This window comes from Nocardioides speluncae (genome assembly GCF_003121585.1).
Taxonomy (GTDB): Bacteria; Actinomycetota; Actinomycetes; order Propionibacteriales; family Nocardioidaceae; genus Nocardioides; species Nocardioides speluncae.
Map to the genome: position 1 here is coordinate 1 of NZ_QEOO01000039.1, position 81,389 is coordinate 81,389.

83 protein-coding genes and 1 riboswitch are annotated in these 81,389 nt (G+C 69.8%); of the genes, 33 read left to right on the forward strand and 50 right to left on the reverse strand.

From position 1 onward, the window contains the following. Window positions 1–116: 116 nt before the first annotated feature. Entirely contained in the window at window positions 117–590 is a 474-nt protein-coding gene (locus tag DDV73_RS22295; RefSeq protein ID WP_109509474.1) for a hypothetical protein, read from the reverse strand. Window positions 591–774: 184 nt separating this feature from the next. On the opposite strand from DDV73_RS22295, the gene DDV73_RS22300 reads away from it, so the two are divergent. The 3 genes from DDV73_RS22300 to DDV73_RS22310 are packed head-to-tail and all read left to right on the forward strand — an operon-like array spanning window position 775 to window position 3,429. Continuing rightward, window positions 775–2,034, forward strand: a complete 1,260-nt coding sequence (locus tag DDV73_RS22300; RefSeq protein ID WP_154402862.1) for a sensor histidine kinase — start codon at window positions 775–777, stop codon at window positions 2,032–2,034. After that, window positions 2,031–2,735, forward strand: coding sequence for a response regulator transcription factor (locus DDV73_RS22305; protein ID WP_109509476.1), 705 nt, complete (start codon window positions 2,031–2,033; stop codon window positions 2,733–2,735). The genes DDV73_RS22300 and DDV73_RS22305 overlap by 4 nt, the downstream gene beginning before the upstream one ends. A gap of 34 nt (window positions 2,736–2,769) precedes the next feature. Then, the gene (locus tag DDV73_RS22310; RefSeq protein WP_109509477.1) at window positions 2,770–3,429 is read left to right on the forward strand and encodes a hypothetical protein; all 660 of its coding nucleotides are present in this window, start codon (window positions 2,770–2,772) and stop codon (window positions 3,427–3,429) included. A gap of 4 nt (window positions 3,430–3,433) precedes the next feature. Here DDV73_RS22310 and DDV73_RS22315 read toward each other — a convergent pair whose 3' ends face one another. Next, window positions 3,434–4,927, reverse strand: coding sequence for a serine/threonine-protein kinase (locus tag DDV73_RS22315; RefSeq protein ID WP_109509544.1), 1,494 nt, complete (start codon window positions 4,925–4,927; stop codon window positions 3,434–3,436). 66 nt (window positions 4,928–4,993) lie between these two features. Next, complete coding sequence (locus DDV73_RS22320; protein ID WP_109509545.1) at window positions 4,994–6,280, reverse strand: adenylosuccinate synthase; 1,287 nt, start codon at window positions 6,278–6,280, stop codon at window positions 4,994–4,996. Window positions 6,281–6,435: 155 nt separating this feature from the next. Between DDV73_RS22320 and DDV73_RS22325 the strand changes: the two genes are divergently transcribed. Then, window positions 6,436–7,314: a diacylglycerol/lipid kinase family protein gene (locus DDV73_RS22325; RefSeq protein ID WP_240617424.1), complete on the forward strand. Its 879-nt coding sequence runs from the start codon at window positions 6,436–6,438 to the stop codon at window positions 7,312–7,314. 6 nt (window positions 7,315–7,320) lie between these two features. Here the strand turns inward: DDV73_RS22325 and DDV73_RS22330 are convergent, their stop codons facing one another. Then, complete coding sequence (locus DDV73_RS22330; RefSeq protein ID WP_109509478.1) at window positions 7,321–8,301, reverse strand: helix-turn-helix domain-containing protein; 981 nt, start codon at window positions 8,299–8,301, stop codon at window positions 7,321–7,323. 317 nt (window positions 8,302–8,618) lie between these two features. On the opposite strand from DDV73_RS22330, the gene lysS reads away from it, so the two are divergent. Further along, a complete protein-coding gene (lysS, locus tag DDV73_RS22335; RefSeq protein WP_109509479.1) occupies window positions 8,619–10,361 on the forward strand; it encodes a lysine--tRNA ligase in 1,743 nt (580 codons plus the stop codon). A gap of 3 nt (window positions 10,362–10,364) precedes the next feature. Here lysS and DDV73_RS22340 read toward each other — a convergent pair whose 3' ends face one another. From DDV73_RS22340 to DDV73_RS22350, 3 genes are all read right to left on the reverse strand, one after another. Next, on the reverse strand, window positions 10,365–10,778 hold the full coding sequence (locus DDV73_RS22340) for a DUF3151 domain-containing protein (protein ID WP_109509480.1): 414 nt from the start codon (window positions 10,776–10,778) through the stop codon (window positions 10,365–10,367). A 126-nt stretch (window positions 10,779–10,904) separates the two neighbouring features. Further along, a complete protein-coding gene (locus DDV73_RS22345; RefSeq protein ID WP_109509481.1) occupies window positions 10,905–12,284 on the reverse strand; it encodes an aminotransferase class V-fold PLP-dependent enzyme in 1,380 nt (459 codons plus the stop codon). Between the two features lie 38 nt (window positions 12,285–12,322). Further along, window positions 12,323–12,434, reverse strand: a riboswitch (SAM riboswitch). A 21-nt stretch (window positions 12,435–12,455) separates the two neighbouring features. After that, window positions 12,456–13,181 carry a GAF and ANTAR domain-containing protein gene (locus DDV73_RS22350; protein WP_109509482.1) on the reverse strand — a complete coding sequence of 242 codons (726 nt, stop codon included), beginning with the start codon at window positions 13,179–13,181 and terminating at the stop codon, window positions 12,456–12,458. Window positions 13,182–13,494: 313 nt separating this feature from the next. Between DDV73_RS22350 and DDV73_RS22355 the strand changes: the two genes are divergently transcribed. The 3 genes from DDV73_RS22355 (at window position 13,495) to DDV73_RS22365 (ending at window position 15,498) form a co-directional block, all read left to right on the forward strand. Beyond that, window positions 13,495–13,866 (forward strand): STAS domain-containing protein, encoded by a 372-nt coding sequence (locus tag DDV73_RS22355; protein WP_154402863.1) that lies wholly within the window; start codon window positions 13,495–13,497, stop codon window positions 13,864–13,866. A 196-nt stretch (window positions 13,867–14,062) separates the two neighbouring features. Next, on the forward strand, window positions 14,063–14,581 hold the full coding sequence (locus DDV73_RS22360) for a SigE family RNA polymerase sigma factor (protein WP_109509484.1): 519 nt from the start codon (window positions 14,063–14,065) through the stop codon (window positions 14,579–14,581). Continuing rightward, entirely contained in the window at window positions 14,578–15,498 is a 921-nt protein-coding gene (locus tag DDV73_RS22365; RefSeq protein ID WP_109509485.1) for a hypothetical protein, read from the forward strand. Before DDV73_RS22360 ends, DDV73_RS22365 begins: the two co-directional genes overlap by 4 nt. Window positions 15,499–15,560: 62 nt before the next feature. Here DDV73_RS22365 and fbaA read toward each other — a convergent pair whose 3' ends face one another. Beyond that, window positions 15,561–16,595: a class II fructose-bisphosphate aldolase gene (gene fbaA / locus DDV73_RS22370; protein ID WP_109509486.1), complete on the reverse strand. Its 1,035-nt coding sequence runs from the start codon at window positions 16,593–16,595 to the stop codon at window positions 15,561–15,563. Window positions 16,596–16,813: 218 nt separating this feature from the next. Here fbaA and DDV73_RS22375 point away from each other — a divergent pair, with 218 nt between their 5' ends. Continuing rightward, window positions 16,814–17,320 (forward strand): SigE family RNA polymerase sigma factor, encoded by a 507-nt coding sequence (locus DDV73_RS22375; RefSeq protein ID WP_109509487.1) that lies wholly within the window; start codon window positions 16,814–16,816, stop codon window positions 17,318–17,320. Continuing rightward, window positions 17,320–18,216: a hypothetical protein gene (locus tag DDV73_RS22380; protein ID WP_109509488.1), complete on the forward strand. Its 897-nt coding sequence runs from the start codon at window positions 17,320–17,322 to the stop codon at window positions 18,214–18,216. The genes DDV73_RS22375 and DDV73_RS22380 overlap by 1 nt, the downstream gene beginning before the upstream one ends. Window positions 18,217–18,223: 7 nt before the next feature. On the opposite strand, the gene DDV73_RS22385 is transcribed toward DDV73_RS22380, so the two are convergent. After that, the gene (locus DDV73_RS22385; RefSeq protein WP_161962501.1) at window positions 18,224–18,577 is read right to left on the reverse strand and encodes a DNA polymerase ligase N-terminal domain-containing protein; all 354 of its coding nucleotides are present in this window, start codon (window positions 18,575–18,577) and stop codon (window positions 18,224–18,226) included. A 59-nt stretch (window positions 18,578–18,636) separates the two neighbouring features. Between DDV73_RS22385 and DDV73_RS22390 the strand changes: the two genes are divergently transcribed. The 7 genes from DDV73_RS22390 to DDV73_RS29370 all read left to right on the forward strand — a co-directional run bounded on the left by DDV73_RS22390 (window position 18,637) and on the right by DDV73_RS29370 (window position 24,133). Beyond that, the gene (locus DDV73_RS22390) at window positions 18,637–19,716 is read left to right on the forward strand and encodes a hypothetical protein (protein WP_109509489.1); all 1,080 of its coding nucleotides are present in this window, start codon (window positions 18,637–18,639) and stop codon (window positions 19,714–19,716) included. After that, on the forward strand, window positions 19,713–20,207 hold the full coding sequence (locus tag DDV73_RS22395; protein WP_109509490.1) for a SigE family RNA polymerase sigma factor: 495 nt from the start codon (window positions 19,713–19,715) through the stop codon (window positions 20,205–20,207). Before DDV73_RS22390 ends, DDV73_RS22395 begins: the two co-directional genes overlap by 4 nt. 93 nt (window positions 20,208–20,300) lie before the next feature. Then, window positions 20,301–20,795: a SigE family RNA polymerase sigma factor gene (locus DDV73_RS22400; RefSeq protein WP_109509491.1), complete on the forward strand. Its 495-nt coding sequence runs from the start codon at window positions 20,301–20,303 to the stop codon at window positions 20,793–20,795. Beyond that, window positions 20,795–22,027: a hypothetical protein gene (locus DDV73_RS22405; protein ID WP_109509492.1), complete on the forward strand. Its 1,233-nt coding sequence runs from the start codon at window positions 20,795–20,797 to the stop codon at window positions 22,025–22,027. Before DDV73_RS22400 ends, DDV73_RS22405 begins: the two co-directional genes overlap by 1 nt. An 88-nt stretch (window positions 22,028–22,115) precedes the next feature. Continuing rightward, window positions 22,116–22,955 (forward strand): hypothetical protein, encoded by an 840-nt coding sequence (locus tag DDV73_RS22410; RefSeq protein WP_109509493.1) that lies wholly within the window; start codon window positions 22,116–22,118, stop codon window positions 22,953–22,955. Next, window positions 22,952–23,443, forward strand: a complete 492-nt coding sequence (locus DDV73_RS22415) for a SigE family RNA polymerase sigma factor (RefSeq protein WP_109509494.1) — start codon at window positions 22,952–22,954, stop codon at window positions 23,441–23,443. Before DDV73_RS22410 ends, DDV73_RS22415 begins: the two co-directional genes overlap by 4 nt. Before the next feature lie 387 nt (window positions 23,444–23,830). Continuing rightward, on the forward strand, window positions 23,831–24,133 hold the full coding sequence (locus DDV73_RS29370; RefSeq protein ID WP_240617425.1) for a flavoprotein: 303 nt from the start codon (window positions 23,831–23,833) through the stop codon (window positions 24,131–24,133). A gap of 8 nt (window positions 24,134–24,141) precedes the next feature. Here DDV73_RS29370 and DDV73_RS22425 read toward each other — a convergent pair whose 3' ends face one another. From DDV73_RS22425 to DDV73_RS22460, 8 genes are all read right to left on the reverse strand, one after another. Next, window positions 24,142–24,810 carry an SRPBCC family protein gene (locus tag DDV73_RS22425; protein WP_109509495.1) on the reverse strand — a complete coding sequence of 223 codons (669 nt, stop codon included), beginning with the start codon at window positions 24,808–24,810 and terminating at the stop codon, window positions 24,142–24,144. A gap of 17 nt (window positions 24,811–24,827) precedes the next feature. Next, window positions 24,828–25,691, reverse strand: a complete 864-nt coding sequence (locus DDV73_RS22430) for an FAD binding domain-containing protein (protein ID WP_109509496.1) — start codon at window positions 25,689–25,691, stop codon at window positions 24,828–24,830. Beyond that, on the reverse strand, window positions 25,688–28,096 hold the full coding sequence (locus DDV73_RS22435; RefSeq protein WP_109509497.1) for a xanthine dehydrogenase family protein molybdopterin-binding subunit: 2,409 nt from the start codon (window positions 28,094–28,096) through the stop codon (window positions 25,688–25,690). Before DDV73_RS22435 ends, DDV73_RS22430 begins: the two co-directional genes overlap by 4 nt. Then, window positions 28,093–28,584: a (2Fe-2S)-binding protein gene (locus DDV73_RS22440; RefSeq protein ID WP_109509498.1), complete on the reverse strand. Its 492-nt coding sequence runs from the start codon at window positions 28,582–28,584 to the stop codon at window positions 28,093–28,095. The genes DDV73_RS22435 and DDV73_RS22440 overlap by 4 nt, the downstream gene beginning before the upstream one ends. Window positions 28,585–28,654: 70 nt before the next feature. Then, window positions 28,655–29,893: a sigma-54-dependent transcriptional regulator family protein gene (locus DDV73_RS22445; RefSeq protein WP_109509499.1), complete on the reverse strand. Its 1,239-nt coding sequence runs from the start codon at window positions 29,891–29,893 to the stop codon at window positions 28,655–28,657. A gap of 1 nt (window position 29,894) precedes the next feature. After that, window positions 29,895–31,076: an XdhC family protein gene (locus DDV73_RS22450; protein WP_109509500.1), complete on the reverse strand. Its 1,182-nt coding sequence runs from the start codon at window positions 31,074–31,076 to the stop codon at window positions 29,895–29,897. Next, window positions 31,069–32,163 (reverse strand): vWA domain-containing protein, encoded by a 1,095-nt coding sequence (locus tag DDV73_RS22455; RefSeq protein WP_109509501.1) that lies wholly within the window; start codon window positions 32,161–32,163, stop codon window positions 31,069–31,071. Before DDV73_RS22455 ends, DDV73_RS22450 begins: the two co-directional genes overlap by 8 nt. Next, on the reverse strand, window positions 32,160–33,038 hold the full coding sequence (locus DDV73_RS22460; protein WP_109509502.1) for an AAA family ATPase: 879 nt from the start codon (window positions 33,036–33,038) through the stop codon (window positions 32,160–32,162). The genes DDV73_RS22455 and DDV73_RS22460 overlap by 4 nt, the downstream gene beginning before the upstream one ends. Before the next feature lie 103 nt (window positions 33,039–33,141). Here DDV73_RS22460 and DDV73_RS22465 point away from each other — a divergent pair, with 103 nt between their 5' ends. Together DDV73_RS22465 and DDV73_RS22470 are read left to right on the forward strand one after the other, a co-directional pair. Beyond that, the gene (locus DDV73_RS22465; RefSeq protein WP_109509503.1) at window positions 33,142–33,657 is read left to right on the forward strand and encodes a SigE family RNA polymerase sigma factor; all 516 of its coding nucleotides are present in this window, start codon (window positions 33,142–33,144) and stop codon (window positions 33,655–33,657) included. Continuing rightward, window positions 33,654–34,547 (forward strand): hypothetical protein, encoded by an 894-nt coding sequence (locus DDV73_RS22470; RefSeq protein ID WP_109509504.1) that lies wholly within the window; start codon window positions 33,654–33,656, stop codon window positions 34,545–34,547. The genes DDV73_RS22465 and DDV73_RS22470 overlap by 4 nt, the downstream gene beginning before the upstream one ends. A 6-nt stretch (window positions 34,548–34,553) precedes the next feature. On the opposite strand, the gene lon is transcribed toward DDV73_RS22470, so the two are convergent. After that, on the reverse strand, window positions 34,554–36,872 hold the full coding sequence (lon, locus tag DDV73_RS22475; protein ID WP_109509505.1) for an endopeptidase La: 2,319 nt from the start codon (window positions 36,870–36,872) through the stop codon (window positions 34,554–34,556). Window positions 36,873–37,010: 138 nt separating this feature from the next. On the opposite strand from lon, the gene DDV73_RS22480 reads away from it, so the two are divergent. Then, a complete protein-coding gene (locus DDV73_RS22480; protein WP_109509506.1) occupies window positions 37,011–37,514 on the forward strand; it encodes a SigE family RNA polymerase sigma factor in 504 nt (167 codons plus the stop codon). Window position 37,515: 1 nt separating this feature from the next. Beyond that, window positions 37,516–38,982, forward strand: a complete 1,467-nt coding sequence (locus tag DDV73_RS22485) for a hypothetical protein (RefSeq protein WP_109509507.1) — start codon at window positions 37,516–37,518, stop codon at window positions 38,980–38,982. Window positions 38,983–39,062: 80 nt separating this feature from the next. On the opposite strand, the gene DDV73_RS22490 is transcribed toward DDV73_RS22485, so the two are convergent. From DDV73_RS22490 to DDV73_RS28495, 4 genes are all read right to left on the reverse strand, one after another. Beyond that, the gene (locus tag DDV73_RS22490) at window positions 39,063–39,482 is read right to left on the reverse strand and encodes a hypothetical protein (protein ID WP_109509508.1); all 420 of its coding nucleotides are present in this window, start codon (window positions 39,480–39,482) and stop codon (window positions 39,063–39,065) included. Between the two features lie 10 nt (window positions 39,483–39,492). Beyond that, window positions 39,493–40,635: a NucA/NucB deoxyribonuclease domain-containing protein gene (locus tag DDV73_RS22495; RefSeq protein ID WP_206051041.1), complete on the reverse strand. Its 1,143-nt coding sequence runs from the start codon at window positions 40,633–40,635 to the stop codon at window positions 39,493–39,495. Window positions 40,636–40,958: 323 nt separating this feature from the next. Further along, a complete protein-coding gene (locus DDV73_RS22500) occupies window positions 40,959–41,351 on the reverse strand; it encodes a hypothetical protein (RefSeq protein ID WP_154402864.1) in 393 nt (130 codons plus the stop codon). A 119-nt stretch (window positions 41,352–41,470) separates the two neighbouring features. Next, the gene (locus DDV73_RS28495; protein WP_154402865.1) at window positions 41,471–41,680 is read right to left on the reverse strand and encodes a hypothetical protein; all 210 of its coding nucleotides are present in this window, start codon (window positions 41,678–41,680) and stop codon (window positions 41,471–41,473) included. A gap of 170 nt (window positions 41,681–41,850) precedes the next feature. On the opposite strand from DDV73_RS28495, the gene DDV73_RS22505 reads away from it, so the two are divergent. Continuing rightward, complete coding sequence (locus DDV73_RS22505; RefSeq protein WP_206051042.1) at window positions 41,851–43,164, forward strand: XRE family transcriptional regulator; 1,314 nt, start codon at window positions 41,851–41,853, stop codon at window positions 43,162–43,164. Window positions 43,165–43,172: 8 nt separating this feature from the next. Continuing rightward, a complete protein-coding gene (locus DDV73_RS22510; RefSeq protein WP_109509548.1) occupies window positions 43,173–43,769 on the forward strand; it encodes a GNAT family N-acetyltransferase in 597 nt (198 codons plus the stop codon). Between the two features lie 57 nt (window positions 43,770–43,826). Here the strand turns inward: DDV73_RS22510 and DDV73_RS28905 are convergent, their stop codons facing one another. The 3 genes from DDV73_RS28905 to DDV73_RS22525 all read right to left on the reverse strand — a co-directional run bounded on the left by DDV73_RS28905 (window position 43,827) and on the right by DDV73_RS22525 (window position 46,045). Further along, window positions 43,827–43,973: a carboxymuconolactone decarboxylase family protein gene (locus DDV73_RS28905; protein WP_206051043.1), complete on the reverse strand. Its 147-nt coding sequence runs from the start codon at window positions 43,971–43,973 to the stop codon at window positions 43,827–43,829. Window positions 43,974–44,346: 373 nt separating this feature from the next. Continuing rightward, window positions 44,347–45,075 carry a hypothetical protein gene (locus DDV73_RS28500; RefSeq protein WP_154402866.1) on the reverse strand — a complete coding sequence of 243 codons (729 nt, stop codon included), beginning with the start codon at window positions 45,073–45,075 and terminating at the stop codon, window positions 44,347–44,349. A 52-nt stretch (window positions 45,076–45,127) separates the two neighbouring features. Beyond that, window positions 45,128–46,045 carry an EamA family transporter gene (locus tag DDV73_RS22525; protein WP_206051044.1) on the reverse strand — a complete coding sequence of 306 codons (918 nt, stop codon included), beginning with the start codon at window positions 46,043–46,045 and terminating at the stop codon, window positions 45,128–45,130. A 260-nt stretch (window positions 46,046–46,305) separates the two neighbouring features. On the opposite strand from DDV73_RS22525, the gene DDV73_RS22530 reads away from it, so the two are divergent. Further along, window positions 46,306–47,043, forward strand: coding sequence for a septum formation family protein (locus DDV73_RS22530; RefSeq protein ID WP_161962503.1), 738 nt, complete (start codon window positions 46,306–46,308; stop codon window positions 47,041–47,043). 18 nt (window positions 47,044–47,061) lie between these two features. Here DDV73_RS22530 and DDV73_RS22535 read toward each other — a convergent pair whose 3' ends face one another. After that, window positions 47,062–47,718, reverse strand: a complete 657-nt coding sequence (locus DDV73_RS22535; protein ID WP_109509549.1) for a TrmH family RNA methyltransferase — start codon at window positions 47,716–47,718, stop codon at window positions 47,062–47,064. A 239-nt stretch (window positions 47,719–47,957) separates the two neighbouring features. Between DDV73_RS22535 and DDV73_RS22540 the strand changes: the two genes are divergently transcribed. After that, a complete protein-coding gene (locus DDV73_RS22540; protein ID WP_240617427.1) occupies window positions 47,958–48,698 on the forward strand; it encodes a DedA family protein in 741 nt (246 codons plus the stop codon). Between the two features lie 8 nt (window positions 48,699–48,706). Here the strand turns inward: DDV73_RS22540 and pyrE are convergent, their stop codons facing one another. Both pyrE and DDV73_RS22550 read right to left on the reverse strand, forming a co-directional pair. Beyond that, window positions 48,707–49,234 (reverse strand): orotate phosphoribosyltransferase, encoded by a 528-nt coding sequence (gene pyrE / locus DDV73_RS22545; protein ID WP_109509516.1) that lies wholly within the window; start codon window positions 49,232–49,234, stop codon window positions 48,707–48,709. Between the two features lie 128 nt (window positions 49,235–49,362). Next, the gene (locus DDV73_RS22550) at window positions 49,363–50,073 is read right to left on the reverse strand and encodes a class E sortase (protein ID WP_109509517.1); all 711 of its coding nucleotides are present in this window, start codon (window positions 50,071–50,073) and stop codon (window positions 49,363–49,365) included. Between the two features lie 33 nt (window positions 50,074–50,106). On the opposite strand from DDV73_RS22550, the gene DDV73_RS22555 reads away from it, so the two are divergent. Next, window positions 50,107–51,279 (forward strand): pyridoxal phosphate-dependent aminotransferase, encoded by a 1,173-nt coding sequence (locus DDV73_RS22555; protein WP_109509518.1) that lies wholly within the window; start codon window positions 50,107–50,109, stop codon window positions 51,277–51,279. A gap of 25 nt (window positions 51,280–51,304) precedes the next feature. Here the strand turns inward: DDV73_RS22555 and DDV73_RS22560 are convergent, their stop codons facing one another. Further along, on the reverse strand, window positions 51,305–52,099 hold the full coding sequence (locus DDV73_RS22560; protein WP_109509519.1) for a zinc metalloprotease: 795 nt from the start codon (window positions 52,097–52,099) through the stop codon (window positions 51,305–51,307). Between the two features lie 163 nt (window positions 52,100–52,262). Further along, the gene (locus tag DDV73_RS22565; RefSeq protein WP_109509520.1) at window positions 52,263–53,369 is read right to left on the reverse strand and encodes a hypothetical protein; all 1,107 of its coding nucleotides are present in this window, start codon (window positions 53,367–53,369) and stop codon (window positions 52,263–52,265) included. Between the two features lie 186 nt (window positions 53,370–53,555). On the opposite strand from DDV73_RS22565, the gene DDV73_RS22570 reads away from it, so the two are divergent. Continuing rightward, on the forward strand, window positions 53,556–57,125 hold the full coding sequence (locus DDV73_RS22570; protein ID WP_240617428.1) for an RICIN domain-containing protein: 3,570 nt from the start codon (window positions 53,556–53,558) through the stop codon (window positions 57,123–57,125). 87 nt (window positions 57,126–57,212) lie between these two features. On the opposite strand, the gene clpB is transcribed toward DDV73_RS22570, so the two are convergent. Further along, entirely contained in the window at window positions 57,213–59,828 is a 2,616-nt protein-coding gene (gene clpB, locus DDV73_RS22575) for an ATP-dependent chaperone ClpB (protein WP_109509522.1), read from the reverse strand. 275 nt (window positions 59,829–60,103) lie between these two features. On the opposite strand from clpB, the gene DDV73_RS22580 reads away from it, so the two are divergent. After that, window positions 60,104–61,561 (forward strand): Fic family protein, encoded by a 1,458-nt coding sequence (locus DDV73_RS22580; RefSeq protein ID WP_109509523.1) that lies wholly within the window; start codon window positions 60,104–60,106, stop codon window positions 61,559–61,561. A 264-nt stretch (window positions 61,562–61,825) separates the two neighbouring features. Next, complete coding sequence (locus DDV73_RS22585) at window positions 61,826–63,223, forward strand: hypothetical protein (RefSeq protein ID WP_109509524.1); 1,398 nt, start codon at window positions 61,826–61,828, stop codon at window positions 63,221–63,223. 15 nt (window positions 63,224–63,238) lie between these two features. Here the strand turns inward: DDV73_RS22585 and DDV73_RS22590 are convergent, their stop codons facing one another. The 3 genes from DDV73_RS22590 to DDV73_RS22600 are packed head-to-tail and all read right to left on the reverse strand — an operon-like array spanning window position 63,239 to window position 66,032. Continuing rightward, window positions 63,239–63,877 (reverse strand): M15 family metallopeptidase, encoded by a 639-nt coding sequence (locus tag DDV73_RS22590; RefSeq protein WP_109509525.1) that lies wholly within the window; start codon window positions 63,875–63,877, stop codon window positions 63,239–63,241. Beyond that, the gene (locus DDV73_RS22595; RefSeq protein ID WP_109509526.1) at window positions 63,874–65,016 is read right to left on the reverse strand and encodes a D-alanine--D-alanine ligase family protein; all 1,143 of its coding nucleotides are present in this window, start codon (window positions 65,014–65,016) and stop codon (window positions 63,874–63,876) included. The genes DDV73_RS22590 and DDV73_RS22595 overlap by 4 nt, the downstream gene beginning before the upstream one ends. 35 nt (window positions 65,017–65,051) lie before the next feature. Then, window positions 65,052–66,032 carry a threonine ammonia-lyase gene (locus tag DDV73_RS22600; protein WP_161962504.1) on the reverse strand — a complete coding sequence of 327 codons (981 nt, stop codon included), beginning with the start codon at window positions 66,030–66,032 and terminating at the stop codon, window positions 65,052–65,054. Window positions 66,033–66,083: 51 nt separating this feature from the next. Between DDV73_RS22600 and DDV73_RS22605 the strand changes: the two genes are divergently transcribed. Continuing rightward, the gene (locus DDV73_RS22605; protein WP_161962505.1) at window positions 66,084–66,425 is read left to right on the forward strand and encodes a DUF2784 domain-containing protein; all 342 of its coding nucleotides are present in this window, start codon (window positions 66,084–66,086) and stop codon (window positions 66,423–66,425) included. 4 nt (window positions 66,426–66,429) lie between these two features. Here DDV73_RS22605 and DDV73_RS29635 read toward each other — a convergent pair whose 3' ends face one another. From DDV73_RS29635 to DDV73_RS22655, 10 genes are all read right to left on the reverse strand, one after another. Continuing rightward, on the reverse strand, window positions 66,430–66,807 hold the full coding sequence (locus DDV73_RS29635) for a PIN domain-containing protein (protein ID WP_338066406.1): 378 nt from the start codon (window positions 66,805–66,807) through the stop codon (window positions 66,430–66,432). Further along, window positions 66,804–67,058 carry a hypothetical protein gene (locus DDV73_RS22615; protein WP_109509529.1) on the reverse strand — a complete coding sequence of 85 codons (255 nt, stop codon included), beginning with the start codon at window positions 67,056–67,058 and terminating at the stop codon, window positions 66,804–66,806. The genes DDV73_RS29635 and DDV73_RS22615 overlap by 4 nt, the downstream gene beginning before the upstream one ends. A 58-nt stretch (window positions 67,059–67,116) precedes the next feature. Beyond that, entirely contained in the window at window positions 67,117–68,157 is a 1,041-nt protein-coding gene (locus DDV73_RS28910) for an Abi-alpha family protein (protein WP_206051045.1), read from the reverse strand. Next, a complete protein-coding gene (locus DDV73_RS22625) occupies window positions 68,154–69,458 on the reverse strand; it encodes a DUF445 domain-containing protein (protein WP_109509530.1) in 1,305 nt (434 codons plus the stop codon). The genes DDV73_RS28910 and DDV73_RS22625 overlap by 4 nt, the downstream gene beginning before the upstream one ends. 132 nt (window positions 69,459–69,590) lie before the next feature. Further along, complete coding sequence (locus DDV73_RS22630) at window positions 69,591–70,289, reverse strand: DUF6230 family protein (protein WP_109509531.1); 699 nt, start codon at window positions 70,287–70,289, stop codon at window positions 69,591–69,593. A 1-nt stretch (window position 70,290) separates the two neighbouring features. After that, the gene (locus tag DDV73_RS22635; protein WP_109509532.1) at window positions 70,291–70,953 is read right to left on the reverse strand and encodes a hypothetical protein; all 663 of its coding nucleotides are present in this window, start codon (window positions 70,951–70,953) and stop codon (window positions 70,291–70,293) included. Then, window positions 70,950–71,369, reverse strand: coding sequence for a DUF6114 domain-containing protein (locus DDV73_RS22640; RefSeq protein ID WP_206051046.1), 420 nt, complete (start codon window positions 71,367–71,369; stop codon window positions 70,950–70,952). Before DDV73_RS22640 ends, DDV73_RS22635 begins: the two co-directional genes overlap by 4 nt. Window positions 71,370–71,374: 5 nt before the next feature. After that, window positions 71,375–72,112, reverse strand: coding sequence for a DUF6230 family protein (locus DDV73_RS22645; RefSeq protein WP_109509533.1), 738 nt, complete (start codon window positions 72,110–72,112; stop codon window positions 71,375–71,377). Next, complete coding sequence (locus tag DDV73_RS22650; RefSeq protein WP_109509534.1) at window positions 72,109–72,603, reverse strand: DUF6114 domain-containing protein; 495 nt, start codon at window positions 72,601–72,603, stop codon at window positions 72,109–72,111. The genes DDV73_RS22645 and DDV73_RS22650 overlap by 4 nt, the downstream gene beginning before the upstream one ends. A 95-nt stretch (window positions 72,604–72,698) precedes the next feature. Continuing rightward, window positions 72,699–73,310 carry a DUF6230 family protein gene (locus DDV73_RS22655; RefSeq protein WP_109509535.1) on the reverse strand — a complete coding sequence of 204 codons (612 nt, stop codon included), beginning with the start codon at window positions 73,308–73,310 and terminating at the stop codon, window positions 72,699–72,701. A gap of 338 nt (window positions 73,311–73,648) precedes the next feature. On the opposite strand from DDV73_RS22655, the gene lepB reads away from it, so the two are divergent. Continuing rightward, the gene (gene lepB / locus DDV73_RS22660) at window positions 73,649–74,248 is read left to right on the forward strand and encodes a signal peptidase I (protein ID WP_161962506.1); all 600 of its coding nucleotides are present in this window, start codon (window positions 73,649–73,651) and stop codon (window positions 74,246–74,248) included. Here lepB and DDV73_RS22665 read toward each other — a convergent pair. The 6 genes from DDV73_RS22665 to DDV73_RS22690 all read right to left on the reverse strand — a co-directional run bounded on the left by DDV73_RS22665 (window position 74,190) and on the right by DDV73_RS22690 (window position 79,860). Then, window positions 74,190–74,876 carry a TetR/AcrR family transcriptional regulator gene (locus DDV73_RS22665; protein WP_154402867.1) on the reverse strand — a complete coding sequence of 229 codons (687 nt, stop codon included), beginning with the start codon at window positions 74,874–74,876 and terminating at the stop codon, window positions 74,190–74,192. The two genes, lepB and DDV73_RS22665, sit on opposite strands and share 59 nt — an antisense overlap. A gap of 192 nt (window positions 74,877–75,068) precedes the next feature. Then, the gene (locus DDV73_RS22670) at window positions 75,069–75,512 is read right to left on the reverse strand and encodes a heat shock protein transcriptional repressor HspR (RefSeq protein ID WP_109509538.1); all 444 of its coding nucleotides are present in this window, start codon (window positions 75,510–75,512) and stop codon (window positions 75,069–75,071) included. Beyond that, entirely contained in the window at window positions 75,512–76,654 is a 1,143-nt protein-coding gene (dnaJ, locus tag DDV73_RS22675; protein ID WP_109509539.1) for a molecular chaperone DnaJ, read from the reverse strand. Before dnaJ ends, DDV73_RS22670 begins: the two co-directional genes overlap by 1 nt. Before the next feature lie 14 nt (window positions 76,655–76,668). Further along, window positions 76,669–77,322, reverse strand: coding sequence for a nucleotide exchange factor GrpE (grpE, locus tag DDV73_RS22680; RefSeq protein WP_240617429.1), 654 nt, complete (start codon window positions 77,320–77,322; stop codon window positions 76,669–76,671). Continuing rightward, window positions 77,319–79,226, reverse strand: coding sequence for a molecular chaperone DnaK (gene dnaK / locus DDV73_RS22685; RefSeq protein ID WP_109509540.1), 1,908 nt, complete (start codon window positions 79,224–79,226; stop codon window positions 77,319–77,321). The genes grpE and dnaK overlap by 4 nt, the downstream gene beginning before the upstream one ends. A 217-nt stretch (window positions 79,227–79,443) precedes the next feature. Then, window positions 79,444–79,860 (reverse strand): organic hydroperoxide resistance protein, encoded by a 417-nt coding sequence (locus tag DDV73_RS22690; protein ID WP_109509541.1) that lies wholly within the window; start codon window positions 79,858–79,860, stop codon window positions 79,444–79,446. Window positions 79,861–79,911: 51 nt separating this feature from the next. Between DDV73_RS22690 and DDV73_RS22695 the strand changes: the two genes are divergently transcribed. Together DDV73_RS22695 and DDV73_RS22700 are read left to right on the forward strand one after the other, a co-directional pair. Next, on the forward strand, window positions 79,912–80,373 hold the full coding sequence (locus tag DDV73_RS22695) for a MarR family winged helix-turn-helix transcriptional regulator (protein WP_109509542.1): 462 nt from the start codon (window positions 79,912–79,914) through the stop codon (window positions 80,371–80,373). Between the two features lie 59 nt (window positions 80,374–80,432). Then, complete coding sequence (locus DDV73_RS22700; RefSeq protein ID WP_109509543.1) at window positions 80,433–81,275, forward strand: aldo/keto reductase; 843 nt, start codon at window positions 80,433–80,435, stop codon at window positions 81,273–81,275. Window positions 81,276–81,389: the final 114 nt, after the last annotated feature.

Below are 81,389 nucleotides of genomic sequence, written 5' to 3' on the forward strand. Positions count from 1 at the left end.
GTGCGTGCAGCGCAAGGCGTCGGAGGGAGGCGGGCCGGTGGCCCGTCGACCGACGACAACGCAGCGATGTGCGTGCCCTGGCCGCTCAGACCCCGGCGAAACTCCGGGAGTGACCACTAACTGGCTCCTGTCGGTACGCCGGCCAGCCGTCCGGAACGGCGCAGCTCGGCTACCAACAGTCTGCCCGCGCGTGCCGCCTGTTCAATGGGCTGCGCGAGGCCGGCGTACCCGGCGGCCACGGCGAGCAGGCGGTGCTCGCTCAGCTGGGACGGCGCCAGCACCGGGTTGTCGGCCTGGGCGTCCAGCACCCGCCGTACGCCGGGGAGCGTCCGCGCTGCCGCGTGCCAGGCGATGCTCACGCACTCGGCCGGCGGTCCCGGGTGGGTCTCCAACTCCATGTCGACCCGGGCGAGGAGCCGCCGGGACCACAGGTCGTGCAAGGCGACGAGCAGGTCGTCGGTGCTCTCGAAGGCGGTGGCCAGCGTGGGGTTCCACGGCGTCTGGTCGCTGCGGCTGCGATCCAGCCAGACCACGACGTCGTTCACGGCTGCTGCTCGTCGGTGATAGTTCTCCCACGCCTCGCTCATCATCACGGCCTCCTTGCCGTTTTGCTGACCGCCTGGACCGGCCCGCTCCGTCGTACCCCGAACGCTATTGACCGCGAAGCGGGCGGGTCTGCCTGCCAAGGGCGGGACTACGGCACCCCGCCCAGGGTGGAGGCGGCTCCGTCCCAGGTCGGATGCCAACGCCGTGACCTGCGCCTAACCTGGGGATGTGTCTGTCGCCCGCTTGATCCAGGATGCGCTGCGCCCCTATCGGCCAGGCATCGCTGACGACAACGCCCCGGACTACGTCTGGTGGGTGCGTCTTTTCATGGACGGCGCCGCGCTGATGTGCGGGGTAGTGGCGGTGGCGCAGCGGTTCGGCACCCACCCGCTGCTGCCGACGGCCGGCCTGATCGCGATCGCGATGATCCCGTGGGTCTACGACATCGCCGGCAAGTCGACGCACTGGATGGCGCTGACGCTGCCCACCCTCATCGGGGCCGGCGCGGTGGCCGTGATCTACCCGATGGAGTACGACGTCGCACTGTTCCTGCTGGTGCTGCTGGCCGGCGCCGTCGGCGCCCACGACAAGCTGTGGCAGGCCCTCGCGGTCACCGTGAAGGCGGCGGCGCTGATGATCGTGCTCGCCACCCTGGGCCACATCGACGGCCTGGCGTTCCTGCTCCCGCTGCTGCTGGTCGGGCTCGATGTGGGCGTGGTGATGCAGTACCAGCAGCGGCAGGTCGTCGAGCAGGCCCGGATGCAGGCCGAGCGCCAGGAGCAGGTCCTGCAGGAGCAGCGCCAGCAGATCGCGCGCGAGGTCCACGACGTGATCGCGCACTCGCTGAGCGTGACCATGCTGCACCTGACCGCGGCCCGGCGCAGCCTGGAGGACGACGACGCCGACGTCGACGAGGCCCTCGACGCGCTGCGCGACGCCGAGAAGCAGGGCCGGCTGGCGATGGCCGACATCCGGCAGACGGTCGGCCTGCTCGGCCAGAAGCCCGGAAAGACCGAGACCACCCCCGACACCACCGACGTACCCCGGCTGGTGCAGGGCTTCCGCGACGCCGGCCTCGACGTCTCGCTCCAGGTCCACGGCGAGATCGAGAAGGTGCCCGCGACCAACGGCCTGAGCGTGTTCCGGATCGTGCAGGAGTCGCTGGCCAACGTCGCCAAGCACCAGCCCGACGCGCGCGCCGACGTACTCCTCGACTGCCGCCAGAAGCACCCGCGGCTGACCATCACCAACACGCTGCCGCGCTCGACCGCGCCCGCCAGCACCGGTGGCTCCGGGATCCGCGGCATGCGCGAGCGCGCCGAGTTGCTCGGCGGCGAGCTGTTCGTCGGGCGGCGGGACGGCAAGTGGGTGGTCGACCTGGTCCTGGCGCACCCCGGCCACGACAAGAAGTGCGGGCTCGAGAAGATCAAGACCGAGCTGCTCAAGCCGAGCACGGGCGCGCCCGACCCGGTGGTGGGTACGCCGTGACCGCTGCCGCCAACGGGACCGCCGACGCCAACGGTGTGGTCCGCGTCGTACTCGTCGACGACCAGGAGCTGGTGCGCTCCGGACTGCGCCGGATCCTGCGCCGCAAGGACGGCTTCGTCGTGGTCGGCGAGTGCGCCGACGGCTCCGAGGTGCCGGCCGCGGTCGCGGAGTATGCGCCGGACGTCGTGGTGATGGACCTGCGGATGCGCGAGGTGGACGGCATCGAGGCCACCCGCCGGCTGCGCTCCCGCGCCGACGCACCTCCTGTGCTGGTGCTGACCACGTTCGACGACGACGAGCTGCTGTCCGGCGCGCTGCGCGCCGGGGCGGCCGGCTTCCTGCTCAAGGACTCGCCGGCCGAGGAGCTGATCCGGGCGGTCCGCACCGTCGCCGCCGGCCACGCGCTGCTCGACCCCGCGGTGACCGGCCGGGTACTCGACGCCTACCGGTCCGGACCGCCGGCCCCCGCCTGCGCCGACGCCCCTGATGCGCTGACCTCCCGCGAGCTCGACGTACTCCGGCTGATCGGCCGCGGCCTCAGCAACGGAGAGATCGCCGCCCAGCTGACGATCTCCGAGGTCACCGTGAAGAGCCATATCGGCCGGATCTTCACCAAGCTGGACCTCCGTGACCGGGCTGCCGCGATCGTGTTCGCCTTCGACCACCGGCTGGTCACGCCCGGAGAAGCCGCCTCCTCCTGACCGCGGTCCACCGCCGACTGACTACGGTTATCCCATGTCGAGAGTCGGGGGCCCGCGGATCGTGACCGCGGTGGTAGCGCTGGCCGCCGTCGGCGCGCTGGTCGGCTACCTCGCCGGCGTGTGGTCACAGGCCGACCCGAGCTACGCCGACGAGGCGGCCACGCCGCTGGTGGCGGTCTCGCCGTCGGCGCCGATCGAGCCGCCGGTGCAGATCGAGCCGGACAACGACTTCCCGGCGCTCGGCGTCGACCTGGAGTACGTCGATACGACGATCGGCACCCCGCCGTACCGGATCGGGCTGAAGGCTCCTGCAGGTTGGAAAGAGAACTTCGTCAACCTGATCGAGAAGAACTGGCGGCCGGCGGACGACCCGGGCAGGACCTACAAGCTCCGGGTCGAGCTGGTCGCCAGCGAGCACCAGAAGGTCCCGGAGCGGCTCGCGAGCCGGGAGCAGGCGCTCGCCGCCGCGAGCGACGTCAGGGAGTTCAAAGTCATCCTGCGCACCTCAGACTCGCTCCGCTACACGTATGTCGACGGCGACGGTTATCTCCGGTTCGGCATCGAGACCTGGGTATCGCCGTTCGGCACGTCGGAGGCCGAGGTCGAGATCGCGGCGACCGGCCGGCTGGTCGACGAGGACGGCCTGGACCGGCTGATCGACTACGTCGCGGACCGGGTCGTCAACGCGCCTTAGTCCCTCAGAGGTCGGCGGAGGCGGACTCGACGATGTCCATCGCGGCGTCGCGGTCCGCAGCGCGCACCTGAACCCACAGCAGCCGGTCGTTGGTCACCTCGACCACCCGCTCGACCACGACACCCGGGCACTCCTCGTACGTCGCGGTCAGCGCCGTGCCCTGACTCGTGAAGCCCGTCCGGGTCGCCCGCGTCGTCTCGCACTCGGGGTGGCCCGGCAGCTTCTCGGGCAGCTGGTCGGCCGGCACCAGACCCACGAACAGCGCGCGGTCGTCGCCCTCGATCGACAGGGCGGGGTACGGCCTGTCCGCGCCGGGCGGCGTCCAGCCCTCGCGAGACACCTCCTTCGCCCAGTCCTCGGGCACGGTCACCGAGAGCACGCCGTCCGCGTCGCGCAGTACCTCGGTCCGCTCCACCTGCCGCTCGCCGAGGTAGCCGCCGCCCGCAGCCGCGGCCACCACGGCCACGGCGGCAACCGCGATCAGCACCTTGGCGCGAACGCCGAGTGGGCGCGGCGGCTTGTCCAGGTCGGCCTCGGTGACCGACGGCTCGGGCCGGGCACCGACGAAGGTGGCCTCGCCCGGGTCCGGCTTCGTGAGCGGCACCGCCTTGCCCGATCCTTGGTTTCGAGACGGCCGCTGCGCGACCTCCTCAACCGGCGGATCTGACTCCTCAACCGGCGGATCGGGCTCGGCCGCGATCTCGCGGCTGGCCTGGTCCAGCGCGCGGAGGTACGACGCGACGTCCGGCCAGCGGTCGGTGCGGTCGGGGGACAGCGCCCGGCGTACGGTCTCGGCGATCTCGGGCGGTACGTCCGGCAGCTCCGGTGGCTCGCCGGCCTTGGCGGCGGCGAGCAGGGTCGGGTGGTCGAAGGGCGGCTTTCCGACCAGCGCGAGGTAGCTGATCACGCCGAGCGAGAACTGGTCGGCGCGCGGGTCGAGCTTCTCGCCGCGCGCCTGCTCGGGTGCGGCGTACGACGGGGTGCCGGCAAGCACCGTCGCCCGCGAGGTGCCGTCGACAACCTTGCCGAGACCGAGGTCGCCGAGCATCGCGTGGTCGCCGTCGGCGGTGCTGCGGAACAGCACGTTGGCGGGCTTCACGTCGCGATGGATCACCCCGCGCTGGTGCAGCGTGACCAGGCCGCGACCGACCTGGCCGATCATCTCCAGGGCCTCGTCGAGCGGCAGCGGCTCGCCCTCGACCCGCTCCTTCAGGGTGCCGCGGTCGGCGTACCGCATGACCAGGTAGGGCCGGCCGTCGTCGAGCTCGCCGGCGTCGTACACCGACACGACATGCGGCGACTCGACCTTGCGCAGGAAGCGGCCCTCGTCGACGAACCTGCGCCGTACGTCCGGCTCCGCGCTCCAGTTGTCGGCCAGCACCTTGATCGCCACCGGCGAGTCCAGCTGGTGGTCGAACGCCAGCCACACCGAGGCGAACGCCCCGGTCCCGAGCCGTCGCTTGACGGCGTACCGGCCGATCTCGGTGGGCGTGGACACGACCTGCATTATCCAGCGTCCGCAAGTGGGCGCCACCCTCGCCCTCGTCGCGCGCTTGGTTCTGCCTCAGTCGGGGTGGACGACGATCGTCTGCTCGCGGCCGGGGCCGACCCCGACGCCCCAGATCCGGGTACCGGACATCTGCTCCAGCGCCTCGACGTACCGCTGCGCGTTCTTGGGCAGCTGGTCGAAGGTGCGGCACTCGGAGATGTCCTCCCACCAGCCGTCGAGGTACTCGTAGATCGGCTTGGCGTGGTGGAACTCGGTCTGGGTCATCGGCATCTCGTCCTGCCGGACGCCGTCGATCTCGTAGGCGACACAGACCGGCACCCGCTCCCACGACGACAGCACGTCGAGCTTGGTCAGGAACAGGTCGGTCAGGCCGTTGACCCGGGTGGCGTAGCGAGCGATCACCGCGTCGTACCAGCCGCAGCGACGGTCGCGGCCGGTCGAGACGCCGACCTCGCCGCCGACCTTCCACAGCTTCTCGCCGTTCTCGTCGAACAGCTCGGTCGGGAACGGCCCGGAGCCGACTCGCGTGGTGTACGCCTTGATCACGCCGATCACCCGGTCGATCCGGGTCGGGCCGACGCCGGCACCGACGCAGACCCCGCCCGCGACCGGGTTGCTGGAGGTGACGAAGGGATAGGTGCCGTGGTCGACGTCGAGCATCGTCGCCTGCGCGCCCTCGAACAGGACGGTCTTGCCCTCGTCAAGCGCCTGGTTGAGCAGTAGCGAGGTGTCGGCGACCATCGGCCGCAGCCGGTCGACGTAGGACAGCAGCTCCTCGGCCACCGCGTCGGCCTCGACCGCACGCCGGTTGTAGACCTTGGTGAGGATCTGGTTGCGCAGCTCGAGCGCGCCCTCGATCTTCTGGCGCAGGATCTTCTCGTCGAACAGGTCGGCGATCCGGATACCGAGGCGATTGACCTTGTCGGCGTACGCCGGGCCGATGCCGCGCCCCGTCGTACCAATCTTGTTGCGGCCGAGGAACCGCTCGGTGACCTTGTCGATGGTCGAGTGGTACGACGCGATCACGTGCGCGTTGGCACTCACCAGCAGCGGCGCCAGCTCCACCCCGCGCTCGTTCAGCGCGTCCAGCTCGCGGAACAGTGCCTCCGGCGAGACCACGACGCCGTTGCCGATGACGCTGGTCGCACCGGGCGTGAGGATGCCGCTGGGCAGTAGGTGGGTGGCGAACTTCTCGCCGTTGACCACGATCGTGTGGCCGGCGTTGTGGCCACCGCTGGTGCGGACGACGTAGTCGATAGCAGTGCTGGTGGCGAGCAGGTCGGTCGCCTTGCCCTTCCCCTCATCTCCCCATTGGGCACCGAGTACGACGATCGCGGGCATGGCTGGCTCCCTCTTGTCGGTGGTCGAGCTGGTCGAGACCAAATGCCGAAGGCCCCGGCAACAGCGGCTGCTGACCAGGGCTCTTGCGTCCACACGCTACCAAAGTGCCGGCTCAGGACAGGGAGTTCTCAGGCCCGGCCACTACTGTCGATCCGGTGGACCCGCTCCTGGTGATCACCAACCCGTCCGCAGGCAGTGCCGACCCGGAAGCGCTCGAGTCCGGGCTCGCCGTACTCCGCGAGCACACCTCGGTGGAGGTGGCCGCGACCGAGCATCCGGGTGAGCTCGACGGTGTCCTCCACCGGGCCGGCTCCCGACTGATCGTGGTGGCCGGCGGCGACGGCAGCATGCACGCCGTGGTGGCCGCGCTGCACCGCCGCAACGAGCTGAGTGGCCGGGTGCTCGGCCTGCTGCCACTCGGCACCGGTAACGACTTCGCCCGCGGCGCCGGCCTCCCGCTCGACGTCGAGGAGGCGGCGCGGGTGATCGCGAAGGGCGCTCCGCGCCCGGTCGACCTCCTCGTCGACGAAGTGGGCGAGATCGTGGTCAACAGCGCGCACGTCGGTCTCGGCGCCGAGGCCGGCAAGCAGGGCGCCCGCTGGAAGCCGCACCTGGGCCGTGCCGGGTACGCCGTGGGCGCGGTGATCGCCGCGGTCCGGCCGCGGGTGCTGCGGCTCCGGGTCGAGGTCGATGGCGCGGTCGTCAACGACATCGACCAGCCGGTGCTGATGGTGGCAATCGGCAACGGCTCCCAGGTCGGCGGTGGGCTGCAGCTGACCCCGGACGCCGACCCCGGAGACGGCCAGGCCGACGTCATGATCTCCCGGGCGGTCACCCCGCTGGCGCGGGCGGCGTATGCCATCCGGCTGGGCCGCGGCTCGCACGCCGAGCAGGACGAAGTGACCACGGTCCGCGGCGGCGTGGTCTCGGTGAGCGGCTCGGACTTCTGGTGCAGTGCCGACGGCGAGGTCTACGGGCCGGAGCGGCGCCGTACCTGGCGGATCGAGCCGGCGGCGTACCAGCTGCTGCGCTGACCGAGGTCAGAGCCAGCCGCGGCGGACCGCCTCGACGCCGGCCTGGAACCGGGTCTCGACTCCGAGCTCGGCCATCACCGCGGCGACCCGGCGCCGTACCGTGCGCAGGCTCAGGCCGAGCGCACCCGCGATCTCCTCGTCCCGGGCGCCGGCGGCGAGCTGCTGGAGCAGCAGTCGGCGGTCATCGGCCCGGCCACCCTGGTCCGAGGTCAGGCCGGGTACGACGACCGCCTGGTCCCACAGGAGCTCGAACAGCACCCGCAGCGAGTCGACGAGTGCCGGCTGTCGGATCACGAGCCGCCGGTTGGTGGTCACGCCGAGCGTCTCCGGGAGCAGGGCGGCGGTCCGGCCGAAGATGGCCAGCCGGGTGGGCAGCTCGGCCACGACCCGCACCTGCTCGCCGGCCAGGGCCCGTGCGGCGAGCGCATCGGGCGCCTCCTCCAGCGCCCGGGCCGGATAGATCGACCGGCACTGACGCCCCTGCTCGATCGCCTCGGCGACCGCCTCAGTCACCGCCGACTCGTGCGGCAGCCGCCACTGGTCGGGCCGGAACCACAGCAGGTCCCCGTCGGACTGCCGGATCCACGAGGTGAGCATCGTCGGGATGTCGCCGCCGGTGAGCACCTCCGCTTCGACCGGGTCGCTGCCCTCCGGCCGCCCGGCCCACGACGCCGCCAGCAGGCTCGGGATCGCGTCGCTGAACTGGTCCAGGCGCTCGGCGACCCGACGTACCGCCTCGGCTTGGGAGCCGATCAGCCGGTTGACCGCCTGGGCCGGCGAGACGCCGGTGACCACCCCGCCGGCGACGCTGACCAGCCCCAGCGCCAGGAACGGCTTCAGGTCCTCGAGCAGCTCCTCCGAAGTGCGGGAGGTGGCCGCGGCCACGGTGTCGACCGGGCTCCCGGACATCCCGAGCACGTCGAGGAAGAAGGCCGCCTCCGCCTCGGAGAAGCCCAACACAGCAAGTGCGTTGGTACGGCGGGGCATCTTGGCACTTTAATGTCAGCGGCCGCCGGGTGTCACACGATTCGGAAGGCTGGATGACACCATGGTCGCGCGTCGTCTCGGGCGCCGACCGATCACGCCGCGGGGGGTGGGATTGGCTCGGCATCGCACAGCATCGGGGGATGCAGGAAGCGATGCGACCCGCAGGGCACCGGAACCGCTCAGGGGACGATTCTGGTGCCCTGTCGCCTGTCCTCTCCCCTGTCCTGTCACCGGCCCTCGATATGGCCGCGCGGCCGTCCCACCGCCTCGGGTAGCGTTTCGGCGGTCGGTACACCTTTTGTGAGGAGCGCAGCGAGATGGCCAGGGGCAACCGCGGGCAGGATGGCCCGCCCACCGACTGGGTCACTCGGGCCGCAGACGACGCGATCCGGCACGCCGGCGGGGACGCCGACGCCCTGATCGCCTCCGGCAGGACGGTCACCGTCGCCTCCGGCGCCAGCCCGTCCGGGCCGGTCCACCTCGGCAACCTGCGCGAGTTCCTGACCGTGCACTTCGTCGCCGAGGAGCTGCGCTCGCGCGGACTCCAGGTTCGCCATCTGCACTCGTGGGACGACTACGACCGGTTCCGGAAGGTGCCGGCCGGCGTCGACGAGTCGTGGAACGAGCACATCGGCCGTCCGCTCTCCGCCGTACCGGACCCGTGGTCGTGCCACGACTCCTGGGCCGAGCACTTCAAGGAGCCGCTGCGTGCCGCGCTCGCCGAGCTCGGCGTGGAGATGGACGAGATCAGCCAGACCGAGATGTACGGCGCCGGCACCTACCGCGAGCAGATCCTGACCGCCGTCCGCCGCCGCGACGACATCGAGAAGGTGCTCTCGCGGTACCGGACCAAGGCCGCGCCGCCCGTCGCGGAGAACGAGCAGGAGGCGGCGGCGCTGGCAGACTCCGTGGCCGCCGACGACGAGTCCGACGAGGCCGGCGCCGACGACCTGGCCCGGTTCCCGTTCAAGCCCTACTGCCGCGACTGCGGGCGCGACACCACCACGGTGACGGCGTACGACGACGCCTCGACCGACCTGTCCTACACCTGCTCGGTCTGCTCCTTCGCCGGAGTCACCAACCTGGCCACCCAGAACGAGGGCAAGCTGGTGTGGAAGGTCGACTGGCCGATGCGCTGGGCCTTCGAGCGGGTCGACTTCGAGCCGGCCGGCGCCGACCACTCCAGCCCGGGCTCGTCGTTCACCGTCGGCCACGAGCTGGTCGAGCAGATCTGGGACTACCCCCGACCGTCCTGGCTGGGCTACTCGTTCGTGGGCTTCGCCGGGATGGCCAAGATGTCGTCCTCGCGCGGCGGCGTACCCACCGCGGCGGAGGCGCTGGAGATCCTGGAGGCGCCGATCCTGCGCTGGCTTTACGTCCGGCGGGCGCCGAAGCAGTCCTTCAACATCGACTTCGGCCCCGAGGTGGTGCGGCTGTACGACGAGTGGGACGCGCTGGGCCGCAAGGCCGCGGACCCGGCCAAGCGGGACGCCCAGGTGCTGGCCTTCGAGCGGGCCTCCTCGACCGCCTCGGCCGGCCGGCTGCCGACGCCGGAGGTGCTGGTGCCGTTCCGGGTGCTGTCTTCGGTCGCGGATGTGACCGCCGGTTCCGCCGAGCTGATCAGCCGCACCGTCTCCCACGTCGGGTACGCCCACTCGTCGGTTGCCGAGCTCGAGCCGCGGCTGGGCCGGGCGATGACCTGGACGTCGGAGTTCGTGCCGGCCGAGGATCGCACCATCGTCCGCTCCGCCCCCGATCTTGACCGGCTGGGTGCGCTGTCGGAGGAAGAGTCGCGCTGGGTCACGCTGCTCCTGGAGCAGCTGGCGGTAATGCCGGGCGAGCTCGACGTCGACCCGGTGACCGCCGTCGTCTACGGCGTACCCAAGCTCGCCCTCGGGCTCGACGTCGACGCTGACCCGACCGACCAGGTCAAGTCCGACCAGAAGGCCTTCTTCAAGCTGCTCTACAACCTGCTGGTCGGCAAGGACCGCGGCCCGCGCCTCCCCACGCTGATCGTGGCCCTGGGTGCGGACAAGGTGCGGTCCCTGCTGACTCGCTGATCCTCAGCCGAGCAGCTCGTCGTACCCGGCCTGGCTGGAGTCGCGCAGGAAGGTCGCGCAGCGCTCCTCCTCGTCCGTCTCACCGATGGCGCCGGCGGCGGCCGACAGCAGCGCGAGGCAGCGCAGGAAGCCGCGGTTGGGCTCGTGCTCCCACGGCACCGGGCCGTGGCCCTTCCAGCCGTTGCGGCGCAGCAGGTCGAGACTGCGGTGGTAGCCGACCCGGGCGTAGGCGTAGACCGTGACGTCGTCGGCGCCGTCGGCCTTTGCCTGGTCGGCGAGCGTCGCCCACGCCAGCGGCGAGGCAGGATGACGGCGTACCGCGTCCGCGGGGTCGGCACCCTCGGCGAGGTCCGCGGTGGCCGTATCCTCGGGAAGCTCGGTCGGCGGCGGTCCCGCCATCAGGTCTGCGTGGCTCATGTCGACCAGCCTGCCATGGTGGGCCGCGCCGGAGGTCGGCGCGTGCCGCCGGAACCGGCGGACCCGGAGACGTGGTATCCGCAGAATCGCGATTTGTACGTACGGTCTCGTACGTACAAATCGCCATCAGGCGGTGCAGGGGCTGGCGCCCGTCGACCGGTCGGCGCCGCCGGCCCAGGCCGGCAGCGGTCGCGGGTCGGCAACAGGTGCCCAGCGGCCGTCGATGCGCTCGTAGGTCGTCCGCGGCCCCTCCGCGATCAGCGCCGCCACCGCGTCGACCAGTCGGTCGACGTCGTCCTGGGTGGAGCCGACGCCAATGCTGACGCGGACCGCGCCGTCACCCAGGCCCAGCCGCTCGGTCAGCGGGTGCGCGCAGAACCGGCCGTCGCGCACCGAGATGCCGTGCTCGGCGGACAGGTACGCCGCGACCAGGCCGGCGTCGTACCCGTCCACCGTGAAGGTGACCACGCCGATCGACGGCACCTGCTGCCGATCGAGGGGTTCGTCGAAGATCCGGTGCAGCCGTACCCCGCGCAGACCGTGCAGCACGTGCACCAGCCGCTGCCGAAGGGCTGCCTCGTGCAGCTCCTGGGCACCGGCCGGGAGCGCGGCCAGCGTCTCGCAGGCCGTCGCCAGCGCCAGCGCGCCGAGGACGTTCGGGGTGCCGCCCTCGTGCCGGTGCGGCGCGCACGCCCACTCCACGGAGTCCACGCCGACCGAGACCACGGCGCCGCCGCCGGGCAGGTACGGCGTACCGGTGTCGAGCCAGTCCTGCCGACCCACCAGCGCGCCGACGCCGTACGGCGCGTAGAGCTTGTGTCCGCTGAACACCACATAGTCGACGTCGGTGGCCGCCAGGCTCAGCCGGCGGTGCGGCGCCAGCTGCGCCGCGTCGACCACGACCCGTGCGCCGTGCCGGTGGGCCAACCCGACCAGCCGCGCGATCGGCAGCTCCTCGCCGGTGACGTTGGAGGCGCCCGTCACCGCCAGCAGGGCGACCGGACGTGCGGCCAGCTCCTGCTCCAGCGCGGCCAGCGTCTCCGCCACCGTCGGCCGGGCGACGACGGCCCGGTGCGGCAGCCGCTGCCAGGGCAGCAGGTTGGCGTGGTGCTCGAGGTCCAGATAGACGACCTCGCCGCCAGCCGGCACGCAGCCGGCAAGCAGACTCAGCGCATCGGTGGTGTTGCGAGCGAGTACGACGGCATCGCCGGCACGCGCCCCGACGTACTCGCCGATCACCCGCCGCGAGCGTTCCAGCACCGCGGTCGAGACCTGTGACGCGTAGCCGGCGCCACGATGCACGCTGGAGTAGTAGGGCAGCGCCGCGGCGACCCGGTCCGCGACCACCCGCAGCGCGGGCGCGCTCGCGGCCAGGTCGAGGTTGACGTGCCGCACCCAGCGGCCGTCGACCAGCGGGACTCGGAGGTCGGCGCCGACCAGGTCGAGCAGCGGCTCGGTCGCGGCCGTCGTACAGCTGTCGGTGGACGTGGTGATCGTTGTGGACACAGGTGCTCCAGTCGGCCAGGGGCCGTCCGGTGGTGTCAGGCCCGCGCTTGCGCCGACCCTCCGCCGACGCCTGGTCCTCACCCGGGGCACCCCACCGCGGTGGAGGGTTGCCGGCCAGCAAGCCGGGGCTACGCGCTGGCACTCATGACCGCGCCGTACTTTACCGCACCGTCAGCGGCTGTCCCGCAGACCGGCGATCCGCTCCGGGAAGGTGACCAGGTCGCGTGCGAACTCGGTCAGCGGGACCCGCGCCCGGCGGGCTTGGCTGCGGAGCAGCTCGAAAGCATCGTCCATGCTGATCGCGAGAGTGCCGGCGATCGCGCCCTTGGCCTGCTCGATGATCACCCGGCTGTTGAGGGCAGCCTGGAGCTGCTCGTTGAGCACCTCAGCCCGGGCGATCGCCTGCTCCTGGATCAGCGCGATGGTCGCTACGTCGGCGAGAGCCTGGATGATCTTGATCTCCTGGTCGGCCAATACGGCCGGCTCCCGCCCGAAGACGTTTATCGCGCCGATCACCCGCTCGCGCAGCCGCATCGGGAACGCGTGCACCGTCAGGTAACCCCGCGCGACCGCCTGAGGGGCGAAGGACGGCCACAGGCCGCCCGCCGCGGCGAGATCGGCGTTCACGACGTACTGGCCCGAGCGGTAGCAGTCGAGGCAGGGGCCTTCGGAGTTCTGGATCTGGATCAGCTCAAGGAGGCGGGCGGTCTCGTCGGAGGCGCCCATGTAGTGCAGCCGCGCCTGCTCGTCGGCCAGGACCAGGCCCACCGCCGTACCGCCGCTGAGCTCGGCCGCGTGGCCGGCGACGGTGTGGAGGAACTCGATCAGGTCGAAGTCGGCAACCAAGGAGTCGGCGACCTCGACGAACACATCGGCAAGCTGTTCGACGGTAGTCATCGGGTTCCGGAGCTCGTCCGCGCCGTCTCATCGCGAATCCCGTGACTGCGCATCTCAGCTCCCCAGCTCTGTGGTTTGTACGGCGCCGGAGATCACTCCGCGCGCCAACTCGATGAGCAGGTACCCAACGCGACCATCATCATCCCCCTGTGCCTAGTAGAGCCCCGATCGGTCCGGCGTGCCGGCGTGCCGGCTCTAGGTCCTGCGCGACTCGACTATCGCGGCCATATTTCCCTATGCAATGCAGGTACGCAGGTCTAATGTGACTAGTGGCAGACGGCCGTCCCGGACCCCGACGGCTCATCGTTGGACGATGAGCGGAAGGGGTCTCGTCATGCACGGCCCGATCACGCAAGCCGCGGGCTTCGTCGCGGTGTCCTCGATTCGCGATGACGGCGACCATGTCGTGATCGCGCGCGGCAGCATCGAGGGTCTCGCGCTTGCCGAGTTCGGCACCGCACTCGACCTCGCCGCCGCCGCCCACACACCATGCGTGTACGTCGACCTGGCCGGCGTCACCCACTGGTCGCTGCTCGCGCAGGCCATGGTGCTCACGACCTCACGCGAACTCGCCCGGCACGGCCGCCAGCTGGTCCTGGTGGCGCCGAGTGCCACCCTCCGGGACGAAGGCGCGCCGCTGAACGTGTTCGGGCGGGTGAGCACCGAACCAAACGGCTATCCCTGAGCTCACGACGTCGCGCTGGGCGCCGGCGAAAAGGGGGGTGCCCCCTGGGCGGGTTGGCTTGGGACCAATACGTCCAGGGGGCCAGGAGCCGCGGTCGTGACCGCGCCGAACCTCTACCCAAACCGACCTGACCGGCAGCACCGGTAACCCCGGCATCCACTTCACCCGTCTCTAGGGGCGACGAAGGGAGAAGCGGATGAAACGAGCCGACCGAGATGCCGCGTTCACGGCGTACGTCATGGCGCGGGAGACCCAGTTCCGAAGGCTGGCATTTGTGCTCTGCGGTGACTGGCACCGTGCCGAGGACCTGCTCCAGACCGCGTATACCAAGCTGTACGTCGCGTGGCCGCGGATCCAGCGCGCTGCGGCCGAGGACGCCTACATGCGCCGGATCCTGGTACGGACCAACATCGACGACAGCCGACGATTCTGGAACCGAGAGCGACCGACCAGCCGGCACCCCGAGCGCCCCATGCCGAGCCCCGACCTGGAGCAGGCCCAGGTGGTGCTCTCGGCGCTCCAACGGCTGCCCGACATGCAGCGCAAGGCGGTCACCCTCCGCCACTGGTGCGACCTGTCCATCGCCGAGACCGCAGAGGCGCTCGGCATTGCGGAAGGCACGGTCAAGGTCCACAGCAACCGTGGCCTCAACCGCCTCCGCGAGCTGCTGTCCGTAGACGAGCACGACCACGAGAACGACAAGGAGCTGACATGACCGACCTGGACCTCAAGCAGGCGCTTGCGCCGCTGTTCGACGATGAGCCCATCCCCACACCCGCGGCCCGTCGGGTCGAGATCGGCTATCCGGCGCTGCGCCGCCGTCGTACGACCGGAGTTGCCGTCGTCGCCGCCGCGGTCATTACCGGAGGCGCCGCCATCGGGCTCGGTAGCCTCCCGCGCGGCACCGAGTCCGGCGGGTTCACGATCCGCCCGACCGGGAAGGCGAGCCCGACGGTCACCGCGGATGTGACGACCCCTCCAGCGTCACCGCTCGCCGACGCGCTCCCAGCCATCTCGTTGGCCCCGGCGGATGCCACGGACCTGACCGAGAGGTGCCTGAACAGCCCCGACGTCACCGAGGAGGTGAAGGGGAGCTTCTTCGGCCAAGAAGGTGCGGCGACGATCACCGCGGGTATGAAGACGCCCACGGTGACCCAGGCCACGTACTCCTCAGCCGACGGCACGATGTGGGCCACCTGCGAACTGCTGCGTGGTGCGGCCGACGCCGATCTGCAGATCTACACCACCAAGCGAGATGAGTCCGGGGGATTGTGGCCGTCGTTGGACCCTCGCTGCCCGACCGACACGACCTGCGTCAAGCTCCTACAGCTCCGCAGCCAATTGCCGGAGAAGGTCGCTGCCGTCCGAGTGGAGCACCGCGCCACCGGCAAGGGGGTGACGGTGCGGACAAACCACGGCTGGTTCGTCGCGATTGCCGACACTCCTCGTGCGGCCGCAGACGAGTACGGCGCCTACGACGTCGAGTACTACGACGCGAAGGGCACGACGCTGGCCTACATCCACGGAGAGATATGGAGCGCTGATCCCGGGGACGACTCCGACCTTGACGGTATCGAGGCCTACCCCGGCCTCGACTTCAAGCCTGAGTACCGGCTGGGCTACGTGTCATAGCTGTACTTCGGCCGACCGTCCCGTCGGCCGGTGACCCGGTGCTGGGTCACCGGCCGGCGAGGTCAGGCGCCGATCGTCGTACCGGCCGAGCGCAGGTTCTCGCAGGCCTCGACCACCCGGGCGGCCATGCCGGCCTCGGCGGCCTTGCCCCACGACCGCGGGTCGTAGGTCTTCTTGTTGCCGACCTCGCCGTCGACCTTGAGTACGCCGTCGTAGTTGGTGAACATGTGGGCCGCGACCGGGCGCGTGAAGGCGTACTGGGTGTCGGTGTCGACGTTCATCTTGATCACGCCGTAGTCGACGGCAGCGCCGATCTCCTCCGCGGTCGAGCCGGAGCCGCCGTGGAAGACCAGGTCGAACGGCTTCGAGCCGGCCTCCAGGCCGAGCTTCTCGACGACGGCCGCCTGCGCGTCGCGCAGGATCTCCGGGCGCAGCTTCACGTTGCCGGGCTTGTAGACACCGTGCACGTTGCCGAAGGTCAGCGCAGCGAGGTAGCGGCCCTGCTCCCCCACACCGAGCGCCGCGACGGTCGCCAGCGCGTCCTCGGGCGTGGTGTAGAGCTGCTCGTTGATCTCATTGGCGACGCCGTCCTCCTCGCCGCCGACGACACCGATCTCGACCTCGAGCACGATCTTCGCGGCGGCCGCGAGGGCCAGCAGCTCCTCGGCGATCTGCAGGTTCTCCTCCAGCGGCACCGCCGAGCCGTCCCACATGTGCGACTGGAACAGCGGAGCCTCGCCGCGGTCGACCCGCTCCTTGGACAGCGCCAGCAGCGGCCGGACGAAGCCGTCGAGCTTGTCCTTCGGGCAGTGGTCGGTGTGCAGCGCGATGTTGACTGGGTAGTTCTTGGCGACCTCGGCGGCGTACGCCGCGAACGCGACCGAGCCGGTGACCATGTCCTTGACCGACGGGCCCGAGAGGTACTCCGCGCCGCCCGTCGAGACCTGGATGATGCCGTCCGAGCCGGCGTCGGCGAAGCCCTTCAGCGCCGCGTTCAGCGTCTGGGACGACGAGACGTTGATGGCCGGGTAGGCGAACGACTTGGCCTTGGCCGCGTCGAGCATCGCGGCGTAGGTCTCCGGAGTGGCGATGGGCATGGCGGAAGTCTCCTCGAGCTGTGCAGAACGTCTGGGGGCAGTGCGCCTCGCCACATACCCTATGACCTCGCACCGCCGACGAGGGCCGACGCCCACGTTGTCGGACCGTGACCGGACCGAGGCCGTCCCGAGGGATTGCTCGGACAGATTTGTGATCGAGGTAAACCCGACGCGCGCCTACCCCGTCTATGGGGTTAGGCGAGGGGACGAGGAGGGCGATGAGGCGAGGGGACCGCGACACCGCGTTCACGGCGTACGTCGCCGCGCGCCAGGGCGCGATGCGGCGTCTGGCTTTCGCGCTGTGCGGCGACTGGCACCGCGCCGACGACATGCTGCAGACGGCCTTCACCAAGCTCTACCTCGCCTGGCCGCGCCTGCAGCACGAGGGCGTCGAGGACGCCTATCTGCGGCGGACGCTGGTCCGGGTCAGCATCGACGAGAGCCGGCGCGCGTGGCGGCGCCGGGAGCGGTCCGGGCTCGACGGCTACGACCGCGCCGCGGTGCCGGCCACCGAGCTCGAGGAGTCGGATGCCATCCTCACCGCCCTCGCCCAGCTGCCCACGATGCAACGGAAAGTGGTCGTGCTCCGCTTCTGGATGGACCTCAGTGTCGACGAGACGGCGCACGACCTCGGCGTCGCGCCCGGCACCGTCAAGTCCCACACCTCACGCGCGATGGTGCGGCTGCGCGAACTGCTCGCCGAACCCGTATCGGAGGTGCGCTGATGGACGACCTGCACCTCAAGTCTCGGCTCGACCAGGCGCTGGAGCGCCAGCTCGAGCCGATGCGGCCCGAGGTCTCGGAGATCCTGGCCGTCAGCCAGGGCGCCAGGCGCCGGCGTAACGCGAGGCGGAGCGGGCTGGCGGTGGCTGTGATGACCGCGCTCGTGCTCGGCACGTCCTGGTTCGCGACGTCCGCCCTCAGCCGGCTGGACAGCGACTCCGCCGAGATGGCGTCGGACCCCAGTGGTCAACCTGGCAGCGAACCCACGGCCGCCACCGAGGATGAGTCGCCGAGCAACTTCGTCGTCCCGCAGACCGACGCCGAGTTCACCAGCGTCTGCCGGCATGCCAGCTACTCCTCGGCCGACGCCAAGAGGAGGCTCTTCGACGCCGGTCAGGCCGAGCTGGTCGCCAAGACGTCCAACTCGATGCGTGGGTGGGCGCTGTTCGAGTCGCGCGGCGGCGCGCTGTGGGGACGGTGCGAGATCCGGAGGAACGTCGTGGAGATGGCGGTGTTCAGGACCGAGACCGACGACACCCCCGCCGACCACTACGTCAGGAGCAGCACGGTCTGCGGTGGCGGCGACTGTCTTACCGAGGCCTGGCTGGCCACCAAGCTCCCCTCACAGGTCGCGACCGTCTGGATCAACTTCGCCGACAACCAGGTGGTACGCCGCGCCACGGCCGACGGCTGGATCGCGATGAGTCACCTGCTCGACCTGGAGGTAGGCGAGCCGGCGATCAAGAAGGTCATCTACCTCAACGATGGCGGCGCGGTCCTCGGGGAGTACGTCCCCGGCGCCGGCGGCCAGGCGACAGATCTGCCTACGCTGGCGAGCTACCCGGCCCTCAGCGAGGGACAGCGGCTGAACTACAAGAACGGCAACTACACCGACTGAGGTGCGCTCACGGCTGGGCGCGGGTGCGATGCAGCAGCCAGTCCCGGCCGGTGTCAATGAGCGCGTAGCGAACCGACGACGTCCGGCCGTGCAGCACGAACAGCAGCCGCTTGGCGTTGCTGCCGACGTCCTCCCACCAGCCGATGTCGGCGATCTCCTTGTGCTCATCGGTGTAGGTGAGGTGGTCGAGGTCGTGATCGTCGACGGCGACCGCCAGCCGGTCCTCGGCGCTGGTCGGCGGCAGCCCGCGCGGCACCGCCCAGGACCGGAGTACGCCGTCCTGCTCCAGCCGCAGGTCGAAGTGGTGCCGCGGCTTGTGGTGCTCATGCAGCACGAACGCCGGACGCTCCTCGTCGGTCACCCGGTCAGGCTGTCACAGGGCACGGACAACCGAACTCGAACCGTGGTCGTATCTCTCGTATGAACATCACCGAGGAGATCGAGCGGTCGATCGGCACCGGGCCACCCCTGCCGACGGCGACCGCCCGGCTCGCCGCCGGCAAGTCCGCCGTACGCCGCCGCCGGCTCGCCGGCGGCGCAGCCGCGCTCGCCCTGGTCAGCGTCCTCGGCGGGACCGCAGCCGTGGCCGGCCTCCTTGACCGCGACACCAAGTCCGATCCGGACCAGGTCGTCATCGTGCCCAATCCCGACGTACCGATCGATCCCGAGGCGCTACAGCCCGGCCACATCGTCGGCTACAACGAGGACGGCCAAGTGGTCCGCCGCGACTCGAACATCAAGGTCACCTACCTTGCCGAGGAGGTCCTCGAACTCGACGGGCTGAAGAACACCATGCTCTCGGTCGAGCGAGGCGATGAAGTCGAATGGATCCTGCTCTACCAGAACCCCGGCGGCAGCTTCTACCAAGGCTCACCCAGCCAACCCGGGCGAGCCGAGTTCGAGCAGCAGATCGAGTTCCTGCAGGAGCGAATGGCGGCAGCCGGCGCCCAGGCGGCGGAAGAGGACGGCCCGGTCATGATCGACCCGGATGGCGTTCTCCAGCTCTCCCCTGGCGCGCGCCTGGTCAGACGCGTCGACAACCCCCTCGAGATGGGGCCGCCCAAGAAGTCGGTCGGCCTTGTGGTGGAGCGGGAAGGCACGACCTACTGGCTGCTCCTGCGGCTCTCGGGAGGCTCGGGCTGGCAGGAGCGGGCGGACGAAGCGGACTACCCGACCTTCGACATGTGGCTCGATCAGAACCTGGCGGAGGCGCGCGGACGCCCGGCGCTGCAACTGGTGCGCTTCGGTGCCGACGACCAGCTCGTCGGGCTCTCGGGCGTCACGATCATTCGGCAGCTCGACGACACACAGCTCGGCGACCTCAGCCGGCCGGAGCACGTGTCCGCCGTCGCCGAGGTCCGCTACCAGGGCCGTACCTGGTTCGTCCTCGCGACCGGCACGACCTACTCCCCGACCGTCGCGAAACCGGGCCGGGAGACCATCGAGGAGTACCTCGACCATCTCCGCGCGCAGCGCAACCCCGACAATGTGCAGCCATGATCGGCCGGAAGCGCGACGACGCGGCGTACGTCGAGTTCGTGGCCTCGCGGCAGCAGCATCTGTTCCGGGTCGCGTACGCCGTGTGCGGCGACTGGCACCAGGCGAGCGACCTGCTCCAGACCGCGCTCACCAAGCTGTACGTCGCATGGTCGCGGGTGCATCGGGACGGGCGCGAGGAGGCTTACGTGCGGCAGATCATCGTCCGTACCAACATCGACGACAGCCGTCGGCGCAAGCGCCGGCCGGAGACGCCCGGGCTGGACGGGTTCGACCTGGCAAGCCACGAGGAGCTGGCGGTCGAGGAGCGGTCCGCGCTGTTCGAGGCGCTGCAGGGTCTGCCACCGATGCAGCGGAAGGCAGTCGTACTCAGGCACTGGCTAGGGCTGTCGGTCGCGGAAACCGCCGGCGAGCTCGGCATCACCGAAGGCACCGTCAAGAGCCACACCTCGCGCGGCCTCGAGAAGCTGCAGGCGGTGCTCAGCAACCAGTAGGCAACCAGTAGCGGCGCGGTGACAACAAAATCGGCCCGGTCTCCGTATCCACGCCTGACACGCGCGACGATGCGCTGAGCAGAAGGGTGGCCGATGAGGAGAGCGGAGCGGGAGGCGGCGTACAGCGCGTACGTGGCCGCACGCCAGACCCACTGGCGGCGGGTCGCGTACGCGCTGTGCGGGGACTGGCATCACGCCGAGGACCTGCTGCAGATCGCGCTGACCAAGCTGTACGTCGCCTGGCCGAAGCTGGCGATCGACGGCCGCGAAGATGCCTACGTCCGCCAGATCATCGTCCGCGCCAACATCGACGAGTACCGCCGTCCGTGGCGGCGGGAGCGGATCGGCGTCGAGGGTCCCGAGCCGGTTGCTCGTGAGGAACTGGCGTTCGAGGACCGCTCCGAGCTGATGGACGCGCTCCGCGACCTTTCCCCGATGCAGCGCAAGGTCGTCGTACTCAGGCACTGGCTCGGCCTGTCGATCGAGGAGACCGCCACCGAGCTCAAGATCTCGGCCGGCACGGTCAAGAGCCACAACGCCCGCGGCCTGGAGCGGCTCCAGTCCCTGATCACCGAGGAGAGCCGCTGATGAACCTGAAAGAGCTCTTCGAGACCCAGATCCCGGTCGGCCCCGAGCACACCCCGCTGCCGGCCCGGATCGAGGCGGGACGCCGCGCCCTGCGCCGCCGTCGGGGGTACGCCGCCGGCACCACGTCGATCGCCGCGGTCGTCACGCTCGCCGTACTCACTATGGTCGGCAACGGCGACCTGAGCGCGGACCGGGACAGCTCGCCGGCGACCGCCTCGGAGTCCCCGACCGCCGGCCCCACCTATACGCCCGCGCCGCCGGACGAGGAGCTCACCAGCGCGATCCCGGTCGCCAACTGGGCGGGCTGCGTGAGCGGTCCACCCTCGGACGAGACCTCAGAAGAGGAGTTCGAGCCCGAGCGGCGCTGCGCGGACGACATGGCGAAGTACGGCACCGAAGGCCAGCTCAAGCGGCGCGACGGTGTTCAGGTCAGCCGCCGGGTCGACGACCCGGTCATCGACGGCGACGCGGTCGAGGCGAGCGTCGCCCTCGAGCTGATCTACGACGGCCACACCAAGTGGTACTTCCTCGAGCACGGCGAGCACGGCGGCGTGCTGGTCGCGGATCCAGTGAAGGACGAGGCGGTTGCCGGGATGTCCTTCGATACGTGGGCCAAGCAGCTCGGTCCGCTCACCGACCCGGGTCATCGCTACCCCGAGATGAAGGACGCCGAGGGCGTCACCCGGGTGGGGACCGCCTGGTACGACCAGGACGGCGAGCTGATGATCCGCGAGGACGCCGAGGAGATCGATCGCGTCGACGACCCGCTGGCGTACGACGGCAGATCCGTCGCGCTGGCCGCGGAGGTCGACGGCACCGAATGGTGGACGCTGTTGTCCGGCGACCCGGGGCAGCACTGGGTGATGGAACCGGCCGGCGACGGTGACTTCCGGGACTGGGTGGATACCCAGGTCCGCGAGCTCTACACCAAGCCGTCCGGCTTCCGCCTCACCGTCGCCGAAAACGGGGAGATCAAGTTCGAGGACGGCCTCCTCGAGGTCGTCGACCAGATCACCAACCCTGACCTCGACTGGTTCACCGAGCCGGGCGAGCAGTCCGCGCTGATCATGGTCGACAGCGGCACCGGGTCGGGCCAGCACCCGATGCTGGTGCGCACTCGGAACCACCTCTTCGACGGAGCGATCGAGCTCGTGCAGTCGCCCGGTCGCCGCGGCCAGGAGGAGGAGACGCTCGAGCAGGTGCTGACGCGACTGCAGAACGAAGGACTCTGAGCAGCCGGACAACCGATCGGCGATCCGTTCCGTTGACGGGGTGAGGCCTCCACTCACCCAGCGATACTCAACGAGACGGAGAGCAGGCATGAGCATCAGCGAGCAGATCGAGGCGTCCTTCGGCGACGGCCCGGCACACCGGTCCCTCGAGGACCGGCTGTCAGCCGGCCGCAGGGCGCGCCGTCGGCGCAAGGGCGCCGAAGGCGTGGCGGCCGTCGCCGGCGTCGCCGTACTCGGACTGGTGGCGTACGGCATCGCGCCCGGCGGCACCCCCGACAGCGCCGAGGACCCCGTCTACTCCGGCAAGCCGACTGCGTCAGCGACGGCGAGCGGTTCGCCGACCGGCAAGGCCCTCAAGCCGCTCGAGGAGGGGCAGTGGGCGGAGTACGACGCCGACGGCAACGTCGTACTCGCCGACGGAGTCACCGAGCTGCAGCGGGTGCCCAACCCGTTGGACTGGCCGCTGCCGAAGCGGTCGGTCGGCCTCGAGGTGGAGCGGGCCGGCAAGAAGGTCTGGATGCTGCTCGAGTACGAACCCGGCAGCGGCACCAGCGCGTCCGCCGATCCTGCGCAGAAGTCGTTCGCGACCCTGCAGGAGTGGCTGGACTACCAGGTCGCGCTGCACACCGGCGGCGAGCAGCTGCAGCTCGTGGAGTTCGGCACCGGCGAGACGCTCGAGCCGCTGCCCGGCGTCACGATCGTCCAGCAACGGCCGAGCCCGGACGTCGGCGACGACTTCGCAGGACAGGGCGACCGCAGCGCGGTGGCCGAGGTGCGGGTCGACGGCGACACCTGGTTCGTGCTCGCCCGAGACCTCGACGGGCCTCCGCAGTACATCCCGACCGCCGCGATCGCCGGCCGGCAGACACTCGCCGAGTTCCTCGTCTATGCGCGCGGCCAGTACGCCGGCGGAGAGGGGCTGCTGTGAGTCTCAAGCCTGCAGCCGAAGCGGCGTACGCGGAGTTCGTCGCCGCCCGCCAGAACCACCTCCGCCGGGTCGCCTATGCGATCTGCGGTGACTGGCACCAGGCCGACGACCTGCTCCAGACCGCACTGGTGAAGCTGTACGTCGCGTGGCCGCGGCTGCACCGCGCGGGTCGCGAGGAGGCCTACGTGCGGCAGATCATCGTGCGCGCCAACATCGACCTCCACCGCCGGCCGTGGCGCCGCGAGGCACCCGGCCTCGACGGTCACGATCCGGCCGTGCGCGAAGGGCTGCCGGTGGAGGAGCGGAGCGCGCTGTTCGAGGCGCTGCAGGCGCTGCCGGAGATGCAGCGCAAGGCCGTCGTACTCAGGCACTGGCTGGGACTGTCGGTCGCCGAGACCGCCCGCGAGCTCGGCATCAACGAAGGCACCGTCAAGAGCCACACCTCCCGCGGCCTGGAGAAGCTGCACGCGGTGCTGACGCCGCAGTGACCAACGAGGTCGTGGTGACCGACTCGGCAAGACCGATCGCGCGTACGCGCACCGGTTCCCTGTCCATGATGCCGATATCGTGAGCGCATGCGGGGAGCGGGCGAAGGCTCACCACTTCTAGACTTGGCCGAACGCTGGGCGGCCGCGTGAGCCGAGTCGTCGGAATCGTCGCTAGCGGCGCAGGCGGCGTGGAGCAGCTGCGAGAGCGCCTCGTCGTGCCTCTGCTCGATCGTGGTTTCCAGGTATCCATCGCCCACGCCCACGGCCGCGGCATGGCTCCACGCAAGCGGCGAGGATGAGGCGCTGGCCGGTATCACGGGATTGCCTGTGCGGTCTCAGCCTCGGCTGCCGAACGAGCCGAGCCCGCACCCGCGGCCAGATGTGCTCGTGGCAGCGCCGGCGACAGCCAACACGGTTGCGAAACTCGCTCTCGGCATCGCCGACAATCAGGCCCTTACGGTGCTTTGTGAGAACGTCGCGACCACTCCGATGATCGTGTTTCCACGAGTCAACGCCGGCCATGCGCGTCAGCCGTCGTGGGACCTGCACCTGGAGGCCCTGCGGCGGGCCGGTGTGCGCCTGATCTACGGCAACGACGTGTGGCCCCTGTACGAGCCACGGGAGGCGGTGCCAAGGCGTGACCTGCCCTGGGAGACGGTGATCATGACCGTGGAGGAACTGCTCCCCTGACGACCCGGCTAGCCGAGGAGCCACCAGACCAGCAGCACGAGCACGACGAGGGCGAGGACGGCCACGGCGGCCTGCTTGCCGTAGCTCTTGAGCAGCACCGGCAGCACGGTCCTGCCGAGGTCGAGTGCGTCGGGCTCGCCGGATGCCCGCGGCTGCTCCGAGGCGAGTGGCTGTGCCGGAGCGGACGGGGGCGGCTCGGGGTTCCGCTCCTCCCGCTCCGGCACAGCCGGTCTCTGGTCGGCCAGCCGCTGTTCGAGGCAGCCGACGAACTGCCCGAGCAGCTTGTCCGACACGTCCTGCATCACGCCGCGCCCGAACTGCGCCGGCTTCCCGGTGACCGAGAGGTCGGTCAGGACCTGCACCTCCGTGCCGGCGTCGAGCCCGGTCATCGACAGCCGGACCTCGGCGCCGGCCGTGCCGTTGCCGCGCTTGTCCTTGCCCTTGGCCTGGACCCGGAACGTGTGCGCGTCCTCGTCACGCTCGACGAAGGTGCCGGTGCCGGCGTACACGAGCGCGATCGGCCCGAGCTTGACCTTGCAGGTGCCCTGGAAGGTCTCGCCGTCGGCCGCCGTGACCTGCGCGCCTGGGAAGCACTCGGCCAGGACCGCGATGTCCTGGAAGTGCGCCCAGGTCTCGGCGACCGGCGTCGGGACCGTGAAGGTGTGCGTGAGCTCCATTCGCCGGGGCCGTCGGGCTAGGTGCCGTTGCGGCCGGCGGCCGCGAGGACCGCCCGCCTGGTCAGCACCGTCGCCAGGTGGCGGCGGTACTCGGCGTCGCCGTTGAGGTCGGTCGGCGGGCTGGTGCCGTCGGCCGCGTGCGCCGCCGCCTGCTGTACGGCGTCCGGCGTGGCCGGCTGTCCGGCCAGCGCCTCCTCGACCGCGGTCGCCCGCACCGGCGTACTCCCCATGTTGGTGAGGCCCACCCTGGCCTCGGCGATGGTGTCGCCGTCGAGCCGCACCGTCGCCGCGACCGCGATGATCGGCCACTGATGGGAGACCCTCACGAACTTCTCGTAGTGCGCGCCCCACCCGTCGTACTTCGGGACCTGCACCTCGGTGAGGATCTCGTCCTCGCCGATCGCGGTCTCGAAGAGGTCGACGAAGAACTCCGCCGCCGGGACCGAGCGGGTGCCACTGGGACCGGTGATCACGAAGGTCGCGTCGAGGGCCAGCGTCGGAGCGCCGAGGTCGCCCCCGGGATCGGCATGGGCCAGCGCGCCGCCGAAGGTGCCGCGGTGCCGGACCTGCGCGTCGGCGAGCTGGGTGACCGCCTTGGTGACCAGGAGCGCGTGCTCGTGGACGAGCGGGTCGTGAAGGACCTGGTCGTGCGTGGTCATCGCGCCGATCACCAGGTGGTCGCCCGCGTCCCGGACGCCGCGCAGGGTCTCGATCCGACCGAGGTCGATCACCCACTCCGGCGCGTTGAGCCGCATCCGGAGGACCGGCAGCAGGCTCTGCCCGCCGGCCAGGATCTTCGCCTCGTCACCGTGCTCGACGAGCGCGGCGACGGCCTCGTCGACCGTGGTCGGCGCCAGGTACTCGAACGGTGCCGGGTTCACTGGCCTGCTCCCTTCTGTGCTTGCTGGATCGCTCGCCAGACCCGTTCGGGCGAGCACGGCATCCGGATGTCGGTCACGCCGAGATGGCGGACCGCATCGACGATCGCGTTCACCACTGCCGGCGTCGAGGCGATCGTCCCGGCCTCGCCGACGCCCTTGGTGCCGAGCGTGTTGGTGGTGCTGGGCGAGGTGGTGTGGTCGGTCTCGAAGCTGATCGTGTCCGCCGCGGTCGGCAGCAGGTAGTCGACCAGGGTCCCCGAGACCAGCGTGCCGCCCTCGTCGTGGACCGCCTCCTCCCACAACGCCTGCGAGATGCCCTGGACCAGGCCGCCGTGCACCTGGCCGCTGACGATCAGCGGGTTGACGATGTTGCCGATGTCGTCGACGGCGACGTACTTGCGCATCCGGACCCGGCCGGTCTCGGTGTCCACCTCCATCGCGCACAGGTGAGTGCCGTGCGGGAAGGAGAAGTTGACCGGGTCGTACGTCGCGGACGCGTCGAGATTCGGCTCCAGCCCGTCGGGCAGGTCGTGCGCCGTCCAGGCGGCGGTGGCCACCTCCTGGATGGTGACGCCCTGGTCGGTGCCGCGGACCTGCAGCCGGCCGCCGGCGAACTCGAGGTCGTCCGGGGACGCCTCCAGCATGTGGGCCGCGAGCGGCTTCGCGCGCTCGACAACCTTGTCGGCGGCGCGCACCAGGGCCTCGCCGCCGATGACCAGCGACCGGGAGCCGTAGGTGTCCAGCCCGCGCACCGAGATCTGGGTGTCGCCGTGCAGGACCTCGACGTCCTCGAACGGCACCCCGAGCCGGTCGGCCACGATCTGCGACCAGGCGGTCTCGTGGCCCTGCCCGTGCGGAGACGTCCCGGTGATCACCTCGACCTTGCCGGTCGGCAGCATCCGGATCTCGGCGTGCTCCCACCCGCCGGCGCCGTAGTTGAGCTGTCCGAGGACCCGCGACGGGGCCAGCCCGCACATCTCGGTGTACGTCGAGACGCCGATCCCGAGCTGCACCGGATCGCCGGCGTCGCGGCGGCGCTGCTGCTCGGCCCGGAGCTCGTCGTACCCGAACAGCTCCTTGCTGCGCGCGGTCGCGGCCTCGTAGTCGCCGGAGTCGTAGGTCATCCCGGCGACCGTGGTGAACGGGAACTCGTCGTGCTTGATCCAGTTCATCTCCCGGACCTCGAGCGGGTCCTTGCCGAGCTCGGCAGCGAGCTCGGTCATCAGCCGCTCGATGCCGTACGTCGCCTCCGGGCGCCCGGCACCGCGGTAGGCATCGACCCAGGTCTTGTTGGTGAGCACCTGGGTGGTGGTGAACCGGTAGGCGTCCCACTTGTAGATCGAGTTGAACATCCACGCACCCAGCACCGGTACGCCGCCACCGACGATCCCGATGTAGGCGCCCATGTCGGCGAGCAGGTCGACCTTGAGCCCGGTGACCCGGCCCTCCTTGGTCGCCGCGAGGGTCAGCCGCTGCCACTGGTCGCGGCCGTGGTGGCCGGACATCAGCGACTCGGACCTGCTCTCGGTGTACTTGACCGGCTTGCCGGTCCGCTTGGCGGCGAGGAAGGTCAGCCACTCCTCCGGCGTGGTCTGCAGCTTGCCGCCGAAGCCGCCGCCGACGTCGGGCGCGATGTAGCGGATCTTCGACTCCGGGGTGCCGGTAGTGGCGGCCAGCAGGAACCGCGCGATGTGCGGGATCTGGGTCGCCGACCAGACGACGTACTGCTCGCCGGTCGGGTCGACCACGGTCGAGCGCGGCTCCATGAACGCCGGGATCAGCCGCTGCTGGCGGTACTCCCGCTCGATCACGATGCCGTTCTCGCGGGCCTCCGCGATCGCCTCGTCCACGTTGCCGCCGGTACCGCCCTCGGCGGAGTCGAGCGTCCACACCGAGGAGATGTTGGTGCCGAGGTCCGGATGTGCGAGGACGTCGTCGGCCGCGGCCCGCTTCAGGTCGATCACGGCCGGCAGCTCGTCGTACTCCACGTCGATGAGCTCGGCCGCGTCCTGGGCCTCCGCGGCGCTGCGCGCCACCACGACCGCGACGATCTCGCCGGCGAACGCCACCCGGTCCACGGCCATCGGCGGGTGGTCGGGCGCCTTCTGTTCGGCGCTGAGCGGCCAGGCGTTCGCGATCACGCCCTGGACGTCGGCGACCTCGCTGCCGGTGAACACGTCGACGACGTTCGGCGCGGCCTTGGCGGCCTCGGTGTCGACGCCGGTGATCCGGGCGTGGGCGAACGGGCTGCGCACCATCGCGATGTGCAGCATGCCCGGCAGCACGATGTTGTCGGTCCAGCGGGTGCGGCCGGTGATCAGCCGCTGGTCCTCCTTGCGGCGCCGGTCCCGGCCGATCTCCTGGGTCGGCGCCTCCTTGAGCCCGGGCTCCTGAGTGGCGGTCATGCCCCCACCCCCTCGGGGTGCTGGTGCGAGGTCTGCTCGGCCGCGTGCTGTACGGCGCGGACGATGTTGTGATAGCCGGTGCAGCGGCACAGGTTGCCCTCGAGGCCGGCCCGGATCGCCTCCTCGGAGGGGTGCGGGTTCTCCTTGAGCAGGTCGACGGCCTGCATGATCATCCCGGGCGTGCAGTACCCGCACTGCAGGCCATGGCACTCGCGGAACGCCTCCTGGACGGGATGCAGCTCGCCGTCCTTCGCGAGGCCTTCGATGGTGGTGACCTCGCCGCCGTCGGCCTGCACCGCGAGCACGTTGCAGGACTTCACGCTCGAGCCGTTGAGGTGGACGGTGCACGCCCCGCAGTTGCTGGTATCGCAGCCGACGACGGTGCCGGTCTTTCCAAGACGCTCCCGGAGGTACTGCACGAGCAGCATCCGGGGTTCGACGTCGTCAGCGACCTGATGGCCGTCGACGGTGAGACTGATCCGGGTCATGGCGCTCCCTTGGGCCGATGAAACCTGTGACCCGACTCACACTAGGAGCCGACGGTTGGTGACTCGTTGGTCAGGAGCGGGCGACCGCCAGCCGGCCCAGGAGGAGGGGTACGGCGGGGTGCCGGCGCCCGTTCAGCGGCTTCAGCGAGGCCAGGCAGACCTCGATCACCTCGGTGTCGTACGGCGCCAGCTCGCTGAAGCGGACGACGGCATCGGGCTGCGGGTCGGCGAGCAGCGCCTCGCGGACGGCGACCGCGACGTACTCCCCCATCTCGGTCAGCGCCGGGCTGTTGGTCCCGGGCATCAGGTCGCCGCCGTACGCGTCGACGGCGGCGCCGACCTGGCCCCGCCGGAGCAGCGCGAGGACATGCTCGACATCGGTCGCGACCGGCATCAGCAGCCGGTACGGGCGCGAGGCGAGCTGGCCGCCGAGGGCGTGCCGCAGGTGTGAGACCTCGGCCTTGAGGGTGGAGAAGGTGATCGCCTGGTCGCCGTACAGGTGGGCGTGGAGCTGTTCCAGCGAGAGGCCCTCGGGGTGCAGCGCCAGCAGCGCCAGGACCTCGGTCTGCCGCCGGGTCAGCAGCAGCCGCTGGCCGTCGAGCCGCGCCTCGGCGGCGCCGAGCAGGGTCAGCACCAGCCCGGGGTCGGCGGTCTCCTCCGCCAGGCCGACGTACTGCTGGCTCCGCGGCATCGCGCCCTCCAGCAGCCGGGCCAGCACCCGCGCGGTGGCCAGGCCGATCGGGTGGGTGCGGTCCCAGGTGGTGGAGATGTCGAGGATGCCGAGCCGGGCGCCGGTCACCGGGTCGTGGACCGGCGCCGCCCAGCAGACCCAGTTGTGCACGATCGGCGCGTAGTGCTCGGCACCGAACACCATCGCGGGCGCGGCGAGGCGGTTGGCGAGGTCGAGCGCGTTGGTGCCGACCGAGCGGTCGTCCCAGCGGCCGCCGGGGACGAAGTTGACCGTCTCCGCCTTGCGCCGCATCACCCGCCCGCCGTACGTCCACAGGATCCGGGTCTGGGCGTCGGTCACCGCGACCACCAGGTCGCCGTCCTCGGCGGTACGGCGCAGCTCCTCCTCGACCCGCTCGACGGCGACGTGGAGGTGGGAGTCGGCCCACAGCGACCGGGTCTCGGACTCGTCGGCGAGCGGCGCCGCCGCGACCGACGTCGAGATGGCGGCCTCCGAGCGGGTCCAGCTGTGCAGGATCTCGGGCCGGACCAGGCCGTCGACCAAGCCGTCGTTCTCGACGAACGACGTCCAGGCGCGGACGGTCTCCATCCGCCTCGACTGCAGGTCCGCTCGGGACATGTCATCCACCGTAGGCGGTCGGCTCAGGCACGTCACTACCTGCGAGCAGCGTCGCGATGTCCCGGTCGTGGTGGATGCGTCCGGTGGTCCGGCCGAGCGGCTCGCCGGAGCCTCCCCAGCGCAGCGCGATGATCTCCGCGGCGATGCTGACCGCGGTCTCCTCCGGCGTCCGGGAGCCGAGGTCGAGGCCGATCGGGCTGGCCAGCCGGGCCAGCTCCGCGTCGGTCAGCCCGGCCTCGCGCAGCCGGCGCTCGCGGTCCTCGTGGGTACGCCGCGACCCCATCGCTCCGACGTACGCGAGGTCGGGGATCCGCAGCGCCTGCTCCAGCAGCGGTACGTCGAACTTCGGGTCGTGGGTCAGCACGGTGACCACGGTCCGGCTGTCCAGGCGGCCGGCCTCGCGCTCGGCGGCGAGGTAGCGGTGTGGCCAGTCCACGACCACTTCGTCGGCCTCGGGGAACCGGCTGTTGGTCGCGAACACCGGGCGGGCGTCGCAGACGGTGACCCGGTAGCCGAGGAAGCTGCCCACCCGGGCGACGGCGGCCGCGAAGTCGATGGCGCCGAACACCAGCATCCGCGGCGCCGGCGCGAACGCCCACACGAAGACCCGCATCCCCTCACCCCGGCGCTCGCCGTCGGGCCCGTAACTGAGGGTGCCGCTGTGGCCGCTCGCCAGCAGGCCGAGGGCGTCGTCGCGGACCGCGTCGTCGATCCGGGCCGAGCCGAGCGAGCCGCGTCGCGACCCGTCGGCGCCGGCGATCATCCGGCGGCCGACCAGGGCGGGGTCCGGGTGCTCGACGACGGTCGCGACGGCGACCGGCTCACCCGCCTCGACGGCGTCGGCGATGTCACCGAGCTCGGGGAAGGTCGCCTGCGACACCTGCTCGACGTACACATCGAGGATGCCGCCGCAGGTCAGGCCGACGGCGAACGCGTCGTCGTCGCTGACGCCGTACCGCTCCAGGACCGGCTGGCCGGAGGCCACCACCTCCTGCGCGAGCTCGTAGACCGCGCCCTCGACGCAGCCGCCGGACACCGACCCGACCGCCGAGCCGTCAGGACCGACCAGCATCGAGGCGCCCGGCGGGCGCGGAGCTGAGCGGAAGGTGGCCACGACCGTGCCCATGCCCACGGTCTCGCCGGCCCGCCACCAGCCCATCAGGTCGGACAGCACCTCACGCATCGGCGACTACCTCCATCAGCTCGGCGTACGTCGCCAGCGAGTGCCCGGCAAGGAACGCGTCGACATGCGGCAGTACGGCGAGCACGCCGCGCTGCACCGGCTCGTAGCCGGGTTTGCCACGGTGGGGATTCACCCAGACCACCCGGTGGGCGAGCCGGGCCAGCCGCTGCAGCTGCTCGGCGAGCAGGGCCGGGTCACCCCGCTCCCAGCCGTCGCTGAAGATCACCACCACCGCCCCACGGGCCACCCCGCGCTGGCCCCAGCGGTCGACGAAGGCGCGCAGCGTCTCACCGAGCCGGGTGCCGCCCGACCAGTCGGGCACCACCTCCCCGGCGGCGGCGAGCGCGGCGTCCGGGTCACGGGCGCCGAGCGCGCGGGTGACCCGGGTCAGCCGGGTGCCGATCGTGAGCACCTCGACGCTCCCGGTCGTCGCGGTCACCATCCGGTGAGCAACCCGCAGCAGCGCGTCGGCGTACTCGCTCATCGAGCCGGAGACGTCAACCAGCAGGACCACCCGTCGTGGCCGGGTACGCCGTCGCCGCCAGCGGATGTCGGCCGGCTCCCCCATCCGGCGCAGGCTGGCGCGCAGGGTGCGGGACGCGTCGACCTCGCCGCGGTGCCACGCCGCCCGGCGGGCCGCGCGGCGGTGTGGGACCCGGACCGGCAGCGTCGCGAACAGGGCGGCCAGCCGCTGCCGCTCGGCCGCCGAGAGCGTGGCCACGTCGCGGTGCCGGAGCACCTCGTCGTCGCTGGCGGCGGTCCGGGTCGGGTCGGCGCCGTCCGGCTCGCCCAGCTGGTCGACGTCGGTCAGGTCGAGTGCCGCTGTGGATGTGGCGGCCGCCGTCCGGTCGAGACTGTCGTGGACCCGGGTCGAGAACCAGGCGTCGAAGACCCGGTCGTGCCGGGCGAGGTCGTCGGGGCAGCCGCAGAGCGTGGCCCGGCCGGCGACGTAGGTGGCGGCGGGGTTGCCGATCCCGACGATGGCGACCGCCTCCAGGTAGGCGCGGGCGCGGTCGGCGGTGACCGGCACGCCCGAGGCCCGGAGCGCCCGGGTGAAGCCGAGCAGGAGCTCGTCGCCGCCTCTCATGCCAGCATCCGGTCGAGCGCGGCGCGAACCCGGTCGGCGTCCTCGCGGTACTTCACCACCGCACCCAGCGTACGTGCGGCGGTCTCCAGATCGAGGTCGGTCGTGCCGAGCCGCTCCAGCGCGCGTACCCAGTCGATGGTCTCGGCGACGCCGGGCGGCTTGAGCAGGTCGTCGCGGTCCCGCAGTCGCTGGACGACCTCGACGACCTGCCGGGTGAGCGCCTGGCTCGCCTCCGGCGCCCGGGAGCGGACGATCGCGACCTCGCGCTCCAGGTCCGGGTGGTCGATCCAGTGGTAGAGGCAGCGCCGCTTGAGCGCGTCGTGCAGCTCGCGGGTGCGGTTGGAGGTGAGCACGACGGTCGGCGGCACCGCCGCCTGCACCGTCCCGAGCTCCGGGATCGTGACCTGGTACGTCGACAGCACCTCGAGCAGGAACGCCTCGAACTCGTCGTCGGCGCGGTCGACCTCGTCGACCAGCAGCACCGCCGGACTCTGCTGGAGCGCGGCGAGCACCGGCCGGGCGAGCAGGAAGCGCTCGTCGTACAGGCTCTTCTCGGCCTCGCCGACGTCCCGTTCGCCGCCGGGCCCGGCCACCGCCTCGATCGCCCGCAGATGCAGGATCTGGCGCGGGAAGTCCCAGTCGTAGAGCGCCTGGGTGGCGTCGATGCCCTCGTAGCACTGCAGCCGGATCAGCGGCAGCTCGAGCGCCTCGGCGACCGCCTCCGCCAGCGCGGTCTTCCCGGTCCCCGGCTCCCCTTCGAGCAGCAGCGGCCGGCCCATCTCGAGCGCCAGGAAGAGCACCGTGGCCAGCTGGTCGTCGCACAGGTAGCCGGTGCGCTCCAGACGGCGCGCGAGTACGCCGACCCCGGTGTCCATCCTCCGAGGTTAGTCCGGATCAGTTGGCGCGCGGTTGGTCCTGGGCGGCTAAACCCGCGATCGGGTCTGCATCGTCTTAGGGCTAACCACGAAAGGGGGCTCCATGGGCAACATCAAGAGCGATGCCGCGTTCACCGAGTACGTCGCGGCCCGGCAGCGGCAGTACCGGCGGCTTGCGTACACCCTCTGCGGCGACTGGCACCGGTCCGAGGACCTCGTGCAGGTCGCCTTCACCAAGCTCTACCTGGCCTGGCCGCGGATCCAGCGCCAAGGCGCCGAGGACTCCTATCTCCGACGCATCCTGGTCCGCACCAACATCGACGAGAGCCGCCGCGCATGGCGCCGGCACGAGCGGCTGGGGCTGCCGTCCCTCGACCGTGCCGAGCCCACGCCTCCGCCCGAGGACGCGGCGCCGGTGATCGCGGCGCTCGCACGGCTCCCCGAGATGCAGCGGAAGGTGGTCGTCCTCCGGTTCTGGCTGGACCTCTCGGTCGAGCAGACGGCAGACGACCTCAAGATCGCCCCCGGCACTGTCAAGGCCCACACCCACGCCGGGCTGCACCGTCTCCGTGACCTCCTCGCCGAGCCAACCGCGTCAGACCACAAGGAGCTGGCATGAACGACAACCTGGACCTCAAGACCCGTATCGACGAGGCATTCGGTGGCGAGCCGCTGCTCCCAGCCGCCGCCGGCCGGCTCCGCGCCGGTCAGCAGGCGCGTCGCGTCCGGCGTACCGCCGCTGCGGGGGCGACCACCGCCCTCGCCCTGGTCGTCGGCGGCGCGGCGTGGGCGGCTGTCGACAGCGCCCGGGTCACCTCCGACCGCGGGTCCGGTGTGGCGGTCATGCCGTCCACGAGCCCGACCGACCCGACCATGCCAACGTCGGCGCCGTCACCGAGCACACCCATCGACCCGGCCGACATGACCGACATGACCGACGAGCAGATCATCGAGGTCTGCCGCAACGCCGACGACACCTCGACGAAGGCCAATGATCTCTTCTTCGACCAGCGGGGCGGTCGGGTCGCGGTCAAGGTGACCGACGACGAGGTGTTCTTCGAGACGCCGGACCGCAGCCTCTACGGCTGGTGCCAGCTGAGCGGGCCGCTGACCGAGATGGCGGTGTTCCGGCCCCCGCCGGAGCGCAGCAGCAAGGGTCTGCCGCTGAGCTGGAGTGATGAAGGCGTCACCTTCGTAACACGGCTCCCGAGCGAGGTCGAGAAGGTCCAGATCCGCTACGACGACGGCGTCGAGAAGACCACGGCGACCCGCGACGGGTGGCTCGCGACCTTCCATGTGCCGACGAAGCAGCGTCCGCGCTTCGAGGACATCCCGGTCCTGCGGATCACCTACTACGGCGCTGGAGACACGGTGCTCGCGGAATGGATCAACCCGGCGGCGGAGGGAATCCCGCCACGACCCGGCGTACCCGACGTGAGCATCTATCCCTCCCCCAGCTTCTACTCGCAGGACCGGCTGAACTACGACGGCACCAACTACACCGACTGAGGTGTGTCAGGCGGCCGCGCTGGTCACCGCCTCAGCGGGCTCCAGCGCGGTCGCCAGGATCTCCTGTACGTCGGAGACCAGGTGCACGGTGACGGCTTCGAGCACCTCGGTCGGCACGTCGTCGAGGTCCGGCTCGTTGCGCTTCGGCAGGAACACCTCGGTCAGGCCGGCCCGCTGAGCGGCGAGCAGCTTCTGCTTCACCCCGCCGATCGGCAGCACCCGCCCGGTCAGCGACACCTCGCCGGTCATCCCGACCGTCGAGCGCACCGGGCGGCCGGTGGCCAGCGAGACCAGCGCGGTGGTCATCGTGACGCCGGCCGACGGCCCGTCTTTAGGTACGGCGCCCGCCGGGACGTGCACGTGCAGCGGCTTCTCCAGTGCGGCCACGTCGACACCCAGGGCGTCGGCATGCGAGCGGACGTAGGTCAGCGCGATCTGCGCGGACTCCTTCATCACGTCGCCGAGCTGGCCGGTCAGCGTGAGGCCGGCGCTCTCACCTGGCAGCGCCGACGCCTCGATGTAGAGCACGTCGCCGCCCATCCCGGTGACCGCGAGACCGGACGCGACGCCCGGGACCGAGGTCCGCTCGTGGGACTCCGGAGTGAACCGGGGGCGACCGATCAGGTCCTTGAGCCCGTCGACCTCGACCGTGGTCGGCAGCTCACCGAGCGAGACCTTGCGGAACGCCTTCGCGAGCAGCCGCTCCAGCGACCGCACGCCCGCCTCACGGGTGTAGTTGGCCGCGATCTCGCGCAGCGCGTCGTCGGTGATCGCGACCTCATCCTCGGTCAGCGCCGCCCGCGAGAGCTGGCGCGGGACCAGGAAGTCGCGCGCGATCGCGACCTTGTCGTCCTCGGTGTAGCCGTCGATGGTGACCAGCTCCATCCGGTCCAGCAGCGCCGGCGGGATCGTCTCCAGCACGTTGGCGGTGGCGATGAACAGCACGTCGGACAGGTCCAGGTCGAGCTCGAGATAGTGGTCGCGGAACGTGTGGTTCTGCGCCGGGTCGAGCACCTCCAGCAGTGCTGCCGCCGGGTCGCCCCGGAAGTCGGAGCCGACCTTGTCGACCTCATCCAGCAGGACGACCGGGTTCATTGAGCCGGCCTCCTTGATCGCGCGCACGATCCGGCCGGGCAGCGCGCCGACGTAGGTACGCCGGTGACCGCGGATCTCCGCCTCGTCGCGGACGCCGCCGAGTGCCACCCGGACGAACTTGCGGCCCAGCGACCGGGCGACCGACTCACCCAGCGAGGTCTTGCCGACTCCAGGAGGTCCGGCAAGCAGCACCACCGCGCCGCTGCCCCGGCCGCCGATCACCTCGAGGTTGCGCTCGGCCCTTCGTGCCCGGACGGCCAGATACTCGACGATCCGCTCCTTGACCTCGTCCAGCCCGTGGTGGTCACGGTCGAGTACGGCGCGCGCCTCGGCGATGTCGGTCGAGTCCTTGGTCGTGACCGTCCAGGGCAGCTCCAGCACGGTGTCCAGCCAGGTCCGAATCCACCCGGCCTCCGGGTTCTGGTCCGAGGAGCGCTCCAGCTTGTCCACCTCGCGCAGCGCGGCCTCACGGACGTGGTCGGGCAGCTCGGCCGCCTCGACCCGGCTCCGGTAGTCGTCGGCACCGTCCGGCTCGCCCTCGCCGAGCTCCTTGCGGATCGCGGCAAGCTGCTGACGCAGCAGGAACTCGCGCTGGTTCTTCTCGACCGACTCCCGCACGTCCTCGCTGATCTTCTCGTCGACCTCGGACTGCGCGAGGTAGTCGCGGGTCCAGCCGGTCAGCAGCGTCAGCCGCTCGTCGACGTCCGGCGTCTCCAGCAGCTCGCGCTTGCGGTCGTTGGTGAGGTACGGCGCCCAGCCGGCCGTGTCGGCAAGCGCGGCCGGGTCCTCGATGGCGTTGACGGTGTCGATGATCTGCCACGCCTCGCGCTTCTGCAGGACCGCGACGACCAGCTTCTTGTACTCGGCCGCAAGCTCCGGCGTACGCTCCGAGGTCGGCTCGTCGACCGGCTCGGCCTCCACCCACAGGGCGGCGCCGGGCCCGGTGACACCGCTGCCGATCCTGGCCCGCTGGCTGGTGCGCAGCACCGCGGCGGACTCGCCGCCCCGGAACCGGCCGACCTTCTCGATCTCGGCCACCACGCCGTACTCCGCGTAGGTGCCGTCCAGCCGCGGCGCGACCAGCAGCTCGGCGGTCTCCCCCTCCCCTGCGCTGGCTCGGGCAGCGTCGACCGCGGCCTGGGCCGCCTCGTCCAGCTCGACCGGCACGATCATGCCCGGCAGCAGGACGACGTCATCGAGGAACAGGACTGGCAAGCGAAGTTGAGTCATACCGGCTCAACTAACAGGAGTCGCCCGGTGTTCCCTGTTCACCCACGGCGAACGCGGACGCGCGGTAAACCGTTCGCGTCCGGGTTTCCGTCTTTCCGTGGATGGCGCCGAGACTGGGGCCAAGATCTGGAGGTTCGGATGAAGAGGCGAGATCGGGACGCCGAGTTCAGCGAGTTCGTCGCGGCGCACCAGCGACAGCTTCGTCGGTTCGCCTACAGCGTGTGCGGTGACTGGACCCAGGCCGAGGACCTGCTCCAGACCGCGCTCACCAAGCTGTACGTCGCGTGGCCGAAGATGCGCTCGCGGGGTGTGGAGCACAGCTATGCGCGCCGGATCATCCTGCGCGCCACCATCGACGAGAAGCGCCGGCCGTGGCGACGGGAGAGTCCCGGCCTGGAGGGCTTCGACCATCCGGCCGCCCCCGGCGCGGACATCCACGAACGCGACGAGCTGATCACCGCGCTCGCGCAGATCCCCAAACGACAGCGCGAGGTCGTCGTACTCCGGCACCTGGTCGGGCTCTCGGTCGAGCAGACCGCCGAGGAGCTCGGCCTCGCCCCCGGCACCGTCAAGGCACACGCCCACCGCGCCCTACCCCGACTCCGCGAACTGCTCGGCGAGTCCCTGAGCGAGAGGAACTGACATGGAGACCAACGAGCTCGAGCGCCGCTTCGAGCGCGCCTTCGCCGATGAGCCGCCGCTGCGGGCGGTACCCGACCACCTGCACCACGGCCACCGCGCCCTGACCCGGCACCGGGTCCTGGTCGTAGGCGCCGGAGCGCTGGCCACCGTCCTAGTCGCCGGCACTGCGCTGGCCGCGTCCGGGGTCCTGGACCGTCCCGAGGCACAACCGGCGAGAGGAGACGCGGCGCTGATCGAGCGCTGCAAGGACGCCAGCGAGAGCAAGGATGACGCGGACCTGCTGCTGTCTTCCGGCCAGCCCAGCCTCCTGGTCAAGACCATCGGCACCCGCGAGACCTCCGCGGTGCTGCTGTCGGCCGACAAGAAGTACTGGGGCGAGTGCCACGTCGGCAGCTCCGCCCGCGAGGACGGCAACGGGATCACGGCGTACGAGATGGACCCGGCGCCCGACAACGACGGTCTCCGTCAGTCCGGCGGCTTCGGCTACAGCGGCGGCTGGCCGGGGTGCAGCAACCCGCAGCAGGAGTGCCGGATCGCCTTCTCCATCCTCGAGCGCCGCCCCTTGGAGGTGGCCCGCGCCGAGTACACGCTGGCAACCGGTGAGGTGGTCAAGGTCCAGGCCGTGCAGGGCTTCATCGCCGTCGACTACGAGGAGCCGGCGACCCGGGTGCCGGGCAAGAAGCCCGTGCAGCGGGCGGCACTGTACGCCGCGGACGGCACCATGCTCGCCGAGACCGTCGAGCCGGGCATCGAGCCGACCCCTGGCGTCCAGAGGCTGACGTACTACCCGGACCTCACCGGCATGCCCGTGGGCCCCGGCGCTGAGCAGCGCAATGACGCGCTGGAGGAGGAACTTGCTCCGGAGGAGGACGTCGCCCCGGAGGAGAAGATCGCAAAGCCCCAGCCGGGACTGACCGGACGCGCCCGCCTGCAGGACTCCTGCACCCTCGACGGGCTGCCGATTGACGGACCGCTGGCCAACGACCCCGACCCGCGGGTGGTCGCCTGGCACGAGACCCCGACCACGGCGGTCGCGGTCCTCGAAGGCAGCAACGGGAAGATCTGGGGCGGCTGCTACCTGCCGACCACCAAGGTCCCGTACCACCACCCGTACGTCGGCTCCTTCGTCCGCGGCGACCAGCCGTACGTCATCGCCGCCGGCCCGACGCACAACGACCAGCCGAAGGGCACCCGGGACTACTACTGGCAGCTCACCGACAAGCTCGACCCCCGGGTGGCCCGGGTCGAGGTGACCATGGTCGACGGCCAGGAGATCGCGGCCGAGACCGTCGACGGGTACATCGCGCTCGGCACCAGCGGCCTGCTGCCGGCCGACGCCGCCTGGGACAAGGACCACTGGACCCACGTCAACCTGCATCGGTCGATCCGCTTCTACGACGCCGGCGGGAAGCTGCTCGGCGAGACCCGCAACGCGCTGCCGATCGAGGGTTTCGCGTCGCTGCGCTGACGGCGTACAGCACGACGCCCGCCTCCGCCAACACGTGGCGGAAGCGGGCGTCGGTTCTTCTCGGCCGTGGGCCGACCACGCTATGGACTCTGCGGCCACACCTCGATCAGGTGTTGCTCTTCGTATTCGCCGAACATCTCTTGCGTCCGCTCGGGTGATCGAATCCGTATGCGGATGTGCCACGTCCCCGCATCTTGGGTCAATGGTCGATAGCGTTCAGCGGGTTCACTAAAATCCCCGTTTCGGATTTCAAGCGGCCCGGATGCACGGACCACGGTGTCTCGCACCGCGTCCCACTCGTCGGGGTCGGGCTCCTCGTCAGGAGGCTCTTCTGAGTAGGCGGTGTCGATCCGCAGTCCACCGTCGTCATACTTGTCGCCGACTAGCACGATCTCGTCACGCGAAGCGAAGAAGTCGTTAGCACCGGGTTCTGGGGACGGCAGGTTGCCGTCATGGAACTCGGTCACAAGGAGGTAGAAACCGTCCCCACGCAGTGTCACTGCTCGCTCCTTACTTTGTGATGACGACCCAATATTTCTCGCCGTCGAGGACCCGGGCCGTTGCGTAGAACGACGACAGTAGCGAACCAGACATCTTGTTGTCGAGGACGGGAACGTGCCCAACCGAGGTGCGAGACTTGGCGATGAAGTACGGTCCTTGCCTCGTTGTTGCGAAGGGGTACTCATCGCATGAGTCATTGTCATTTCGCTTCACAAAACCTCGGCACGCACGAACCCTATTCGGGTTCTTCCACGATGGGCCGTCGTAAACCCAGCGTTGAATCGGCTTCCCCATGAGGTCTTTGTAGTGAGCGCCCCAGTGGTCGCGAAGATTCTTCTGAGCGCGAAGGATGTGCCGTGCTGATTCCTTGACCCCGCGTTTGTCACTGGCACTGAACTTGAACGTCGGCCTGTATCCCTTGGAGACGCACCCACCGTACCGAGTTTTGAAGTAGTCGTGATTCTCGCAGCGACGATCTACGAAGTAGACGGTTTCCGGCACCGTGGGCCATGTCCCTGGCGGGAGGTACTTGTACGACGCGCGCAGCTTCAAGTGATGAGTCCCCCGGCCGCTTGATGTGAAGGTTCCGGTGCGCATCTTCTTGTCGTTTGCGGAGATCGACTTCGCGCTGTCGTCGCATCGTCCTGTGCAGACGATGTTGCCGGTGAGCCGGTTTCTCTCCTTGCGGCTGTATACGCCCGTCAGGTTCCCGGTCAGGGTGCTTGCCTTGAACTTCACCGTCTGCCGAGTGGACGTGGTCCAGAGATTGAACAGCGTGTATATGGTCGCGGTGCCGACAAGCTCGGTCGGGTTGGTGAGGTACGCCCTGAAGGTAGCGGCTTCGTTCTGACAGGTCTCCATGCGTTTCCAGAACGTCCTATCCGGGTGCTTGTATGCGTAGCCGCACAATCCGGCCGGGGCCTGCCGGCCTGAGGGCGTCGGGCTCACGCGGCGCATTTCCGCCGGAGTCGCGGGAGCAACGCAGATCCTGGCGGTTCGGCCGTTCTCGGTCTTGCCGTTAGCGCAGGCTGAGCGCTGTGCGCTCTGCGGTGCGGGCTGTGAGATCGGCGGTCCCAGTGCGGCGATCTCTTGGGCGAGGGACACCGAGTCCTGTGCCTCGGTGCCCGTGTAGCCGGTCGTGGCTGATGACATGCCCGCGGCGGGAAATGCCGTAACCGCAAGCGCAAAGGCAACACCAGTTGCCTTACACACACTCGATCTTGTTCTCATGACTTCCCTTCAATCTCTCGATACTTGATTCGGTCCAACGGATGCTCAAAGGGAGATGCTGTTCAGATTGGCGTTCGGGGATAGACGAAGAAGGGTGGGGCCGTCCCGGCAATGTGGTGCGGCCGTTCCCGGCTCTCGGGAGCCTGGACGTGCCGAGACGGCCCCGGCCTGGAACGGCTGGGCGGGTGCGGACTTCCCAGGTGTGGACGCGCGTCCTCGGGTGCTCCCCACCCGCCCGGCCGGCTTCAGGGACCCGGTCGCAGCGGGTCGGGCGGCGGGCTCGGCGGCGCCATAGGAGGCCGTAGAACGCCCTGTGAGCCCCGTTCGGGCTCTCCGGGCGGTTTCCGTGGGCCGTCCAGAGCGTCTGGGGCCACGTGGCGGGCCTCAAGGACCAGCGCGCCGGTCCTGGCCGCGACGCGCGAGGCGATGTCGGCAGCCGCACCGATCAACCACAGGTGCGAGGCGTTGGGCACGATGACTGCTCTCGCCTCGTCGCGGATCGCAGAGGCCACCAGCGCCTCGAACGCGGCCGGAGCCTGCTCGATCCGCTCCACGTACACGGTGCCGAGCGCGTAGCCCTCCTGCTCGGCGAACTGGGCGAGCATCCGCCGCGACAGGGCCAGCTCTGCCTCACTCAACGGCCTGCCCTGCTCGCGCACGTAGCCCAACGCAAGCGGTCGGGTCGCACCCGGTTCATGCCTGTTCGGCGGCTCAGTCACGGCCCCGTGCTCGATCCCGTGACCGCTCCTGGATGTCGTCACCGCGCGGCCTCGTTGGTCACTCGGCAGCCCGCGAAACGGCGACGCATACCGGCCTCGCAGCCAGCGGCTTGTTCGGCGGTCACCACGGCGCAGGCGATCAGCCGCGATCCGAACCACACGCGCACCGTGCGGGCTCGCTGCTCGCCGGGTACGGCTGCGACCACGGCCGATCGGGGATGCGATGAATGTCCGATATCGGATGTCATGCGGACTAGCGTCGGCGAGCCCTCCATGACCACGCGAGGGCCGCGTGCGGCCCCGTCGCGGACCTGTCGGGGTCCTCCGGCGGACATGTGGAGGACCTGGGCGACAACCCCGGTTCGACTGCCTACATTGGTTGTTGAAGGCCGCCGAGCACGCAGCGAGAGGAGGCAGGATGAGTGGGCGCGTTGATGAACCGCGAACCGTCCTGGAGTGCCTGGCGCGGCGGCTACACCGGACGTGGGAGGAACTGGCCGGCGACTTCGTCGCCGTCGCTTCGTCGCGCGGCGAGCGGGCCACGATGAGCCCACGGCATTTTCGGCGGCTCGCTGCCGGTGAGCGCGCACAATGCACGCCGGTCACGCGTCGTGTACTGGAAGCAATGTTTGATCGGCCATTCGAGGAACTCATTGCGCCGTATGGTGCGGACGATTCGGCCGCACTTGAACTTGCACGGGTGGCACAGCCCAGTGCATCGAAGTCCCAAGAGGAGATGATTGCAGTGGCGGCTTCTCGTGCCCGGCTGTTCGGTCGAAAGGCAAGTGAATCTAGTCTCAACGATGAATCGATCGATCAGATTCACGACGATGTTCGCCGGTTGTGCATGGCATATCCTCAACGTCCGCTCGCAGACATCGTGGGCGATCTGGTCATCGTTCAGGAAACACAGTTCTCACTGCTAGAGCGCCGGCAGCGTCCCAGCCACCTACAGCAGTTGTACTTCTTGACCGCCATTACCGGCGGGATGCTCGCCAAAGCATCGCACGACATGGGAGACGCGCATGCGGCGATGACGCAGGCCCGTACGGCTTTTCTGTGTGCAGATCACGCTGACCAAAACGGACTTCGGGCCTGGATACGCGGGCTCCAATCACTCGTCACGTATTGGGATGGCAGGCCGCGCGAGTCGGTCCGGTATGCCCAGCAAGGCGCAGCGATTGACCCGGGCCGCGGCACCACGAGTGTTTGGCTCGCTGTCAGTGAGGCACGCGGGCAGGCCGCACTTGGCAATGTCTCCGGCTCTTTGGGGGCAATCGAGCGCGGCGAGCGCGGCTGGGATGATGTTGCCAACGATGAGCTAGACGAGTTTGGCGGCATCTGTATGTTCAGCCGCGCGCGCCAGCTCTACTATTCGGCCGATGCTCTCGCGCTACTCCCCGCCGAGTCGCGACGCGCCGAGGAGTATGCAACACAGGCGGTCGCTGCCTACTCGGATGAGGACCGACCAGAGTGGGCATTTGGCGATCAGGCAGGGGCGCGCACCGATCTAGCGATAGCCCGCATCAATCACGGGGAGCCTGAGGGCGCGGCCGAGGCAATCGCGCCAGTCCTTGAGATGCCACCCGCCCGGCGGATCCGAGGCGTTGTGGCGAGTGCACGGAACGTCCACAAGGCGCTCGTGGCGTCCGACCTCGCGAAGCCGGGAGCCGAACTGCAAGAGCAGATTGAGGACTTCGTCCGGACTCCACTTGCGGCGCTGCCGCGTTGATGCGCGCCATGCGACCTGCTGCCGCACTTGGGGCTCGTATCTCTCTTCGCGAATTGGATGTCACCGACATTGACGACGCTGTCGCTATCGTCGGGGACGACGAAGTCACGCAGTGGCTATCCTTTGACGCACGAGACTCGTACGAGACCGCCGCCATGATTCAAGGCGTCATGGAGCGCGCCGCGCTATCTCCCCGGACCGAGTACTACCTCGCGGTCACCCCATCTACGAGTATCCAGATGATCGGGTTTGCCCGGCTCGGCCTCGAAGGCGTGAAGGCTGCTAATCTCGGCTATTCAATCAGACACGCAGATTGGGGCAAGGGCTACGCAACTGACGCTGCCCGCACAATGACGACCTTTGGGTTCGAGGTCCTGGGCCTACACCGTATCGCCGCTACTATCGGCCCTGACAACAACGCATCAATAGCCGTGGTCGAAAAACTTGGGTTCACTTATGAGGGCTGCATTCGTGACCACGTATTCACCAATGGGGCCTGGCGCGACAGCCTCCTATTCTCCGTTCTAGAATGCGAGTGGAAGCTTGCCAATCACCTCCTCGCCGAGCCGGGCGGCGACACCGGGCCCAGGCCTGAGGCACCGTAGGTAGACACGGGCAGCCGTGTTCCGACAATTGGCGGAGGCGGGCGTCGCGTCGTCTGGTCAGGATGCCCAGGAGGCGATCTCGGGCTCGCGGACCGCGACGTTGACCCGGTTGAACAGGTTGGTCAGGCCGATCATCAGCACCAGCGCGGCGAGCGCCTGCTCGTCGTAGTGCTTGGCGGCCTCCTGCCACACGGCGTCGGGCACCGGGTCGGCGGGGTCGAGATGGGTGGTCGCCTCGGTCAGCGCCAGCGCCGCCCGCTCGGCGTCGCTGAACTGGTCCGACGCAGCAGCCAGGTCGCGAGCGCGTGCAGCCGCTGGTCGGTCTCGCCCTGCTGCTTCGCGGTCTTCACCCCGTGTGGATCGCCTTGAAGAGGTTGCCGATCCCGGCCATCGCGTCGGGCAGGATCAGGACCGGGCTGGTCGTCGTGCGGGACATCGTCCTACTCCTTCGGATCGATTCGTCGTCACCGCACTGACGAATGCCGATCCACGGATGTGACAGCCGTCCTCGGCCGAAATAGCCGCTCGGGGTGTCGATCTCACGATCGACACCCCGAGCGAATGGCTGGTGCTGGACTCAGCGACCCGAGACCGGCACGTCCGGAAGGCCGGGAACGCCAGGCACACCGGGAACGCTGGGAACGCCCGGGACGCCCGGAACACCGGGAAGCTCCGGAACGCCGTCCGGCGGGAAGCTCACGCACTCGCCGGTCGCGGCGCACAGCTCGCCGGTCACGCCGCCGGTGCCGGCCTGCGCCCAGCCGCTACCCACAGGGGTCTCGAACTCGCCTGCCGCACCCTCGGTGGACGCGGTGCCGGAGGCGCTGAACTCGTCACCGACGTCCCGTACAGGGGTGTCGGGCAGCCCGGGCACACCCGGGAGGTCCGGAACACCGGGTACGCCAGGCACACCGGGAACGCCAGGCACACCTTCCGGCGGGAGGCTCACGCACTCGCCGGTCTCGGAGCAGAGCTCGCCGTTCACGCCGTCGGTGCCTGCCTGGGCCTGGCCGTTGCCGGCCGGGCTGTCGAACTCGCCAGCAGCGCCGTCGGTAGAAGCGCTCGCCGAGCCGCTGAGGTCGTCCCCGTTCGGACCGGCCTGACCCGACACAGATGCGCCGTCGGTGGAGCCGGTGCCGGAGGCCGAGATGGCCGGTCCGTCGAAGGCCGCGTAGGTGGCGCCTGCCGCCATCGGCAGCGCCAGCGCGCAGCCGGCGACGATGGTCGCTGTTCGCCTACTGAGGTGGAGCATCGTCAAGGGGTTCCTCTCGTAGTTGGTCCCCCACGGGCCTCCCCGCCCGCTCATGCTCCCGATTGACACGTAGAAACTGGTCTAAACCGGGACAAAGTGTCAAGTTCTAGTCCGGCGCGGCGGACACAGGGTCCACGGAGGTGTCTTGCAAAGCCGTGACGAGAAGGACGAGTCCGAGGGCGAGCAGGCCGAGGGCGCCGTACCCGACCGGCGTCAGCCGCTCGCCCAGCACGATCACGCCGAGCGCCGCGGCGATGGCGGGCTCGACCAGGGTGAGCGTGGCGGCGACGGGGACCGGCGTCGTACGGAGACCGCGGCCGTACAGCAGGTATCCGAGGGTCGTGGTGACCGCGCCCAGGTAGACCGCCACGAGCACACCCCGGCCGGTCTCGAGCCAGCCGAGCGGCGCCAGCGCGAGGGCCGGCGCAAGCACGATCCCGGCGCCCCCGAAGAGCGCCCCCATCACGGCGAGATCGTCTGCGCCACGCCTGATCAGGGCGGCCGCGGCGGTCGCGTACGACGCGTACCCCAGCCCGGACAGCAGCGCGAGCCCGACGCCGACCGGGTCGATGCTGGCCGTTGCGCCGCCATCGCCGCTCAGCACCAACAGCCCGCAACCGGAACCGGAGACAGCAGTCGCGAGCAGCCATCTGCCGGACGGCCGGCCGTGCCCGAACACGGCTGCGAGCAGCCCGGCGAACACCGGCCCACTGCCGATCGTGACCACGGTGCCGACCGCGACGCCGGTCCGGTCCGTCGCCGCGAAGTAGCTGGTCTGGTAGATCGCGATGCAGACCGCACCTACGGCCAGCACGGCCCAGCCCGCTCGGCCCATCGAACGTAGGGAGCCGAGACGGCCGGCGGCCGCAGCGAGGCCGGCCAACAGGACGCCGCCGAGGACGATCCGTACGGCGCCTACCGCAACCGGGTCGGCCGCGGCGGGTGCGAGCTGCTGGACGGTGCCAGTGGTCCCCCACAGGCAGGCGGCGGTGAGGATGAGCAAGGACGAAGAAGTGGATGACAAGAGACGCTCCTGGGACTGGAATCGACAAGGGATCCGGGTCCAGGGCGCGAAGGAACCGTCCGGGCGTGACCTCGGTCAGGCCGGATGGGTGAGTGGTTCGCTGGTTGCCGCGCCCCGGTCAGGAGACAGGGGGCGGGGTGGCGGTGCGCCAGGGCGTCATGGGGACGACCGTATCTTCCTGCGCAATGTCGGCGCCTTCGGTTAACGTGCGGCCGGACGCGGCGACCGACCGCGTTGCCACCACAACCGGGGGAGATCCCATGAACCTTGTCCGCATCGCCGCGGCCGCCGCCTGTGCGGTCGTCGCGACCGCCATCCTCACGCCACCCGCGACCTCCGCCGCGCCACTCCCCGCGGCGCCGAAGGTGGGCGAGTGCCGTAACTACACCCTTCAGCAGGCCGGCAAGCCGAGCAACGGCAGCCCGGTCGTGCCGTGCAAGGAGAAGCACACCGCGAAGGTGATCGGCGTCTTCCAGCTGCCGGCGGGAACCCCCGTGACTATGGACAAGGCCAGGCCGTTCGTAACCGAGAAGTGCTACCCGAAGTTCCGGTCTACCCTTGGCCGCACCGAGCGGCTGCGGCACCTCTCGGCGTACACGTTCAGCTACTTCATCCCGAACCAGCAGCAGCGTGAGGCCGGCGCCCGCTGGGTCCGCTGCGACATCGTCATTCTCGGCGCCTCGATGCTGCGGCCGTTGCCGAGCAACGCCACGCCGATGCTCCCGACAGCGCCGCTGCCGAACAAGGTCGCGCGCTGCCTCACCGGCGGTCACGTGCGGACCACCTGCGCGCAGAATCACGCCTTCCGAGCGACCGGTGTGACCGCGGTCGCCAGCAAGAAGTTCCCCGGCGAGCAGACGATGACGGCGATCGCGCGGCAGCGCTGCCCCCGGCTCGTGAGCACTCCGCGGAACTGGTACGCGACCTGGGCCAGCAAGACGGCGTACAACCTCGGCAAGGACCGGATGATCGTCTGCTACTCCCGCCGGTCGAACTGACCCGCCAGCCTGGCGCGGTCAGCCGCGCCAGGCAGGGTTGTCGCCGTCGCCGGACAGGTCGGCGTACTCCCGGATCCAGGAGTGCATCGCGATCGCGGCGGCGGCGCTGGCGTTGATCGAGCGGGTGGAGCCGAACTGGGCGATCGAGAAGGTGCCGTCACAGACCTCGCGGGCGCCGTCCGACAGCCCCGGCCCCTCCTGGCCGAACAGGAAGCAAACCCGGCGCGGCACCGTCATCGTCTCCAGGTGCTCGGAGCCGGGAAGGTTGTCGATCCCGAGCAGCCGGACCTCACGGGAGTGGAGGTACGCCGCCAGCTCGGCCGGCGTCTCGTGATGGCGGATGTGCTGGTAGCGGTCGGTGACCATCGCCCCGCGCCGGTTCCACCGTTTCTTGCCGACGATGTGCACCTCGGCCGCCAGGAAGGCGTTGGCGGAGCGGACGATGGTGCCGATGTTGAAGTCGTGCTGCCAGTTCTCGATGGCCACGTGGAAGTCGTGCCGCCGCTCGTCCAGGTCCGCCCGGATCGCCGCCATCGACCAGTAGCGATAACGGTCCACGACGTTGCGCCGGTCGCCCTCGCGCAGCAGCTGCGCGTCGTACACCTCGCTGCCGGGACCGCTCGGAAGCGGCCCCTCCCACGGCCCGACACCGACCTCGACCGGACCGTGCGGCATCGGGTCGTACGGCGCGTTCTCCTCCACGTTGGCGACACTAGTGGTCACGCCCGCGAGTTCGTCGAGGGTATGAGTGGTCAGGGTGCGTGCAGCGCAAGGCGGAGGAGGGAGGCGGGCCGGTGGCCCGTCGACCGACGACAACGCAGCGATGTGCGTGCCCTGGCCGCTCAGGCCCCGATGAACTCCCGGGCGTGACCACTAGGTCATGGGCCAACCAACCTCCGGTTAGGGTTGGCGCCGTGAGCGCACTGATGGAGATCCAGCCTCTCCTTTTCGGTATGGACTGGATGGACCCGCAGTGGCTCCTTGACCGCTTCCCCCACACCATCTTCTGGCTCAGCATGGTGATGCTCGTCGTGGAGTGCGGGTTGTTCTTCCCGTTCCTCCCCGGCGACACGCTGCTGTTCGCGATGGGCCTGTTCATCGCCGGCGACAACGTCGACATCGTGCCCGGCCACCACAGCATCGACCTGATGGTCGTCCTGGTCTCGTTCACCGCTGCCGGTTTCCTCGGCAACGTGATCGGCTACGAGATAGGCCGGGTGATCGGGCCACCGCTCTACGAGCGCGACGGCCGGATCCTGAAGCGGAAGTACTTCGACCAGACCCACGAGTTCTTCGAGAAGCACGGCACCAAGGCGCTGGTGATCGCCCGCTTCGTGCCGATAGTCCGCACCTTCATCACCGTGGTCGCCGGCGTCACCCAGATGAACCGGCGCACCTTCTTCGTATGGAGCTTCATCGGTTCGGTGCTGTGGGTCGTCTCGATCACGCTGCTCGGCTACTTCCTCGGCTCCGCCTTCCCGAAGCTCGGCGAGCGGCTCGACATCGCGCTGGTCCTGGTGGTCGCACTCTCGCTGATCCCGGTGGTCTGGGAGTGGTACCGGCACCGGCACAAGAAGCACCACCCGGTCGCGGAGGCCACTGAGGCCAATCCGCAGCCCGCCGAGGTCCCCGACGTACCCGAGGACCTGGTCTGAGCTAGGGCTCAGCCGCGGGCGGCGTCCAGCTCCGCCTTGGTGAGTACGGCGAGCACCTCGAGCCCGACGTCGGCCAGCGGGTTGACGTCGGCCGGGCTGCGGTCGATCGCGCACACGACTGTCTCCACGACCGCACCAGCCGCTCGCAGCGCGTTGGTGGCGTCGCGGACCGCGCCACCGGTCGTGATCACGTCCTCGACCAGCGTCACCCGCCGGCCCTCGACGGCCGGCCCCTCGGCCAGCTTGCCGGTGCCGTACTCCTTGGCCTTCTTCCGCACGAACAGCGCCGGCAGCCCGGTCCGGGCGCTCACCGCCGTCGCGATCGGGATCCCGCCCAGCTCCAGTCCGCCGAGCAGCTCGGTCCCGTCGGGCACCAGCGCCACCATCTGGTCCGCGACCCGCGCCAGCAGCGCCGGGTCGGACTCGAAGAGGTACTTGTCGAAGTACTCGGTCGAGGTCTGCCCGGACCGGAGCAGGAACTCCCCGGTGAGCCGGCAGCAGGCGTCGATATCGGCGGCGAGGTTCGGGTCGGTCATGGCCGCGATCCTACGAGGCATCGCGGTCGGCCTTGGTTTCGAGACGGTCGCAGAGCGACCTCCTCAACCAGCGGCCCGTCGGTTGAGGAGGTTGCGCAGCAACCGTCTCGAAACCATCGGGCCAATCGCTACTTCCGAGTCTTGGACTTCAGGTGGCCGAAGGCGACCAGGCGGTTGTCGGTGTGGAAGATCTCCGAACAGGTGGTCAGGGTGATCAGGCGCTGGCCCTTGGTCTGCTCCGGCTGGACGCCGCCGTCCGGGTTCGTCGGCAGCCGGTCGAGCACCCAGCCGGCGGTGAACGGCACGGTCAGATCCTCGCCGCCGGTGTCGAGGACGTAGGTGTAGAGGTAGTCCCGGGTCTCGATGATCACCTCATCGCCCGGGTCGAGCTTCGGCATGTCGCGCAGCGGCTCGCCGTGGGTGACCCGGTGCGCGGCCAGCGCGTAGTTGCCCTTCTGGCCGACCTTGGCCGAGCTCTTGAAGTGGCCGTAGCCGGCGGCCAGCACCCCGTCCGACGTACCTTCCAGAATGGGTACGGCGTAGTCGTCGCCGAAGCTCGGGATCCGCACAATCGCGCCCGCCTTCGCGCCCTTGCCGCCCTCGGAGACCTCGACCAGCTCCTCGCCGGACTCCCAGCCCTGGACGATGTCGTCCTTGACCGCCTGGTGCTTGCGCTGCGAGACCCAGTTGGTGCCCCAGAACTCCCAGCCGACGTACCCGAGCAGGCAGACCCCCGACAGGATCAGCAACATGCCGATCGCGGTGACCAGCTTGCTCTTCGGGCGCAGCGCGCGGCGACGTCCCCTCGCGGGCGCGGGCGTCTTCTGCTTCCTGAGCACACCGCGATTCTGCCTGGTCGCTACCTTGTGCTCATGGGGAACCCCACACGACTCGCCAGCCGGCTGCACGGTATCCCGCCCACCATCTTCACCGAGATGTCGGCGCTCGCGGTCCGCACCAAGTCGGTCAACCTCGGCCAGGGCTTCCCGGACGAGGACGGGCCGCCGACGGTGATCGCACGCGCGGTGGCCGCGCTGGAGGGTGGAGAGAACCAGTACGCACCCGGTCCCGGCCGGCCCGAGCTACGGGCCGCGATCGCCCGCCACCAGCAGCGGCACTACGGCATCGACCTGGACCCGGCCTCGCAGATCGTGGTCACGACCGGCTGCACCGAGGGCATCGCCGCCGCGCTGCTCGGACTGGTCGACCCGGGCGACGAGGTGATCGTGCTCGAGCCCTACTACGACTCCTACGTGGCGATGATCCAGATGGCCGGTGGGGTACGCCGGCCGGTCACCCTGCGCGCGCCGGACTTCCGGCTCGACCCGGCCGAGCTGGCCGCGGCCGTCACCCCACGGACCCGCTACCTGCTGATCAACACCCCGCACAACCCGACCGGCACCGTGCTGACTCCCGCCGAGCTCGCCGCCGTCGCCGAGGTCGCGATTCGGCATGACCTGGTCGTGATCACCGACGAGGTCTACGAGCACCTCACCTTCGACGACCATCAGCACGTCCCGCTCGCGACCCTGCCCGGCATGTTCGAGCGGACCCTGACTCTGTCCAGCGCCGGCAAGAGCTACTCGTTCACCGGCTGGAAGGTGGGCTGGGCGACCGGTCCGGCTGAGTTGATCAGCGCCGTACTCTCCGCGAAGCAGTGGCTCAGCTTCACCTCCGGCGCTCCGCTCCAGCCGGCGATCGCGCACGCGCTCGACGACGAGCCCGACTTCCCGCGCCGGCTGGCCGACGACCTGAGCGCGGCCCGCGACCTGCTCTGCTCCGGACTCGCCGACGTCGGGCTGACCCCGCGAGTCCCTGAGGGCACCTACTTCGCGATCACCGATATCAGCCACCTCGGGTACGCCGACGGCAAGACCTTCTGCCTCGGCCTGCCGGACCGGGCCGGCGTGGTGGCCATTCCCGCGCAGGCGTTCTACGACGATCAGGACGAAGGCCGCCAGCTGGTGCGCTGGGCGTTCTGCAAGGAGCGCTCGGTGATCGAGGAGGGCCTACGCAGGCTGAAGGCCGCCACGCTGGAAGCGTGACGGCCTTCGGCCTAGTGCGTATTGATCAGTTGCCGTAGACGGCGCGGGCGCCCGCGGCGTCGGTAGCGGTCATGCTGAGGTCGTTCGACGAGCCGTTGCACTGCGGGTAGTGCATGATCGAGGCCGAGTCGTACGGCGTGAGCGGACGCCAGTTGTTGTCCTCGAAGCAGGTGCCCGACTCCGGCCGGGTGTGCTCGTGCCGGAAGCCCAGGGTGTGGCCGAGCTCGTGACCCATGATGTTGGCCGGCGACCAGGAGCCCGAGGTCCAGATCGAGTTGTCGACCAGGACGTTGCGCTTGCGGGTGCTCGGGAAGAAGGCGCGGGCGATGTACTGCGACGTCTCGACCGGCTCCACCGAGAAGACCACGCTCTTGTTGCTGGTGGTGCAGCTGGCGTCCGCGGACGGCACGTAGACGTAGTCGATGCCGGAGGACGCGTTCTCCCACAGCGCCGCACCGTTGGCCATGGCAGTGACCATCCGACCGTGGTCGGCGCCGAACTTGGTGCTGACGCAGTAGCGCAGGTCCTTGGCCTGGGTGGCAGACCACTTGTCGTCACGGCCGCGGACGGTGTTGATGATCAGCTCGGTGGAGCTGGTGCGCTTCGGCTCCTTCACCATCACGTCGTAGTACTGGCGCAGCTCGCCGTTGTTGGCGACCGGCTCGTCACCGTTGACGATGTACTGGCCGTCGGTGTCGACGTGGGTCGAGTCGGCGAACTCCTGGTAGCTCGGCGCGGTCTCCGCGAATGCGGTGCCAGCGGCGAGGGTGGCGGCAGCGAGCCCTGCCGCTACCCCGAGAAGGCGGGCCTTCTTCTGCATGTCGGTGCTCCGTTCTTGGTGGTACCTCGCGCGGGCGGCACAAGGTGAGCGGAACATTAGGCGACATGTCATCCAGTCAAAAGATCTTGATTCGGACGCTGACGGAAGGCAGGATCTGCCGGTTATCCAACAGATCGCCGAAAAACGTTCGATATACGAACGGCTAGCGGCCGGAGGCCCGGCGCCCGGAGGCCCAGCCGGCCGCATCCGGCCTGGTCAGCAGGTAGACCGCGGCACCGGCGGCGACCACCACCAACAGGATCGGTGGCGCACTGACCGCCGCCACGAGCGCGAGTGCCGCCACCGCGCAGGTCGACACGATCAGCGTGATCCGGGCCCAGTCCTGGCCGATCCAGGTGAGGTAGGCCAGCACCATCGCGGCGACCGCCCAGAGCGCGAAGACCACCAGCACCATCCACAGCGCGGTCATCAGCATCTCGTCGGTGACACCGTCCTTGGCCAGGTCGGGGTTCTGCTTGTGCGCCTCGTCTAGGACGCGGTTCTGGTTGCCGGCGAGCAGTGCGCCGGTCAGCACCAGGCCGACCAGCGCCATCGCCGAGCAGACCCAGGTCAGCGTGCAGGCGAGCATCAGCGAGCTGGGACGTACGCCGCGCTTGGCCGAGGCCACGACCGGCGGGCCGGCAAGCGGCGGCGTGACACCAGGAGCAGGCTCCGGCGGCGTACCGAACCCACTGACCGCACGCGGCTCGGGGGGCTCGGGGGACTCGGCCGGCGGCTCTGTCTGGTCGACCGGTGTCGGCGGAGCGGCGGGCGGGACGGCCGGAGCGTCGGGCCGTGCCGGCGGCGTACCGCCGGTGAGCGCGGTCGCCCGCTCCCGTTGCCGGCCGTCGAACCAGTCGCGGGCGGGCGGCGTCCACAGCATCAGCGCGGCGACGGCGACGATCGTGGACATGAAGCCGCCGACGACGAAGCCGGACAGGAGCAGGGGTACGGCGAGCACGGTGAGCGCGAGCCGGGCGCCGCGGTGTCGCTGCAGGACGTGCCAGCCGAGGATCGCGGCGGCGGCCGCACAGGCGCCGGCGATCATCGCCAGCACCCGCATGATGGTCAGCCCGGCCTCGGTGCCGATCCCGAGCCCATCGGCCGGCGGCTCGCTCAGCGCCCGCTCGACGGACTCACGTACCTCGACGGTGTGCAGGCTGGACACGGTCTCGAAGACCGTGATGACGACGAACACCGAGCCGATGATGATCATCCAGCCGGCCAGCGTTACCTGACCCGGTCGCTCCGCACTCGTCGCCTCACTCACCGCCTCATTCCATCACGCGCGCCCAAGGCCGGGCGCGCCGCACCGATCCAGATACGCCGGTTACTTCTGCGTACCTCTGGCGCCGGGACGCCGTGGGGCCTAAGGTCTCTCCAAATTCCGATCGTTTCTGTCGTTAAGAGGTGCGAATCGCTCATGTTCAATCACTCCCTGCGACGCTTGCTCGTCGTGCTCGCGATTCTAGGAACCGCCCTGGCGGGTCTCGCGGTGACCGCCGCGCCGACCGTCGCCGCCGGCGGTCAGCTGGGTGACGTCACCGGCTACGAGCGGTCAGGCGACACCTATACCTTCCGGTCCGGCGCCGCGGCGCTGCGGGTGATCTTCTCCGACGACGACCTGTTCCGGGTCTGGCTGGCTCCGGACGGCAAGTTCTCCGACCCGGCCAACGCCGATCCCAACAACCCGCACGACCCGGACGCCGACATCATCGTCAAGGGCGACTACCCCGGCGGCCGCTCGACGGTGGCCGAGACCGACACGGCGTACGTCATCAAGACCGCGAAGGCGCAGCTGACCGTCACCAAGAAGCCGCTCACCCTGCACCTCGCGACCGCCGGCGGCAAGGCGCTGTGGGACGAGACCGCGCCGCTGTCCTGGAACGCCGACGGCACGGCGCAGTCGCTGTCGCGCGCGGACCAGGAGCAGTTCTTCGGCGGCGGCATGCAGAACGGCCGGTTCAGCCACCGCGACCAGACGATCCAGATCTCGCGCGACTTCAACTGGAACGACGGCGGCAACCCCAACGCCGCGCCGTTCTACGTCTCCTCGCGCGGGTACGGCGTACTCCGCAACACCTTCGCCCCCGGCAGCTACGCCTTCACCGCCCCGGTCCGCACCAACCACGACGAGCAGCGCTTCGACGCCTACTACTTCGTCGGCGACGCCGAGCAGGTCATCGACGGCTACACCGAGCTGACCGGCCGGCCGATGGCGGTGCCGATGTACGCGCTCGAGATCGGCGACGCCGACTGCTACCTGCACAACGCCAACCGCGGTGAGCGGGAGACGCTGCGCGACTCCAAGGCGATCGCCGACGGGTACGCCGAGCACGGCATGCCGCTCGGCTGGATGCTGGTCAACGACGGCTACGGCTGTGGCTACGAGGACCTCGCCGAGACCGGCGACATGCTGCAGGGCAACGGCAGCGAGCTGGGCCTGTGGACCGAGTCCGACTTGACCAACCAGGAGACCGAGGTCGCCGCCGGCGTCCGGGTTCGCAAGACCGACGTCGCGTGGGTCGGCCCCGGCTACCGGTTCGCGCTGGACGCCTGTGAGAAGTCGCGCGACGGCATCGAGGACAACAGCGAGGACCGGGCGACGGTGCTGACCGTCGAGGGCTGGGCCGGCACCCAGCGCTGCGCGGCCCCGTGGAGCGGCGACCAGTCCGGCACCTTCGAGTACATCCGCTGGCAGATCCCGACCTACGCCGGCTCCACCATGTCCGGCCAGCACCTCGCGACCGGCGACGTGGACGGCATCTTCGGCGGCAGCGCCAAGACCTACGCCCGCGACCTGCAGTGGAAGATGTTCCTGCCGATGACCTACGCGATGAGCGGCTGGGCGAACTCGGACAAGCAGCCCTGGCGGTACGGCGCGCCGTACACCGCGATCAACCGGAAGTACCTGATGCTGCACGAGCGGCTGCTGCCGTACTTCTACACCCACACGATGCGCGCCCACCAGAACGGCGTCGGCGCCACCAAGCCGCTGTACCTCAACTACCCGTCCGACCCGAACACTTGGGGCGACAAGGTCAAGTACGAGTTCCTCGCCGGTGACGACTTCCTGGTCGCGCCGGTCTACGAGGACAGCACCCGGCGCGACGGCATCTACCTGCCGAAGGGCACCTGGGTCGACTACTGGAGCGGCCGGGTCCACCAGGGCCCGAAGACCATCGACGGCTACAAGGCGCCGCTGGACACGCTGCCGCTGTTCGTCCGTGCCGGCGCGGTCGTCCCGCAGTTCCCCGAGGGCACCCTCGACTGGAAGCAGGGCAAGGACTCCGGGCGGCTCGACCTCGACGTCTACCCGCAGGGCACCTCGTCGTTCGTCAACTACGAGGACGACGGCCGCACCCAGGCGCACGCGACCGGCAAGAACGCCAGCCAGGAGTTCAAGGTCGACGCGCCCCGGTCGGGCGCCGGCGACGTCGAGATCAAGATCGGCGCAGTGAAGGGCTCGTACGCCGGCAAGCCGGGCAGCCGTGGCTACACGCTCTCGGTGCACACCGACCGCTCACCCGACCGGGTCACGGTAGGCGGCTCGCGGCTCACCAAGCGCACCTCCAAGGCCGCCCTCGACGGGTCGAGGTCCGGCTGGTTCCACGACGCCGACGCCGGCATCACCTGGGTGCGCACCGACGCGCTGTCGACCTCGCGTGAGGTCGAGGTCGAGCTCGAGGACTCGGCGGCGGTCGGCGGCATCCGCAGCACCGCCCGCGACGTCGCGCTGGACTCCACGGTCAACCCGATCGCGGTCGCCGGCGAGGCCACCGAGCTGAGCACGACCTTCACCAACCAGACCGGGGTGCGGGTGAGCCTGCAGGGCATCACCCCGACCGTGCCCACGGGTTGGACGGCGACGCCGACCGGCGCCGCGCCGACCGGCCGGGTCGAGCCCGGCAAGTCGGTCACCGCGACGTACCAGCTCACGCCGGCGGCGGCCGCCGAGCCGGGCACGGCCGAGCTGAGCCTGCGTGCGTCGTACACCGTCGACGGCCAGCCGTTCTCGGTCACCGACCGCTCGCAGACCACGCTGGCCTTCGCCGACGTGGCGTCCGCGGCCAACAATGTCGGCGTCACCCGGTCCGACAACCCGGCGCCGGGCAACCTCGACGGGGGCGGCAACTCGTTCCTCGCCGAGCGGCTCGCCGAGAAGGGGGTGACGCCGGGCGCGCAGCTCAGCCTGAACGGGTTCGACTTCACCTGGCCGAACGCCCAGCCCGGCACCGAGGACAACGTGGCCGCCGACAGCGCGACCGTCAGCGTCACCGGACAGGGCAACGCGCTCGCGTTCCTCGGCACCGGCACCAGCGGCTCGGCCGCCGGCACCGCCACCGTCCACTACGCCGACGGCACGACCAGCACCGCCACCCTGGGCTTCCCGAACTGGTGCTGCCTGGCGACCGACTCGTACGGCGCCAAGATCGCGGTCGCGATGAAGGGCCGTAACACCCAGGCCGGACCCGCCAACGCCACCACCGACTACCGGCTCTACACCAAGACGCTGCGGATCGACCCGTCGAAGCAGGTGGTCGCGGTGACGCTGCCGTCGGCGCCGTCGGTGCACGTGTTCGCGATGACGGTCGGCACCGAGGACGTCGTACCCCCGCCGGTCCCGAACGGCCAGTACTCGCTCACCAACACCGAGTCAGGTCTGGCCCTCGACGCTCCCGGCAACACCAGCGCCGGGCAGCTCACGGTCTCACCGGTCGGCGCCGCCGCCTCCCAGAAGTGGGTGCTCACCCAGCAGGACGACGGCTCGTACCAGATCAAGAACGCCGGCAGCGGGCTGTGCGCGGACGTGGCCTTCAGCTCGCAGACCAGTGGGGCGGAGGTCGTGCAGTACTCCTGCGGCACCACGCCGAACCAGCGCTGGGCGATCACCAACGCCGCCGGCGTGCTGACGATCAAGGCCAAGCACAGCGGCCTCAGCCTGGCCGCCGGCGCAGGTGGCCTGGTCGTCCAGGTCACCGACACCGGCGCCGCCAACCAGCGCTGGCGAGCGACCGCCAACTGAGGGCCGCGCGCGCTCGCGGTACCGAAGAGTACGACGGTTCCCGGCTAGGGATTCCGGCCTACTCTTCGGTACCGCAGCGCGCGGCCGTCAGCTCGTCAGCAGCAGACCGTCGACCCCGTCCGAGTGGTCGACGGTCACCTTGCCGCCATCGGTGATCTCGCCGGCGATCAGCAGCTTCGCCAGCGGGTCGCCGATGGCGGTCTGGATCAGCCGGCGCAGCGGGCGGGCGCCGTACGCCGGGTCGTAGCCGGTGTCGGCCAGCCACCGGCGGGCGGCGTCGGTGACCGAGATCGTGATCCGGCGTACCGCCAGCCGCTTCTCCAGCAGCGCGAGCTGCAGGTCGACGATGTGCTGCAGTTCGTCCTTGGTTAGCGCGTCGAACACCACGATCTCGTCGAGCCGGTTGAGGAACTCCGGCTTGAACGACTGCCGCACCGTCGACATCACCCGCTCCCGCCGGTCCTCCGACTTCAGGGTCGGGTCGACCAGGAACGCCGAGCCGAGGTTCGAGGTCAGGATCAGCAGCGTGTTGCGGAAGTCCACGGTCCGGCCCTGACCGTCGGTCAGCCGGCCGTCGTCGAGCACCTGCAGCAGGATGTCGAAGACCTCGGGGTGCGCCTTCTCCACCTCGTCCAGGAGTACGACGGAGTACGGGCGCCTCCGGACCGCCTCGGTCAGCTGGCCGCCCTCGTCGTAGCCGACGTACCCGGGCGGCGCGCCGACCAGCCGGGCCACGCTGTGCTTCTCGGAGTACTCACTCATGTCGATCCGGACGATCGCCCGCTCGTCGTCGAACAGGAAGTCCGCCAGCGCCTTGGCCAGCTCGGTCTTGCCGGTGCCGGTCGGCCCGAGGAACAGGAAGCTTCCCGTGGGGCGGTTCGGGTCCGAGATCCCGGCGCGAGAACGGCGTACGGCGTCACTCACCGCGCGCACCGCCTCCCGCTGGCCGATCAGCCGCTCGCCGATCACCGACTCCATCTCCAGCAGCTTCGCGGTCTCCCCCTGCAGCAGCCGGCCCGTCGGGATGCCGGTCCAGGCCTCGACGACGTCGGCGATCTGCTCGGCGCCGACCTCCTCGCCGACCAGCGGCTCGACGCCACCTTGATCAGACCCAGCCTCGGCCTTTCCTTGGTTTTCTTCGACCTCGGCCAGCCGCTTCTCCAGCGCGGGGATCTGGGCGTACCGGATCTCGCTGGCCTTCTCGAGGTTGCCCTCGCGGAGCAGGCGGTCGGCCTCGATCCGCAGCTGGTCGAGCTGGCGGCGTACCTCTCCCTCGCCCTCCAGCGACGCCTTCTCCCGCTCCCAGCGTGCCTCGAGGCCGCGCAACTGCTCCTCGCTGTCCGCGAGGTCCTTGCGCAGCTTCACCAGCCGGTCCGCGGACGCGGCGTCCGACTCCTTGGCGAGCGCGAACTCCTCCATCTTCAGCCGCTCGACCGAGCGCCGGAGCTGGTCGATCTCCTCGGGCGAGGACTCGATCTCCATGCGGAGCCGGCTCGCGGCCTCGTCGATCAGGTCGATCGCCTTGTCGGGCAGCTGGCGGCCGGTGATGTAGCGGTCGCTCAGCGTCGCGGCGGCCACCAGCGCGGCGTCGGTGATCCGGACGCCGTGGTGCGCTTCGTACTTCTCCTGGATGCCGCGCAGGATCTGGATGGTGTCCTCGACGCTCGGCTCGCCGACGAAGACCTGCTGGAAGCGGCGTTCCAGGGCCGGGTCCTTCTCAATCCGCTCGCGGTACTCGTCGAGCGTGGTCGCGCCGATCATGTGGAGCTCGCCGCGGGCCAGCATCGGCTTGAGCATGTTGCCGGCGTCCATCGCGGAGTCGCCGCCGGCGCCCGCGCCGACCACGGTGTGCAGCTCGTCGATGAAGGTGATGATCTGGCCGCCGGCGTCCTTGATCTCCTCGAGCACGGCCTTGAGCCGCTCCTCGAACTCGCCGCGGTACTTGGCGCCTGCCACCATCGCGGCCAGGTCGAGGCTGAGCACCCGCCGGCCCTTGAGCGAGTCGGGTACGTCGCCCTCGACGACGCGCTGCGCCAGCCCCTCGACGACGGCCGTCTTGCCGACGCCGGGCTCGCCGATCAGCACCGGGTTGTTCTTCGTCCTGCGCGAGAGGACCTGGACGACGCGGCGGATCTCGGCGTCGCGTCCGATCACCGGGTCGAGCTTGCCCTCCTCGGCTGCCTTGGTCAGGTCGACGGAAAACTTCTCCAGGCTCTCGTACGTCGACTCCGCGTCCTGGCTGGTCACCCTTCGGTTGCCGCGGACAGCGGTCAGCCCGTCGCGCAGCCCCGCCTCGGTCAGGCCGGCGTCGGTGATCAGCTTCTGGGCGCTGCTCTGGGTGCCGGCCAGCGCGATCAGCAGGTGCTCGGTCGCGACGTAGTCGTCCTTCATCGAGCTCGCGAGGTCGATGGCGCCGGCGAGCACCCGGGTCAGCGCCGCGGCCGCGCCCGGCTGCTGCACGGTCGCACCGCTCGCCTTCGGGAGCGCTGCCATCGCGGACTCGGCCTTGGTGGTCAGCGCGTCCACGTCGGCGCCGGTCTTCGCGATCAGGTTGCGGGCGGTGCCGTCCTGCTGCCGGAGCAGCGCGACGAGCAGGTGGATCGGCTCGGTGGCGGTGTTGCCGGCGGTGGTCGCGGAGACCTGCGCGGCCTCGATCGCCTCCCGCGCCCGGGTGGTGAACTTGTCGGCGCCGAACTGACTCATCTTCTGGGTGTCCCCCTCGTCCTCGGGTGGTCGAGCAGCTGTCCTGCGAACCTAGTCTCGGATGGTCGAGCAGGTTGCGCAGCAACCGTCGTCGAGACCACTCTGGCCTCACTCGGGATAACGCACCAGAAGTTGAGTCTGTTCTACTCAACTTTGGGAACGATGGTGATCATTGGGATCTACGTAGACTGCAGACTCACTCTCTCCTTAAGTACGGATTTCATCGGATCCAGGTACGCTAAATACGCCAAACTTCGGAGGAGGCGAAGGAAACCGTGGATAACGGCCTGGTCTTCAGCAGCGAGCTGCCACCCGCCACCATCGCTGACCGAGTCCGGCGTGGCGAGCTGACCCGGATCGCCACCGGCGTGTACAGCACCGAGATCGGCCGTAGTGTCGAGGAGGTCGTTCGCGCGCATCTCTTCGACATCGCAGGGCGGCTGCTGCCGGGCGCGGTGATCACCGACCGTTCCGCGCGCACCGGTGCGCCCGTCGCCGGCGTTCTCTATCTCGCACGCCCGGGGCGCCCACGCGACATCGACCTGCCCGGGCTGCTTGTGCGAGCACGCGCCGGTGCAGGTCCACAGCCAGACGACATCTCACTCCCGGGCGGCCTCTATCTCGCCTCGCGTCCACGCGGTCTCGCGGAGAACGCCCGGCCTTCCCGAGCACGCGCGGGCGGCCGACGGACGCTCGACCAGTCGGAACTGGGTGACTGGGTCGACTACATCTGCACGACCGACGGCCCCGAGCTGTTGGCTGAGTACCGGCGCCTCGCCGTTGGGCTCGCGCCCACACTGGGCGTCGGTGACGAGCACATCCACAGACTGGAGCGGCTGATCGGCATCGCCCTCGGCACCCGTGCGAACGAGCCCACCACATCCGCTGCCCTCGCCGCACGACGGTCAGGACGTCCGGTCGATCAGGCGAGAGTACGACGCTTCGAAGACCTCGCCGCCGCTCTCCGCGGCGCAGCACCGCAGTCGCATCCGCTCGATCCAGCGGCTTCCGGACGCAATACCTACGAGCCCTTCTTCGAGGCGTACTTCTCCAACTTCATCGAAGGTACGGAGTTCGAAGTCGACGAGGCACGGCAGATCGTCTTCGACGGTGTCGTGCCGTCCGGTCGTCCGGAGGACGCCCACGACGTGCTCGGCACCTACCGCCTCGTCGCCGACGCCGACGAGATGTCGCAGACCGGGACCGACCCCGACGAGTTCATCGCGCTGGTCAAGCGCCGGAACGCCAGGATCATGGAGGGTCGGCCAGGCCAGCGGCCCGGGCAGTTCAAGGAGCTTGCCAATCGAGCCGGGGCCACCTCGTTCGTCGAGCCGGCGCTCGTCGAGGGAACACTGGCCGCAGGCTTCCGGCTCCGCGACGAGCTGGACACAGCGTGGGAGAAGGCTCTGTACGTCGCGTTCGTGGTAGCTGAAGTGCATCCCTTTGCCGACGGCAACGGCCGCACGGCGCGCGTGATGATGAACGCCGAGCTCCACGCCGGCGGCCAGAGCCGCATCATCATCCCGACGGTCTTCCGCCAGGACTACCTCGATGGACTCCGACTGCTCTCCCGCCGTGACGACCCCAGCGTCTTCATCAAGGCGATGCGGTACGCGCACGACTTCACCGCCAGCATCGACTTCTCGACGTTCACCGAGGCGAAGGCGCACCTTCAGACAGCCCACGCGTTCGACGAACCGGACAGCGCGCAGCGGCTGCGAATCCGGGTGTGACCACGACCGCCACCTTCTGCGGCGCCGCGGCGTACACCCCGACTGGGGCGAGCACGAGCGCGCCGCAGTTCGCGAACACGATGGCAACGATCTGCCGTCAGGTCAGCCTGTTCTGAGCATTCATCAAACCCAACCTCCTCCGCGAACGATGTCGGCGTCGAACCGGCTCACGACCGTTCCATTCCGCGATATGTCCCACAGTTTTTGGCGGAGTCCGGAGGGTAGGAGCCAGTGACACCACAACTGTGACCTTGGAGGGGAACCTTGACCGACGCCACCTACGCCAACCTGTCCACCCTGAAGGGTGAGCTGAAGCGCGCCGCCATCGACGCCTACATGGTGTCTCAGGGCTGGAAGCTCTACGACGCCGGCGCGACCCACTACTGGGATGGCGACGACGGCGACGATCCGGGTGAGAGCATCTCGCGCCCTGGGGAGAACGGCGAAGGCGGCGGCGACTGGGCGGCCAACAAGATCAAGGAGTTCTTCGTCGGAGACAGCCGGGACGAGGAATGGAGCGCGGCCTTCGGCAAGGTCCGCCAGCGGATCGACGAATATCTCAAGCCCTGGGAGGACCTGCCCGACCCCGCGCTGTTCGACAACTACGTCGAGGACCTCCGCAAGGCCACCGTCAAGCTGGCCGTCGCCACCTCGACCAGCGGAGGCGTCGCGTCCGGCGCCGGCCGCATGGGCGCTCAGCTGAAGATCATCGACGAGAACTCCTCGGCGATGTCCGGCGGCACCATCTCCGCCTTCAAGTCCAAGTTCATGATGGAGCTGGGCAAGGCGATCGGCGGGCACCACGGCCTGACCGTCATCCTCGGCCAGGCGATGACCGCCGAGCAGAACCTGCTGAAGGGGGCCCGCGAGGACGTGGCTCAGGCCGTCGCCAACGCGACGAAGTCACTCGAGGCCTATGCACTGGGGGGCAGCTCCAGCTTCTCGTTCGCGCTGAAGGTCGCCGGGGCGGTGGTCGCCGGCGTGGCCGTCTTCGCCACCGGCGGTACTGGCGCGGTCGTCGCGCTCGCCGGCGCCGGCGCCGGGCTCACGCTGCTGACCACGCTGGCGGAGCAAAGCGAGAAGAACGCCACGGAGCCCAAGGCGAAGGACTACGAAGGCCTGATGAACGGCTTCAAGACCGCCCTGGACGACATCAACAAGGCGATCAAGAACGAGGAGGGCGGGGTCCGCGACAACCTCAAGGACAACCTCGGCAGGGTGCAGACCGACGAGGCGTCGTACAACCTCACCAACCCGCTCCAGAACATCTCCGACGACAGCCAGCTCCACGACGACGCCAAGGGCCGGGCGATCATCCACAACAAGTCACTCGTCTTCGAGATCACCGACACCGCGATGCCCACCATCGCCGACGAGCTGGTCGCGGCGAAGGAGCTCGTGTGGGCCGGCTGGTCGGCCACGCCGTACTACCGCGACGCGAGCATCGGCCTGGCCGATACCGGCCCCTACACCCATTGGGCAGACCTCGCCGGACCGCTCTGGCGCCTGATCGGCGACCTCGAGTGGGAGGTGCGCAACGGCGCCACCTCCCTCAAGCTCGCCATCGAGGACATGGGCCAGACCGACACCGACGCCAAGGACGCCCTGGAGAAGCACGCCGAGACGCTCAAGGACTACACGAACTACGAGGTCCCGAAGTAGCCCAGCGGCTGCCGATCAGGGCGTGATCGGACCGTAGATCGAGGTGGTGGCACCGGTGGAGATCGCCCAGTAGCGATCGCCGTACGACCAGTGCCACCACTCGGTCGGGTAGTTGACCAGGCCGCCGGCACGCAGGGCCTTGCCCATCACCGCGCGGTTCTCCGTCGCTTCCGGGGAGACGTTGGTGGCGGCGGTGAAGCAGGCGTTGTCGGAGTCGACCGGGGTGGCGTCGATCTCGGTGCCGAGGTCCAGCCGGGTGCCGTCGTCGTGGCACAGCGTCAGGTCGACCGCGCCACCCGCACAGTGCGGCGCGACCGCCACCGGCGCGACGTACTTGCTGGCCTCACGGAAGGTGTCGTCCGCGGTGAGGTGCGGCTGCTCGCGAGCCAGCCGCGCGCGGTAGCCCTCGAACGCCGTCCCCTGGTCGGTGACCGAGCGATGCCCCTCCACCACCAGCAGGTGCAGCCCCGCGGGCAGTGCGGACTGCGCGAGCACCAGCCGGTCACGTACGCCGGCGCGCACCATGCTCCCGGTCGGTCCGGCGACCGGCGAGGCGTCGTACCGCAGGCCGGCCTCGTCACGAAGCGAGACCATGGGCTCGCCGCAGTCGGCGACCGGCAGCGCCGCGACCGCCTCGTCAGACAGCAGGATCATGCGTCGGGCGCGGCCGGCGTCGCCATCCGGACGGCGAGCGCGGCGCGCTCGTCGGCGAGGTCGATCAGCCGGCCGATCAGCGACGGGTAGTCGAGGCCGACGGCGTTCCACAGCTTCGGGTACATCGAGTGGGCGGTGAAGCCGGGGAGCGTGTTGAGCTCGTTGACGAAGACGGTGCCGGCCTCCTCGTCGTACAGGAAGTCGACCCGGGCCAGTCCCCAGCAGCCGACCGCCGAGAACGCCGCCAGCGACAGCGCGCGGACCTCCTCCGCGACCGTCTCGGAGAGGACGGCGGGGACGATCATCGGGTCCTCGGTGCCGTGGTACTTCTGCTGGTAGTCGAACCAGCCGCCATGCACGGTCACCTCGCCGACCGGCGACGCCTCCGGCTGGAAGCCACCCAGCACCGAGCACTCGAGCTCGCGGCCGGTGACACCCTGCTCGACGATCACCCGGAAGTCGTGGGTCAGCGCCTCCTCCACGGCCGCGGCCAGCTCGTTGACCGACTCGATCCGGGAGATGCCGATCGAGGAGCCCATGCTGGCCGGCTTCACGAACAGCGGGAAGGTCAAATCAGCAACCAGCGCGGCCTTGGCTGCGTCGTCAGGGGCCGCGGCCCAGGAGCCGGCGTCGAACCAGCGGTGCGGGGTGATCGGGATGCCCTCGGCGATGAACGCCTGCTTCATGTTGACCTTGTCCATGCCGACCGCGGAGGCGCGGACCCCGTTGCCGGCGTACGGCACACCGAGCGTCTCCAGCACGCCCTGGAGTACGCCGTCCTCACCGAACGGGCCGTGCAGCGCGGGGAAGACCAGGTCGGCCTCGGCCAGCACGTCCTGCGGCTTGCCGAGCTCGGAGATCTCCAGCCGGCCGTCGGGGGTGCCGCGCAGCTCGACCTCGATGCCGGTCACAGGCAGCCGGTCCTCGATGGCCAGCCCGCCGGTCGGCGGCGTCCGCAGCTCCTCCACCACGTGGCTCGGCGTAAGCACGAAGCCGCGCTCCCGGGTGATCCCGATCGCGATAGGCGCGAACCGCTCGGGGTCCAGCGCGCGGATGATCGAGAGTGCCGACGAGCAGGACACCTCGTGCTCGGCCGAGGGGCCGCCGTACATGACGGCGACGTGGCGAATGCTGCTCATGGTGCTCCTTGATGCTGGTACGACGATCGTTGGGCTCAGACCGTGGCGAGGATCGACACAAGGACGGCTGGGTCGATGTTTCCGCCGGTCACGACGACGCCGATGTCGTCGTACTCCTCGGCGATCTGCCGCACTCCCGCGAGCCCGGCGGCCGCCGAAGGTTCCGAGAGAACCTTGCCATGCACCATCAAGTCGCGCATCGCGAGGGCGATCTGGTCGTCCTCGACAACCAGCGACCGGGCACCCGCTTCGCTCGCGATCGCGAACGGCAGATCGCCGACCCTGGTGGGCCGCAGACCGTCGGCGATGCTCGCCCGGCCCTTGACCGTGACCGGCTCGCCGGCCTTGCTGCTCTCCGCCCAGGAGTCGCAGCCCACCGGCTCCACGCCGTACGCCGTCAGCTCGGCGCCCGTCGCCCGCGCGGCCAGGCAGGCACCGGCCAGTCCGGAACCGCCGCCGACCGAGATCACCAGCGCGTCCAGCTCGCCGCCGGCATCGCGGACCTGGCCGATCAGCTCCAGGGACGCCGACCCCTGGCCCGCCAGCACGTCCGGGTTGTCGAAGGACTCGATCACCGCGCTCTCGCTGCCGGCCTTCAGCTCGGCCAGCGCGGCGTACCGGTCGTCGAGGGTGTGGCCGGCCAGGACCGGCTTGGCGCCGTACCCCTCGATCGCGGCGATCTTCCCCGCCATCACGTCCTCGGGCAGCACGATCGTCGCGTCCAGCCCGGCGTTCTGCGCGGCCGCTGCGACCGCGATGCCGTGGTTGCCGGTGCTCTGCGCGAGTACGCCGTCGTGCTGGCCCGCCTCCTTGACCCGGCGTACCGCGTTGAGTGCGCCGCGGTACTTGTAGGACCCGGTGTGCTGCAGCGACTCCAGCTTCAGCCACACCCGGGTGCCGACCAGGCGGTCCAGCGCCGCGGAGCGGATCGTCGGCGTGGTCACGATGTCGGCGCCCAGCCGAGCCAGGGCGGCCACCGGGTCCGGCGGATGGGGGAACAGGTTCGCCTCGGTCACGTCGGTCAGTATGTCAGCGGTCCGCAGCCTGGGCGGACGTATGATTTCGCCGTGCATCGACTCGTGGCCGCGGCTGCTGTTGTGGTCCACATGGTGTTCGTGGGCTTCACTCTCATCGGCGGCTTTCTCGCTTGGCTGGCCCCGTGGGTCCTCATTCCGCATGCCGCCGCGGCGTTGTGGGGCGGTCGGATGGCCGTCTCCCGCGCCAGGTGCCCGCTGTCTCGCCTGGAGAACTGGGGACGCGCCGGGTCCGGCAGGCCGAGCCTCGACCCCCGCGGCTTCATCGCCCACTACTTCGAGAACCGGGTATACCCCGCCCGCTGGGCACGCCGGGTCGAGCTGATCGTCGGCGGCCTCGTCCTCGGCTCCTGGCTCGGCCTCGCCCTGCGCTGAATCGTCAGAGTGCGAGAACCTCGAGCCCAGAGTCCAGTGCGGTGATGTCGCCTGGGTCTGAGGTGACCACGGCGCCACGCACTCGACCGGCGAGCAAGGCGACGTGGGCGTCGATGACGTCCGAGGTTCCGGAGGCAGCCAGCAGCACGCCGATCTCGTAGGCCACCTCCTCGTTCAGAGAGTCGACCTGGATGTGTCGCGACCGCATCAGCCTGACCATCGGATGCTGACGCGGCGACCCCCGCCAGGCTTGTGCGACGACGCCAGCCGGTGTGTACGCCGGGCAGCGGGCATGGATGATCTCGTCACTAAGCGCCACCATCCGGGGATCACGGCGTTCGAGAGCGATTAGGGCGCCGGTGTCTAGGACAAGTGGCCTCACGCGGCGCCGGCCGCACTGCTACCGCTATCGAGACCGAGCGCAGCCCGCGCCCAGTCACGGGCGTCGTCGGGCACTCCGCCGATCTCCTCGATCAGGCCGTCGACGACCTCCCGGGCAGACACCCAGTCTGGCTCACGTTCGGCCAATCGACTGAAGTACGCCGAAACGCTGTCGACCTCCCCGGCCTCGACGGCACGCTGCGCTTTGGCGACGACCTCATCGGGCACGCTGACCGTGATCCGCTTGCTCATACTTTGAGCATACGCGGCGCATACGACCTTCCGCTAGCGGTCGCGGCAGGCCTGAGACTCAGGGGGCGTCCTGGCCCGGCTCGTGCTCCTCGGGCGGTACGGCGTGAGCGGGAAGGTCGGCGGCAGCGGTGGTCTCGTCTGCGAGGCAGGCGCGGACGAAGTCCTCACCGAACGGCGTGAGGTGGATGCTGCGGCGGACCACCTTGGTGAAGCGGACCGAGTGCATCGCCTCCAGCACGTCGGGCTGGGCCTCGACCACCTGGTAGCCGATCGGGTCGTCGAGCGACTCGCGGGACAGCCAGATCAGGCCGAGGCGGAACAGGTTGTTGAGGTACGCCGGGACCCGCTCGACGTAGCGGGTGCCGGCCCGCGGGCCGATCATGTTCAGCCCGGAGGCGATCAGCTGCGAGCTGACCATGCCGACCGGGCCGCCGGTGCGGACGTCGACGGTGGGCTGCGGTCCGCCGCGCAGCAGGAGCAGCAGGATCCGCGCCTCGTCGGGCGCGAGGTCGTCGAGGATCCGGCCGAACGCCGGGTGCACCTTCTCCTCGTTGCGGACATCGCGGGAGCGCTCGAGCAGCGCCGCGCCGCGCACCCGCAGGTCCTCCGGCGAGGGTTCCACACTCTGCTCAACTTGCTCGGCGGCGCTGCGCGCGGCCAGGGTCTGGCTGAGTGCGGAGCCGCCGTCGAGCAACGCCTGCGAGAGCGGCGTACCGTTGCCGACCTCCCGGGCCACGTCGGACACCGCACGGGCCGCCTCCGCCACGTCGCGGGCGATCTCCTCGAACAGCTCGCTGGAGGCGTGCGGGTCGGTGAGTGCCCGCATCAGCAGCCGACTGGACCGGCCCGACGCACCCGCCGTCCAGACCGCCGACCGCATCGTCGCCTGAGCCGCGATCCGGGCCACGCCGGGCAGCTGCTCGGACGCGCTGTCGAGCAGGCCGGGCAATTGGTCCATCAGCGTCGGCGGCTCGGCCTTGTTCTCCGAGGCCGAAGAGGCGGTCGACGCCACCGTCTCGGCGGGCTTCGCCGGCTCCTCGCTCACCTTGGGCGGGGTACGCCGGTACGGATGCCTGATCGGCCGAGATCCCTCAGTCATCCGCCACCCACTCCGAACAGCCATAGATGTGCCACGCCACCTGCGAAGCCCATGATCGCGCCGTGCGCGTAGAGCATCCACTCGTCTTCCTTGATGGCGGCGCGCATCATCTCCACGAACTGTGCCGGCGGGAGCTCCTTGCACCGCGCCGCGATCAGGTTACGGATCCGCTCGGCCTGCTTGCGGCTGAAGGCCGGATCGCGGAACGGCGTGATCGTGCGGACCACCGCCTCGGCCGCCATCGAGTCGCGGATGTTGTCGAACTGCTTGGTGCCGACCGCGACCCGGACCAGGCTGCGGGCCGGGCCGACCGCGCGGTCGATCGCCGGCATCATCGCGTCGGCCAGCAGCCGGCGGGTGCGGTCGCCGCGCGGGCCGTCCAGCAGGAAGTTGCCGATGTGCTCGAGCGTGATCACCTCGTCGGCGATCAACCGCGCGTACACCTCGGCGGCCTCGGGCTGCCGGCGCGGGAACAGCCCCCAGAACTTGAACGGGCCGTACCTCTTCGGCTCCGGCGGCTCGAAGATCAGCCACATGCCGAGCGCGTTGGTGGTCCAGCCGACGAGTACGCCGAGCACCGGCAGCAGCCACCACAGGTGGAAGGTGTGGTCGATGAACGCGACCGGGATGCCGAGCAGGAACCCGAAGACGAAGCCGAAGTAGACCATCATGTTCAGCTCGCGCTGGCCGAAGTCGCGGAAGATGCGGACCACGAGCCCCGGGTGCTCGCGGAACTGGTCGATCACCATCACCTTCGGGTCGAGCAGCTGGTCGATGTGCTCGCCGATCTGGTCGGTGACGTTCTTGACGATCGCCGGCAGCTGCGCCTGTACCCGCTCGATCAGCATCTGCTTGCCCCAGTCGGGCAGGTCGCGCCACAGCCGCGGGTGCTCGCGCAGCATCACCGACTCGACGACCTCGGGCAGGTCGGGCTCGAAGACCTCGACGATGTGCTCGGCGATCTGGTCCGGCTCCAGCTGCATGTAGAAGTCGCGCGGGGTGCCGAGCTTGGAGATCGCCTTGTCGACGGCGATGCTGCCCATCTTGGCGGCGCGCATCGGCACGATGCCCTGCCAGCCGATGCCGCCGATCAGGAACCCCGGCACCTCCTGCAGCTTGCGCGGGAACACCTTCGCGAGCTGCTGGAGGCCGGGCACCTTGAAGCCCTTGAAGTAGACCGGCGAGAAGAGCATCCACACGCCCGACCAGTTGATGAGCAGGCCGATGACGCCAGTGAACAGCGGGATCGTGGCGAAGTAGACCCAATCGATATCGGCGAAGTAGTCCGCGATCGCGTCCATGCCCAGTCACCGCCTCGCCCTACCGGCGTACTCGACGCCTCGATCCCGGTCCCCCTGCTGAGGGTAACCGGCTAACGACCCCGGGGGCATCGAGTCACATCGTTGGTGGACACAACTCGGCACCCCAGGCACCTACCTCGGTAGTGGTTGCGACGCGCAGCCGACGTCGCCCGGGAGTACGTCGATCTTCAGGCCCGGCGCGGAGAACGGCCCGCCGATCTCGCCCTGGTAGATCGTGCCGCGCGCGTTGTAGAGATGACCCACGTCGGCGTCGATCGCGTAGTAGCCGGAGCCCACCGGCGCCCGCAGCGGGTTCTCCACGAACTGCCCGTCCGGACCCTTGATCGTGGTCGCGTCGTGGCTGGCGACGCCGAGCAGCGAGCGCCCGTCCAGCATCAGCCCGTTCTTGCCGTTGGCGCCGGAGGTGGTCCGCAGCGTGACGATGTCGAACATCGCGTTCTCGCCGACGATCTCGCGAGTCCCGACCACACCGTCGCCGGCGGTGAGCCGGATCGTGAAGGTCTGCCCGAGCACCTGCTGCTTCTGGGAGACGCAGAGCCCGTCGAGCTGGCCCTTGGCGAAGCCGCCACGCAGTACCTGCCTGGTGTCGGTGCCGCCGGCGCCGGTCGACCGGCTCACCGTGGACATGCCGAACGCCGTGTCCACGCCGTACAGCTCGGTGGTGGCGAACTGCGCGGTGTTGGACTGGACGACGATCTCGGCGGCCAGCACGTTGGTCTTCACCATCCAGCCCAGCGACCCGAGCGTGGCGAACGCGAGCGCCATCAAGACACCGGTACGGCGCCAGCGGGTGCCGGTCGCAGCAGGCATGTCAGCGCACCTCGATCGTGGTGTCGGGCATCCGCAGCGGGAAGGTCCCGGTGCTGGACCCCGCCGGCCGGTAGAGCGTGGCGAAGACGATGTCGAAGTCGAGCGAGCAGCCGTCCCAGCTGGTGCCGTTGAGGATGTTGCTGAGCCCGGAGAGCCCGTCGATGGAGAAGCCGAAGCAGAACAGCACCCGGACCTCGAGCCGGCTGCTGCCAGTCACCCAGAGGTCGATGTTGACCCCCGAGCCGCCGATCGTCGACGACGCGTCCGGCGCCAGCGACAGGTCGTAGTTCGGGGCGTCGACGAGCAGGGAAGCACGATCGTCGATCAGGAACGACTCGAAGGTGATGTGGTACAGGTTGCTCCGGGTGGAGCCGTCGGCCATCGTCAGCGTCACGGGCCCCTCGACGAACCGGATCTTGTTGACCCGGAACGGCGTCTGGAACAGCCCGCGCACGATGTTCAGCTGCAGCACCGCGCCCGAGAGGCAGGGCCGGACCTGGGAGCCGTCGTACAGGTTGAGGGTCTGCCGGTTGGCGTCGTTCGGACCGCACGGCGGCTGGGCGGCCTGCGCGGCCGTCCCGTCGTCGCGCAGCTGGCTGAGGCCGAGCACCAGCGCCACGAGGGCGAACAGGATGAGGAGGCGGCCACGGAGGGCGCGACTCATGACTGCTCGTTCCGCGGCTTCTTCTCGCCCCAGCCCCAGATCATCGAGCCACCGAAGATGCCGAGGACCGATCCGACCAGGAAGCCACCCAAGTTCGCCGCGATGAACGCCGCCAGCGCCAGGAGCACGCCGATCAGCCCGCACAGGGCCGAGTACTGCGGCGTCGCGACCGCCACCACCGCGAACAGGATCATGCCGCCGCCGAGGATGTAGCCGGCCGAGCCGCTCCAGCCGCCGGCGATCGCGATCCCGATCGAGGTGCTCGCGAAGTGGAGTACGGCGTACCCGCCCAGGGCGAGCCACAGCGCTCCCCAGAACGGCCGGGTACGCCGGAAGTCGGCGAACCAGGTCCAGCCGTTCTTCAGGGCTCTCCGCAGCAGGGGCGGAGAGGTCGGCGTCATCTCAGTTGTCGCCACGCCGCTCACCCCTGCTGACATGCGGCCGGCGGGGTCGGCCCGGTCGTGTCCACGCCACCCGGGACGACCCGGATCTTCAGGTTCGGCAGGTTGATGCTGCCCTGCAGGTCGATGCCGTACGACTCGGCCTTGAGGGAACCGATGTCGAGCACCTTGGCCTGGAGGCCGAACGCACCCGGCGTCCCGCGGTGGGTGGTGATGTCGTCCATGGTCAGCGTGTCGGCCGACTGGCCCAGCGTCATTCGCTCGATGTTCTTGCCGTCGCCGGCGAGCTGGTTGCTGGCCAGGTAAAGCTGGTTGGCGCTGATCTTGCCGGCGCCCGTGGGACTCGGCGTACCGTCGACGACCTCGCCGCCGGTCATGACCAGCGTGATCTTGCCCATCGGCGCCGGCATCGTCTGCTCCGCAACCACGCACATGCCGTAGAGGTCCGCGGTCTTGAAGCCGACCTGGGCCACGCCGCGGTCCGCCCCGTCCTGGGTGTCCTGAGCGTTCAGGTAGCCGGCGGCGTACTGGCCGACGACCCGGTCGGTGTAGACCTTGTACGACTGGTTGGCCGAGGTGAACTGCACCGCCAGCACGTTCTGCGACACCATGAGGAACAGACCACCCAGGGCGCCGAGACCGGCGACCGCCATCGCCCCCGACCGGCGGCGAGTGCCGAGCCGGCGGTTCGCCGAGGCCTCGCGCATGTCGGCGTTCCACGAGTCGACCCGCTGCCGCACCGCGGTCAGCGCCCTCATCGCTTGCGCGCCTTGCGCTCGGCCCTCTTGCGGGCGCGGGCAGCGAACTTCTCGAGCTGGGCGTCGCTGTACGGCGTCCACGCGAACACCAGGCCGCTGCCGATGATCCCGAGCAGCATGCCGAGCAGCCAGCCACCGAGGTTGGCCAGCGGCAGCGAGGCGACCGAGAAGATCATCGCCATGATCGCCGGGAAGTGCCGCTGCGCGGGCACGAAGAACGCCACCACCGCGGCGGCCATCATGCCGCCGCCGAGGATGTAGACCTGGGCGCCGCCGACACCGAGCCCGGTCATCATCTGGAACGAGCCGACCACGGGCCGGAGCACGAACCAGCCCCCGGCCAGCAGGATCAGGCAGCCCCAGAAAGGGCGGGAGCCGCGGTATCGGTTGAAGGCCTGCCAGCCGCGGGCGAGCCGGCCGCGCTGCGGCGTACTCACCGTCGGGTCCTGGTCTTGGTCTTGGTCGAGCGCGTGATCAATGAAGTCAGTCATGAGAGTCGTCTCCCGGAGCCGGGAACGTGGCCGACGACCCCACCGTCAAGGTGGAGCATCGGATGGAGCCGTCGGCCACGTCGCCGATGGCACCGTCAGCAGGTAGCGGTACCGAGCTTCGGCAGGATGCGCAGACCGCTACTGAGGTCCAAGCTGCCCAGGCTCAACGCGTAGGTCTTCGCGTCGAGGTTGTTCAGCTGAACAGCGCCGGTCGACTCCAGGCCCCAGCCACCCGGTGCGTAGCCCTTGGCCACGTCCTTCTGGTGGTCGAGCTGGCTCTGTGCGACACCGATCTCGGTCGACGGCAGGGTGGCCGAGGCCGCCGCGACGTCGTCCGCACTCATGTCGGTGACCGCACCCAGGTTGACGTTTCCGTTGGCCGTCAGGTTGACGCCGATGTTGCCGAGCAGCGGCACCGGCTGATTGGCGGCCAGGCAGAGGTCGTTGAGGTTGCCGTTCTTGAGCGTGACGAGAGCCGACTTCTTCTCCGTCTCGGCACCGTTGTCGTTGCTGGTCGCGGTGGTGACCGATCGCAGCGAGACTTCCAGGCCGGTGGCGTTGGCACTCGCGCCGGTGACCTGGAACGGCTCCGCTGCCGAGAGCTGCGCGGAGACCATGCCCTGGAGCATCGCGTATCCGAACCCAAGGCTGACGACAGTGGCGGGAACCGTCACTGCAGCCAGCCGGCCGAGCCGTGTGCGGCCCATGCCCTTTTCCTTCATATTTCCCTCCCCAGGAAAATGTGCGCCCACCCGTCCCTCAACGGGCAGCCCGCACCCGCGACATGGCTCGCGCCGTACCGGAATCGACGACCTCCCAGACGCCGATCCGGTGGTGGACCGCAGTGCGGCCCACCGCCGGAGGCACAGCGACAAACTCCCTCTCTTGTCGCGGTGTGCGTCACCGTACCGGTGGCTTTCGTCGTATGTCGACATCCTCTGGCAATCGTGCCGAAACTTTACGTAACCGTGTTTTTGTCAAGAGGGTGCGCTTGTGAGGCGCTGGAGTTACCGTGTTCGCGGCTTCGACGACCTGGGAGGGATTTGTGAGGCGGCTGCTGGCATGGCTCGCGATCGGGCTGGTGATCTTGACCCTGCTGGTGCCGATCGCGGCGCTGACCTTCTCGGTCCAGGTGTCCGGCACCAGCATGGATCCGACCCTGAAGGAGGGCGACCGGCTGCTGGTCGACTTCATCGGCCGCGACCGGATCAAACGCTTCGACCTGGTCGAGGCCAAGCCCGGCGAGGGCTCGCCCACGCTGGTCAAGCGGGTGGTCGGCATGCCCGGCGACAGGGTGGCCGTCGCCAGGACGACCGGCGATGCGCCGCGGGTCTTCGTCCGCCCGGCGGGCGGCGATGAGGTCTTCGAGGTCGCCAATCCAACCTGGGCCGGACAGGTCGGCGACCGGACGCTGCCGTGCTGCACCACCGACGGCAAGTCCGGCCCGGCGCGTGCCTGGGCGACCGTTCCGGACGGCCACTACTGGCTGCTCGGCGACAACTGGGGCGGCTCCGACGACTCCCGGGTCTTCGGCTTCGTGCCGGCCGACCAGGTCGCCGGCCGGCTGAACTTCCGGATCCTGCCGCTCAGTGACTTCGGCGAGGTGCCCTCGGCGACGGAACTGGTGTCATCGGCTGACCAATGACCTCGGGTACGGCGCGCTCCACCGGCGAGACCTCGCCGAGCGTGCCCATCGCGAGCCGCACGATGTGGTGGACGACCTCGGACCGCGGCAGGTCGCTCGGCATCACCAGGTGACTGATCGAGACCCGGATGATCATGTCGAGGCTGAGGTTGAACGCGTGCGGCTCCAGCTGCCACCGCTCCAGGCAGGCGTCACCCAGCATCTTCCGGAGTGGGATGAGCAGCGTGTCGGCGTCCATGGTCAGCATCGGCAGCGCGGTCGCGGTCGTGCTCGACCGCGCCTCGGCCACCATCCGGCGCAGCACCGGGTGCTTGGCCCCGGAGGCAAGGACGAAGTCGAGGGCGTGCTCGACCGCCGTCGGCAGGTCGGGGGTGCGGTCGAACTCGTGGACGATGCCGTCCACGAACCGGCCGACCTCGCGCAGCATCACCGCCTGCGCGAGCTGGTCCTTCGCGCCGAACTCGTTGTAGACCGTCTGCCGGCTGACCCCGACATCAGCTGCGATGTCGGAGATCCGTACGTCGGACCAGTCCGCGGCGCTGAGCCGCTCGAAGGCGGCGTCGAGGATCGAGGTCCGCAGCATCTCGTGCACCTTGGCGCGAAAGCTGGAGTTCCGAGGGCCCGGCATGTCCACGGACTTTACAGCGCGGCGTACCTAGTCAGGGCGTGTCTGCTTATCCGGCGCCGTCGCGAGCGGTGTTTCGGGCCGATCTGGCAAGGCGGCGGCGCGAAGGCGGGCCGGCGGCCCGTCGAGCGACGCCAACGCAGCCAGATCGAGTCCGAAACGCCGCGCAGCAGGCGCGGGATAAGCAGACACGCCCTAGGGGAGATTGCGGCGCCAGACAACGATCGCCTGGCTGCTGTCGGCCGGACGAACGGCGGGCAGCCGGCTCGGCTGCTCCTTCTTGGCGGACGCGAGCGCATTGCGGAGTGCCTGGCGGGTGCCCTCGAGCTCGGCGAGCAGTTCCTCGTTGCGGTGCCGGAGCGCGTCGACCTGGTGCTCGAGATCGAGGATCCGGCGTACTCCCTCGATGCCGATGCCGGCCGAGGTGAGGTGGGCGATCTCGCGGAGCAGCTCGATGTCGCGGTGGGAGTAGCGGCGGCCGCCACCACCGGTGCGGCCGGGCGTGATCAGCCCCATCCGCTCGTAGCCGCGCAGCGTCTGCGGGTGCAGGCCGGTGAGCTCGGCCGCGACGCTGATCACGTAGACCGCGACGTCCGGTCCTGGAGTCGGTGGCTGCTGCCCCGGGTTCGACGGAGTCATCACCGCGCCCCCTCGAACAGGCCGCCGCGCAACGGCTTGTCGGCCGTCGCCGTCCGGTACGCCTCCAGCGCCTCGCGCGCGGGCTGGTCGAGTACGGCGGGCACCTGGACCTCGACCGTGGCCAGCAGGTCGCCGTTGGTGCCGTCGGCCTTGCGAGCCCCCTTGCCGCGGACCCGGAAGGTCCGGCCGTTGGGGGTGCCGGACGGGATCCGCAGCGTCACCGGAGCACCGGTGATCGTCGGGATCTTCACCTCGGCACCGAGGGCGGCCTCGTCGAAGCTGATGGGTACGTCGAGGGTGAGGTTGTCGCCCTTGCGGCCGAAGAGCCGGTGCGCCGACACCTTGACGGTGACGTAGAGGTCGCCGGCCGGGCCGCCGTTGGTCCCGCCGCCGCCCTTGCCACGAATCCGGATCCGCTGGCCGTCCTTGACCCCAGCCGGGATCCGGGCCTGGATCGAGCGCGACGACTGACCGCGGCCGGAGCCGTGGCAGGTCGGGCACGCCTCGTCGTACACCAGCTGGCGGCCGCCGCAGGCCGGGCAGGTCTCGTTCATCGAGAACGCACCGCCCACCGAGGCGACCACGAAGCCGGCGCCCTCGCACTCGGGGCAGATGTGCGGCTTGGTGCCGGGCTTGCCACCGGTCCCCTGACAGTCGGGGCACGCCGCATCGCTGGTCAGCCGGAGCGCGATGGTGACGCCGTCGAGCGCGTCGGTGAAGCTGATCGTCGCGCTGGTCTCGACGTCGGGGCCCTTCTGCGGGCGGGCAGCGCTGGTCCGCGCCCGCGCGCCCGGGCGCCCACCGCTGGAGAAGAGGTCGCCGAACATGTCGCTGACCCCGCCCGCGCGGTCGCGGAACAGGTCGTTGATGTCGAAGCCGCCACCGCCGAACCCGCCGCCCATCGGGCCGACGGCCCGGAGCTCGTCGTACTCCTTGCGCTTCTCGGCGTCGCCGACGACGTCGTACGCCTCCGCCACGCTCTTGAACTTCTCGTGCTTGGCGGTGTCCCCGGGATTGGAGTCGGGGTGGTTCGCGCGCGCCAGCTTTCGGTATGCCTTCTTGATCTCGTCCTGGCTAGCGTCCTTCTTGACGCCGAGCTCGGCGTAGAAGTCCTTGCTCACCCAGTCGGAACTGCCGGTCATACGCACTCACCTCCCTAGCTCGTCGATTCGGCGCTTTCTTCCTGCTCCGTGGTCTCGTCGGCCGTCGCGTCGGCAGCCGGCTCCACCGGGTCGACCACCAGCACCTGCGCGGCGCGGACGACGCGGTCGCCGATCCGGTAGCCGGCCTTGGCGATCACCTTGCAGGTGGTCACCTCGACCTCGGGGTCCTCGCCGATGTGCGAGAGCGCCTCGTGCAGGGTCGGGTCGAACGCATCGCCGACCGCCCCGAACTTCGTCAGCCCGAGACCCGAGACGATCCGCTCCAGCTGCTCGGCGACGACCTTGAAGCCGTCCTCGAGCGGGCCGTGGTCACGCGCCCGGTCGATGGTGTCGAGTACGTCGGTGATCGGCGCGAGCGCGGCGTACTTGGCGTTCTCCCGGACCAGCTCACGGTCGCGGTCGACGCGCTTCTTGTAGTTGACGTACTCGGCCTGCAGCCGCTGCAGGTCGGCGGTCCGCTCGGCCAGGGCCTGCTTGGCCGCGCCCAGGTCGTCCGCCTCGGCCGGCGCCGCACCGTCGGACTCGACCTCGGTCTCGTTGGCCATCTCCGCGGCCGCGTCGCCGAAGCTGTGGGCCCCGGGGCCCTCCGGGGAGGGAGCCGCAGTGTCCTGCGGCTCCCCGTCCGGAGCGGTGTGCTCCGAGGTCACTTGGTCTCGTCCTCGGATCCGGCGTCAGCCCCAGAGTCGGCAGTGCCCTCGTCGTCGACAATTTCCGCGTCGACGACGTCGTCGTCGGCCTCGCCGGTACTACCGCCCGCACCAGCGGCGCCACCGGCGGCAGCCTGGTCGGCCTCGGCCGCGGCGTACATCGCGGCGCCCATCTTCTGGCTGGACTCGCCCAGCTTGGTGATGCCCGCGGTGATCTCCTCGGTCGAGGCACCCTCGTTGCCGAGCGTGGCCTTGAGCGCGTCGAGGTCGGCCTGCACCTCGGTCTTCACCTCGTCCGGGATCTTGTCGGAGTTCTCGGTGAGGAACTTCTCGGTGGTGTAGACGAGGCCGTCGGCCTGGTTGCGGGCGTCGATCGCCTCGCGGCGCTGGGCGTCCTCGGCGGCGTACTGCTCGGCCTCCTTGACCATCCGGTCGATCTCGTCCTTCGACAGCGCGGAGCCGCCGGAGATCGTCATCGACTGCTCGCGGCCGGACGCCTGGTCCTTGGCGGTGACGTGGACGATGCCGTTGGCGTCGATGTCGAAGGTGACCTCGATCTTGGGCACGTTGCGCGGCGCCGGCGGCAGCCCGGTCAGCTCGAAGTTGCCGAGCGGCTGGTTGGCGGACCAGATCTCGCGCTCGCCCTGGGCGACCTTGATCTCCACTGACGGCTGGTTGTCATCGGCGGTGGTGAAGATCTCGCTGCGCTTGGTCGGGATCGTGGTGTTCCGCTCGATCAGGGTGGTCATCCGGCCGCCCTTGGTCTCGATGCCGAGGCTCAGCGGGGTGACGTCGAGGAGCAGCACGTCCTTGACCTCGCCCTTGAGTACGCCTGCCTGCAGGGCCGCGCCGACCGCGACGACCTCGTCGGGGTTGACGCCCTTGTTGGGCTCCTTGCCGCCGAGCAGGTCCTTGACCACCTGGGTGACCGCGGGCATCCGGGTCGAGCCACCGACCATCACGACGTGGTGGATGTCGCTGAGCTTCACGCCCGCGTCCTTCAGCACCTGCTGGAACGGCGCCCGGGTGCGGTCGAGCAGGTCCGCGGTCATCTTCTCGAACTCGCTGCGGGTGAGCTTCTCCTCGAAGTGCAGCGGGCCGGACTCGCCGTGGGTGATGTACGGCAGGTGGATCGTGGTCTCGCTGGAGCTGGACAGCTCGATCTTCGCCTTCTCAGCAGCCTCCTGGAGGCGCTGCTTGGCGATCTTGTCGGCGCCCAGGTCGACGGCGTTGTTGGCCTTGAACTTGTCGATCATCCAGTTGACGATCTTGTTGTCCCAGTCGTCGCCACCGAGGTGGTTGTCACCGCTCGTGGACTTCACCTCGATCGTGGAGAAGCCGTCGTCGTCCTTGCCGACCTCCAGCAGGGAGACGTCGAAGGTGCCGCCGCCGAGGTCGAATACCAGGATGGTCTGGTCGCCCTCGCCCTTGTCGAGGCCGTAGGCCAGCGCGGCCGCGGTGGGCTCGTTGACGATGCGCTGGACGTTGAGGCCCGCGATCTCACCGGCCTCCTTGGTGGCCTGGCGCTGCGCGTCGGAGAAGTACGCCGGGACCGTGATCACCGCGTCGGTGACCGGCTCGCCGAGGTAGGCCTCGGCGTCCCGCTTGAGCTTCTGCAGCACGAACGCGCTGATCTGCTGCGGGGTGAACGTCTTGTCGTCGATCTTCGCGGACCAGGACTCGCCCATGTGCCGCTTGACCGAGCGGATGGTGCGGTCGACGTTGGTGACGGCCTGCCGCTTGGCGACCTCACCGACGAGGACCTCACCGGACTTGGCGAACGCGACCACCGACGGGGTCGTGCGGGCGCCTTCCGCGTTTGCGATGACGGTGGGTTCGCCACCCTCGAGGACGGCGACGACGGAGTTCGTCGTACCGAGGTCGATGCCGACCGCGCGAGCCATTGAGTTACCTCCGGTTGTATCTGTGGTGCCTGAGTCGTGTGGCGGGCCCATCATGGACCGCCGCAGCGAGTCTGGCAAAAAAGTTGAGTGCGATCAACTCAACTCTGAACCACCGCTCCATATTCCGCCGACCCGGCCCTTGTTCACGCACAAACAAGCCGACCCGGCCCTTGTTGACGCATCGTTGCGTGAACAAGGGCCGGGTCGGCGAAGTTGATCAGGCGACGGAGAGGGCTACCTCGACGTTGCCACGGGTGGCATTGGAGTACGGGCAGACCTGGTGCGCCTTCTCGACCAGCGCCAGCGCCGCTTCGCGCTCGAGCGCCGGGAGGGTCACCTCGAGCTGGACGGCCAGCCCGAAGCCGCCGTTGTCGAGCGCGCCGAGGTGGACGTCGGCGACGACCTCCGAGTCGGTGGTGTCGGCCTTCGACCTGCCGGCGACGAGCTTGAGCGCGGAGTGGAAGCACGCGGCGTACCCCGCCGCGAACAGCTGCTCCGGGTTGGTGGCACCTCCCGCGCCGCCGAGCTCCTTCGGCGTGCGGACAGGGGCCTCGAGGATGCCGTCGGTGGTCTGGACGTGGCCGTTGCGGCCGTCTCCGGTGGCGACGGCGGTGGCTGTGTAGAGAGTCTGCATGTGGACAACTGTATTGTGCGCAATTGAATTACGCAAGCTAGGCTTGTGGGCATGCAAGAACGTGACCCACTGCCGCAGCTGGACCTCGACAACCAGCTCTGCTTTCCGCTGTACGCCGCCACCCGCGCGGTGACCCGGCGCTACGCCGTACTCCTGGAGGAGTTCGGGCTGACCTACCCGCAGTACCTCACGCTGCTCGCGCTCTGGGGGGCCGACGGGCGGCTGAGCGTGGGCGAGCTCGGCGCCCGGCTGCGGCTCGACTCCGGCACCCTCACCCCGCTGCTCAAGCGGCTGGAGACGGCCGGGCTGGTCGACCGGCGCCGCGACAGCGAGGACGAGCGGCGGGTGCTGGCCGAGGTGACCAGCGAGGGCTGGGAGCTGCGGGAGCGGGTGGCCGACGTACCGGACCGGCTGTTCGGCTCGATGGGGATCTCGATGCGCGAGGCCAAGCAGCTGCGGCTCCTGCTCGGCGAGCTGGTCGGCCATCTCGACCAGGCCGAGCTCGCCGGATAGACCGCGCGGCGTCGAGCCGCGGCTGGGAATAGATCTGAACGCATGGAAGTCTCAACAGCATGACCGTTCCCACGATCACTCTGAACGACAAGACCACCATCCCCCAGCTCGGCTTCGGTGTGTGGCAGGTGGCGCCCGAGGAGACCCAGGCGGCCGTGGCGGCCGCGTTCGAGGTCGGCTACCGGCACATCGACACCGCGCAGATGTACCAGAACGAGGAGGGCGTCGGCGCCGCGATCGCCGCGTCCGACATCCCGCGCGACGAGCTCTACATCACCAGCAAGCTCAACAACAGCTTCCACCGGCCCGACGACGCCAAGCATGCGTTCGACGAGACGCTGAAGAAGCTCGGCCTCGAGCAGATCGACCTGTTCCTGATCCACTGGCCGCTGCCGACCAAGTACGACGGCGACTTCGTGTCGACCTGGAAGACGCTGGCCTCGTTCGTCGAGGACGGCCGGGCGGCCTCGGTCGGCGTCTCGAACTTCCAGCCCGCGCACCTGCAGCGGATCATCGACGAGACCGGCGTGGTCCCGGCGGTCAACCAGGTCGAGGTGCACCCGTTCTTCGACAACTCCGAGGTGCGCGCGGCCAACGCGTCGCACGGCGTACACACCGAGGCATGGTCGCCGCTGGCCCAGGGCAACGCGGTCAAGGACCCGGTGATCGGCGAGATCGCGACCCGGCTGGATCGCACTCCGGCCCAGGTCGCCCTGCGCTGGCACATCGAGCGCGGCGACATCATCTTCCCGAAGTCCGTCACGCCGGCCCGGATCAAGGAGAACTTCGAGATCTTCGACTTCACCCTGACCGCCGCCGACGTCGCCGCCATCTCCGCCCTCGACCAGGGCGCCGCCGGCCGCATCGGCCCCAACCCGGACACCTTCGACTGGATCCCGTAGCGGGGCGGGCAGTTTCGCTAGGTGGGTCACATCGGTGAGTGCAACATCCTGCTCCTGATGGGTGTGTCGCATGGCTGGTCCGGTGTTCTCGTGGCGGATGGTGCCGTCTGTGTT

Excerpts from the sequence above, each read along its gene's own strand:
- DDV73_RS22505 (WP_206051042.1), top strand. The coding sequence starts at position 41,851 with ATGAGTGGGCGCGTTGATGAACCGCGAACCGTCCTGGAGTGCCTGGCG.
- DDV73_RS22615 (WP_109509529.1), bottom strand. The coding sequence starts at position 67,058 with ATGAGCAAGCGGATCACGGTCAGCGTGCCCGATGAGGTCGTCGCCAAA.
- DDV73_RS22350 (WP_109509482.1), bottom strand. The coding sequence starts at position 13,181 with ATGACTACCGTCGAACAGCTTGCCGATGTGTTCGTCGAGGTCGCCGAC.
- DDV73_RS22650 (WP_109509534.1), bottom strand. The coding sequence starts at position 72,603 with ATGACTGACTTCATTGATCACGCGCTCGACCAAGACCAAGACCAGGAC.
- DDV73_RS22485 (WP_109509507.1), top strand. The coding sequence starts at position 37,516 with ATGGAGACCAACGAGCTCGAGCGCCGCTTCGAGCGCGCCTTCGCCGAT.
- dnaJ (WP_109509539.1), bottom strand. The coding sequence starts at position 76,654 with ATGACCGGCAGTTCCGACTGGGTGAGCAAGGACTTCTACGCCGAGCTC.
- DDV73_RS22380 (WP_109509488.1), top strand. The coding sequence starts at position 17,320 with ATGGACGACCTGCACCTCAAGTCTCGGCTCGACCAGGCGCTGGAGCGC.
- DDV73_RS22400 (WP_109509491.1), top strand. The coding sequence starts at position 20,301 with ATGAGGAGAGCGGAGCGGGAGGCGGCGTACAGCGCGTACGTGGCCGCA.
- DDV73_RS22360 (WP_109509484.1), top strand. The coding sequence starts at position 14,063 with ATGAAACGAGCCGACCGAGATGCCGCGTTCACGGCGTACGTCATGGCG.
- DDV73_RS22460 (WP_109509502.1), bottom strand. The coding sequence starts at position 33,038 with ATGGACACCGGGGTCGGCGTACTCGCGCGCCGTCTGGAGCGCACCGGC.
- DDV73_RS22555 (WP_109509518.1), top strand. The coding sequence starts at position 50,107 with ATGGGGAACCCCACACGACTCGCCAGCCGGCTGCACGGTATCCCGCCC.
- DDV73_RS22630 (WP_109509531.1), bottom strand. The coding sequence starts at position 70,289 with ATGCCTGCTGCGACCGGCACCCGCTGGCGCCGTACCGGTGTCTTGATG.
- DDV73_RS22365 (WP_109509485.1), top strand. The coding sequence starts at position 14,578 with ATGACCGACCTGGACCTCAAGCAGGCGCTTGCGCCGCTGTTCGACGAT.
- DDV73_RS22410 (WP_109509493.1), top strand. The coding sequence starts at position 22,116 with ATGAGCATCAGCGAGCAGATCGAGGCGTCCTTCGGCGACGGCCCGGCA.
- DDV73_RS22440 (WP_109509498.1), bottom strand. The coding sequence starts at position 28,584 with ATGACCCGGATCAGTCTCACCGTCGACGGCCATCAGGTCGCTGACGAC.
- DDV73_RS22635 (WP_109509532.1), bottom strand. The coding sequence starts at position 70,953 with ATGAGTCGCGCCCTCCGTGGCCGCCTCCTCATCCTGTTCGCCCTCGTG.
- DDV73_RS22510 (WP_109509548.1), top strand. The coding sequence starts at position 43,173 with ATGCGACCTGCTGCCGCACTTGGGGCTCGTATCTCTCTTCGCGAATTG.
- DDV73_RS22655 (WP_109509535.1), bottom strand. The coding sequence starts at position 73,310 with ATGGGCCGCACACGGCTCGGCCGGCTGGCTGCAGTGACGGTTCCCGCC.
- DDV73_RS28910 (WP_206051045.1), bottom strand. The coding sequence starts at position 68,157 with ATGACTGAGGGATCTCGGCCGATCAGGCATCCGTACCGGCGTACCCCG.
- DDV73_RS22450 (WP_109509500.1), bottom strand. The coding sequence starts at position 31,076 with ATGCGTGAGGTGCTGTCCGACCTGATGGGCTGGTGGCGGGCCGGCGAG.
- DDV73_RS22470 (WP_109509504.1), top strand. The coding sequence starts at position 33,654 with ATGAACGACAACCTGGACCTCAAGACCCGTATCGACGAGGCATTCGGT.
- DDV73_RS22700 (WP_109509543.1), top strand. The coding sequence starts at position 80,433 with ATGACCGTTCCCACGATCACTCTGAACGACAAGACCACCATCCCCCAG.
- DDV73_RS22480 (WP_109509506.1), top strand. The coding sequence starts at position 37,011 with ATGAAGAGGCGAGATCGGGACGCCGAGTTCAGCGAGTTCGTCGCGGCG.
- DDV73_RS22670 (WP_109509538.1), bottom strand. The coding sequence starts at position 75,512 with ATGACTCCGTCGAACCCGGGGCAGCAGCCACCGACTCCAGGACCGGAC.
- DDV73_RS22355 (WP_154402863.1), top strand. The coding sequence starts at position 13,495 with ATGAGCGGAAGGGGTCTCGTCATGCACGGCCCGATCACGCAAGCCGCG.
- DDV73_RS22530 (WP_161962503.1), top strand. The coding sequence starts at position 46,306 with ATGAACCTTGTCCGCATCGCCGCGGCCGCCGCCTGTGCGGTCGTCGCG.
- DDV73_RS28500 (WP_154402866.1), bottom strand. The coding sequence starts at position 45,075 with ATGAGCGGGCGGGGAGGCCCGTGGGGGACCAACTACGAGAGGAACCCC.
- DDV73_RS22310 (WP_109509477.1), top strand. The coding sequence starts at position 2,770 with ATGTCGAGAGTCGGGGGCCCGCGGATCGTGACCGCGGTGGTAGCGCTG.
- DDV73_RS22495 (WP_206051041.1), bottom strand. The coding sequence starts at position 40,635 with ATGTCATCAGCCACGACCGGCTACACGGGCACCGAGGCACAGGACTCG.
- DDV73_RS22595 (WP_109509526.1), bottom strand. The coding sequence starts at position 65,016 with ATGAGCAGCATTCGCCACGTCGCCGTCATGTACGGCGGCCCCTCGGCC.
- DDV73_RS22435 (WP_109509497.1), bottom strand. The coding sequence starts at position 28,096 with ATGACCGCCACTCAGGAGCCCGGGCTCAAGGAGGCGCCGACCCAGGAG.
- DDV73_RS28495 (WP_154402865.1), bottom strand. The coding sequence starts at position 41,680 with ATGACATCCGATATCGGACATTCATCGCATCCCCGATCGGCCGTGGTC.
- clpB (WP_109509522.1), bottom strand. The coding sequence starts at position 59,828 with ATGAGTCAGTTCGGCGCCGACAAGTTCACCACCCGGGCGCGGGAGGCG.
- fbaA (WP_109509486.1), bottom strand. The coding sequence starts at position 16,595 with ATGCCCATCGCCACTCCGGAGACCTACGCCGCGATGCTCGACGCGGCC.
- DDV73_RS22375 (WP_109509487.1), top strand. The coding sequence starts at position 16,814 with ATGAGGCGAGGGGACCGCGACACCGCGTTCACGGCGTACGTCGCCGCG.
- lon (WP_109509505.1), bottom strand. The coding sequence starts at position 36,872 with ATGACTCAACTTCGCTTGCCAGTCCTGTTCCTCGATGACGTCGTCCTG.
- DDV73_RS22625 (WP_109509530.1), bottom strand. The coding sequence starts at position 69,458 with ATGGACGCGATCGCGGACTACTTCGCCGATATCGATTGGGTCTACTTC.
- DDV73_RS22295 (WP_109509474.1), bottom strand. The coding sequence starts at position 590 with ATGATGAGCGAGGCGTGGGAGAACTATCACCGACGAGCAGCAGCCGTG.
- DDV73_RS22665 (WP_154402867.1), bottom strand. The coding sequence starts at position 74,876 with ATGCCGGGCCCTCGGAACTCCAGCTTTCGCGCCAAGGTGCACGAGATG.
- dnaK (WP_109509540.1), bottom strand. The coding sequence starts at position 79,226 with ATGGCTCGCGCGGTCGGCATCGACCTCGGTACGACGAACTCCGTCGTC.
- lysS (WP_109509479.1), top strand. The coding sequence starts at position 8,619 with ATGGCCAGGGGCAACCGCGGGCAGGATGGCCCGCCCACCGACTGGGTC.
- DDV73_RS22340 (WP_109509480.1), bottom strand. The coding sequence starts at position 10,778 with ATGAGCCACGCAGACCTGATGGCGGGACCGCCGCCGACCGAGCTTCCC.
- DDV73_RS22690 (WP_109509541.1), bottom strand. The coding sequence starts at position 79,860 with ATGCAGACTCTCTACACAGCCACCGCCGTCGCCACCGGAGACGGCCGC.
- DDV73_RS22695 (WP_109509542.1), top strand. The coding sequence starts at position 79,912 with ATGCAAGAACGTGACCCACTGCCGCAGCTGGACCTCGACAACCAGCTC.
- DDV73_RS22395 (WP_109509490.1), top strand. The coding sequence starts at position 19,713 with ATGATCGGCCGGAAGCGCGACGACGCGGCGTACGTCGAGTTCGTGGCC.
- DDV73_RS22645 (WP_109509533.1), bottom strand. The coding sequence starts at position 72,112 with ATGAGGGCGCTGACCGCGGTGCGGCAGCGGGTCGACTCGTGGAACGCC.
- DDV73_RS22445 (WP_109509499.1), bottom strand. The coding sequence starts at position 29,893 with ATGTCCCGAGCGGACCTGCAGTCGAGGCGGATGGAGACCGTCCGCGCC.
- pyrE (WP_109509516.1), bottom strand. The coding sequence starts at position 49,234 with ATGACCGACCCGAACCTCGCCGCCGATATCGACGCCTGCTGCCGGCTC.
- DDV73_RS22560 (WP_109509519.1), bottom strand. The coding sequence starts at position 52,099 with ATGCAGAAGAAGGCCCGCCTTCTCGGGGTAGCGGCAGGGCTCGCTGCC.
- DDV73_RS22535 (WP_109509549.1), bottom strand. The coding sequence starts at position 47,718 with ATGCCGCACGGTCCGGTCGAGGTCGGTGTCGGGCCGTGGGAGGGGCCG.
- DDV73_RS22465 (WP_109509503.1), top strand. The coding sequence starts at position 33,142 with ATGGGCAACATCAAGAGCGATGCCGCGTTCACCGAGTACGTCGCGGCC.
- DDV73_RS22320 (WP_109509545.1), bottom strand. The coding sequence starts at position 6,280 with ATGCCCGCGATCGTCGTACTCGGTGCCCAATGGGGAGATGAGGGGAAG.
- DDV73_RS22405 (WP_109509492.1), top strand. The coding sequence starts at position 20,795 with ATGAACCTGAAAGAGCTCTTCGAGACCCAGATCCCGGTCGGCCCCGAG.
- DDV73_RS22455 (WP_109509501.1), bottom strand. The coding sequence starts at position 32,163 with ATGAGAGGCGGCGACGAGCTCCTGCTCGGCTTCACCCGGGCGCTCCGG.
- DDV73_RS22590 (WP_109509525.1), bottom strand. The coding sequence starts at position 63,877 with ATGATCCTGCTGTCTGACGAGGCGGTCGCGGCGCTGCCGGTCGCCGAC.
- DDV73_RS22425 (WP_109509495.1), bottom strand. The coding sequence starts at position 24,810 with ATGGAGCTCACGCACACCTTCACGGTCCCGACGCCGGTCGCCGAGACC.
- DDV73_RS22330 (WP_109509478.1), bottom strand. The coding sequence starts at position 8,301 with ATGCCCCGCCGTACCAACGCACTTGCTGTGTTGGGCTTCTCCGAGGCG.
- DDV73_RS22390 (WP_109509489.1), top strand. The coding sequence starts at position 18,637 with ATGAACATCACCGAGGAGATCGAGCGGTCGATCGGCACCGGGCCACCC.